Genomic DNA, 114,473 nt, shown 5'->3' on the forward strand with positions numbered 1-114,473 from the left:
CGTGGTGCTCACCTTCGTGGTGCTCACCTTCGTGGTGCTCACCTTCGTGGTGCTCACCCTCGTGGTGCTCACCTTCGTGGTGCTCACCTTCGGCATCCGACGCTGCCTGCGCGTCGGCTGATGCGTCGGCGTCTCCGAGCGGATAGTCCTTCGGCTCGTCCTCGTAGTACGCGCGCGCTGCTGCAGCGAGCATCGAGGTGACGGCCGCGGATCGGGGGTCATCGTCAGACGGCGCGGCGACGTCATCCGACGACTCCGACGCGTCTTCGGAGTCGTGCGCCTCGCCGAAGAACTCGACGCCGGAGTGCTCCTCCGCGCCGCTCTCGGCCGCCGAGGGCACATCGGGATCGGTGGGAGCATCGACAGGGGTCGTGCCGAAGAGGATGTCGTCGAAGGAGGGCTGAGGCTGCTCCTCGGCCGGGGTCTCGTGCTCGGTCGATTCCCCCGTCGAGTCGTCGTCGCCGGAGACCTCGTCACCGCCCGCATGCGCGGCGTCGGAGGCCACATCAGCCGCATCCTCGGCGTCGTTCGCATCCGAGGCGTCCGCTGCGTAGCCGAGCTCCGCCGCGGCGTACTCGATGTCGCGAGCCGCATCCGCTGCATCCGCGGCGGCGTCAGCCTCGACGTCGGCCGCATCGGCCTCCGCGCGTTCGGCGTCGGAATCGGACGAGTCGGAATCGGACGAGTCGGCTTCGGACGCGTCGGCATCGGACGCAGCAGAATCGGGGGCACTCGGACCGGACACGTCCTGAGCGTCGGACGCAGCAGGGACCGCCGCGAGCGGCGCCGTCGCATCCGCGACCGGCGTCTCCGACTCGATGACCGGTGCAGCCGTGATGGCCTGCCGGGCGAGTCTCCCGCCGCGCACGAGCTCGATGAAGACGTCTTCGAGCGTCGGGCCGCGCTGCACCAGGGTCGCCAGAGCGATGCCGGCCGATGCGGCGATGGCGCCGACGGCGCCGGCGTTGCTGCCGCGGACCGTGAGACCCGAGCGGAGCACCTCGACCTCGAGGCCGGCGGCCGAGAGCGCCGCCTTCAGGGCGGCGCGATCCTCGGCGTCGACGACCACGGATCCGGCGGACGGGTCGGCCAGCTTCTCGATGCCGCTCGAGAGGACCAGCTGGCCCTTCGAGAGCACGAGCACGTGGTCTGCGACCTGTTCGATCTCGCTCAGCACGTGTGAGGAGACGAGAACCGTGCGGCCCTCATCGGCGAGGCGGCGCAAGAGGAGGCGAATCCACCGGATGCCCTCGGGGTCGAGCCCGTTCGCCGGCTCGTCGAAGACGAGCGCGCCAGGGTCGCCCAGCAGCGCGTGCGCGACGCTCAGCCGCTGCCGCATCCCGAGCGAGAAGCTGCCGATGCGTCCTTCCGCTTCGTGCTCGAGCCCGACCAGAGAGAGTACCTCGTCGACACGCGAGAGCGGGATGCCGTTGGCCTTGGCCGCGATGGTCAGCTGGCGGGCTGCCGAACGCCGCGGGCGGTAGGCGGTCTCCTCGAGGACGGAGCCGATGGTGCGCAGCGGGTGACGCAATTCAGGATGTGCGACTCCGCCGATCGTGGCGGTGCCGCTCGTGGCGCGCACCTGACCGAGGAGGATGCGCAGCGTGGTGGTCTTTCCGGCGCCGTTCGGGCCGAGGAAAGCGGTCACGACGCCGGGCTCGACCCGCGCGGAGAAGTCGGACACCGCCGTCACGTCGTTGAACCGCTTCGTGACGTGCGTGAACTCGAGCACCTGTCCGTCGGGCATCTGCGACCTCTCGTTGCAGTGGGCAGTTCTGTCTATCCTGCCGGAAAAGCCGCCGGATCGTGCATTTACCGTACAGACACGGCCGGATGCAAGGCTCAATCCACCGGGTAGCCTGGCAATCGTGACCGAATCCAGCGCCGCTTCCCGGGTCCTCGTCCGTACCGAGGGAGCCCTCGGCAGGCTGACCCTGAACCGACCGGAAGCGATCAACGCGCTCGACTTCGGCATGGTGCAGGAGATCACGCGCACGCTGGAGCGGTGGCGGTACGACACCGATGTGCAGATCGTGCTGATCGACGGCGAAGGCGACCGAGGCATGTGCGCCGGCGGCGATGTGCGGGGACTGCACGCGCAGATCGTGGAGGGCCGATCCGATGAGACGGCGGAGTTCTTCCGCGCAGAGTACGCGCTGAACGCGATGATCGCCGAGTACTCGAAGCCCGTGGTCACCGTCGCCGACGGCATCACGATGGGCGGAGGCGTCGGACTGTCGGGCCACGCGGCCATCCGCATCGTGACCGAGCGATCGAAGCTCGCGATGCCGGAGACGCGGATCGGCTTCACGCCCGACGTGGGCGGCACGTGGCTGCTGTCACGCGCCCCTGGGCGGTTCGGCGAGTACTTCGGGCTCACGGGGGCGTCGATGGACGGAGCGGACGCCGTACTGCTCGGCTTCGCCGACCATTTCGTGCCCTCCGATCGCCTCGACGCGCTGCGCGAGGCGCTCGCGTATCGTGCCGATCCGACAGGACCGGCCGAGATCGTGCTGCTGTTCGACGAGACTCCCGATCCGTCGACGCTTCCGGCCTCTCGGGGATGGATCGACCACGCGTTCTCCGCCGACACGGTCGCGGAGATCGTGTCGCGGCTGCGCGCGGACGAGGCCCCGGATGCCGCGGCGACCGCGGATCTGCTCGAGAGCCTGGCGCCCACCGGGCTGGCCGTCACGCTCGACGCCGTGCGGGAAGCACGTGCGCTGCCGAACCTGCGTGCCGCCCTGGAGGGTGAGTACCGCCGCGTCATGTGGTTCGTCCTGCGGCATCCCGACCTCGTGGAGGGGATCCGGGCGCAGCTGATCGACAAGGACCGCAATCCGAAGTGGAACCCGGCGACGATCTCCGAACTGCCTGCAGACCCCGGCGCCGACGCTCGACACTTCACGCCCGAAGACCCCCTCTTCTAGAGCATTTCGATATATCCGCGGTTGTTCGCCGCGGTGCATAAACCGCTGGCCGCGCCCGAAATGGTTCGCTGTGAGCGAAGGTCCGCCCACAGGGGGATACGAATGTCCGGAGTTCGTGCCACCCTTGCATGTGCGCGATCGTCGGCCTGCGTCCGCCCGTCGGGAGATCCGCCGATTCATCCTTCCTAGAAAGTCCGCCTGTGCTGGGAAAAATCCTCCTCCGTTATCTCGCCCGCTATAAGTGGCTGCTCGTCGCCGTGCTGGTGTTCCAATTCGCCAGCGCTCTGGCCACCCTCTACCTCCCGCGCCTGAACGAAGACATCATCAACAAGGGCGTGGCCCAGTCCGACACCGCCTACATCTGGCGCACCGGGCTCTTCATGCTCGCCGTCTCGCTCGGCCAGATCATCGCGTCGGTCATCGCGACCTACTTCGCGGCTCGCGCGTCGATGGGTGCGGGGCGCGACATCCGTGCCGACGTCTTCGCCAAGGTCAGCGGATTCTCCGAGCGAGAGGTGTCGCAGTTCGGCGCCGGCTCGCTCATCACCCGCAACACGAACGACGTGCAGCAGGTGCAGATGCTCGCGATGATGGGCGCGACGATGCTCGTCACCGCGCCGCTGCTCGCGATCGGCGGCATCATCTTCGCCGTGCAGACGAACATCGGCCTGAGCTGGCTCATCGCCGTGTCCGTCCCGCTGCTGCTGATCGTCGCCGGTCTCGTCGTCAGCCGCATGGTTCCGCTGTTCCGCAGCTACCAGGGCAAGCTCGACACCGTGAACCGCGTGCTGCGCGAGCAGCTCACCGGCGTGCGCGTGGTCCGTGCCTTCGTCCGAGAGGGCATCGAAGAAGAGCGCTTCCGCGGTGCCAACACCGACATCATGGTCGTCGGCCGCAAGGTCGGCTCGCTGTTCGTCCTGCTGTTCCCGCTGTTCATGCTCATCCTCAACGTCACGATCGTGGCGGTCGTGTGGTTCGGCGGCATCGAGGTCAACAGCGGCACGGTGCAGGTCGGCACGATCTTCGCCTTCATGCAGTACATCGGCCAGATCATGGGCGGCGTCATCATGGCCAGCTTCATGGCGATCATGATCCCGCGCGCGGCAGTGTCGGCCGAGCGCATCGGCGAGGTCCTCGAGACGCAGTCGAGCATGGGGCGGCCGGCCGACGGCGTGACCGACTTCCCGACACCCGGTTCGGTCGCCTTCGACGGCGTCGAGTTCACCTACCCGGGCGCCGACTCTCCCGTTCTCAAGGGCATCAGCTTCGCGGCCGAGCCCGGCGAGACGGTGGCGATCGTCGGATCGACCGGTGCCGGCAAGACGACCCTCGTGTCGTTGATCCCACGACTCTTCGACGTCTCCGGCGGAGCCGTCTTCGTCGGCGGCGCCGATGTGCGCGATGCCGACGTCGAGTCGCTGTGGGCGACCATCGGCCTCGTTCCGCAGCGTCCGTTCCTCTTCACCGGAACCGTGGCCTCGAACCTCCGGTACGGCCGCGAGGACGCGACCGACGAAGAGCTCTGGCATGCGCTGGAGATCGCTCAGGGACGCGACTTCGTCGAGGAGATGCCCCAGGGGCTCGACTCGAGGATCACCCAGGGCGGCACCAACGTCTCGGGCGGTCAGCGTCAGCGCCTGGCGATCGCCCGCGCGATCGTCCGTCAACCGCAGATCCTGGTCTTCGACGACTCGTTCTCCGCGCTCGACCTCACCACCGACGCCCGGCTGAGGCAGGCGCTGTGGCGTGAACTGCCGCACGTGACCAAGATCGTGGTCGCGCAGCGCGTCTCATCCATCACCGATGCGGACCGCATCGTCGTCCTCGAAGGGGGCACCATGGTCGGCGTCGGCACGCACGAGGAGCTTCTCGAGACCAGCACGACCTACCGAGAGATCGTCGAGTCGCAGCTGGGGGTGGACGCATGAGCGAGCAGGACGCTCCCCGGACCCGCCGCGGTCGCGCGGCCAAGGCGGCGGACACGACCACTGCGGTCGAGCCGGAGCTGACAGACGAAGAGAAGTACGAGGCCGAGCTCGCCGAGAAGGCGCGCCAGGACGGCGGCGGCTGGGACAGCGTCGCTCCCGGAAAGGCCGACAACTTCGGCAAGAGCTTCAGCCGGATGATCGGGCTGCTCAAGCCGTCGGCCGTCTGGTTCATCCTGGTGTCGATCGCCGGCGCCGTCGGCGTCGTGCTCACGGTCGCGGCGCCGAAGGTGCTCGGTGAGGCCACGAACCTCATCTACAAGGGCTTCATCTCCGTGCAGCTCGCGCAGGCGAACGGGGACTTCCCCGGGTTCCCCGCCGGCACTCCGCAGGACGATGTCGTCGCGGCACTCCGCCAGGGAGGGCAGGACGACTTCGCCAACCAGGTCGAGGCCCTCGGCGCCTTCCGTGTCGGTGACGGTGTCGACTTCGACGCGCTGCGGTGGATCATCATCGCCGTGCTGGCGATCTATGTCACCGCCGCCTTCCTCAGCTGGATCCAGGGTTACGTCATCAACGTCATCATGGTCCGCACCATGTGGCGTCTGCGCGAGCAGGTCGAGGCGAAGATCAACCGTCTGCCCCTGTCGTACTTCGACAAGGTGCAGCGCGGTGATCTGATCTCGCGCGTGACCAACGACATCGACAACATCACCCAGACCATGCAGCAGTCGCTGTCCGGCGCGATCACGGCCGTGCTCACGGTCGTGGGCGTGCTGGTCCTGATGTTCTCGATCTCCTGGCAGCTCGCTCTCGTCGCGCTCGTGGCGCTCCCGCTCATGGGTGTGATCTTCGGCGTCATCGGCCCTCGCTCGCAGAAGGCCTTCGGCACGCAGTGGCGCAAGGTCGGCCGTCTGAACGCTCGCGTCGAAGAGGCCTTCTCCGGTCACGCGCTGGTCAAGGTCTTCGGTCGCGAGCAGGACGCGCTGGAGAAGTTCCAGGGCGAGAACGAGGAGCTGTTCCAGGCCAGCTTCAAGGCGCAGTTCCTCTCCGGCATCATCATGCCGGCGATGACCTTCGTCGGCAGCCTCACCTACGTGGGCATCGCGGTGCTCGGCGGTCTCATGGTCGCCAACGGGCAGCTGCGTCTCGGAGACGTGCAGGCGTTCATCCAGTACTCGCAGCAGTTCACGCAGCCGCTGTCCGAGCTCGGTGGGATGGCGGCCGTCGTGCAGTCCGGCACGGCATCGGCCGAGCGGGTGTTCGAGCTCCTCGACACCGAAGAGCAGGAAGCGGACGACGCGGATGCTCCGAAGCTCGCCGACGGCAAGGGCGTCGTGGAGTTCGAGAACGTCGCGTTCTCGTACACTCCCGACCGTCCGCTGATCACCGACCTCTCGTTCCGGGTCGAGCCTGGTCAGACGGTCGCGATCGTCGGTCCGACGGGAGCGGGCAAGACCACTCTCGTCAACCTCATCATGCGGTTCTACGAACTGAACGGCGGGCGCATCCTGCTCGACGGTCAGGACATCTCCGAGGTCACGCGTGACCAGCTGCGCTCTCGCACCGGCATGGTCCTGCAGGACCCGTGGCTGTTCGCCGGGAGCATCCGCGAGAACATCCGGTACGGACGCTCGACCGCGACCGACGACGAGGTTCTCGAAGCGGCGAAGGCGACCTATGTGGATCGCTTCGTGCATGCCCTCCCCGAGGGCTACGACACCGTGCTCGACGAAGACGCGTCGAACGTCTCGGCGGGCGAGCGTCAGCTGATCACGATCGCGCGAGCGTTCGTGGCCCAGCCGTCGATCCTGATCCTCGATGAGGCCACGTCGGCGGTCGACACCCGCACCGAGCTGCTGCTGCAGCACGCGATGGCGGCGCTTCGACAGGGACGCACCTCGTTCGTGATCGCGCACCGCCTGTCGACCATCCGCGATGCCGACCTCATCCTCGTGATGGAGCACGGAGACATCGTCGAGAAGGGCACGCACGACGAGCTCATCGCCGCGCAGGGCGCCTACTGGCGCCTCTACCAGTCGCAGTTCGAACAGGCGGCGACCGACATCGACGCAGAGGACGCGCTCACCGGCTCGACTCCGGTCGTCATGAGCGGCGACGCCGAAGACGCGGCTGCGTCGGCACAGGTCGGCGTCTCGGTGGGGGCGCAGACTCCCGCCGCCGAGGCAGCGGCCGCGCAGGCAGTGGTCGAACGGCCGGATGCCGGAGGCTCCTCACGCGCCTGAAGCGCCAGAGCGCCTGAAGCGCCAGAGCGCCTGAAGCGACAGAGCCCCTGAAGTGACAGAACGCCTCGCCTCCCGAATCCCGGGCGGCGAGGCGTTCTGCGTCCGCCGAGCTTTCGCTGGAGGGACGACGCGTCAGCGCTGGTCGGCCGTGATGCCGAGGAGTTCGAGGGGGTGGGTCAGCCGCCACCACGGGCTCGGGCCATCGACATCGTCGGCGAGCGACAGCGACGTCGTCACCGTGTTCAACGGCCCGACGCTCGTCATCGTGCCGACCTCGTCGCCCGCTTCGCGGTTGTCGCCGAGTGAGAAGTCCGTCGAGGCCTCGGCGACGGCGCCGTTCCACAGAACCACATCGGCATCCGCATCCGTGACGACATCGGTGCTCGCGCCCCACGCCGTGGTGACGCTGCCGACGACCGTGCCCTCGGCGACGGCGGGAGTCTGTTGCTCCAGCGCCGTCTCGACCTGCGTGAACAGCGAACGGGTCTCCGTGAGGCGCTGCGCGTCGTCGGCCTGACCGAGAACCGACGCGTACAGATGCACAGTCGTGTCGTCGACAGTGACGACCTTCGCGGTCAACAGGTTCCAGCTGTCGCCGAGCGTGCCGGTCTTGACGCCGACGACGCCGGGGTCCGCCAGCATCCCGTTCGTGTTCACCACCGTGCCCGCACCCGGAAGATCGACCGACGGAGTTCCGACGATGCCGGCGAAGACGGGGTTCTGCATCGCGATCTCGGCCAACGCGACGAGCGACTCGGGTGTGGCCCGGTTGCGGTCGTCGAAGCCCGACGGAGTGATGATCGTGATGTCGTCGAGACCACGGTCGCGCAGCCACACAGCTGCTGCGGCGGTGAACGACGACGGGGAACCCCAGATCTCCGCGGAGAGCCGGTCGATGTAGTTGTTGGCCGATCCGAGCAGCGTTCCCTGGAGGAGCTGGAACTCGGTGAGAGTGCCGCCCACGGGCACGTCGAGCGCGGACTGGTCGGAGCGGCGGTAGTCCCAGTAGGCCAGGTTGTCGGCTCGCGTGAACGAGAACTCGGGGCCCTGCTCGCCCACGGCGAGGGGCATCCGCTCGAGCACCATCAAGCTCGAGACGACCTTGGTGACGCTTGCGATCGCGGCAGCGTCGAGCGACGACGACGTCGTGCCGATGCCGCCGATCCCCACGGCAGCGCTCCCCTGGGCAGGGAAGGTGATCGCGGCAGCGGGCGCTGCGACGGGGGCGAGCTCGACGGCCTGAACCGTCGGCGCGACCTCGTGCAACGGCCACAGCATGGCCGATCCGGCGTAGGTGCCGAGCAAGCCGACGAGGACGCCGAGCGGCACCAGCACGCCGGGCCGGGCGATCGCCGGGCGCAGGTGTGCTCCGGTCAGCAGCGCACCGCCGCTCTCCACGGCCGGCGCGTCATCGAGCGCGTCGGTCGCCGGGTGCTGGGCCACGTCGACCGGGTCGACCCACGTCAGGGGAGTGCCGCCGCTGTCTTCCTCCGCCCACTGCGCGGGGGGAATCGCCTCAGGGGTGAAGATCGCAGAGACGTCGTCATCCGCAGGAACGGCGGAGGCGGTGGCCTCGGCGGAATCGGGAGCGGTCACCTCCTCACGGTACCGAACTCGTGCGGGGATCCGTGTCGCTGCATCGGGAGAGGACGCGGGGTGTCGCCTCTGGGTAAGATCGTGGGTACAACCACGGGAGTCCGGCGAGCCGGGCTGAGAGGGAGCGAATCGCGCTTCGACCGTCGAACCTGATCTGGGTCATGCCAGCGCAGGGAGGAGTCACAGATGAGTACATCCACGTCCGGATCCACCACGGGATCGGCATCGGCCACGCAGTCGTCGACGGGCCTCGGTCGCCCGCAGCTCTGGCGCTGGCGGGTCGTCGACATCGTCGTGGCGAGTGTCATCGCCGTCGCATGCGCGATGATCTTCCTGCTCTGGAACGTCGGCTACGAGGTGCCGAGCAGCATCCTGACGCCGCTGCTCCCCGGTGTTCAGGGCCTGCTCGCCGGCCCCTGGCTGATCGCCGGAGTGCTCGGCGGTCTGATCATCCGCAAGCCCGGTGCCGCTCTGTACACCGAGCTGGTCGCCGCGATCATCTCAGCACTCGTCGGCAACGCGTGGGGCCCGCTCACGATCGTCTCGGGCCTCGTACAGGGTCTCGGCGCAGAGCTGGTGTTCCTGATCTTCCTGTACGGCGTCTGGCGGCTGCCTGTCGCGATGCTGGCTGGTGCCGGTGCGGGTCTCGCCTGCGGCATCAACGACCGCATCCTCTGGTACGCCGGCGCCGACACGCTCTTCACGAGCGTCTACATCGTCTCGACGACCATCTCGGGTGCGGTCATCGCCGGGCTCGGGGCGTGGCTGATCGCCCGAGGACTCGCCGCCACGGGCGCCCTCAGCCGGTTCGCCGCCGGCCGCGAGGTCACCGCACGGGTGTGAGCTCGCTCACGAGGCCCGCCACCCTCGAAGCCCGTGGCTGGGGGTGGCGGTACGCGACGCGACGGCGCTGGGCGGTGCGCGACGTCGACCTGCGCATCGAGCCGGGGGAGCGGGTGCTGCTGCTCGGCGCCTCCGGCTCGGGCAAGTCGACGCTGCTCCAGGGGTTCGGCGGGGTGCTCGGCGGTGCGGATGAGGGCGAGACGCACGGTGCGCTGCTCGTCGACGGCGTGCCGCCCACCGATGCCCGGGGACGGGTCGGGATGGTCCTGCAGGATCCCGATACGCAGACGATCCTCGCGAGGGTCGGCGACGACGTCGCCTTCGGCTGCGAGAACCTCGGCGTACCCCGAGACGAGATCTGGCAGCGGGTGCGCGCGGCGCTGGACGCCGTAGAGCTCGACGTCGCCCTCGATCGATCCACGGCCGCGCTGTCGGGCGGCCAGAAGCAGCGCCTCGCCCTCGCCGGCGTGCTCGCGATGCGACCGGGTGCCATCCTGCTCGACGAACCGACGGCGAACCTCGACCCCGAGGGGGTGCGGGACGTACGGGATGCCGTGGCCGCCGCCCTCGATGCGACGAGTGCGACCCTCGTGGTCATCGAGCATCGCATCGACATCTGGCTGCCGCTCGTGACCCGGGTGATCGTGCTCGGCGCCGAGCCCGATGGAACGGTCGTGCTCGCCGACGGCAGCCCGGACGCGGTCCTCGGCGCTCGGGGCGCGGAGCTCGCGGCATCCGGTGTCTGGGTTCCCGGGCACCCGCCCGCCGTCCCGCCCGCACCGGCGCAGCGGCCGGGAGCGACGCTGCTGGAGGCCCGTGGTCTCACCGTGTCTCGCAGGCGCGGGCTCGCCGTCGCCGGTCCGTTCGACGTCGATGTGCGTGCCGGAGAGGTGCTCGGGGTCACCGGCGCGAACGGCGCAGGCAAATCGACGCTCGGGCTCACGCTCGCGGGATTGATCCCGGCCGAAGAAGGTCGGGTCGCCGCTCTGCCGCCCCTCGCCGCCGGAGAGAAGCCCGATCCCATCCACTGGTCGTCGCGCGCCCTGCTCACGCGCATCGCGTCGGTCATGCAGACGCCCGAGCACCAGCTGCTCGCCAAGACCGTGCGCGACGAGCTGTCGGTCGGGCCGCGGGCGCTGAAGCTGCCGGACGCCGAGATCGCCTCCCGAGTCGACGACCTGCTCGAAAGACTGCGGCTCACCTCGCTCGCCGCAGCCAATCCCTACACGCTGTCGGGCGGAGAGAAGCGGCGGCTCACGGTCGCCGCCGCCCTCGCCACGCGGCCCCGGATGCTGGTGCTCGACGAGCCCACCTTCGGGCAGGATGCGACGACCTGGGCCGAACTCGTCGGCCTGATCGCACGTCTGCGCGACGAGGGCACGGCGATCGTGGCGATCAGTCATGACGAGGCCGTGCTCGAGGCTCTGCACGCTCGGCGCATCGAGGTGGGACGATGATCGATCCGCTGACCGCCCGGGTCGAACGATCCGGTCCGATCGCCCCGCGCTCGGCCCTCGCGAAACTCATCGCGGCGCTCCTCATCGCCCTGCCCCTCGTGCTGACGATCGACGTGGTGTCGGCATCCGTCGCCCTGCTGCTCGAGATCCCTCTGCTCGTGCTCGCAGGCCTGCGCGCGAAGGAGTTCTGGACCCGCACCGCGGTGCTGTGGATCGCGGCGCCGCTCAGCGCGGTCACGATCGCTCTCTACGGCGCGACCAGCGGCACCGTGCATGTCGAGTGGCTCGTCATGCGCATCAGTGACGGGTCGCTCGCGCTCGCTGCGGCGACCGCCGTGCGCGTGCTCGCGATCGGACTCCCCGCGGTGGTGCTCTTCATCACGGTCGACCCCACCGACCTCGCCGACGACCTGGCGCAGCGGGTGAGGCTGCCGGCGCGATTCGTCGTCGGCGCGCTCGCGGGGATGCGGATGCTGGGCCTGCTCGTCGACGACTGGCGGGCGCTCTCTCTCGCGCGGCGTGCGCGCGGGGTGGCCGACGAGGGGCGGGTCCGTCGTGCGCTCGGTATGGCGTTCGCGCTGTTCGTGCTGGCGATCCGTCGTGGATCGTCGCTGGCGACGGCCATGGAGGCTCGCGGCTTCGGCGGTGCGGCACCGCGTTCGTGGGCGCGGGAGTCGAGGTGGGACCGACGCGACACGGCGCTGGTCATCGTCGCGGCGGTGATCCCGGCGGTGGCGATCGCGGCGGCGGTGCTCACGGGTGCGTGGAACTTCATCCTCGGCCCGACCGCCTGACGAGCCCACGACCGGACGCCCGCCCGAACCACCGGACCTGGCAGCATCCACTCAGCTTTCTCATAGCTGGAATGCCGATGTATTCGCTAGCATCGAGTGAACCCAAGGGGAGTACTCCACCACGGGCGGCTCGTCATTACGGATGTCCCTGCATCCCGGGTCCCCGGTCTTCGTTCTCGAGGATGGAGAAGACCTTGGCGTCGACCTCGTCACGCCTCGTCTTCTGGAGACCTCCTTGAACATCACCCCCCTCGTGTGGATCATCACGATCGCCGTCACGATCGCCTTCTTCGTGTACGAGTTCTTCGCCCACGTGCGAAAGCCCCATGAGCCCACCATCGGCGAGTCCGCCCGCTGGTCGGCGTTCTACATCGGTCTGGCCCTGCTGTTCGGCGTTGGCATCGGCACCGTGTCGGGCTGGACGTACGGCGGTGAGTACTTCGCCGGGTACCTGACCGAGAAGGCGCTGTCGATCGACAACCTCTTCGTCTTCCTCATCGTGATGACCGGCTTCGCCGTGCCGCGCATCTATCAGCAGAAGGTGCTGATGATCGGCATCGTCATCGCGCTCATCATGCGCGGTGGATTCATCGCGCTCGGCGCCACGCTGATCGAGAACTTCTCCTGGATCTTCTACCTCTTCGGTGCGCTGCTGCTGTTCCTGGCCTACCGCCAGGCGTTCGCACAGGGCGACCACAACCCGGCCAACGGCCGATTCATGCGCTTCGTGCGCCGTATCCTGCCGGTGAGCGACGAGTACAACGGCGACCGTCTGACCGTGCAGCGCGACGGCAAGCGATTCTTCACGCCGATGTTCCTCGTGATCATCGCGATTGGCTTCGTCGACCTGATCTTCGCGGTCGACTCGATCCCCGCCATCTACGGCCTGACCGAAGAGGCCTACATCGTCTTCACGGCCAACGCCTTCGCCCTCATGGGCCTGCGCCAGCTGTACTTCCTCATCGGCGGCCTGCTGCAGCGCCTCGTGTACCTCGCGCAGGGCCTCGCGGTCATCCTCGCGTTCATCGGCGTCAAGCTCGTGCTGCACGCGATGCACGTCAACGAGCTTCCGTTCATCAACGGCGGAGAGCCGATGCTGTGGGCGCCTGAGATCCCGATCTGGTTCTCGCTCGTCTTCATCGGCGCGACGATCGCCGTCGCCACCGTCGCGAGCCTCATGAAGACCCGACGCGACGACAAGCGCGACGCGCTCGACACTCCTGATCCGTCCAGCTCTGCACCGCTCACCACCGACACCCAGAAGGAACACTCGTGAACCAGTCGCGCCGCTCCGACGCGTCCGCAGACCCCGACAGACCCGGCGCCCGAATGACCTCGGGCACCCCCGCACCTGGTGAGGTGGCCCGCTGATGGGCGACCTCGCGGTGAACATCGCTCTGGTGTTCGTGTTCGTCCTCGTCGGCGGCGTGTTCGCCGCGACGGAGATGGCCCTCGTCACGTTGCGTGAGAGTCAGATCAATGCGATCGCTGCTCGTGGCAGACGAGGCGAGAAGGTCGCGAGCCTCGCTCGCAACCCGAACACCTTCCTCTCGGCGGTGCAGATCGGCGTGACGGTCGCCGGCTTCGCCTCGGCCGCCTACGGTGCGACCTCGATCGCCCCGTCGGTCGCGCCTCTGCTCGAGAGCCTCGGGGTCGCCGCTCCGCTGGCTCTCACCCTCTCGACCGTGCTGCTGACGCTCGTGATCGCCTACCTGTCGCTCGTGCTCGGCGAGCTCGTGCCCAAGCGGCTCGCCATCCAGCGCAACGCCCAGTTCGCGTATGCCGTCGCGCCGGTGCTCGACGGCTTCGCCGTGGTCATGAGGCCGGTCATCTGGCTGCTGTCGGTGTCGACGAATGCGGTCGTGCGTCTGCTGGGCGGCGACCCGCACAAGGCGGCGGACGAGCTCAGCGAGGAGGAGCTGCGCGACATCGTCGCGACGCATCAGAGCCTCCCCGACGACGAGCGACGCATCCTCGACGACGTGCTGTCGCTGCGCGGACGTCAGGTGAGCGAGGTCATGCGGCCCCGTCCCGAGGTCGTCGCGCTCGACGGCGCCGCGACGCTCGCCGAGGCCATCGCGGACGTGCGCGAGCTGCCGTTCTCGCGGTACCCGGTGATCGACGCCTCGCTCGACGACATCGTGGGCTTCGTGCACGTGCGCGACCTCTTCGAGGCCGCCGCCGACGACGCGACGCGCGCGGTGCTCGGACTCATGCGTCCCGTCGAGTACGTGCCCTCGACCGCGGGCGTGCTTCCCACCCTGACCCGCATGCGGGCGGCCGGTCACCAGATCGCCGTCGTGGTCGACGAGTACGGCGGCACCGACGGCATCGTGACGCTCGAGGACCTCGTCGAAGAGGTCGTGGGCGAGATCTTCGACGAATACGACACGGAAGACCGGATGCCGGACGCCGGCGGCGCACTCGACGGCCGCCTCAATCTGCAGGACTTCGCCGAGATCACCGGGATCGCGCTTCCCCGTGGCGCATCGGACACGGTCGCGGGCTTCGTCACCGAGATGCTCGGCCGCCTCGCGGTGGTCGGTGATTCGGTCGAGGTGCCCGGTGCGACGATCCGCGTGACGGCCGTCGATCGTCGCCGGATCTCGGAGATCCGAGTGGCCGTGCACGAGGACGCCTCGCCGACCGACTGAGTCGAGTCTCAGGTCTCGTTCCAGAGTCGGCGGTAGTACTCGAGCCGATCCCGGTCGGGCGCGACGCCATACGCCTCGATGAGCGTGTCCTCCCACCCCGCACCGAAGTTCCACGTCGTGCTCATCGAGGCGACGGCGATGTCCGACCAGCGGTCGGCTGCGCCGAGCGCGGCGAGGTCGACGTGCGCGATCGGGCGGCCGTCGTCGTCGAGCAGCGTGTTCGGCATGCACGCGTCGCCGTGGCAGACCACCAGCTTCTCGACCGGTGGCGGCTCGTGCAGGTCGGCCGGCACCGTGACGCCGCGCTCGACCGCGTTCGCGATCCTCCATGCGGGGCTCCAGGTCCAGGGGCACTGCTCGACGGGCAGCGAGTCGTGCATCGCGCGCAGCGCGGTTCCGACCGCGCGTACGGCGGTCTCGGGGTCGTCGATCCATCGGGGGTCCACAGCGCTGCGGCCCGGGAGCGCAGCCGTGACGAGCCACTCGTGCGTGGCGTCCTCACCCTGATCGATCACCTCGGGAACCGCGATCCAACGCCGCGCCCACCGCATCCGCTCCGCTTCGTCCCGCATGTTCGCCTCGGCGTCATGCGGGCCCCACTTGATGTAGCGCCCGTCGTCGGTGCGAAAGGTGAGCCCGCCGATGCCGTTCAGCCATACCGGCGTGAGCGTGGCGCCCGCGGCCAGTGACCGCACGATCGGCGGGATCTCCGTCGTCGTGGAGGGGATGCTCATGGGGCGCTCATCTCATGTTCGAACGTATATCGGTATGCGTGTATTTTTCCGGCTCCAGGCGGCGGGACGCGGTTAGTCTCAGTCGCGGTCGCCGTCGGCGGCCGCATCATCCATCCGACTCGACACATCAGAGGTCTTCGTGCGCGTTTCGTCCCGGTCACAGTGGTGGCGGCGGCAGGGCAGCGATGCCGATGCCTCCTCGTCCGCATCCGCGGCTCCCGAGGTCGCACCCGGTGCCGATTCCGATGCCGCTCACGCTACCGCGGTCGGGCTGCCGAAGGCTCCGGCGATCTCGTCGCAGGAATCCGGCGAACGGGATCTCGACCAGTTCGTCGAGTGGATCTGGAGCGGCGACGTTCCGGCATCCGCACAGGCACCTGACGCCGGCGTCGAGAGCACACGCACCACCACAGAGGAGCAGTACAACATGAGTTCACTTGACGACGCCCTGCAGCAGCTGCTGGCCATCGAGGGCGCCACCGGCGCCGCGATCGTCGACTACGGCAGCGGAATGGCACTCGCCCAGGGCGGCAACCCCTCATTCGACCTGGGGATCGCCGCCGCGGGCAACTCGAACGTCGTGCGCGCCAAGCTGGCGACGATGCGCGACCTCGGCATCACGGATGAGATCGACGACATCCTCATCACCCTGAGCTCGCAGTATCACCTGATCAACGTGCTCAACACGACCGGTGCGAGCGGGCTCTTCATCTACCTCGTGCTCAACAGTGCGTCGGCGAACCTCGCGCTCGCACGCCACAAGCTGAAGGGCATCGCCGCGCAGATCCAGGTCTGATCTCGCGAGTCACTCCGGAGGGGCGGGGCCGTCATGGCCCCGCCCCTTCGACGTGCGCGGCGTAGGCTCGGGTCGACACCGTCGCGGGGCTTTCGCTATGTGTCACCTGAAACTCGGAATCAGCTAAACTGACACTGAGTCGCACACGTTTCGAAGGAGAACCGCATGCAGATCCAGGGCTTGAGTGCTCTCATCACCGGCGGTGCGTCCGGTCTGGGCCTCGCCACCGCGCGGACGCTCGCCGCCGCCGGCGCCGTCGTCACCATCCTCGACCTGCCCTCGTCGGCCGGTGCCGAGATCGCGTCCGACCTCGGCGGGGTGTTCTCGGGCGGAGACGTCACGAGCGCTGAGGATGCCGCTGCCGCCGTGGCCGCAGCGCAGGCCGCCGCTCCGCTGCGGATCGTCGTCAACTGCGCGGGCATCGCCCCGCCGGCGAAGGTGCTCGACCGCGAGGGCAACCCGGCCGTGCTCGCCGACTTCGAGCGCATCGTCCGCATCAACCTCGTCGGCACCTTCAATGTCCTGTCGCAGGCCTCCGCCGTGATCGCGAAGAACGACGCGACCGACACCGGCGACCGTGGTGTCATCGTGAACACCGCGAGCGTGGCCGCTTTCGACGGGCAGATCGGCCAGCCGGCATACTCGGCCTCGAAGGGCGGCGTGCACGCCATGACGCTTCCCGTCGCTCGCGAGCTCGCTCGTTACGGCATCCGCGTCTGCACGATCGCTCCCGGCATCATGGAGACCCCGATGCTGATGGGCCTGCCGCAGGCGGCGCAGGACTCGCTGGGCCAGCAGGTGCCGTTCCCCTCGCGTCTCGGACGCCCCGACGAGTACGCCTCTCTCGTGCAGCAGATCGTCGAGAACGGCTACCTCAACGGCGAGACGATCCGCCTCGACGGCGCGATCCGCATGGCACCGAAGTAAGCCCGAACCCCGAAGTCCCGAAGCCCCGACGCTCCAAGGAGAATCCATGTCACTGGCAGGCAAGACCATCCTGATGTCCGGCGGCAGCCGCGGCATCGGACTCGCGATCGCGCTGCGTGCCGCGGCTGACGGCGCGAACATCGCGATGCTGGCGAAGACCGACACCCCGCATCCGAAGCTCGAGGGAACGGTGCACACGGCCGCCGACCAGATCAGGGCGGCGGGCGGTCAGGCGCTGCCGATCGTCGGGGACGTGCGCGACGACGACGACATCACCGAGGCCGTGCTCAAGACGCAGGGCGAGTTCGGCGGCATCGACATCGTCATCAACAACGCCAGCGTCATCGACCTCTCGCGCTCGCTCGACCTCGGCGCGAAGAAGTACGACCTGATGCAGGACGTGAACGTCCGCGGCACGTTCATGCTCTCGCGCGCGGCGGTGCCGATCCTGAAGGACGCCGAGAACCCCCACATCCTGTCGCTGTCGCCACCCCTGAACCCGACGCCGAAGTGGCTCGGTGCGCATACCGGATACACGCTCGCGAAGTTCGGCATGACGATGGTCACGCTCGGCCTTGCCGCGGAGTTCGCCCGCGACGGCATCGCCGCCAACACCCTGTGGCCGCGCACCACCATCGCCACCGCCGCGGTGCAGAACCTGCTCGGCGGCGACAAGGTCATGGCGGCGAGCCGCACGCCCGACATCTACGCCGACGCCGCCTACGCGGTGCTGCTCAAGCCCGCGGCCGAGTACACGGGTCAGACCCTGATCGTCGAGGACGTGCTCGAGGCCGACGGCGTGACCGACTTCTCGCATTACGCCGCCGTCCCCGGCACTCCCGACGACCGGCTGTTCCCCGATATCTTCCTCGACTGAGGCGGTTCTGCTGCGGGGAGCAGGCGCTCAGAACAGCAGGTAGACGGCGCCGGCGATCGTCAGCACGATCACGATGCGGTCGAACAGCACCTGGTTCATGCGCTTCGCGAGGCGGATGCCGCCCAGAGCGCCGAGCACCACGAGCGGCGCGAGCACGGCATCCATGAGCAGCACGTGGCCCTCGAAGAGGCCGAGGCCCGCGAGGAACGGGATCTTCACGAGGTTGATGATCGCGAAGAACCAGGCCGAGGTGCCGAGGAACACCTGCACGGGCGTGCGGGTGGCGAGGAAGTACATCGACATCACGGGTCCGCCCGCATTGGCGACCATGGTCGTGAAGCCCCCGAGAGTGCCGTAGACGCCCGAGAGCACGATGCCTCCCGGTGTGGGCGACGCGGCATCCGCCCGGTCCTGCCGCCATCGCCGCCACAGGGTGACTGCGATCATCGCCAGCAGGATCACGCCGATCGCCCGACGCACGATGCCGTCGCCCGCGAGCGCGAGGAACGCGAAGCCGGCCAGCAGCCCTGCGAGCACGGCGGGCGCGAGGCGCAGCAGCGTCGGCCAGTGCGCGTGGCGGCGATAGGTGATCAACGCGAACACGTCGCCGACGATGAGCAGCAGGAGCATGGCGGCGGTCGACGTGCGCGCGGGGAGCACGGTAGCGAACAGTGCGATGGCCAGGATGCTGCCGCCGGGGAGCGCGGTCTTCGAGATGCCGATCGTGACGGCGGCGAGGCCGAGCGCCGCCCAGGCGAGGGGTGCGAGTTCGATCACCGGGTCATCGGCCGACTCAGCTGCGGGTCGCAGCGAGCGCCGCGGCGAAGCGGGCCGAGCGCTGTTCGATGTCGGCCCAGTCGGATGCAGCGAGCGAGGCGCCGTTCGCGAGGTCGCCGCCCGCTCCGACCGCCACGGCTCCGGCGCGGAACCAGTCGGCGAGGTTGTCGGGGCTGACGCCTCCGGTCGGCATCAGCGGAGCATCCGGGAACGGTCCGCGCAGCGCGCCGAGGTACGAGGGCCCGCCGAGGGACGCGGGGAAGATCTTGACCACGTCGACGCCGAGCTCGAGCGCGCCCATGACCTCGGTCGGGGTCATGGCACCTGTCATGACGACGCGGCCGGTCTCGAGCATCGCTCGGGTCAGAGCGGGCAGGGTTCCGGGGCTGACGAGGAACTCCGCACCGGCATCGGCGGCGAGGGCGGCCTGCTCGGCAGTCGTCACTGTGCCCGCGCCGATGTAGGCCGCGTCGCCGTGGCGCGCGATGAGTTCGCGGATCACCGCGGGGGCATCGGGGGTCGAGAAAGTGACCTCGATGCCGGTCACGCCACCGCGGATGATCGCCTCGGACGCCTCGAGTGCGAGCTCGGGCGAGGGTGCGCGCAAGACGGCGAGGACGCCGGTGGAACGGGCGCGGGAGAGGCGGTCGGGCATGGCGAAGACTCCTTCGATGGGGGATCGGCTCCATTCTCCCCGACCGCAGCCTGTAACTACAAGTGGCGCGGGTGTGGCCAGGCCTCGACGACGTCCTTCGCCTGCTTGAGGCCGAGCCCGGTGTGCTCTCTGACCAGCTTGATCGCCTGGATCTTCTGCTCGGCGGCGATGAGCCGGTCGACCTCGGAGGCGACGGATGCCGGCAGCGCGCCCCGCACCGACGACGGCGTCGCCGTGATCGACGAGTGGGCGGCCGAGGCGTTCGAGACGGCCGCGAGGTGCGGTGCCGTGGTGCTGACGGACCAGTGGTCGATCCGGTCCTTGGCCTCCTGCAGGCGCACGCCCGTGTGCTGCCGGTAGAGCTTCATCGCGTGGATCTTCTGCCCGGCGGCGACGAGACGATCGATCTCGGCGATCGCCGCAGGCGTCAGCTGCGATGCCGAGGCGGTCGACGTCGAAGCGGATGCCACGGATCGGGCCATCGTCGGCGACGGGGTGAACACGTGCGGCTCCGGTGCCTTCGGGCGCATCGATCGCAGGGCGGCGCCGATGATCACCACGCCCACGACAACAGCTGCGATGACCGCGCCGACAGCGATGATGATGTCCATGGGGTCAGTCTAGGGACGCCGGGGCCGGCGCCCCAGGCGCTTCCCACCCGGCACCGCGTACCCTGGAGGTATGACCGAGACTCCCCGCACGCGCGAGACGCGCCCCGCCACGGCACCCGCGTCGTCCCGTTCGGGGGCAGTCCGCTCGACCGGCACCCCGCAGGTGCGTCCTGCGACCGAGGGGTGGACGCAGCAGAAGGATGCCGAGGGGCGGCCGCTGCTGCAGTTCGCGAGCCCGAAGCGCGGCAAGCCGCCGGTGCATCTCGCCGACCTCACGCCCGCCGAGCGCGTCGAGAAGGTCAAGGAGCTCGGCCTGCCCGGCTTCCGCGCGAAGCAGCTCTCGACCCACTACTTCCGGCACTACACGTCGGATGCTGCGGAGATGACGGATCTTCCGGCCGACACCCGGGAGCAGCTCGTCGCCGGCATGCTGCCGCCGCTGCTCACCGAGGTGCGCCGCCTGGAGACCGACCGCGGCGACACGATCAAGTTCCTCTGGCGTCTGCACGACGGCGCGCTGGTCGAGTCGGTGCTCATGCGCTACCCGGGCCGCATCACCCTGTGCGTCTCGTCGCAGGCCGGGTGCGGCATGAACTGCCCGTTCTGCGCCACCGGCCAGGCGGGCCTCACCCGCAACATGTCGACCGCCGAGATCATCGAGCAGATCGTCCGCGCCAACCGCCTGATCGCCGAGGGCGGTCTCGGCGGCAAGAAGGCTGATGACCACTCGATGGAGCGCGTGTCGAACATCGTCTTCATGGGCATGGGTGAGCCGCTCGCCAACTACAAGCGCGTGATGGACGCGGTGCGCTCGATGGTCGCGCCCCAGCCCGACGGCCTGGGCATGAGCGCGCGCGGCATCACGGTGTCGACGGTCGGACTCGTGCCGGCCATCAAGAAGCTCGCCGACGAGGGCATCCCCGTCACCTTCGCGCTGTCGCTGCACGCACCGGATGACCACCTGCGTGACGAGCTCATCCCGGTGAACTCGCGCTGGAAGGTCGACGAGGCGCTCGACGCCGCCTACGACTACTACGCCAAGACCGGCCGCCGTGTCTCGATCGAGTACGCGCTGATCAAGGACATGAACGACCACGCCTGGCGCGCCGACCTGCTCGCCGACAAGCTCAACGAGCGCGGCCGCGGCTGGGTGCACGTCAACCCGATCCCGCTGAACCCGACGCCCGGCTCGATCTGGACGTCGTCCGAGCCCTCGGTGCAGAACGAGTTCGTGCGCCGCCTCAACGACGCAGGCATCCCGACGACCCTCCGCGACACTCGCGGCAAGGAGATCGACGGTGCGTGCGGTCAGCTCGTCGCGACGACCGAAGACGAGGCTGCCTCCGCCGCCATGGCCTGAGGGCCGGTGCCGCGATCGCGAAGGCCGTCGCGGCGACCGAGAATCTCGGCGCGCGACAGCCACGACTCGATGCGCGCAGGGCTCGCGTCCTTGACGCCCAGCATCCGCGTGGTGCGCACCGAGCGGATGCCGCAGAACCTCATCGTCCCGCGGGCGACGTGCGTCTGTGCGGGGAGCCCGGTGAAGGGCGTGAGGAACCACGGGGTGTCCGCCAGCAGGAACAGGCGTCCGTTCGCCGCCGTCAACAGGCCTTCGGGCATCCCGAGCTTCGAGTACCGGTACTCCTGCTGCGGCAGCAGGGCCCGATCGAAGAAGCCCTTCAGCAACGCCGGCACCGACCCCCACCAGAGCGGGGTGAACACCACGACCGTCCGCGCTTCGGCCAGTGCGCGCTTCGCGTCGATCAGGTCGGGCTCGAACTGCATGCGCCGGCGGTAGCCGAAGCGCAGCGACGGATCGAAGTCGAGATCGCGCAGAGCGAGGACACGGGCGTCGCCATGCGCGGCGGCATAGCGTCGGGCCAGTTCTGCGGTGAGGGATCCGGCATCGGGGTGGCCGTCGATGATCAGTGCGGATGACATGTGCGCTCCTATGTTGACAGTGTCAAGCAATGGTGGACACTGTCAAGATAAGCAACAATGTTGCTTGTGTCAAGTTCCCGATCCGGCTATCACCACGGTGACCTCGCCCACGCCCTCGAGGCGGCGGCGATGCAGCTGCTCGCCGAGAAGCCCGCGGGGGAGATCAGCCTGCGCGAGGTCGCCCGCGCCGCCGACGTGAGCCATAACGCCCCGTACCACCACTTCTCCGACCGGCGCGGTCTGCTCAAGGTCCTCGCCGAGCGCAGCATGGCCGACCTGGTGGACGCGGTGCGCGGCGGGATCGAGGAGGCGCCGGACTCCGCATCCGCCGTGATCGAAGGCGGTGCCGCGTACATCCGCTACGCGGTCGAGCACCCGCACGGCTTCGACGTGATCTACGACCCGACGGTGTGCATCCCCGGTGAGCCGAGCGAGACCATGGCCCCCCTGATCGATGAGCTCGAGCAGCTGCTGTCGGAGGCGTCCGTGGCCGCGGGCCTCGACGCGCAGAGCGTCACCGGAGTGTGGGGCCTCGTGCACGGACTCGGAACGCTGTGCGCCGCCGGGCATTTCTCGCTCGACGACGCACTCGCCGCGAGCACCGATGCGCTCGTCCGCATGCTGCCGCGCTGACCCTGACGAGGCCCGCGGAGGCGGAAACACAGGGTTCGTGCACGTTTTCCACAGGCGACATTTCGTAGATTGTCGGAATGCCCTATTCCGCTCACCGCCCAGGACGGTTCGATTCGCAGGGTCGGATCATCCTCGACAGCGACCCGAACGCTGACACGGACGACCTCGACTTCCTGCGCGCGTACGAGCCCACGGGCGCCGATCTGCCGGAACCGCAGCAGGCACCCGAGGTGCCCGGTGCGCCGGAGCAGGAGCAGGATGCCGCGGCATCCGCCCGTCCCGTGCGTGAGCCCAAGCCCCGGCGTCAGCCGCGCGAGCGCGCACCGCGCGTGCCGGGGTCGCGTCTGCGCAAGCTCGCCATCCTCGGCGGAGCCGAGGGCGAGATCCTCGACCGCGTCCCCGGTGAGACCCCGCGCTTCGTGCAGATGTTCTTCGTGCTGGCCGGAACCGCACTGGTCTCGGCGATCTCCATGCTGTTCGCACTGACCACGGGCGTGCAGGCCGCGATCTGGCTGGCCGTGCCGCTGGCGGTCGTCTGGGCGCTCATCATCTTCAACCTCGATCGCTTCCTCACCTCGACCATGACGTCGACCCGCAACGTCTGGAAGCTCATCGGCCTCGCGATCCCACGTGTGATCATGGCCGCGATCATCGGCTTCGTCGTCGCCGAGCCGCTCGTGCTGCAGATCTTCCATAACGACATCGCGCGCGAGGTCGCCTCGACGAACATCACCCAGGCGCAGGCCGACCAGGATGCACTCGAGACCGGCCCCGAGAAGAAGGCGCTCGACGCCGCATCCGACCGCGTCGCCGAGCTCGAGAACCAAGCGGCGACCGGAATCGTCGCCGGCACCGACTCGTCGTCGGCGACCGAATCGGCCGCGCAGGCCACGGTCGACGACCTCACGGCCAAGATGACCGAGCAGCAGGCCGTGATCGACCAGGCCCGCGTCCTCTACCAGTGCGAGCTCACCGGCGAAGGTGCAGGCACGGTTCCCGGCTGCACCGGCGTGAACGGAGAGGGCGCGAGCTCGGATGCCGCCCAGGCCCAGCTCGCCGAGGCGCAGCAGACCTACGACGCGCTCGCCGCGCAGCTGCGCACCGCCAACGAAGAGCTGGCAGCCGCGGGCACCGCCGCGAAGGAGAACACCAGCACGTCGGAGTCGCAGAACCGTGAAGAGGCGCAGTCTCAGCTGCCCGCCGCGCGCGACAGCTATGACACCGCGCTCGCCGCGTACAACGCGCGCGCCGAATCGGTGGCATCCGGCAATGCCGGCGCGATCGGTCTGCTCAGCCAGATCAGCGGTCTGAACAGGCTCAGCGAGAAGGAGCCGACGATCCTGTGGGCGCACATCCTCATCGCCGCACTGTTCTTCATGATCGAGCTGCTGCCCGTGCTCGTGAAGGTGCTCACCTCCTACGGCGACCCGTCGCTCTACGAGAAGGCCGTCGCGATCCGCAAGCAGGTCGCGCTCGACAAGGTGACCGCCGAGGGGTTCCGCGACCGCGCGGCGATCGTCACCGTGCAGTCGCAGGGGATCCAGGCGGATGCCGGATCAGGCGAGCCGCAGACCCGCGCCGAGCGCAAGGAGGCCGCCCAGGCCGCCGAAGCGCGTGACGCGGCGCAGGAGCGCGAGCTCGCCGAGAAGCGCGCCCAGGCGCAGACGCTCGCCGAGCAGGAGCAGCTGGTCGAACCGCGCGTCTGATCCGGGCCCGGCGTCTGCCACGGCCGGTAGCGTTATGGCATGGTCAACTATCGCTATCTCGGCAACAGCGGTCTCAAGGTCTCTGAGATCACCTACGGCAACTGGGTCACGCACGCTTCGCAGGTCGGCGACGACGCCGCCGTCAAGACGGTGCACGCGGCGCTCGACGCCGGCATCACCACATTCGACACCGCAGACACCTACGCGAACACCGCGGCAGAGGTCGTGCTCGGCAAGGCGCTCGAGGGTCAGCGCCGCGAGGGTCTCGAGATCTTCACGAAGGTCTACTTCCCGACCGGCCCCAAGGGTCCGAACGACACCGGGCTGAGCCGCAAGCACATCCTCGAATCGATCAACGGCTCGCTGACGCGCCTCGGCACCGACTACGTCGACCTGTACCAGGCGCACCGCTTCGACTACGAGACCCCGCTGGAGGAGACGTTCCAGGCGTTCGCCGACGTCGTGCGCCAGGGCAAGGCCCTCTACATCGGCGTGTCGGAGTGGACGGCCGAGCAGCTGCGCGAGGGGCATGCGCTCGCGAAGCAGCTCGGCGTGCAGCTGATCTCGAACCAGCCGCAGTACTCGATGCTGCACCGTGTGATCGAGGGCAAGGTCGTGCCCGCATCGGAGGAGCTCGGCATCTCGCAGATCGTCTGGTCGCCGATGGCGCAGGGCGTGCTGTCGGGCAAGTACCTGCCGGGTCAGCCGGTTCCCGAGGGCTCCCGCGCGACGGATCCGCACAGCGGCTCCGACTTCATCAAGGGGTTCCTGCAGGACGACATCCTCACCGCCGTGCAGAAGCTCAAGCCGATCGCCGAGCAGGCCGGCCTGTCGATGCCGCAGCTCGCGATCGCCTGGGTGCTGCAGAACCCGAACGTCGCCGCAGCTCTCGTCGGGGCCTCGCGCCCCGAGCAGCTCGCCGAGACGGTCAAGGCCTCGGGCGTGACGCTCGACGCCGACACGCTCGCGGCGATCGACACCGCACTGGGCGACACGGTCAACCGCGATGCAGAGGCCACGTACTCGGTGTCGCCGAAGGCCCGCCTGGTCTGACGGATGCTTGACGAAGGCCGCCGTCCCTGAGAGGCGGCGGCCTTCGTCATGTCCGGATGCGCCTACTCCTTGACGGCGCCGGCGGTCAGGCCCTGCACGATCCAGCGGCTCGCGAGTGCGAACATCACCATGGTCGGCAGGATCGTCAGCACGGCTGCGGCGCTCATCGAGCCCCAGTCGATGTTGAAGGTCGAGATGAACCCGTTCAGCGCCGACGGCACGGTGCGGTTCTCGTCGGTGTTCATCAGCACGACCGACAGGAACAGCTCGTTCCAGCAGTTGACGAAGTTGAAGATGAAGGCCGCGATGATGCCCGGGGTCATCACCGGCACGAGCACCCGGAACAGCGCGCCGAAGCGCGAGCATCCGTCGATCATCGCCGCCTCTTCGAGCGCGTCCGGCACGTTCTCGAAGAAACCGCGCAGCATGACCGTGGAGAACGGGATGCAGACCGCGATGTACACGAGGATGAGGCCGGGCTTGGTGTCGACGAGGCCCAGGTCGGTCATCATCGAGTACAGCGGGCCCAGCGCGATGAACGCGGGGATCATCTGCGTGAGCAGGAACGCCACCAGCACCGTCCCCTTGCCGCGGAACTCGAAGCGCGCGATCACATAGGCGCTGAGCAGAGCGATGAGCGTCGCGACCGCACCCGCGATCGTCGCCACCAGAGCCGAGTTGCCGAGGAAGACCCCGAACGAGCTCTGCTCGAACAGGCTCACGTAGTTGTCGAGCGACGGCTCGCTGGGCCAGTACTCGATCGGGAAGGAGTTGATCGTTCCCGGCGACTTGAACGACGTCAGCGCGATCCAGTACAGCGGGAAGAGCGTGATGACGAGCCAGAGGGCGAGACCGACGACGCGCACGACGCCGCCGACCGAGACCTTGCGCTTCGGACGCGGTGCCTTCGCGATGTCGGGGACGGTGAGACGCCGGGTCTCGGTGACCGTGGTTCCGGTGATGGTCATCGCTGGACCCTCCGCATCGCCATGAGGTAGAACGCGCAGAACACGAACAGGAACGCGACGACGATGAGTCCGATGGCGCTCGCGATGCCGTAGTTGCCCTGCTGCGTGTAGTTGATCATCCACGTCGTGATGATGTGGGTCTGGTTCGCCGGCCCGCCGTTGGTCATCGCGTAGATGATGTCGGGGAAGTTGAAGATCCAGATGATGCGCAGCAGGATCGTCAGCAGCAGCGTCATCGAGATGTACGGGATGATGATCGAGAACAGCTGACGGACCTTGCCTGCGCCGTCGAGGCTCGCGGCCTCGAGCATCTCATCGGGCACGGACTGCAGAGCCGCGAGGATCATGATCGCGAAGAAGGTCACGCCGTACCAGATGTTGGCGACGATGACCGCGAACATCGCGAGCTTCGGATCCGCCAGCCAGGGCAGCGGGGCGTCGATCAGGCCGGCCTTCATGAGCAGGTCGTTCACGACGCCGAACTCGGCGTTGAACATCCAGCGGAACAGCATCCCGATCAGGAAGCCCGAGACGGCCCACGGGAAGAACACGAGCGCCTGGTATAGGCCGCGGAAGCGGAAGCGCTTGCGCAGGGCGAGCGCGATCAGGAAGCCGATCACGAGCTGAGGCACGAGCGAGCCGACGACCCACAGGACGGAGTTCCAGGCGACGATCGGGAAGGCAGGGTCCTGGAAGACGGTGACGAAGTTGTCGAAACCGACCCACGGGGTGGAGGTGAGATCCCACAGGTTCCAGTCGTGGAAGGCCATGCGTGCGCCCTGCAGCATCGGCCAGTAGGTGAACCAGCACACGAACACGATCGCCGGGGCCATGAAGGCCAGCAGCGTCAGCGCGTGGCGGCCACGGAAGGGGCGGCGCCGGCGGGATGCCGGGGAGGCCCCGCCGGCGGTGCCGACGGAGCCCCCTTCGAGAGTGGTCCGGGTCACGGATCAGCCCTTTTCCGCAGCGTACTTCTCGGTCCAGAAGGTGTCCCACGACTCGAGCAGCTCGGTGGTCGACATGTTGCCGAGCAGCACGTTCTGCACGTCCTGGTCGGACTTCTGGATCCACTCGGTCCACCAGCTGACGCCGCGAGGCTGCTTGACGTTGACGTAGGTCTCGGGGTCCTCGGTCATCGTGACGTAGCTCGTCCACGGGCCCGAGGAGTAGAACTCGTCATCGGCTGCCTCGGAGATGATCGGCACGAGGCTGTTGGCCTGCGCGAACTCGGTGGCCGGCTCGGCCGACGAGAGGAACTCGACGAGCTTGACCGCGGCATCCTGGTGCTCGCTGTTCTCCGCGACGCCCCAGCCGGCGACGGCCAGCGGCTGCGCGGCCTTGCCCGACGGCCCGACGAGCAGCGGGGCGGTGTCCCACTGATCCTCGGTCAGAGAGGAGTCCTGCACGGTCGCGATGACCTCGGGGTCCTGCAGCAGGAACGCCGTGGTGCCGTTGGTGAAACCGGCGACCATCTCGGGGTAGCCCCACGACACGGCGGACGGCGGCGACGCCTCCTTGAAGAGGTCGAAGTAGTCGTCGACGGCTTCCTGCGCCTCGGGAGCGGCGAAGATCGTCGACCCGTCCTCCATCAGGAAGGCGTCATCGACGTCGAGGCCGTCGATCGTGTAGGCCTCGATAGCCGCGACCACATTGCTGTTCGCGTTCTGGCCACCGCGGAACGCGTAGCCGTAGATGTTGTTCGCGGGGTCCTGGATGGCGCTGGCCTGCTCGAGCAGATCCTTCCAGCTGTGCGGCGGGCCGTCGAAGCCCGCCTCCTCGACGAGGTCGGTGCGATAGAACAGCGAGAGGCCGTAGAAGCCGTACGGCACGAAGTAGCTCTTGCCGTCTGCGGCCACGGACGCCGACTGCGCGTTGTCGGTGAGGGCATCCCAGCCGTCCCACTTCTCGAGGTCGGGCGAGATGTCGTGCAGCCAGCCGTTGTTCGCGAACGGTCCGACGGTGATGTCGCGGACCTCGAGGACGTCGACGCCCTTGCCCGACTGCAGCATCTGCTGGATCTTCGCGTCGGCCTGCTCGGTGGGCGGCGAGACGAGCTTGACCTTGATGTCGGGGTTCTCCTTCTCGAAGTCGTCGAGGAGTCCGCGCAGCAGGTCGGTGCGGGCTGGATTGGTCAGGCTCTCGACCATCTGCAGGGTGACGGTGCCGTCGGCGGACTCGCCGCCGCCTGCGGAACAGCCGGTGAGCGCGAGTGCGGCGACGGTGCCGATTCCCGCGGCGGTCGTCAAGATTCTGTTCTTCTTCACGAGGTGCCTCTCAGTTGGTGATGGTGGTGGGTCGGGTGGTGGGTGGAGGGGTGGGTCGGGTCAGGAGACGATGATGGAGTCGGCGGTGCGGATGCCGGCACGGCGGAGGATCTGCGGGATGCAGCGCTCGACGAAGGCCTCGAAGTCGGACGCCTCTGTGTAGAGGTGCGCCGACAGGCGGAAGTAGCCGACGCCGCGGAAGCTGGTGAACGCGGTCTCGACGCCGGTCTCGTCGAGCAGGTCCATGCGCAGGGCATCGGCCTCTTCGCGGGTCGAGCCGAGTCCGAGCGGCAGACGCACGAGTCGCATCGACGGCACGGGCGAGGGCAACGGAGTGAGGGGGTCTTCGTCGCCGTAGGGGCGCAGGCCCTCGGCGATGATCTCGGCCCCGGCATCCGCCATCTGCGCCATCGCCTGGCGGGCGTTGTGCCACCCGAACTCGGACTCGATGAACTCGATCGACGCCGGGGTGGCGAGATAGGTCGTCGCGTCGATCGTGCCCTGGGTGTCGAAGCGCTCGGGGTAGGGCTCGTTCGCCGCCCACGAGTCGATGAGCGGCCACAGGTCGTCGCGATCGGGGGCGTTGGTGACGAGCAGGGCGGAACCGCGCGGGGCGCAGGGCCACTTGTGCAGGTTGCCGAACCACCAGTCGCCGCCGGCGACCGCGGCGGCATCGGCGACGAGACCGGGAGCATGAGCGCCGTCGACGAGGGTGCGGATGCCCCGTTCGGCCGCGAGCTCGGCGATGCGCCGGGTCGGCAGCATCCGCGCGGTCGGCGAGGTGATCTGGTCGACCACGATCAGGCGGGTGGCCGGAGTGAGTGCGTCGGCGAAACGCTGCACGACCTCGTCGTCGGAGGCGAGCAGCGGCAGCTCGACGGCGCGGACGGATGCTCCGAAGCGGCGGGCCAGGCGCTCCGCGCCCATGGTGATCGCTCCGTAGCCCTGGTCGGTGACGAGGATCTCGTCGCCGCGCTCGAGGTGCAGGGCGTTGTAGACGACGGTCGCGGCGGCGGAGGCGTTCGGGACGAAGACGCTGTCTTCGGCATGGGCGCCGAGGAACGGAGCCGTGCGCTCGCGAGCGTCGCGCACCCGCTCGGCGATGCGAGGGAACCACTCGACCGGGCTGAGGTCGGCACGACGTCGCAGGGCATCCTGCTGCTCGACGACGGCCGTGGGAACCGCGCCGAACGAGCCGTGGTTCAGGTGGATCACGTCGGGATCGAGCGGCCACGCATCACGGGCTCGGATGCCGGAGTTCAGCGTGAGCGGTGCGGGGAAGAGTGGTGCGGGCATCGGTCCTCGTCGGTGCAGTGGGGGAGTTGTTGCACAACTTTGCCACACGGCTTTCGAAATGGCTACAAAAAGGCGAGGATGAAACATAGTTGTCATACGAATTTGACGAAGGGTCTGCGTCCGACAGACTCAGCAAGGGGATCGGGCGGTGTCAGGAGGATGACGATGAGCGCACTGGACACAGCGCTGCACGGGCTGCGTGCGCTGATCGCGGACGGCGAGCTGCGTCCCGGCGACCGTCTGCCGAGCGAGGGTGAGCTGTGCGAGACGCTCGGCGTCTCACGCGGATCGCTGCGCGAAGCCATCCGCATGCTGGCCGCCCTCGGTGTGCTCGAGACCCGGCACGGCTCGGGCAGCTACGTCAGCGAGCTGCGCGCCGCCGACCTGATCGGCAGCCTCTCTCTCACGGTCGGACTCCTGCCCATGGCCGGGGTGCTCGAACTGACGGAGCTTCGCCGGGTGCTCGAGCCCCACGCAGCTGCGCTCGCCGCGGCCCGCATCGACGCCGCCACGATCGAGACGCTCAGCGGCGTGCTCGATGAGATCGAGGCGAGCGACGACTTCGAGGACCACTCCCGCCTCGACCACGCCTTCCACATGACGATCTCGGAGGTCGCCGGCAACGACGCGCTCACGAGCCTGATCGACGTGCTGCGCTCACGCTCGCGGGCCTATCGGATCCCGGATGCCGGCGACGCCGCCGAACTCAAGCTCCACTCGGATGCCGGGCACCGGGCGATCCTCCGCGGACTCGCTGCGGCGGACCCGGTCGCGGCGTCGGCTGCGGCATCCGCCCACGTGGCTCAGACCGAGTACTGGGTGCGCCGGTACACCGATACGGATATGCGCGCCGAAGGATCGTCCGTCGATCGCCCTGAGTGACGACGATCGCCCTCTCATCTCGCCCGGTCTGCACAGTTCGCCTCGGTCTGCACAGGCGTGCGGTCGCCTCGGGGGCCGTGCGGGGCGCTGGGTGCTGTGTGCGTATCGGGCGGAGGGGACGCCGCGGTCAGGCGAGGGTGATGTCGACCTGGATCTCCGTGGCGATGCGCTCGAGGTCGCGACGCAGGGCATCGATGTCGACCGACGACGGAACCCGCGCGATCACGGATGCCTCGAACAGACGGCCGCCGGCCATCGCGGCATCCCGGGTCTCGGTCGCGAGCTCCTCGATGCTGAGTTCGTGCGCGTTCAGCACGTTCGAGACCTCGCGGACGATGCCGGATCGGTCGTTGCCCAGCACCCGGATCTCGAGTCGCTGCTCGTCCTCCGCGTCGTCATCAGGCGTTCCGGTGAGGACGGCGAGCGTCAGGAGCCCCTGTCCTTGAAGTCCGCGGAGCGCCGTCTGCAGCTCGTCGGAACGGTCGGCGGCGACCGAGACCTCGATCACTCCGGCGAAGGTGCCAGCGAGCTCGGCCAGCGAGCTGTTCTCCCAGTTTCCGCCGTGGGCATCGACGACATCGGCGACGGCTGCGACGAGTCCGGGGCGATCGGCACCCGCGACAGTGAGGATGAGAGTAGTCATGCGGTCAGCGTAGCCGGAGCGCCTCGGCCCGCGACGTGCCATGACTCCGGAGAATGTGGCCGCTCGAGCCCGAGGAAGCGTGTTCTCCCGGATGACCTGCCCGGATCTCCGGAGTCATGGAAGCGGAACGAGGGTCAGTCGACCCAGACCCCGGTCTCGAGGAAGTGATCGAGGCGGGTGCGATGCGGGTCGAGGTCCCAGCCCTGCTCGGCGACCCACTCATCGTTGAAGTACGTGCCGGCGTAGCGGATGCCGCTGTCGCAGATGAGCGTGACGATGCTGCCGGTCTCGCCCGCCGCGCGCATGCGCGCGATCAGCTGGAATGCGCCGTACAGGTTGGTGCCGGTCGAACCTCCGGCCCAGTGCAGGGTGCGCTCGCGCAGCATCCGGATCGCGGCGATCGACCCCGCGTCGGGAACGCGGATCATCTCGTCGATCACACTGGGCACGAACGAGGCCTCGACGCGCGGGCGGCCGATGCCCTCGATGCGACTGGGGCGTCCGGCCGGCGCGTCGACGGTGCCCGCCCATCCGTCGTAGAACGCCGAACCCTCGGGGTCGACGACCGCGATCTGCGTCTCGTGGCGGCGGTACTTCACGTACCGGCCGAAGGTGGCGCTCGTGCCGCCGGTGCCTGCGCCCACGACGATCCAGCGGGGGATCGGATGCCGTTCCTGCGACAGCTGGCTGAACACGCTCTCGGCGATGTTGTTGTTGCCGCGCCAGTCGGTCGCCCGCTCGGCGAACGTGAACTGGTCGAGATAGTGGCCGTGGCATTCGGAGGCCAGTCGCTGAGCCTCAGGAGACATGTCCTCGGCGCGGTCGACGAAGTGACAGCGTCCGCCGTAGAACTCGATGAGGTCGATCTTCTCCTGGCTGGTCGAGCGCGGTACGACGGTGACGAAGGGCAGCCCCAGCATCCGCGCGAAGTACGCCTCGGAGACGGCCGTCGATCCGCTGGACGACTCGACGAGAGTGGAGTCCTCGGTGATGCGTCCGTTGACGAGTCCGTACAGGATCAGCGAGCGCGCGAGACGGTGCTTGAGCGACCCGGTCGGATGCACCGACTCGTCTTTCAGGTACAGGTCGATGCCCCACTCGGGTGGCAGTGGGAAGAGGTGCAGATGGGTGTCGGCGCTGCGGTTGGCGTCGGCTTCCAGCAGGGCGATCGCGGTGCTGGTCCAGTCGCTCATGCTTCGAGCGTAACGCTCCTCTAGCGGGGCGTGTAGCCGCCCTCGCCCGTCTCGCCGTCGTACGTGAAGACCTCGTCCTCGAGGGTGATCTGGATGTCGTCGCCGAGGGGCTGCTCGGCGAGCAGATGCTCCTCGAGCATCGTCATGCGCTCCTCGTACTCCTGCGCCTGCGCATCGTCGACACCCCAGATGGTGGCGACCTTCATGTCGGTGAGGAAGTAGAGGAAGGCGGAGACGGCCGTGCGGTTGAACTCGGTGTCGGGGATGCTCTGCCAGAGCGCGCCGCTGTCGCGCAGGCGCTTGTACTCGTCGATCTTCGCCTGGAGCGCGTCGGCGATGGCGGAGGCATCGGCGTCGCCCGAGCCGTCGGAGTCCGGGTCGCCCTGCGGTGCCTCGGAAGGCGCTGCGGGCTCTTCCGTGACGCTCGTGGCCGGAGGCGCGGTCGCCGGTTCGGTGCGCGAGCTCAGCAGCAGGCTCACGGCCACCGCGATGCCCACGACGACGATCAGCACGAACGCCGCGACCGCTGCGATGACGATGCCGACGGTCCGTCCTGAACGCGGAGGAGGAGGCGCGGACGGGGAAGGATATGCGGCGCCGTAGGGAGGCGACGGCTGCCCCGGGTGCGGCGGCGGGTACGCGGCCATCTGCGGATGCTGCCCCGGCTGGGAGGCAGAGGCGTACGGCGGCAGCGGCGCGGGCGGCCCGGGGATCCCGCCCAGCGGCGGGGCCAGCGGGACGGAGGATCCGAGCTGTCCCGGCGCCGCGGCGGGCGGCGGAGGGATGACCGGGTCGGAGTCGGATGCCGGTGGATGCGCGTCGTCGACCATCGTGTCTTCCCCCCGATCGCATCGCCCCGTGCGATGCGTGCTCTCGTTCCAGGCTAGTCCGCGACCCGTGCTCGGCCGACCCACCTGTGAGTGGATGCCGCGTGCGGATGCGGCTAGCGGACGGTGCCGGCGCGCGAGGTGCTGCCGTCGCCGTCGACGTGCAGCAGCGACGCCTGCGACTGCTCCTGCTGCAGCTGGAACTCGAAGCGCGAGCGGTCGCCGCGGTGATGGGCCACGAAGTACTCGATCGGCGTGCCGTCGGAGGAACGGCTCACGCTGCGCAGTCGCAGCAGGGCGGAGCCGGCGCTCACCCCCAGATGCTGCGCCTGCTCGTGGGTCGCGACGGTGGCCTCGGCCGAGCGGACCCCGCTGGTCGCCACGATGTCGTGATCGGCGAGCAGGCGGTACAGGGACCGCTCCGAGAGGTCGACGCCGAGCGTGACTCCGCCGACGGCATCCGGCATCCAGGTGGTCGAGAGCGACCAGGGTTCGCCGTCGACGTGACGCAGACGGTCGAGCACCACGACCGGTGCGCCAGGGTCGACCTCGAGTGCCGCCGCGATCTCGTCGTCGGCGAGAGTCTGCTCGTGGCGCAGGACGTCGCTGTGCACGTGCCCGCCGCGGCGCTCGACGTCGTCGTAGAGGCCGATCAGCGTGTGCACCAGGCTCTCGCTCGTGCGGGGACGCGACACGAACGTGCCCTTGCCCTTGACACGTTCGACGAGCCCCTCGTGCTCGAGCTGGGCCAACGCCTGGCGCACCACGGTGCGCGAGATGCCGTACCGCTCGCAGAGGCGGTGCTCGCCGGGCAGCGGGTCGCCGGGCTGCAGGCCGTCTCGCGAGATGCCGTCGACGATCAGCTGACGCAGCTGGTCGTACATGGGCGCGGCGGAGTGGCGGTCGATCGTGTCGTTCATATCAGTACGCCACTCCCGCGTGCAGGATCACGTTCGCGTAGGGGGTGAACTCTCCCGAGCGCACGAACGCGCGCGCCGAGTGGGTCAGCTTCTTGAAGTCGACGTGCGGGATGAGCTCGATCTCGAAGTCCTGGTCGGCGAAGCGCTCGCGCAGCGCGGCCAGCACCTCGGGGCTCTTCTCGGCGACCTCGGCCGACACCGTCGCTCCCTCCACGATGAGCTCGGCCAGCACGGTGTCGAGCACGTCGAAGAAGGCCGGAGCGCCGGGACGATAGGCGAGGTCGATGCGCTCGGATCCGGGCGGGATGGGCAGGCCGGCATCGGTGACCACCAGCAGATCGGTGTGGCCGGTCTCGCTGATCACGCGCGAGAGTGCGGGGTTGATGGTCGTCGCTGTCTTGCGCATGATGTCTCCTCGGGGATGTCAGTGGGCTTCTCGGGCGGCCAGGAAGGCGTCGACCTCGGCCCGCAGCGGCAGGCTGGGCGAGGCGCCCTGCTTCGTGACGGCGAGGGCTCCGGCGGCGGTCGCCAGGCGTACGGCATCCGTCAGCCCCCAGCCGTTGGCGAGGGCGGCGCCGAGATACCCGGCGTAGGCGTCGCCGGCCGCGGTGGTGTCGACGGCCTCGACCGGGAAGGGCGGGATGACGGATGCTCCCGCTGCGGTCACGACGCACGAGCCCTGACCCGCGAGCGTGATCACGGCGGCGCCGACGCCCCGGTCGAGGAACCAGCGTCCGGCGATCTCCGCCGACGCGGCATCCGTCACCTCGACGCCGCTGAGCACCGAGGCCTCGGTCTCGTTCGGGGTGACGATGTCGATGCTCGCCCACACGGCGTCATCCAGCGGAGCGGCGGGGGCGGGGTCGAGGATGACGGTCATGCCGTGCTCGCGTCCTCGTGACGTGATGTGCGCGGTGAGCGCCGAGGGCGTCTCGAGCTGGGTGAGCAGCACCGACGTGGTCGGCGCGAGGGCTTCGAGCGCCGCGTCGATCTGCTCGGTGCTGAGCGCGGCGTTGGCCAGAGGCACCATGACGATGTCGTTCTGCGCCGAGGCGTCGACGCGGATGTGCGCGATGCCCGTCGGCCCCGGCACCGTGCGGAGGTGCGTGAGGTCGACTCCGGCCTCGCTCAGCCCGTCGACGACGAGGTCGTGGAAGAGGTCGTCTCCCACGCATCCGACGAAGCTCGTGCGGGCCCCCGATCGTCCGGCGGCGACCGCCTGATTCGCGCCCTTGCCGCCGAGCATCAGGGTGAACTCGTCGCCGAGGATGGTCTCTCCGCGGGCGGGGAGCCTGGTCGAGAAGGTCGTCACGTCTGCGGTCACGCTGCCGACGATGACGACGCCGGTGCGATCGGGCGAGGTGGCGGCTGTCATGGCACTCCTGATCGTCGTCGATGCGGGGTGCTTTGACATCCTCCGCGGCTGTCATTACATTAGCCGAAACCGAACCTGTAACGACAGGTTGTGCACAAGGAGACCCGATGACCGCGCTGGCCCCCCGTCTCTATGTCGACAGCGCGGACGTCGACCGCGTCGCCTCGCTCCTCACCGCGGGCGTCGTGCACGGCGTGACGACCAACCCCACGATCCTCGAGCGCGGCGGCCGCACCGCCGCGGAGATCCCCGACCTCTACGCCCGCTGGTCGGACGAGGGCGCCCGCGAGATCTTCTTCCAGACGTGGGGCGGCGACACCGCATCCTTCCTCCGCAACGCCGAGGGCATCCGTGCGCTGGGCGATCGCGTGGCCGTGAAGGTGCCGGCGACCCGCGACGGCTTCGCCGCGGCATCCGCTCTGGTGCGCGACGGCGCGACCGTGCTCGTCACCGCCGTCTACTCGGTCGCACAGGCGCTGGCATGCGCCTCGATCGGGGCGCAGTACATCGCCCCCTACCTCGGACGGATGCGGGATGCCGGCATCGACGGGGATGCGGTGATCGCCCGCATGCAGGAGGTGTGCGCGGGCAGCGACTCGAACGTGCTCGCGGCCAGCCTGCGATCACCTGACGACATCACCGGTCTGCGTCTCGCGGGGGTGCCGTACTTCACGGCGGCACCCGACGTGATCGAGCAGGTGCTGTTCCACGAGGTCAGCGACAGCTCCGCCGCCGAGTTCGACGCGGCGATGGGGCGGCTCGGGGCCTGAGTCGCACTTCGGCGGGTGGGCCAGCGTCGGCCAGACGCGCCAGATTCGGCCCGACGTCACGGATACGGCCGAGCGAAGCGCATCTGGCCGAACGTGCCTGTCAGGGCCCGGGCGACGACGGCGTGCACGGAAGGCCGCTGGGACGAGTGGCCGAGAAAAGGCGTCGCTGCGTCAGGCGGATGCCGCCTGGCGCAGCCACCGCTCGACGCCGGCGATGTGCGCCGTGGCGAGCGAGGTGGCGAGACCCGAATCGCGCCGGGCGATGGCGTCGGCGATCGCCCGGTGCTCCGAGAGGGTGCGCTCGACCGCTCCGCCCTCGGTGAGACCACGCCACACGCGGGCGCGCACGGTCTGACTGCTCAGGTGCTCGATGAGGCTGGCGAGATAGGCGTTGCCGGCCATGCCGACGATCTCACGGTGGAAGCGGATGTCGTGCTCGACGAGCTCTTCGATGCTGACCGTCGGATCGATGGAGGCGACCTCGCTCTCGAGGCCGGCGATCGCGTCGTCGCTGCCGAGGGTGGCCGCGAGGCCGGTCGCCTGCGACTCCAGCATCCGTCGCACCGCGAAGATCTCGAGCATCGAGTCGTCGTCGTGCATGTCGACCACGAACGAGATCGCCTCGAGCAGCAGGTGGGGCTCCAGGCTCGTGACATAGGTGCCGTCACCGCGGCGCACGTCGAGCACCCGGATCACCTCGAGCGCCTTCACGGCCTCGCGCATCGAGTTGCGTGACAGGCCGAGACGCTCGGACAGCTCCTTCTCGGGAGGGAGGCGATCGCCGGGTGCGAGTTCGCCCGACACGATCATCGCCTTGATCTTCTCGATCGCGTCGTCAGTCACTGCCATGGCGTCATCCTAGCCATTCATCGGATGTCTGCGGCAGGATGGGGGCATGCGCGTACTCGATTCGCACCTGCACCTCTGGGACCCCGAGCTTCTGCACTACACGTGGCTCGAGGGTCCGCTCGCCTGGCTGTTCGGTGCGACCGAGATCGAGCACGCCCGCATCGCCCGCGCGACGACCGAGCGCGCGGTGTTCGTGCAGGCCGAGACCGTCGAAGACGACTTCCTCGAAGAAGTGCGGTGGGTGGCCGGGCTCGCGCCCCGCGTCGGGGTGGTCGGCATCGTCGCGGGGGCGCGTCTGGATCGCGGCACCGACACCACCGCGCACCTCGAAGGACTCGCCGCTGAGCCGCTCGTGGTCGGCGTGCGGCACAACCTGCAGGGCGAACCCGACGGACTGGCGGTCTCGGCAGACTTCGTCACCGGGGCGCGCGAGGTCGCGGCGCGCGGCTGGGCCTTCGACGCGTGCGTGCGCGCCGCGCAGCTGCCCGAGGTGGCCCGACTCGCGGGGGCGGTGCCCGAGCTGCGGATGGTGCTCGATCACCTCGGCAAGCCTGAGGTCGGCACGGCGAAGGCCCCGGTGGCGCCGAGCATGGAATGGGTGCGCGATCTCGACGACCTGGCACGGCATCCGAACGTGTGGTGCAAGCTCTCGGGGCTGCCCGGAGAGGCCGGAGGCGACTGGTCGGCAGAGCAGCTGCATCCGTTCCTCGACGCCGCGGCCGATGCGTTCGGCGTCGAGCGGCTGATGTGGGGCAGTGACTGGCCGGTCTCGGTCATCGGACCCCCGGAGGAGGGCGACCCGTACGCGAACGTCGACGGATCGCCCATGTACCAGCCGACGGCTCGGATCAGATGGGCGGATGCGGTGATCGCCTGGGCCGAGCGCCGCGGGCACGACGTCGACGCGATCATGTGGACGAACGCCGAGGAGTTCTACCGGATCGGCGAGCGGCCGACGCATGAGGACTCTCGGGAGGAGCGGCCGCGCCGCGGCATCCTGGGTTGGCTGCGCGGCGGTCGCTCGTAGCGCCCACTGTCCGGGGCCGGGACCAGGACAGTGGGCGACGCGGCGGTCAGCCCCCGACGGGACGGAGCCGCAGCTGAGCCATGCCGCCGTCGACCTCGATGAACGTGCCCGTGGTCGAGCCCGCGGCGGGGCTCACCAGGTAGGCGACCGCCGCGGCGACCTCGTCGGGTGAGACCAGGCGGCCATGCGGCTGGCGGGCCTCGAGGGCGGCGCGCTCGGCGGCCGGGTCGTCGGCCGAGTCGAGCAGCCGGCCGACCCATGGGGTGTCGGCGGTGCCGGGGTTGACGGCGTTGACGCGGATGCCCTCGCGCAGGTGATCGGCGGCCATGGCACGGGTCAGGGCCGAGACGGCGCCCTTCGACGCGCTGTAGAGCGCGCGCTGGGGAAGGCCGGTGGTCGAGGCGATGGATGCCGTGTTGCAGACCGCCGCGCTCGGCGACTCCTTGAGCCACGGCAACGCCGCCGACGTGACGCGGGCGATGCCCGTGACGTTGATCGAGAGCACACGCGCCCACTCGTCGTCGTCGTTGGCGCTGATGTCTCCCTGGGCGCCGACCCCGGCGTTGTTCACGACGATGTCGATGCGCCCGAACCTCTCGGCGACGGCGGCCACGGCGGCATCCACCGATGCACGGTCCGACACGTCGGCCGTGAAAGCGGCGAAGGCGGCATCCGCTCCTGAGGTGTCGCGGTCGAGCACGGCGATCTGCGCGCCGTCGGCGTGCAGGCGGGCGGCGATGGCCGCTCCGATCCCGGATGCTCCGCCGGTCACGATCGCGACGAGTCCGTCGAGTGCGCTGCTCACTTCTGTGCCTCCCATGCCACGAACTCCTGGCGCTGATGCCCGAGTCCTTCGATCTCGATGTCGACCACGTCGCCCGCCGTCAGATAGGGGAACTTGCCCCCGAAGGCCACGCCCTGGGGAGTGCCCGTGAGGATCAGGTCGCCCGGCTCGAGCGTGACGTACTGCGACAGGTGGTGCACGATCACGCGCACGTCGAAGATCATGTCGTCGGTGTTCGAATCCTGACGCGCTTCGCCGTTCACCCAGCTGCGCAGCCGCAGGTCGTCGACGTCGACCTCGTCGGGTGTCACCAGCCAGGGGCCGGTCGGGTTGAAACCGGGGGCGATCTTGCCCTTCGACCACTGCCCGCCCGAGACCTCCATCTGGAAAGCGCGCTCCGAGACGTCGTTCGCCACCACGTAGCCGGCGATGTGGGCGTCGGCGTCGTCGGGCGAATCGAGGTAGGCGGCGCGGGCGCCGATCACGATGCCGAGCTCGACCTCCCAGTCGGTCTTCTCGCTGCCGCGGGGGATCGTGACCGCATCGTTCGGGCCGACCACCGTGTTCGGCGTCTTCAGGAACATGATCGGGACGGTCGGCGGCTCGGAGCCGGACTCGCGGGCGTGCGCCGCGTAGTTCTGGCCGATGCAGATGACGGCGCTCGGGCGCGCGATCGGCGCGCCGATGCGCATCGCCGCGGCATCCCCGAGAACCGGCAGTTCGTCGGCGGCGCGGGCCGCGGCGACGCGAGTCCGGAAATCACCGGCGAGGAAAACACCGTTCACATCGGATGTCACAGAGCGCAGATCGAGGTAGCGGTCGCCTTCGACGAGGACGGGGATCTCGGCGCCGGGGGTGCCTAGCCGTGCGAACTTCATGTCTCTCCTGCTCAGTGAGGTGTCCGTGGGTGACGAGGCGCGTCAGTGCGGCCCGTCTCGTTGACAGTATAGACATCCGATGTTTACACTCCAAGAGATCTGCACGGATATCCGTCCCGTGCACGAGAGGAACCCGTGAGCCGCATCGTCGCCCTCGACACGACCGACATCCGCTTCCCGACATCGCTGAGTCTGGACGGATCGGATGCCATGAATCCCGACCCCGACTACTCGGCGGCATACGTGATCGTGCGCACGGATGCCGAGGACGGCATCGACGGCCACGCGTTCGTCTTCACGATCGGGCGCGGCAACGATGTGCAGGTCGCCGCGATCGACGCGCTCGCCGGGCACCTCGTCGGTCGCGAGATCGAGCCGCTGCTCGACGACATGGGCACGACGTTCCGCGACATCATCGGCGACTCGCAGCTGCGCTGGCTCGGCCCCGAGAAGGGCGTCATGCACATGGCCATCGGCGCGGTCATCAACGCGCTGTGGGACATCAAGGCCAAGCGGGCCGGGCTGCCGCTGTGGCAGCTGCTCGCGCGGATGACGCCCGAGGAGCTCGTGGGCCTCGTCGACTTCCGCTACCTCACAAATGCGCTGACGCCCGAGGACGCCCTCGAGATCCTGCGCGCCGCCGAACCGGGACGCCTCGAGCGCGAACGAGAACTGCTCGCCACCGGATACCCCGGCTACACGACCAGCCCCGGATGGCTCGGATACTCCGACGAGAAGCTCGAGCGGCTCGCCCGCGAGGCGATGGCCGACGGCTTCACCCAGATCAAGCTCAAGGTCGGCGCCGACCTCGACGACGACATCCGCCGTTTCCGCAAGGCCCGCGAGGTGTGCGGACCGGACTTCCCCATCGCGATCGACGCCAACCAGCGGTGGGAGGTGTCGGAGGCGATCGAATGGATAGGCGCGCTCGCCGAGTTCCACCCCGCCTGGATCGAAGAGCCCACGAGCCCCGACGACGTGCTCGGTCACGCCGAGATCGCCAGGGGGGTGGCACCCATCCGCGTCGCCACCGGCGAGCACGCGCAGAACCGCGTCATCTTCAAGCAGCTGCTGCAGGCCGAGGCGATCTCGGTCATGCAGATCGACGCCGTGCGCGTCGCGGGCGTCAACGAGAACATCGCCAACCTGCTGCTGGCCGCGAAGTTCGGTGTGCCGGTCTGCCCGCATGCCGGCGGCGTCGGGCTGTGCGAGGCCGTGCAGCACCTCTCGATGTTCGACTTCGTCGCCGTCACCGGCACCCGCGAAGGACGGATGATCGAATTCGTCGACCACCTGCACGAGCACTTCGTGATCCCCACCGACATCCAGGGCGGGTCGTACATGGCGCCCACGGCGCCCGGATCCGGCATGGAGATGAAGGCCGAGAGCATCGCCGCGTACACGTGGACGGGGCAGCATGTCGGAGTCTGATGCTCTGGCGGTTCCGCCCCTCGGATACGGGGCCGCGAATGTCGGCAACCTCTTCCGCGCGCTGAGCGATGACGAGGCGTGGGCGGTGCTCGATGCGGCGTGGGACAGCGGCATCCGCTACTTCGACACCGCTCCGCATTACGGGCTCGGGCTCTCGGAGCGTCGTCTCGGGGCGTTCCTGCAGACCAAACCGCGCGACGAGTACGTGCTGTCGACCAAGGTCGGGCGCCTGCTGCGACCGAACCCCGACCACGACGGCGGCCTCGACACCGCGAACGACTTCCATGTTCCCGACGATCTGCAGCGCGTGTGGGACTTCTCGGCTGAGGGGATACGCACCAGTCTCGATGAGTCCCGCGAACGTCTCGGGATCGAGCGCATCGACCTGCTCTACCTGCACGACCCCGAGCGGCATGACCTGGATCTCGCGCTCGCCGAGGCGCTGCCGGCGCTCGAGCAGCTGCGTCGCGACGGCGAGGTGACTGCCGTCGGCATCGGCTCGATGGTGTCGGATGCGCTCGCCGCCTCCGTGCGGTCGGCCGACCTCGACCTGGTCATGGTCGCGGGCAGATACACGCTGCTCGAACAGCCGGCGGCGGCCGAGGTGCTGCCGGCGTGCCGAGAGACCGGGACAGGGATCGTCGCGGCATCCGTCTTCAACTCCGGGCTGCTGGCATCGAACGAACCTCGCCGCGACGGGCGATACGAGTACGGGCAGCTTCCCGACGAGCTGTGGGAACGGCTGCTGCGCATCGCACGGGTGTGCGCCGAGCACGACGTGCCGCTGCCCGCCGCCGCGATCCAGTTCCCGCTGCAGTCAGACGTGGTGCGCTCGGTGGTGGTCGGAGGAAGCCGGCCAGGGCAGCTGACGCAGAATGCCGAGTATGCGGCGCTCGAGATTCCTGGCGCGCTGTGGAATGAACTCGCTGCAGAGGGGCTGATCCCAGGCTGAGCCGTACGTCGCGCGTTCACAATTCAGCATAGGTCTGCGCTGGTGGGCGGTCTGGGGCTTCGGTGGCGGCATCAGTGCGGGTTCGTGCTGAATTGTGAACCGAGCCTGCGCCATAACTCCGCGACGGCGGAGACGAGGCTCAGCGGCCGACGGTCGACTCGCGCACCACGAGCTCGGCGGCGAACGGCGTCGGCGCGGGGAGGTCGGCCGTGGGGTCTGTGAGCTGACGGATGAGTGCCGCGCCCGCCGCCCGGCCGATCTCGTACCCGGGCTGCCGCACGCTCGTCAGCGGCACGACACTCTGGTGGGCCTGCGCGACGTCGTCGAAGCCGACCAGCGCGATCTCCTCGGGTACGCGGATGCCCCGGCGCAGCAGCTGGGTGAGCACGCCGATCGCCACCATGTCGTTGGCGGCGAAGATCGCGTCGGGGCGTTCGGTGGCAGGCATCTCGGCGATCCGCGCGCCGACGTCGAGGCCGTCCTCGGTCGTCAGGTGCGGCACGTCGATCACATCGGCCGTCGCCCCGGCCGCGGTGACGGCATCGCGCAGCCCGAGCAGTCGGTCGTTCGACTGGCTGACGCTCGGCGCGCCCAGGAAGAGGATGCGGCGGCGGCCGAGCGACAGCAGGTGCTCGCCCGCCAGCCGTCCACCGCCGCGGTCGTCGAACAGCACCGAACCGACGGTCGGCGAATCGGGGATGGGGCCGACGACGACCGAGCGGATGCCGCGGTCGGCGAGCTGTTCGAGCCGGGGCACCACGTCTTCGAGCGGGTAGATGACGATGCCCTGCACCCGGTGCGCCTCGAACATGTCGATGTTGCCGCGTTCGGTGTCGGCGTCGCGGTTGCTGTTGCTGAAGAACAGCGACCAGCCGCCCTCGCGGGCCACGTCTTCGACCCCGCGCGAGAGCTCGTGGAAGTACGGCAGCCAGGCGTCGAGAAGAATCAGCGCCAGCGCCTTGCTGGAGCCGGCTCGCAGTTGACGGGCGGATTCGTTGGGCACGTAGCCGAGCTGGGCGATCGCCTCCCTCACCTTCGCCGCGCTCGATTCGCCGAGCACATGCGGGTGGTTGAGGTAGTTCGAGACGGTCGAGGAGGACACCCCGGCGAGAGCGGCGACGTCTTTGACGCTGGCGGGCATGGAGCTCCTGTCGACTGCGCGTCGACGCAGGACGGTCGGCGGCGAGTCCAGAGTAGCTCAGCGATTGCAACGTGCCAAGAAAGTTCTTGACACCGCATCCCCGACCCGCGTACGGTGACTTGAACGCAGAGTTGCAACGTGCCAATCCTGCCGAGGCGAAGGTGCCGCACACCCGTCTCCGAGAGGTCTCATGAACATCGGATGCCACGGGCTCGTCTGGACCGGACACTTCGATGCCGACGGCATCCGTCTCTCCGTCGAGAAGACGAAGGCGGCCGGATTCGACCTGATCGAGTTCCCGCTGATGGACCCGTTCTCGTTCGACGTCACCGCGGCGAAGGACGCGCTCGAAGAGCACGATCTCGCCGTCAGCGCCTCGCTCGGACTCTCGGGAGCGACCGACGTGACGAGCTCCGACCCGGCTGTCGTGGCCGCGGGAGAGGCGCTGCTGCTCAGGGCGGTCGACGTGCTCGCCGACCTCGGCGGCCAGCACTTCTGCGGCGTGATCTACAGTGCGATGCAGAAGTACATGGACCCGGTGACGGCCGAGGGGCTGGAGAGCAGTCGGCAAACGATCGCCCGCGTCGCCGACCATGCCGCAGAGCGCGGCATCTCGGTCTCGCTCGAGGTCGTGAACCGCTACGAGACGAACGTGCTGAACACCGCACGGCAGGCGCTCGCCTACCTCGCCGAGGTCGATCGGCCGAACCTCGGCATCCACCTCGACACGTACCACATGAACATCGAGGAGTCGGATATGTTCGCGCCGGTCCTCGACGCGGCTCCGGCCCTGCGCTACGTGCACATCGGGGAGAGCCACCGCGGCTATCTCGGCACCGGCACCGTCGACTTCGACAACTTCTTCAAGGCGCTGGGCCGCATCGGCTATGACGGTCCGATCGTGTTCGAGTCGTTCTCGTCAGCCGTCGTCGCCCCCGATCTCAGCCGCATGCTCGGCATCTGGCGCAACCTGTGGACCGACAACGTCGAGCTCGGAGCGCACGCCAACGCCTACATCCGCGACAAGCTCGTCGCGGTCGACTCGATCCGGCTGCACTGAGCCGGGCCGTCGCCTCGATCCGCCGACCTGTTGCCAACTTGTTATTACAGGTCTTCCCATCCGAAGAAGTCTTAGTTACATTTAGATACAACTTGCGCAGGGTGGGGCGTAAGACGCAGAATTGATCCGATGTTTCCGGACCCGACCGGAATATCGCATCACGACCTTCAAGGAAGCAGGTGAGCACATGAGTGACCCCATTCTCAGAGTCGACGGGATCAGCAAGGGATTCCCCGGTGTGCAGGCTCTCAAGGATGTGCACCTCGAGGTGCGAGCCGGCGAGGTGCTGGTGCTCGTGGGCGAGAACGGCGCCGGCAAGTCGACCCTGATGAAGATCCTCTCGGGGATCTACACCAAGGACGAGGGCACCATCACGTTCGAGGGCCAGGAGGTCGAACTCACCAGCCCGCTGCAGGCGCAGCAGCTCGGCATCACGATCATCCACCAGGAACTCAACCTGATGCCCGATCTCACCGTGGCGCAGAACATCTTCGTGGGTCGCGAGCCCACCACCGGCCCCTTCCTGTCGGAGCGCAAGCTCAACGCGCAGACGGCCGAACTGCTGCAGCGCCTCGGCATCAGGGTCAACCCGCGACAGCTCGTCGGCGAGCTGACCGTGGCCGAGCAGCAGATGGTCGAGATCGCCAAGGCGCTCTCGTTCAACGCCAAGGTGCTCATCATGGACGAGCCCACCTCGGCGCTCACCGACTCCGAGACCGAGACCCTGTTCCTGCTGATCGAGCAGCTGCGCGCCTCGGGGACCGGCATCGTCTACATCTCGCACCGCATGGACGAGCTGCGGCGTCTCGCCGACCGGGTCACGGTGCTCCGTGACGGCACATACATCGGATCACTGGAGAAGTCAGAGGTCAGCGTCCCGAAGATCATCGAGATGATGGTCGGCCGCGTGATCGACGAGGGAACCCGTCCGCAGGCCCGCGATCACATCAACGACCCGATCGTGCTCGACGTGCAGGGACTCTCGACCAAGAACCTCCTCAAGGACGTCTCGTTCCAGCTGCACAAGGGCGAGATCCTGGGCTTCGCCGGGCTCATGGGCGCCGGGCGCACCGAGACCGCGCGGGCCATCATCGGTGCCGACCACCGCGACGGCGGCACGATCGCGATCGGCGGCGACCCGGTGCGAATCGGACAGCCGGCGGATGCGGTCAAGCACGGCCTCGGCTACCTCTCGGAGGACCGCAAGCTGCTGGGCCTGATGCTCGAGCAGGACGTGACCTTCAACACCGTGCTCGCCTCGCTCGGGTCGTACGCCAACGGCATCGGCTGGATGGGCGACGCGAAGGCGAAGAACCGCACCAAGGAGTACGTGCAGCAGCTGCGGGTCAAGACGCCCTCGGTGAACCAGGTCGTGAAGCTGCTCTCGGGAGGGAACCAGCAGAAGGTCGTCATCGCCCGGTGGCTGATGCGCGACTGCGACATCCTCATCTTCGACGAGCCGACCCGAGGGATCGACGTCGGCGCGAAGGAGGAGATCTACCGCCTCATGCAGCAGCTCGCTGACCAGGGCAAATCCATCATCGTCATCTCATCGGAGCTCCCCGAGATCCTCCGCGTCGCGAACCGCATCGCGGTCTTCGCGAACGGTCGGATCACCGGGACGCTCCGCAACGAGGAAGCCAGCCAGGAGAAGATCATGCAACTCGCAGCCCACGGGGAGGAAGACTGATGAGCACCCCACAGCAGTCCGGATCGTCGACGACGACGATCATCCAGACGGCGGTCGATGAGAACACCGACAAGCGCGACTTCGGCGGGTTCCTCCGTCGCCAGCTGCAGCAGTCGCTCGCCTTCGGCACGCTGATCGTCCTGGTGATCTTCTTCTCGATCGCCAGCCCGAACTTCTTCACCTTCAGCAACATCGCCACGGTGCTGCTGTCGACGGCGGTCATCGGCATCCTCGCCCTCGGCACGACCTTCGTCATCATCACCGGCGGCATCGATCTCTCGATCGGCACCGGTATGGCGCTGTGCGCCGTGATGACGGGTGTCTTCGTCACCAACATGGGACTCCCCGTCTGGGTCGGCGTGATCGGCGGTGTGCTCACGGGTGTCCTCATGGGACTCGTGAACGGCATCAACATCACGTTCCTCCGGCTGCCGCCCTTCATCGCGACCCTCGCGATGATGATGATCGCCGGCGGACTCGCCCTCGTCATCTCGAACGTCTCGCCGATCTACTTCTCGACCTCGGCCCCCGACTTCAAGAAGATCGCGCTCGGCGTGATCATCCCCGGCATCCCGAACGCCGTGCTGATCACCGCCGTGGCCGCGATCATCGCGTGGCTCGTGCTGTCGAAGACGCTCCTCGGCCGCTACACCTTCGCGATCGGCTCGAACGAGGAGGCCACCCGGCTGTCGGGTGTGAACACCCGCCGCTGGACGATCCTCATCTACATGTTCGCGGGCGCCTTCACCGGCATCGCGGGCATCGTGATCGCGGCCCGTCTCGACTCGGCGCAGCCGCAGATCGGCACCGGCTACGAGCTGCAGGCGATCGCCGCCGTCATCATCGGCGGAACGTCGCTGCTCGGCGGACGAGGCTCGATCCTCGGCACCGTGATCGGTGCGCTCATCATGAGCGTGCTCGTCAACGGCCTGCGCATCATGTCGATCCAGTCGGAGTGGCAGAACATCGTCGTCGGCATCGTCGTGCTGCTGGCCGTCTTCCTCGACTCGCTGCGCAACCGCCAGCGCACCTGACCCACAGATCTACACCCCCCACCACCACACAGAGAACAATGGAGTTTCCATGAAATTCGGCAAGAAGACCGCATTCGCGGCACTCGTGGCCGCATCCGCCCTCGTCTTCGCGGGTTGCGCAGGCGGCGGTGACGTCATCGAAGAAGGCAGCGGCGACGGAGGCAGCGGCGACGGCGAGATGTACATCGCGCTCGTCTCGAAGGGCTTCCAGCACCAGTTCTGGCAGGCCGTCAAGACCGGTGCTCAGGAGAAGGCGGACGAGCTCGGCGTGAAGATCACGTTCGAGGGCCCGGCTGCCGAGACCGAGATCGCCCAGCAGCTCGAGATGCTCACCACCGCGATCGACAAGAACCCGGATGCCATCGCCTACGCCGCCCTCGACCCCGAGGCGTGCGTCGCCCCGCTCGAGCAGGCGAAGGCCAAGGACATCCCCGTCGTGTACTTCGACGCTCCGTGCGACGGCGACGTCGGACTCAGCCTGTCGGCGACCGACAGCAAGGTCGCCGGTGCGCTCGCCGCAGAGCACATGGCCGAGCTGATCGGCGGCGAGGGCGAAGTCGCCATCGTCGGCCACTCGAACATCAACTCGACCGGTGTCGAGCGTCGTGACGGATTCGTCGAGAAGATCGAGGCGGACTTCCCCGACATCAAGATCGTCGACATCCAGTACGGTGACGGCGACCACCTGAAGTCGGCTGACATCGCGAAGACGCTGATCGCCGCTCACCCCGATCTCAAGGGCATCTACGGCACCAACGAGGGCTCGGCCATCGGCGTCGTGAACGCCGTGAACGAGCTCGGCCTCGAGAAGGGCAAGATCACGATCGTCGGCTTCGACTCGGGAGCTGCCCAGATCAACGCGATCAAGGACGGAACGATGGCCGGCGCCATCACGCAGGACCCGATCGGCATCGGCGCGCAGGTCGTCCAGGCGGCGTACGACGCGGCCAACGGCGAGGACGTCGAGGAGTTCTACGACACGGGTTCGTACTGGTACGACAGCACGAACCTCGAGGACGAGGACATCGCAGCGGTCCTCTACGAGTGACCCGCTGAGAAAGAAGCCCCTCACCTTCGGGTGGGGGGCTTCTTGCGTGCCGGGGGTGCGGGGGGCGCGTGGCAGGGGGCGTCAGATACGTCGGAGGAAGGTCAGCACGGATGCCGGCTCGACGATCAGCTGCTGCAGCGCCTCATTGAACGGGACGCCGGCCGGGGCCGAGATGTGCGCCTGGAAGGCCGCCTCGTCGCGGTAGACCTCGTAGACGAAGAAGCGGTCGGGGTCGTCGACGAGCCGCGTCGCATCGAACACGACGTTGCCCTCTTCGGCGCGCACCACCGCGGCGAAGTCGCGAAGCAGCGCCGCGACCTCGTCGCCCTTGTCGGGGCGTGCGGTGAACACGGCATGCAGGATGGTCGGCTCGGTCATGCGGACTCCTCGGGTGTGGGCTGGCGGGGTGGGACGGTGCGGTCAGGCGGCGGTGTGGTCAGGCTGACAGGGTCAGGTAGACAGGGTGAGCAGGCGCGCGGGGTTGGCGACCAGCATCCGCTCGACCACGTCGTCGCCCACCGCGGAGCGCAGCCGCGGCAGGTAGCGCTCGCCGAGATAGGCGAGACCCGGCATGCCGCCGTACGCGAGGTAGCGGGTGCGGCGGGCGACATCGCCGCCGAGAAGGATGCGGTCTCCGCATCCGAGGGCGATGGCCTTCTCGGTCAGGGCGAGCAGCTCGGCATCCGACCTCGTACGCGGACGCGCGAAGCCGTCGTACCCGAGGTAGGCGCCGCGCTCGGCGAGCGACGCGTGCAGCCCGGCATCCGGATCGCGGTCGGCATGCGCGAGCACGACGCGATCGGATGCCACGCCTTCGCCCTCGAGCAGATCGAGGACCTCGTGCGCGGCGGTGCAGAACTCCAGGTGCACCATGACCGGCGCGCCGGTCGCTCGGTGCGCCGCTGCGACCGCGAGCAGGGTCGTGTGCTCGAAGGCGGTGATGCTCCAGTAGCCGACGCCGGCTTTCAGCATCCCGGCGCGTAACGGTGATCCCTCGGGCGCAGCCGCCCGGGGCACGTCGGGGGTCTCGAACACCAGCGCATCGTCGACGAGCATCCCGCGCATCACCTCGGCGATGAACAGCTCGGCCAGGCGCTCGACATCCCACACCTGCATCGGATGGTCCTCGCCGTAGTGCGCCTCGCGGTGGCGCCCTGTCGTGGCGACGATGTGCAGTCCGGTGCCGGCGCTGATGCGTGCGACCCCCTCGGGATCGCGCCCGAGCCCGAACGGCGTCGCATCGACCATCGCCGCGAAGCCGCTGGCCCGCAGCAGGGCGGCCTCCTGGCCGGAGAGCTCCTCATCGTCGAGCTCATCGCCGACCAGCAGCGGCGAGATCTGGAACAGGTGCTCGTGATAGTCCGTCGCCCCGAGACGCGTCGGGTCGATGTCGCCGAGCACCGTCCGCACGACGGGCATCAGCGCACCGATTCGGCGGCCTGGGCGAGCCGCTCGACGATCTCGGGCGTGAGGTCGATCTCGAACACGTCGGCGACGACCTGCGACCACCCGTGGATGAAGTAGCGCCAGCCGTCGACCACGTGCAGACCGCGCGCGCCCTCCTGCGCACGCGCCTGATGCAGGAACTCGAGCGAGCCGCGGTAGTTGAACTCCCACACCCACGCGTCCTCGGGGAACGCGACGTCGTCGGGCAGCGGCGAGCCCGGGCGGTCCTTGCCGAGGCCGGTGGCGTTCACGATCAGCGAGCCCGCGGGAGCACCTGCGACGATGGCCGCGGCATCCTGCACCGTGTCGGTGCGCACGTACGTGATCAGCCCGTCGGGGGTGCCGTGCTGGCGGTGCACCTCGCGCAGGTGGTCGAGCTTGTCGTCGTCGCGAGCGGTCACGGTGATCTTCGCCGGAGCATCCGCCCTCTCCGCCAGCGCCCAGCTGAGCGCGGTGCCCGAGCCGCCGGCGCCGAGGATCACGACCTCCGCCCCGGTACGGGCGAAGTGGTCGGTCGGCAGGAAGTCCTTGAGTGCGAGATCGACGGTGAGGGGGTCTTTGGCGCGGCCGATCAGGCGGTCACCCCGCTTCGAGATGCTCGAGATCTCGGAGCACGAGACGGCGAACGGGTCGAGCTCGTCGAACAGGTCGGATGCCGCGGCGAACACGTTCATCTTGTGGGTCGTGACCAGTGCGCCCCGGTGCTGCGGGTCGTCGCGGATCTGCTCGACCATGGCGACGTACTGCTCGGGAGTCGCATCCATCGGAAGGTCGTGTCCGATGAGGTTCTCGGTGGGGAGGCCCAGCACCTCGGCCCACTTCGGGAACACCTTCATGATCGACGACGAGCCGGTGCTCACGCCGACGAAGCCCATGTAGCCGCCGGTCGTGGTCGCGGGGGTCGCGGTGTTCTCGGTGATGGTCATCGCTGGGTCCTTCAGGGTCGGGGAGAGACAGGGTGGGCGGGAGCGGTGCCCGCGAGAACGGCGAGCACGTCGTCGAGGGACATCGAGCCCATGTTGTCGACGGCCTGGGTCGTCTGCGCGCCGAGATGCGGGGTCACGGTGACACGGTCGGCGAGGTCGTCGGCGAGCAGCGGACTCGCGCTCGCCGCGGTGTCGCCGGTCAGGGTGTCGGCGGCGTATCCGCCGAGGCGTCCGTCACGCAGGGCGGCGGCGAGTGCCGCCTCGTCGACGAGATCGGGGCGGGCGGTGTTCACCAGGATCGTGCCGGGGCGGATGCCGTCGAGTCGCGCCGCATCGACGAGCGTCTGCCCGCCCGGGGCGTGCAGGGTGATGACGTCGGCGGTGCGGAACAGCTCGTCGAGGTCGACCGGTTCGGCGCCGCGCTCGGCGATCACGTCGGCCGGCAGGAACGGATCTGCCGCGAGCACGCGTGCGCCGAAACCGCTCAGACGTCGGGCGACGCCCTGGCCGATGCGGCCGAAGCCCACGATGCCGACCGTGGCGGCTCCGAGCTCGCGACCGCGCCGCACGGCCCAGTCGCCGGCCCGCACGCGGCGATCGCCGTCGGGGATGAACCGGAGCGCCGCAAGCATGAGGCCGACGGCGTGGTCGGCGACGGCATCGGCGTTCGCCCCCGGGGTGTTCGTCACCGGGATGCCGCGCCGCAGCGCCGCGTCGAGATCGACTGCCTCGGTGCCGACGCCGTAGCGGGCCACGACCCTGAGGTTCGGCGCGGCGGCCAGGTGGTCGTCGGTCACCGGACCCGTGCCCGCGATCCACCCCTCGGCGGCAGCGAGCAGGGGTGCGAGCTCGGTGAGCCCGTGGTGGGCGGGGCCCCGGACGATCTCGTGACCGGCGGCCCTGGCTCGCCCGACGAGGTCGAGGTCTCCGTCCGAGAACGACCGGCTGGTCGCGAGGATGACTCCCATCAGGCGCCTCGAGTGGCGGGGGCCTGGGCGAACCACGGCTCGAGCGCGGCGTAGGCGCCGACGAAGCGCGAGTGCCGCTGCGCGTGCACGGCGTGCCGGCCGGCATCCGGAGTGAACTCCGCCGTGACCTCGCTGAGCGCCCGCGCCGCCGAGAAGTCGGCGAGGCCGAGGCCGACGGCACCGGTGACAGCGGCGCCGAGGCTGTTGGCCTCTTCGACGATCGTGCGCCGTCGGATCGGCACACCCCAGACGTCGGCGAGGATGCCGAGCCAGGCGTCGCTCTGTGCTCCGCCGCCCACCGCGTCGATGCGGTCGATCGACGCACCGGATTCGCGGAACGCCTGGATGCAGGTGAGCAGGTTGTACGCGACACCCTCGAGCACGGCTCGGGTGAGGTGCGCGCGGGTGTGGTGACGGGCGAGGCCGACGAAGGCTCCGCGGGCGTGCGGGTCCCACAGCGGGGATCGTTCGCCGAGCAGATAGGGGAGGAAGTAGAGGTCCTCGGTGTCGAGGTCGCCCCCGGCCTCCGCGGTGAGCCGGGCGGTGTCGGGGCGCGCGGGGTCGGGGGAGAGGGCTTCGGCGATCCACTGCACCGAGGCGCCGCCGGCCTGCATGGTCGCGGTCGGCACGAAGGATCCGGGCACGACGTTGTCGAACGTCATGGTGCGCATCTGCGGGTCGTGCAGCGGTGTGAGGCTCGCGAACGAGATCCACGACGAGGTGCCCAGGCACACGTATGCGCCGTCTTCGGGCGCGACGATGCCCGAACCGACGGCGGCCAGGGGGCCGTCTCCGCCGCCCATGACGACGCGGACGGATGCCGGAAGCCCGAGGGCGGTGGCCGAATCGGCGGTGAGGGACCCGGCGATCGTCGTCGATTCGAGGATCTCGGGGAAGAGGGCGGGGTCGAGTCCCGCGGCGGCGAGCACATCGGCCGACCACTCGCCGCGCACCTGGTCGTAGGCGTTGGTGCCCGAGGCGTCGGAGCGCTCGGTGGCGAGGCGTCCGGTGAGACGGTAGACGATGTAGTCCTTCGCGACGCAGAAGTGCCGCACCCGCGCCCAGACATCCGGCTCGTTGTCGCGCACCCACATGATCTTCTCGACCGAGTAGGTGGGGTTCAGTCGATGGCCGAGCACGCGATAGGCGTCCTGTGCGCCGAGACGCTCTTCGAGCGCACGGGTCTGCGCGCCCGAGCGGGTGTCGGCCCAGATGATCGCGGGGCGCACCGGCTCGCCGTGTGCGTCGAGCAGCACGGTGCCCATCATCTGGCCGCTGACGACGAGTCCGCCGACGGTCGACGGGTCGACGCCCGCACGGTCGATCAGCTGTCGGGTCGCCGAGACGACGGCATCCCACCAGTCCGACGGATCCTGCTCCGCGATGCCGCCCGCGGCGAAGTGCGCGGGGTACGGCACCGTGACCGAGGTGACGAGGCGTCCGTCGTCATGGTGCAGGGAGGCCTTGTCGCCGGTGGTCCCCAGATCGTGCGCGATCAGCATGGCCGGAGCCTATTCCGTGGAGGGGGACGCGGAGTAGGGGCGCAGGTCCACGCCCTCGATGGCGCGATAGGCCCGAGAGCCCATCCCGTGCTCGAGGACCCAGCCGTAGTCGTGGCCGGCGCCGCCCGGGTACACCGCGAGGAACGAGTAGGGCTCGTCGCCCGTGTTGACCGAGCGGTGCGCCCAGCCCGGCGGGATGTAGCCGATCGTGCCGGGCAGCATGTCGAGCCATTCGGTGCGCTCGCCGTCGAACATGAGCAGCCCGCCGCGGCCCTTCAGCGCGAGGTAGATCTCGCCCTGGTGGTTCGGATGCTGGTGGCCCTTGGTCATCCAGAGCTCTCCCGAGGTGTCGCCGGGCATGATCGTGGTGATCGACTGCGGCAGCTCGCGGTCGACCTCGGGCACGGGAGAGCTGACCACGGTGTAGACGACGGGGTTGTCGCCGCCGGCCGCGGCAGCCCAGGCGTCGGCGTCGAGGAAGAGTCCCTCGAGGTCGGACATGCGCCGCGTCAGAGTGGGTCCCTCCGGGGAGAGCGTGAGCTTCTCGGCGTCGAAGGCGATCGCCATCGGCGAGATCGGGGGAGTGTGGAACTGGGGCATCGGTGCTCCTCGTGCGGATGCTGCGGCGCTGCGCAACCTGTAATGACAAGTTGAGTGTACCTGTGATGACAAGTGGCGTCCAGTGCTCGGATGCGCAGGCCGGGGAGCGCGGGTGTGCGCTGCTCCTGGCTCGCCCGGACCCGTCGGGCTCGCCATGCGAGTTTCTCCGGAGTCATGGAGCGGAGGCGGCGCGCAGTGCGCGCGCGAGGTGGGCGCGGCCGCCTCTGACGGACTCGGCTGTCACCTCGTCGGCCCCTGGATAGTCGGCATGGCCGGCGGGGAGGACGGCGAGTTCGAGCATCCGCGCCGCGTTCGCGACGCCGAACTGTCCGGGCGGCGGCACGTACGGGTCCCACAGTGCCGCCTCCACGCGCACCGGAACGCGGGCGAAGCCGAGGGCTGACGAGGCGTCGAACCAGCGCAGCGCCTCGCGCGCGTCGGGATGCGCGGCGACGTGATCGCGCACGGTCTCCCCGCTGCCGAGGCAGTGAACGGCGAGGCGCTCGTCGTACTGCCCGAAGCTCGGGACGATGAGGGTCGCCCCGATATACCGGTCGTCCCACGGCAGGGCGAGCGCTCCGATGCCGCCGCCGAAGCTCTCGCCGACGTAGTAGAGCGGCACGCGTCCGACGAGCGCGGTCAGGGCATCCGCCGCGAGCCAGAGGTCGCGGGCGCAGAGTCCCAGCACGTAGTCGTCGGGGTTCTCGATCCCGGCCAGCACATGCTCGGCCTGGATCTCGGGGGCGCCGATGCCCGTGTTCAGCGTGGGCAGCCCGCGGGCTACGGGGAAGATCGCCGCCGCATCCTCGGGAATACGAGCGAGGTCGATCGCATCCCGCCCGCCGTATCCGTGGCTGTGCACGACGCCCACCTGCGCGGGCGGCGAGACGGGCTCGACGAGCCAGGCACGCAGTCGGATGCCGTCGACTCCGGCGTGCTCGATGATCGACACCCGCCGGCCGTGGATGCTCTCGGTGGACAGCACGGCGGGTGCGGCATCCACCGTCTTCGCCTGTGCGCGCCACGCCTGCCATCGCACGGCGAAGCCGTCCGACGGCGGAACCGGTGCGATCTCGCGGAGCGTGGCGAGCGTGTGTCCGTAGGCGGCGTCGAACTCGGCGTCGGGGAACCAGGTGTCGTAGGGAGGGGGGAAGGTCATGACGAGACGACGCTACCGAACGTCCTCCGGATGCCGCGGCTCAGGCGCTCGCGCGCCGCGCACGATACGCCGCCACCGCGTTGCGATTCGTGCAGGTCGTCGAGCAGTAGCGCTTCGACCGGTTGCGGGACAGGTCGAGAGCGAGCGCCTCGCACGTGTCGTCGGCGCAGATCGAGATGCGGGATCCCTCGTCGGTGCGGATGACGTCGATCAGCGCCATCGCGGTCTCGATCAGCACGCGCTCGGCGAGGGGGCGCTCGTCGGCGACGGCGTGCAGGTGCCAGTCCACGCCGTCATGGCGCACGAGTCGCGGCGCGAGAGACGCTTCGGCCAGCGCGGCGTTGACGTGCTCGGCCATCTCGTCTCGTGGGGCGATGAGCATGGAGCGCAGGCGCGGGCGGATCGCACGCAGCGAGGAGAGCTCGGCGTCGTCGCGGTCGAGGCGGCCGGAGTAGGGGAAGTCCGCGAGAAAGGCGTCGTAGTCGGCGAGCGTCTCGAGGGTCTCGGGCTCTTCCGCCGAGTTCACGAGCCGGACGGCTGCGCGGAGCGCCTCTTCCGTGTCATCGGTGAAGTTCATGTTGACACCTTACAACGTGCACGAGTAGCGTCACCTGTCATGAGCAAAGTTGCGAATGACATCTCGATGCGCGGCGTGCGTCTCGGTCTGCCTCTGGCGATCGGCGCGGCCTTCGCGTTCGGGATGTCCGGCGCCTGGGCTCGCGGGCTCATCGATGCGGGGTGGGCGCCCGGTGCTGCCGTGACCGCGCGTGTCTGGGTCGCCGCACTCGTGCTGCTCGTGCCGACGGTCCTGTCGCTGCGCGGGCGGTGGGCAGTGCTCCGCAAGAACGCCGGGATGGTCGCCGCCTACGGACTGCTCGCCGTCACCGCCACGCAGCTCTGCTACTTCCAGGCCGTCGCCGTGATGGACGTCGGTCTCGCACTGCTCATCGAATACACCGCGCCGATCGCCGTCATCCTCTGGCTGTGGCTCCGCCGGGGCGAGCGGCCGAGTCGGCGCAGCGTGATCGGCGCGGCCATCGCCTTCGTCGGACTCGTGCTGATGCTCGACATCATCACCGGCGCCGAGGTCGATGTCGCCGGCATCCTCTGGGCACTCGCCGCGATGGTGGGTGCGGCGACGTACTTCCTGCTCTCGGCCAAGGCCGACACCGGACTGCCTCCGATCGCGCTCGCCGGGGGTGGGCTGCTGCTCGGCGCGATCGCGCTGACGGTCGCCGGACTCGCCGGCATCCTGCCCATCGCCTGGACGACCGACGACATCACCTATCGCTTCGGCACCGTGCCGTGGTTCGTGCCGGTGCTCGCGATCGGCCTGGTCGCGACGGCACTCGCCTATGTGCTCGGCATCGCGTCGACGCGGATGCTCGGCTCCCGCCTCGCATCCTTCGTCGCGCTCTCCGAGGTGGTCGCCGCGCTGCTCTTCGGCTGGCTGCTGCTCGGACAGCTGCCCGATCTGCTGCAGGCCCTCGGCGGGGCGCTGGTGCTGGTCGGCGTCGTCGTGGTGAAGCTCGGCGAGCCGCGTCCCGCCGAGTTCGTCGAGCCGGTGCCGGATGCCGTGGAGCGGCCGCAGCGGTAGCGCAATGTATACGCGAAGCACCCGCTGACCGCGCCCCTGATCATACGAAACGTATTTGTGTATACACTGAGGGCATGAGCTCTGTCGCCGATCGCATCACCGCCGGCGATCGAGCCCACGCCGCGCTGCTCGAGGAGATCCAGTCCGGCGCCCTCCCCGCGGGGTTCGTGCTCGGCGAGGTCGAGCAGGCCGCCCGCCTCGGCATCAGCCGCACCCCGATGCGCGAAGCGCTGCGCCGCCTCGCCGCCGACGGCCTCGTCGTGCAGCAGTCGCCGCGAGTGACGGTGGTCGCCGACCTGGATGCCGACGACATCCGCGCGCTGTTCGAGATCCGCCGCGCGCTCGAAGAGACCTCCGCCCGACTCGCGGCCCAGCGGGGTGACGCCGCCCTCTTCGCCGCCCTCGCCGACGAGTTCGCGCACGTCGACCTCACCGCCGTCGAGGGCCGCGACGCGTACTACGCCCTGATCGCCCGCTTCGATGCCGCTCTCGACGGTGCGGTCGACAACGACTACATCGCCTCGGCCCTGCGCACCGTGCGCACCCACCTCGTGCGAGTCCGCCGCATGGCCCGCGACAAGCCGGTCCGCCTCTCAGCCTCAGCCGCCGAGCACCGAACGATCGCGCAGGCCCTCGCCGCCCGAGACGGTGACCTCGCCGCCCACGCCACGCACGTGCATCTGCACAATGCGCTGACCGGCATCCTCGACTCCCTGACCGCCAACCCAGAAGGTGTGAAATGACCGTCACCCACCACGTCCGCGTCCACCGCAGCGATGAGAACCTCGCCCGCGAAGACCAGCTCGCCTGGAAGATCGCCGAGGTCGCCGCCGACCCGGTCGAGGTCGAGCAGGACGTCACCGACATGATCATCAACCGCATCATCGACAACGCGTCGGTGGCCGCGGCATCCCTCACCCGCGGGCCCATCAACGCGGCTCGCACCCAGGCGTTCAGCCACCCCGTCTCGACCGGCGGCATCGGCGCCACGGTCTTCGGCGCGGCGCTCGACCACCGCACCAGCCCCGAGTGGGCGGCGTGGGCCAACGGCGTGGCCGTGCGCGAGCTCGACTATCACGACACGTTCCTCGCGGCCGAGTACTCGCACCCGGGCGACAACATCCCGCCGATCCTCGCCGTCGCCCAGCACGTGCAGGCCGACGGCCGCGCGCTGCTGCGCGGCATCGCCACCGGCTACGAGATCCAGATGGACCTCGTGCGCGCGATCTGCCTGCACAAGCACAAGATCGACCACGTCGCGCACCTCGGCCCGTCGGCCGCCGCCGGCATCGGCACTCTGCTCGGGCTCGACGTCGAGACGATCTACCAGGCCGTCGGTCAGGGCCTGCACACCACCACCGCCACGCGTCAGAGCCGCAAGGGCGAGATCTCGACCTGGAAGGCGCACGCCCCGGCCTTCGCCGGCAAGCTCGCCGTCGAGGCGGTCGACCGGGCGATGCGCGGTCAGACGAGTCCCGCGCCGATCTACGAGGGCGAAGACGGCGTGATCGCCTGGATGCTCGACGGCAAGGACGCCGCTTACGAGGTGCCGCTTCCTGCCGCGGGCGAGGCGAAGCGCGCGATCCTCGACTCGTACACCAAGGAGCACTCGGCCGAGTACCAGGCGCAGGCGTGGATCGACCTCGCCCGCAAGCTCGGCACCGAGAACCCGGCGCTGCGCGACCCCGCCAACATCGAGGCCGTCGTGCTGCACACCAGCCACCACACGCACTACGTGATCGGCTCGGGTGCGAACGACCCCCAGAAGTACGACCCCACTGCATCCCGCGAGACGCTCGACCACTCGATCCCGTACATCTTCGCGGTCGCGCTGCAGGACGGCGGCTGGCACCACGTCGATTCGTACACCCCCGAGCGGGCCGGTCGCGCAGACACGGTCGCCCTGTGGCACAAGATCACCACGGCCGAGGATGCCGAGTGGACCCGCCGCTACCACTCCGAAGACCCCGACGTGAAGGCGTTCGGCGGGCGCGTCGAGTTCCGCCTCACCGACGGCACGACCGTGGTCGATGAGATCGCCGTCGCGGACGCGCACCCGCTGGGTGCTCGTCCGTTCGCCCGTGAGAACTACATCGCGAAGTTCCGCCTGCTGGCCGAGCCCGTGCTCGAGCCCGCGGAGATCGAGCGGTTCCTCGAGCTCGTGCAGCGTCTGCCCGAGCTCACGGCCGCGGAGGTCGGCGAGCTGTCGATCATCGCGAAGCCCGGCCTGCTCGAGGGCGCCGATGCCCCGAAGGGCCTGTTCTGATGCTGTATTCGCACGTCACCCCGGCCGAGAAGCGCCGTCTGTTCCGCGAACGGCTCGCGAGTGGCGAGCTGCTGCGCTTCCCCGGCGCGTTCAATCCGCTGAGCGCCCGACTGATCGAGCAGAAGGGCTTCGACGGGGTCTACATCTCGGGTGCGGTGCTCTCTGCCGACCTCGGGGTGCCCGACATCGGCCTCACCACGCTGACCGAGGTCGCCGGTCGGGCCAAGCAGATCGCGCGGATGACCGACATCCCCGCGATCGTCGACGCCGACACCGGTTTCGGCGAGCCGATGAACGTCGCCCGCACGATCCAGGAGCTCGAGGATGCCGGCCTCGCCGGCACGCACATCGAAGACCAGATCAACCCGAAGCGTTGCGGCCACCTCGACGGCAAGAGCGTCGTCGACGAGAGCACGGCGATCCGTCGCATCCGCGCCGCCGCCGACGCTCGACGCGACCCGAACTTCCTCATCATGGCGCGCACCGACATCCGCGCGGTCGAGGGACTCGAGTCCGCGATCGATCGTGCGAAGGCGCTGGTGGATGCCGGGGCGGATGCCGTCTTCCCCGAGGCGATGCGCACCCTCGGCGAGTTCGAGGCGATGGCGAATGCGCTCGACGTGCCGATCCTCGCCAACATGACCGAATTCGGCAAGAGCGATCTGTTCTCGGTCGACCAGTTGCGGGATGCCGGTGTGAACATGGTCATCTGGCCGGTGTCGCTGCTGCGCATCGCGATGGGCGCGGCGGGCGGTGCGCTCGATACGCTGAACGAGGAGGGGCACCTCACCTCGAAGCTCGGTGAGATGCAGCACCGTGCCGATCTCTACGACCTGATCGACTACGAGTCCTACAAGCAGTTCGACTCCGGCGTCGCAGGCTTCACCGTCACGAAGGAGTGAGCATGACCGAGCCGGACATCAAGAAGGGCCTCGCCGGGGTCGTCGTCGACACGACCGCGATCTCGAAGGTCAACCCCGAGACGAACAGCCTGCTCTACCGCGGATATCCCGTGCAGGAGCTGGCGGCGACCCAGCCTTTCGAGGCGGTGGCCTACCTGCTGTGGCACGGCGAGCTGCCGACGGCCGACGAGCTGGCCGCTTTCCGCGCGGAGGAGCGCCTCCATCGCGCTCTGACCGACAGCGTGAAGACGGCGATCGACCTGGTTCCGCTCGACGCGCATCCGATGGACGAGGTGCGCACGGCGGTCAGCCTGATCGGTGCCTCCGACACGAACGCGGGCGGATCGGTGCTCGATGCCGGCGGCAGCCCGGAGGAGAACCTCGAGCGCAGCATCCGTCTGTTCGCCGCTCTCCCCGCGATCGTCGCGTACGGTCAGCGCCGCCGCCGGGGGCAGGAGACGATCGCACCGCGCGACGACCTCGACTACTCGGCGAACTTCCTCTGGATGACGTTCGGCGAGGAGCCCGATCCGGTGGTCGTCGACGCGTTCAACCGCTCGATGATCCTGTATGCCGAGCACTCGTTCAACGCCTCGACGTTCACGGCCCGCGTGATCACCTCCACCCTCAGCGACCTCTACTCGGCGGTGGTCGGGGCGATCGGCGCGCTCAAGGGGCCGCTGCACGGCGGCGCCAATGAGGCTGTGCTGCACATCTTCGACGAGATCGGCGAGGCCTCGAACGTCGTGCCGTGGCTTGACAAGGCGCTGGCCGAGAAGCGCAAGATCATGGGCTTCGGGCACCGCGTCTACAAGAGCGGCGACTCGCGGGTGCCGACGATGAAGGCGGCGCTCGACACCCTGGTCGAGCACTACGACAAGGCCGAGGTGGCAGAGCTGTACGACGCTCTCGAGTCGGAGTTCGTGGCGCGCAAGGGCATCTACCCGAACCTCGACTACCCGTCGGGTCCTGCCTACAACCTCATCGGCTTCGACACCCTCACCTTCACGCCGCTGTTCGTCGCGGCGCGGGTCACAGGGTGGACGGCGCACATCATCGAACAGGCCGGTGCGAACGCTCTGATCCGCCCGCTGTCGTTCTACGACGGCGTCGACGAACGCCACATCGAGAACTGATCGGCGCACCGGCCCGGGTCGACGAACCCGGGTCGGTCGCCGGATCGGATGCCGCACTCCGCGGCGCGACGTCAGCTCGCGCGCGGGAGGGTGCCCAGCTCCGTGCCGGACGCGTCCTTGATCACGAGGACGTCGCCGTCGATCTCGACCGCACGCACGCCCCGCATCCAGCCGTCCACTCCGGGGCACGCCTTCAGCGTCGAGGCGAATCGGGCGAGATCGACACGGTCGCCGTTCACCGAGTAGGTCGTCGTGATGCCGTTGCAGCCGTCACTGCCGTGCACCTCGCCGTCGGCGGTGAACTCGAGGTGCGGCTGACCGGAGGCATCCTCTCCCCACAGTCCGACGAGCTTCTCGACGACGGCGCTGTCTTCGCCGTTCGGGTCGGCGCTCGACGTCGGCGCACTGCTGGGGCTGCCGGTCGCGCAGGCTGCGCCCATCACGGCGAAGGCTCCCAGGATCGCGAGGCCGACGAGGGTGCGTGCTCTGCGGTGGGTGCTCATGGTGGCCATGGTAACCGTGTCGTCTGCGAACGCAATCCGTTGTGCGGCGGGCGGTCGTCCTGCCGTATCGCAAACGAGAGCGCCAGGTCAAGAGGCGAAATTCTGGTAAACAATTTCCCCATTCTGTGGATTTACTGGGTACGCTTCTGGAGATCCCTGCTCGTCTCGACGAACAGGATCCTGCTTGTCGGGGGGCCAGCGTCGCAGTTCACGCCTCCACCGGGAGGCGAACGGTTCTGTGTGCACAGCACACTGCCGACTATGAAACTGACTGACGATCCGTGACCAGCAAGGACATACATCACATGAAGCACAGAGTGACAGGCCGCCGCCCACTGGCGCTGACGGCCGCCACCACGCTCGCCCTCTCGGGGCTCTTCCTCGGAGCGCCTGTGGCGTTCGCGGACGACTCCGCAGAAGCACCCGGACAGGACGCTCCTGCCCAGGTGCTGAACACGAAGGCGGACCTGGCCGAGGCCGACACCGACATGGTCGCGCTCGGTCAGACCGCAGGCGGCGAGAACGTCGTCGTCGTCACCGCCGACACCGGCAAGAGCGACGCCGAGATCACGCAGATCGCGAGCGACAACGGCGTCACCGACGCATCCGTCGTCAAGGTCGACACCGCACTCTCGTCCTTCGCCGAGGGCGACATCGTCGGCGGTCAGGGCTACCTCTCGGTGAGCCCCGATCTCGAGAGCTTCGTCGCCGGCGAGCCCGGGAGCAACGCCTGGTCGTGCTCCATCGGCTTCGCGGCCTTCACGCCCACCGGCGACCCGGCGCTCCTGAGTGCCGGACACTGCGCGTTCGATGAAGACGGCGAGCCGCTCCGCGACACCACCCTGACCGTTCCCAGCAGCGAAGACGCAGCCGGTGGCACCCGGACCGCGCTGCCGGCCACGATCGACCTGCTCGGTACGTTCGGCTTCGCTCAGTTCGGCGGCGGCGACGGCGGCCTCGGTTCGAACGGCGACACCACCGCGACGGACATCTCGACCATCGACATCAACGAGGCCGCAGGCTGGAACCCGGTACCGGCGGTCACCGACTGGACCACCGCCGGCGACTCGCTGAGCTCGCTCGCAGACAGCGTCATCGAGATCAAGTCCGTCGCGGCACCGACGCTCGGCGAGGTCTCGAAGAGCGGTCGCACGACCGGCTTCACCACCGGCGTCGTCGCCAGCGACGACATCCTCGACGGATGGGCCAACATCGACGGTCACTGGGTGCAGGGCTTCTCGAGCAACACGCTCGCAGGCCCCGGAGACTCCGGTGGATCGGTCATCCAGGGCAACGCGGCCGTCGGCCTCATCAGTGGTGGCACGGAAGCGACCGAGACCCAGGAGCAGTTCACCTGGGCGGCATCGCTCGTGACCGCCCTGCCGAAGACGGGTGGCTACCAGGTCGCTCTCGACCTCGACGCACCGGTCGTCACCAGCCCGACCGATGGCGCCGAGGTGCAGCCCGGAACGGCCATCACCGGAACCGCTCCCGGCGCGGAGAAGGTCACGGTCAGCGGCTTCGGCGCAGACCAGACCGTCCGCGTCGTCGACGGCGCGTTCTCGGTGGTCGGCCCGGTCGAGCTCGGCGAGCAGACCATCTCGGTCCGTGCCCGCACCGGCTTCAGCTCCTCCGAGACCGTCACGCTCGACGTGAAGGTCGTGCCGGCCCCGCTGGTCGCGCCGGTCATCACCTCGCCCGCCGACGGATCGACCGTCAACGAGACGGTCACCGCGATCAGCGGCACCGGCCTGCCGACCACCGCCATCACGGTGACCGACGCCCAGACCGATGACGTGCTCGGCACGACCGAGGTCGCCGCAGACGGTTCCTGGACCGTCGACGGACTCACCCTCGAGTACGGCTCGCACAGCGTCGTCGTGACGCAGACCCGCACGATCGACGGCGAAGACGAGGTCTCGCCTGAGGCCACCTCGTCGTTCTCGGTCATCCCCGTCTCGCCGGCCGTGACCTCGGTCGCGAACGGCGCGGAGTTCGCCCACAACGACGGTCCTTCCGGGCTCGCCGGCTCGGGCATCGACGGAGCGACCGTGACGGTGAAGCTCACCGGCGCCGAGCCGACCACGGCGAACACGGCGGCCCTCGCGGGCGCCTTCGCCGCGGCGAGCGGCACGTTCACGGCCACTGTCGAGGACGGCGCCTGGAGCGTCGACTTCGGTGCGGCTCTCGAGTCGGGCACCTACACGGTCTCGGCCACGCAGGCCATCGACGGCGTCTCGTCGGCTCCGACCGACCTGGCGTTCGCTGTTCTCGCCGCACCGGTCGCCGGCGGTGGCGGAGCCGCTCCCGCTCCCGGTGAGGGTGGCGCAGCCGCCCCGGGTGACGGCGGTCTCGCCGCGACCGGTTCCGACATGCTCGTCCCGCTGACGGCCGGAGCCATCGCGCTCGCCCTGCTCTCGGGCGGACTGCTGCTGGTCGTGCGTCGTCGCCAGCAGATCCAGAGCTGATCGCCTGATCACGATCTGACGGAGTGACCGGCCTCGGCCGTGAACCCCATCGCTGAGAAGCCCGGTATCGATCGATACCGGGCTTCTTCGCGTCTCCGGGGTGCTTCGTGGTGCAGGCGCGCGGGATGCCGGACACGCAGAAGGCCCGACATCGGAATCCGATGCCGGGCCCTCTCCTGTCGAGCCGAACCTCAGGCGAGCTCGATCACCGACCATGACAGCGGCGGCAGCGTCGCACGCACCGACCCGTCGACGACCTCGGCGGCGCCGAGCGGCACCATGTGCACGGCATCCTGCGTGGCCTCGAGGTTCGCGGTGCGACGGTCGCCGCCCTCGGGGATCGTCAGCGTTTCGGCGTTCACGACGCGGAGGCCGGTCAGGCCGCGCAGCTCGACGGTCAGGTCGCTCTCTTCGGTCAGCGAGCGGTTCGCGACGAAGACCACGACTCGTCCGGTCTCCTCGTCCCACGTGGCCGCGGCATCGACCGAGTCGACCCCGCCGTAGCGCTTCGTCTCGATCTGCGGAGCCGACACCGCGAGGCGCAGGATGCGGCCCTTGGCGAGACGGGCCATGCGCTCGAAGGGCCAGAAGCTCGTCTGACGCCAGGCCGGACCGTTCTCCTCCGAGCGGATCGGCGCGATCACGTTCACGAGCTGCGCCTGGTTCGCGATCTTCACGCGATCGCCATGACGCAGCAGGCTGTTGAGCAGCGTGCCCACGACGACGGCATCCGTCACGTTGTAGGTGTCCTCGATCAGACGCGGGTGCTTCTTCCACCCGGCCTTCGCGATCTCGACCGACTCGACGTCGTTGAACTTCACCTGGTCCCACACGTTCCACTCGTCGAACGAGATGTCGACCTGCTTCGTGTGCTTGCCCGCCGCCTTCACCGCATCGATCGTCGCGATGACGCCGTCGATGAACGCATCCATGTCGACCGACTCCGCGAGAAACGACTCGGCGTCGCCGTCATGCTCCTGGTAATACGCGTGCATCGAGATGAAGTCGACCTCGTCGTACGCGTGAGTCAGTACCGTGTGCTCCCAGGTGCCGAACGTCGGCATCGAGCGGCCGGACGAGCCGACGGCGACGAGCTCGATCGTCGGGTCGACGAGCTTCATGGCCTTGGCCGACTCCTGCGCCAGCCGCCCGTACTCCGTCGCGGTCTTGCCGCCGATCTGCCAGGGGCCGTCGAGCTCGTTGCCCAGGCACCACAGCTTGATGTCGAAGGGCTGCTCGGCGCCGTTCTTGCGGCGAAGGTCCGACCAGTACGTGCCGCCCGGATGGTTGGCGTACTCGACGAGCGACCTGGCCTCCTCGACACCCCGGGTTCCGAGGTTGATGGCCTCCATGACCTCGACATCGGCATCCTTCGCCCAGTCCATGAACTCGTGCAGGCCGAAGGCGTTGGTCTCGATCGTGTGCCAGGCGCCGTCGATGCGCACCGGGCGGTCTTCGACCGGGCCCACCCCGTCTTCCCAGCGGTAGCCCGAGACGAAGTTGCCTCCCGGGTATCGGACCACGGTCGGACCCATCTCCTTCACCAGGGCGAGGACGTCCTGACGGAAGCCGCGCTCGTCGGCCTGCGGGTGCCCCGGTTCGTAGATGCCGGTGTACACGCAGCGCCCCATGTGCTCGACGAACGACCCGAAGAGCCTCCGGGGGACGTCGGCGATGGTGAAGTCGCGATCGATGGTGATGCGGGCCTGAGACATTGCTCTCCTTGTTTCTGGCTCTCGAGCCGGGTGGGGGACTACTGACCGCCGAAGCCGCTGGTCGCGACGCCCTTGACGATCTGCTTCTGGAAGATGATGAACACGATGATCAACGGCAGCGCCGCCAGCACGGCCTGAGCCATCACCTGGGCGTACTGCACGCCGTAGGCGCTGATCACCGTCTGGAGGCCGACCGGCAGCGTCATCAGCGTGGTGTCGTTGATGACGAGGAACGGCCAGAGGAAGTTGTTCCAGGCGCCGATGAACACGAAGATCGCGACGGATGCCAGGATCGGGCGCGACAGCGGCAGCACGATCGACCAGAAGATGCGCAGTCGGCTGGCGCCGTCGACCCGGGCGGCGTCTTCGAGCTCGATCGGGATCGCGTCGAAGAAGCGCTTCAGGATGAACACCATGGCCGGCGCCACGACCTGCGGCAGGATCAGACCCCAGTAGGTGTCGATCATGTTGAACGCGAGCATCTCGTAGAACAGCGGGATGATGAGCACCTGCGGCGGCACGACGATCGAGGCGATGATGGCGACGAACAGCCACTTGCGACCGGTGAAGTCGAGCCGGGAGAAGGCGTAGGCGGCCAATGCCGAGATCGTGAGCGTGATCAGGGTCACGGCGATCGACGTCCACAGGCTGTTGAACGCCCAGGTGTAGACGTTGCCCTGCGACAGGATCGCGGTGAACGCCTCGATCGTCGGGCCCGAGGCGCCGATCCAGGACGGGTCGCCGCTGGCGGCATCCGTCTCGGTCTTGAACGCCGTCGCGATCGCCCAGAGGAAGGGCAGCAGCCAGCCGACCGCCAGGACGATGAGGACGACGAGTGCGCTGATGCGCAGCACGCCGAACGGCTTCTCGCCCGGCAGGCGCGGGCGACGGGCCCGCGCGGGCTTGGTCGTCGTGATGGTCTCGGTGAGAGTGGCGGTGGACATCACAGCGGCGACTCCTTCCGGCGGCGCGTGATCAGAGCCTGCGCGACGCCGATGATGACGATGAGGGCGAAGAACACATAGGAGATCGCGGCCGAGTAGCCGAATCGGTAACTGACGAAGCCGGCTTCGTAGATGTACTGGACGATCGAGCGGGTCGTGTCACTCGCGACACCGCCGAGCATCTGGTACGCCTGATCGAAGAGCTTGAGCGACGCCAGGATCTGCAGGATCAGGATCAGCACGGTCGCCGGTCCCAGTTGCGGAAGAGTGATCGACCAGAACTGGCGCCACGGCCCCGCGCCATCGAGCGATGCGGCCTCGTACTGCTGCGGCGGGATGTTCTGCATCGCCGCGAGGTACAGCAGGAAGTTGAACCCGACCGTCCACCAGACGGTGGCGATCACGATCGACAGCATGTTGGTGTCGGGATTCTGAAGCCAGGCGAGCGGCTCGAGACCGAAGAACTCGAGGATGTTGTTCGCGGCACCGATCTGCGGGTTGAAGATCCACACCCAGATCTGCGAGATCACGGTCGAGGCGAGCAGATACGGCATGAAGAACGACAGTCGCCACAGCCACTGACCCGGGATGCCGCGGTCGACGAGAGCCGCCATCAGCAGAGCGATCACAACGAGCGGCACAGTGGACAGCAGGGTGAACCACACCGTGTTGCCCATCGACTGCCACATCTTCGGATCCGTCAGCGCCTCGGCGTAGTTCGCGAAGCCGATGAAGGAGCCGCCGGCGCCCGTGAGCGATTGGTCGGTGAAGCTGAGGATGATGCCGTGCACGATCGGCCAGGCGAGGAACAGCACGAACGCGAGCAGGAACGGAGCGAGGAACGCCCAGCTGATGAGCTGCTCGCGGTTGCGGGAGCCGGCGCGACGGATCGGGATGGCGGCCTTGGAGCCGGTGACGATGGTGCGCGTGGAGTCGGTTGCCGTGGTCATGATGCGAACGTCCCCTCGGGGTCTGCCGGGTTGGGCTGACGGAGCAGGGTGTTCACCCGTGCCTCGAACCGGTCGATCGCCGCCGCGGGGTCATCGCCCGACAGCAGGACGCCCTGCACCGCGGCGCCGAACTCGCCCTGGAAGTTGGAGCCCGATCCGGTGAACCACGCGGTGGGGTCGTACACGACGTGCTGCGCGGCCTCGGCGTAGTGGGCCTGGGGGACGAGATCGGCGTACTCGGGCGACTCGGTGACCGGCAGGAAGGCGGGGATGTGCCCGGCCTCGGCCCAGCCGAACGAGCCCTTGAGCATGTCGGCGACGAACTGGTACGTCAGGTCGCGCTTCTTCTCGTCGGCGTCGGTCTGATGCGGCAGCACGAACGAGTGCGAGTCGGCGTAGACCGCCGGGGTGCCGTAGAGCGTGGGGATCATGGTCGCGTCGAACGGGATCTCCGCGTTCTGCATGGTGCGGAGCTCCCAGACGCCGGTGAACAGCATGCCGCTCTTGCCGGTCGCGAACTCGGCGACGGCGCTGCCGTAGTCGGCCTGGGCGAGGGCGATCTCGCCGTCGAGCAGAGTGCGCATGAGCGAGAGGGACTCGACCGCGGCATCCTTGTCGATCACGGCCTTGCCGCCGGCGGGCAGCTCCATCGCACCGCCGTGCTGCGAGTAGAAGGTGTAGAAGAGGCGCCACATCTGCGCGCCGTCGCCGAGATATCCGTACGACAGCGCGTGGCCGTCGGCTTTGCCGCCGATCGTGCGCAGCTGCTCGACGAACTCCTCGGGAGACGACGTCTCTGCGAGGCGACCGTCGCTGTCGAGCACTCCGGCGGCATCGCAGATGTCGGTGTTGAACATCGCGACGAACGGATGCGCGTCGAGCGCGACGCTGTACATGTTCTCGCCGACGAAGCCCTTCTCCCAGATGGGCTTCGGGAACGTCGATGCGTCGACGCCGAGGTCTGCCAGTCGGTCGAGATCCCACGGGTCGAGCAGACCGCCGGGGGCCCAGCCGACCGTTCGGGTGGCGTGCATGATCGCGACGTCGGGGGCGCGGCCACCTGCGCCCGCCATCGCGAGCTTCGTGTAGTACGGGGTGCCCCAGGCGAGCACCGTGGGGCGGATGCGGTACGCGTTCTGCGCCGCGTTCGCGGTGTCGAGCAGTTGCGACATGGTGACGCCGTCGCCACCCGAGAGCAGATGCCAGAACTGGAGGGTCGTGGTGTTCGAGCCCGGGACTGTTCCGGGGGCGCAGCCGGCGAGCAGCGCCGCGGCGGCCGTGACGGAGGCGGCAGTCAGGAACTGCCGTCTGGACATATCGAGCGGGGGCGTCATCGTCACTCCTTCGTGACAGCGGGCGGGGTCGGGGTACATCATTACATCGATGTAATCAGCGGCGCAAGAGTGAGCCGATGCTTCCGGGCCGCGTCAGGGGCGGTAGCCGCGCGGGGTGCCCCGCGTGCTGTCGCGCTCGAGCAGATGATGCGAGAGGGTGAGCGCGCGCGGGGGAGCGGAGCGGTCGTCCATGCGCGACTCGAGCAGCGTGAGGGCCGCGTCGGCGAACGCGCGACGATCGAAGGCGATCGTCGTGAGCGAGGGCGACGTGTACCGCGAGAACTCGACATCGTCGAAGCCCGTCACGATCACATCGTCCGGCACGCTCACGCCGTGATCGTGCAGCGCGTGCAGCGCTCCGAGCGCGAGCGAGTCGGTGAAGGCGATGATCGCGTCGAATGCCACACCCCGCCGGAACAGCGTGGCGACGCCATCCGCCCCACCCGTCATCGACCACGGCATCGGGTTGATCTCGAGAGCGGTGTCGCGCGGGATGCCGACCTCTCGCAGCGCGTCGTGCACGCCCTCGAGTCGTAGGCGACCTGTGGCGGTCGCGACCGCCGCGTCGTCATCGGCGCCGATCACCGCGATGCGGGTCGCCCCGCGAGACAGCACATGCCGGGTCACGTCAGCGGCGGCGCGGCGACTGTCGATCCGCACGTGGTCCGCCCTGTTCTGCTCGACCTCCCCGAGCACGACGAGCGGGGGCAGCCGGTCGGCGTACTTCAGCACGCTGTCCTCGAGGCGGATCGGGTTCAGGATCAGCCCGTCGACCAGGTGCGCGCGAGCGCGCGAGACGAGCTCCCGCTCGCGTTCGGGATCAGTCGCGGTCTCCTCGATCTGCACCGCCAGGCCCCGATCGTGCGCAGCGTCGACGATGCGATGCATCAGCTCGGCCGAGAACGCGGTGGCGAGGTCGGGCAGGGCCACGGCGATGATGCCCGAGCGGCCCTTGCGGAGCCCGCGGGCGTTGAGGTTGGGCACGAAGTCGAGCTCCACCATCGCCGACTCGACCCTGAGCCTCGTCTCCTCGCGAACGGCGACCGTGCCGGTGACGACGTTCGAGACCGTCTTGGGTGAGACGCCGGCAAGTGCGGCGACGTCCTTCATCGTCGCGCGCGGCGGCGGCATCGCAGTCATCCGGTCAGCCTATCCATGCGCGTGCCGAGCGCGGTGCCTCTCCGATGGCGGGCGAGGCTGCCGTGGCTACTATGGCCCGATGACCATCGAACGCAACTGGGCCGGCAACCTCACCTATCGCGCATCCGCGATCGAGCACCCGAGCTCGATCGATGAGCTGCAGGGACTGCTCGCCCGGGGCGGGGCCGTGCGCTTCCTCGGGTCGCGGCACTGCTTCAACGACATCGCCGACACCGACGGGGTGCTCATCGCGCTCGACCGGCTGCCCGTCGTGTTCGAGGTCGCCGACGCCCGTGACGCCGTGCGCGTGTCGGGCGGGCTGCGCTACGGGGACCTCGCCCCGCTGCTCGATGCCGAGGGGCTCGCGCTCGCGAACCTCGCCTCGCTGCCGCACATCTCGATCGCGGGAGCCGTCGCGACCGGAACGCACGGCTCGGGCGACGCGACGGGATCGCTGGCCTCCGCCGTGCGCGCGCTGACGATCATCACGCCGGCAGGGGAGATCCGCTCGCTCGCTCGCGGAGACGACGACTTCGACGGCGCGGTCGTCAGCCTCGGCGCACTCGGAGCGGTCGTCGACGTGACGCTCGATGTCGAGCCCGCCTACGAGGTCGCCCAGCACGTGTTCGAGCATCCGTCGTGGGATGCGATCCTCGCCGACTTCGACGAGGTGACGAGCATCGGAACGAGCGTCAGCATCTTCTCGCGGTGGGAGCACACCGACGTCGCCGACCAGATCTGGGTCAAGCAGCGACAGCCCGAGGCGCGCGAGAACACCCGCGCCGATCTCTTCGACCGACTCGGAGCGGAGCCTGCGACAGCGAAGCGGCATCCGATCATCGGCGTCGACCCGGTGGCCTGCACCGAGCAGCTCGGAGTGCCGGGGCCGTGGTTCGAGCGTCTCGCGCACTTCAAGCTCGAGTTCACGCCGTCGGCGGGCGCCGAGATCCAGAGCGAGTACCTGGTGCCCCGCGCCGATGCGGTCGCCGCGATCCAGGCGGTCCGCACGCTCGCCGGCCAGATCGCGCCGCTGCTGCTCGTGAACGAGATCCGCACGGTCGCCCCCGACTACCTCTGGCTGAGCTCATCGCAGGGCACGGATGCCGTCGGCATCCACTTCACCTGGAAGCCCGACGAGGCGGCCGTTCGCGAGTTCCTGCCCACGCTCGAGGCGGCACTGCCCGAGACCGCCCGCCCGCACTGGGGAAAGGTGTTCACGCTCGATGCCGCCGAGGTGCGCTCTCGCTACTCGCGCTGGGATGACTTCGCCGCGCTCGCGGCGCGGTTCGACCCCGAGCGCCGACTGGTGAACCCGTACCTGGAGCGCCTGGGCCTCTAGCGCCTGGGCCTCTAGCGCCTGCCGCTGCCGCGGGATCCATTGCACCACCGGGGTTGTTCTCGGTAACATTCTCCGAGGCTCGGCCGACGGAGGTGTGCATGGCGAACGTCGGTTCAGACAAGCCCAACATCCGTCAGGTGGCGACCATCGCGGGCGTCTCGCACATGACGGTCTCGCGTGTTCTCAACGATCACCCGAACATCAAACCCGACACGAAACGCCGCGTGCTCGAGGCGATCGAGGAGCTCGACTACCGCCCGAACCTCGTCGCGCGGGCTCTCGCCACGCAGCGCACCCGCCGGATCGGCGTGATCGTCGAGAGCGCGGTGGCGCACGGTCCGACCAGCATCCTGCGAGCGGTCGAGCTCTCCGCACGTGCCACCGGATACTCCGTCACGCCGATCGCTCTGCACGAGGGCGACCCGCTGTCTCCGCAGGAGGCGGTCGACAATCTCGTGACCCAGGGAGTCGATGCGCTCTGCGTCATCGCGCCCCGCTCGTCGTCCGTGGCGGCGCTGCGCCGTATCGCCATCACGGTGCCGATGCTGGTCGTCAAGGCAGACGCCGACCCGACGTTCCTCACCGTGTCGATCGACCAGCATGCGGGCACGACATCCGTGGTCGACCACCTCGTCGCGCTCGGCCACCGCGACATCCTGCACCTCTCGGGTCCGCTCGACTGGCTCGACGCGAGGGCTCGGGAGCGGGCCTTCCATTCGCGGGCCAAGTCGTGGGGCATCCGCGAACGGCCCATCGTCGTCGGCGACTGGTCGGCCGACTTCGCCTACGACTTCGCGAAGGGGCTCACGCGGCTGCCCGACTACACGGCGATCTTCGCCGCGAACGACGACATGGCGATGGGGCTGATCCACGGTCTGCACGACCGGGGCTTCGAGGTGCCGCGGGATCTCAGCGTGATCGGCTTCGACGACATCCCGCTGGCGCGGCACTTCATCCCGCCGCTCACGACGGTGCGCCAGGACTTCGGGGCGCTGGGCGTCGCGGTGGTCGAGATGCTGCGCGCGGCGATCGAAGGGCGGGACATCCCCACGCTCACCCGGATCCCGACCGAGCTCGTCGCCCGCGGCTCATCGGCCGCACCTCGGGAGGTGCGATGACCTCCGACCGTGGCCCCGCGCCGGTCGTGCGGCTTGCGGGCATCACGGTCGAGTTCCCCGGCGTGCGCGCGCTCGACGACGTCGACTTCCGGCTGTTCCCCGGCGAGGTGCATGCCGTCATGGGCGAGAACGCCGCCGGCAAGTCCACCCTGGTCGCGGTGATCACCGGCACCCTCGCGCCGGAGGAGGGCACGGTCCTCGTCGACGGCGAGCCCCGTCGGTTCTCGGGGGTCGCCGACAGTCGAGCGGCGGGGATCGCGACGGTGTTCCAGGAGACCCAGCTGAGCCCGAATCTCAGTGTCGCGGAGAACGTGATGCTCGGGCGGGAGCGCCGAGGACGGTTCGGCATCGACTGGCGGAGGACGAGAGCGGATGCCGCGGAGGCGCTGGCCAGACTCGGGCTCGACGGCCTCGATCCGAAGACGCCGCTCTCGCTGCTCACGCCTGCGCAGAAGCAGCTCGTCGCACTCGCGCGCGCGGTCGTCGACGAGCCGAGGGTGCTCGTCCTCGATGAGCCCACCTCCAGCCTCGACGTCGCCGAGGTCGCGACCCTGATGCGCGTCATCCGCGGTCTGCGGCAGCGGGGGGTCGCGATCCTGTTCATCTCGCACTTCCTCGAGCAGGCGTTCGCGATCAGCGACCGCATGACCGTACTGCGCAACGGGCGGCGCGTGGGGGAGTATGCGACGCGAGACCTCGACCGGGCCGACCTGATCTCGAAGATGCTCGGCAAGGACATCGACAGCCTCCGAGCGCTCGGCTCTGAGCGCAAGGCCCACCACTACGCGTACGACGGAGAGCCCGCGATGCAGGCGTCCGGTGTGGGGCGACGCGGTGAGCTCGAGCAGATGGATGTCGAGATCCAACGCGGAGAGATCGTGGGCCTCGCGGGGCTGCGGGGTTCCGGGCGCACCGAGCTCGCGTCGCTGCTCAGCGGTTCGGCGCGGGCCGACAGCGGCGAGCTCTGGGTCGACGGCGAACGGGTGCAGCTGCGGAGCCCGTCGGCGGCGCTGCGACACCGGATCGCGCTGTCGGCCGAGAACCGGGGGACGCAGGGCATCATCGGCGAGCTCACGGCGCGCGAGAACATCATCCTGTCGCTGCAGGCGCTGCGCGGGTGGACTCGTCCGCTCTCGCACGCGGAGTCGCGGGGACTCGTCGAGACGTACGTCGAGGCCCTGCATCTGGATCCCGCCGACCTCGACCGCCCGGTCGGCCTGCTCTCGGGCGGAACCCAGCAGAAGGTGCTGCTGGCCCGTGCGCTGGCGGTGCGTCCGCACGTGCTGATCCTCGACGAGCCCACTCGGGGGATCGACATCGCGGCGAAGATCGATGTCCAGAGACGCATCAGCCAGCTCGCCGGTGACGGAGTGGCCGTGGTCTTCATCTCGTCCGAACTCGAAGAGGTGGTGCGGCTGAGCGATCGCATCATCGTGCTGAAGGACCGCGAGAAGATCGGCGAGCTCAGCAACGGTCCCGGTGTGACAGTCGACACCGTGGTCGAGATGATCGCGGCTGAGCTCAGTCACAGCGTCGAGCTGTGATCGGTAACAAGATCTTTCCCTTCATGCATCGTTGATTTTCGTTCGACCTCTTGTGTTCCAGAAATTGTTCCCGGTAACATCACCGCAGGACATGCGATGCAGGTGTCCTGCAATCACGATCGGACCATGACTGGTCCACCACCGCCGGAGTGACCACCGGCATCTCAACGAGGAGAAGAAATGTCCGCGAAGAAGCGCATTCGCATCGCGTTCGGCCTGGCAGCAGTCGGCGCACTCACCATCGGCCTTGCGGCCTGCTCGACCGGCGACTCGGGCGACGGGGGTGGCGACGGCGACGACGTCACCACGGTCGGCTTCGTGGCCGTCGGTCCCGAGGGTGCATGGCGCGAGGCCAACGAGCAGAACATCCAGGACACCTTCACGGAGGAAGCCGGATACGACCTCAAGTACGCACCCGCCACCAACCTCGACCAGAAGTCGCAGATCGACGCGTTCACGTCGTTCGTCGACGAGGGCGTCGATGTGATCCTGCTCTCGGCCACCGAGGCCTCGGGCTGGGAGGACTCGCTCAAGCGCGCACAGGAGGCGGAGATCCCCGTCATCCTGCTCGACCGCGGCATCGAGCCCGACGACGACAGCCTGTACGTCACCCGCATCGCTCCCGACAACGTCGAGGTCGCGAAGGAGGTCGGCACCTGGGCTGCGGCGACGTTCCCCGACGGAGGCAACTACGTCGTGCTCGAGGGCCCGGCCGGCGTCGGCGTCGTGAACGAGCGCAACACCGGCTTCGACGAGGGACTCGGCGACTCGTCGCTCACCAAGCTCGACGCGCAGACGGCGAACTGGTCGGCGGAAGAGGGCAAGAGCGTCTTCGAGACGATGCTCAAGTCCTCGAACAACGACATCCAGCTCGTGTTCGCACAGAACGACGAGATGGGTCTCGGCGCTGCGCAGGCCGCTGAGGAAGCCGGCCTGGTGGTGGGCGAGGACGTCAAGATCGCCACGATCGACGGCACGAAGAACGCCATGCAGGCGCTCGCCGACGGCCAGCTCAGCTACGTGCACGAGTACAACCCGCTGTTCGGCGAGACGGCCCTCGAGGTCGTCGAGAAGGCTCTCGCGGGTGAAGACGTCGACTCGTACATCGTCGTCCCCAGCGAGGCGTTCGATTCCGCAGAGGCGGCACAGGCCGTGCTCGCCGACCGCAAGTACTGACCCCGCCGCCGGAGCGATCAGCCAGTGAGCCCGGGCGGTGCCGCCACAGCCGCACCGCCCGGGCTCTTCCGGAGGAGGAGACACCGATGAACGAAGCACTGCCCATCGTCGAGATGCGTGGGATCTCGATCGAGTTCCCTGGCGTGAAAGCCCTCGACAAGGTCGATTTCCGGCTGTTCCAGGGCGAGGTCCACGCGCTCATGGGCGAGAACGGCGCGGGCAAGTCGACCCTGATCAAAGCCCTGACCGGCGTCTACCGGATCGACTCCGGGTCGATCGTCGTCGCCGGGCAGGAGCGCAGCTTCGGCGGCGCCGGCGACGCGCAGGATGCCGGGATCTCGACGGTGTACCAGGAGGTCAACCTCGCCCCCAACCTCTCGATCGGCGAGAACGTGATGCTCGGTCATGAGACGCGAGGTGTGTTCGGCATCAACTGGACGGCCACCCACCGCGCTGCGACCGACGCCCTCTCCCGACTCGGCCTGGGGCACCTCGACACCCGCCGGCCGCTCTCGACCCTCTCGATCGCGCTGCAGCAGCTCGTCGCCATCAGCCGCGCGATGGCGATCAAGGCCAAGGTGCTCATCCTCGACGAGCCGACCTCCAGCCTCGACGCCGCCGAGGTCGAAGGCCTCTTCACCGTGATCCGGGCACTGCGAGACCAGGGGGTCGCGATCCTCTTCGTCTCGCACTTCCTCGATCAGGTCTACGCGATCAGCGACCGCCTGACGGTGCTGCGCAACGGACTGTACGAGGGTGAGTACCTCACCCGGGACCTCGACCGCCACGCTCTCATCTCGAAGATGATCGGCAAGGACCTCGATGCGCTCAAGTCGCTCGGAGGCAACCGCCGCCGCGCGCCACGCGAGGCCGATGAGAAGCCGCTGCTCGCGGCATCCGGAATCGCACGCCGCGGAGCGGTCGAGGCGACCGACCTCGACATCCGCCCCGGCGAGGTCATCGGGTTCGCCGGGCTGCTCGGCTCCGGGCGCACCGAGCTCGCCCGACTGCTCTACGGCGCCGACCGCACCGACGAAGGCACGATCGAGCTGCATGGACGCCGGGTCGACCTCAAGTCGCCCGCCGATGCGCTGCCTCGTCGGATCGCCTTCTCGACCGAGAACCGCCGCGACGAGGGGATCATCGGAGACCTGACCGTGCGCGAGAACATCATCCTCGCCGTGCAGGCGGAGCGCGGATGGGCGCGTCCCATGAGCCGCAAGGAACAGGATGCGATCGTCGACCGCTACATCGCGCAGTTCAACGTCCGTCCGGCCGACCCCGACCGGATGATCAAGAACCTCTCCGGCGGCAACCAGCAGAAGGTGCTGCTCGGCCGCTGGCTCGCCACGCAGCCCGAGCTGCTGATCCTCGATGAGCCGACCCGCGGCATCGACGTGGGTGCGAAGGCCGAGATCCAGGAGGCGGTGGCCGAGCTCGCCGAAGACGGCGTCGCCGTGGTGTTCATCTCTTCCGAGCTCGAAGAGGTCGTGCGCCTCTCCGAGCGGATCGTCGTGCTGAAGGACCACCGGAAGATCGGCGAGATCCAGAACGGACCGGACGTCACCGCGCAGGTGATCGTCGATGTGATCGCCGCTCACGGAGTCGAGGCCGCTGCCGAGACGCTCGACGACACCGACGGCGCCGTGCCCGATAGCATCGCCCCCACGACCGACAAGGAGGCAGCGCGATGACCGCGTCAGCCGGCACCACCATCTGGCGGGACCTGATCCACAAGCCGTTCTTCTGGGGCATCGTCGCGATCTTCGCGCTGCTCGCCCTGAACGTGATCAAGGACCCGACGTACCTCGCGCTCTCGATCAACCCCAACAACGGCAACCTCGTCGGCAACCTCATCGACATCCTGCGCCAGGCGGCGCCGATCATGATGATCGCGATCGGGATGTCGCTCGTGATCGCCACCGGTGGCATCGACCTCTCGGTCGGATCTCTGATGGCCGTCGCCGGAGCGGTCTCGATGGAGTTCCTCAGCGCCGCAGGCGACTCCTTCGGCGCAGCGCTCGCCGCGGTAGGACTCGCGCTGGTCATCACCGGCATCCTGGGGGCGGTCAACGGCGTCCTCGTCGCCTATGTCGGCCTGCAGCCCTTCATCGCCACGCTCGTGCTCATGCTCGCCGGCCGAGGCATCGCCAAGGTGATCACCGGCGGGCAGAACACGACGGCATCCAACGATGCGTTCCGGTGGATCGCGAACGGCTTCGTGATCGGCATCCCCGTGGTGTTCATCCTCGCGGTGCTGATCGTGATCGCCGTCGGCTGGGTGGTCAGGCGCAGCGCGCTGGGCCTCATGATCGAGGCGATCGGCATCAACCCCCGGGCCAGCCGCATGGCGGGTATCAAGCCGAAGGGACTGCTGCTCACGGCCTACATCATGAGCGGCATCCTCGCCGGGATCGCGGGCATCATGTCGGTCGGCAGCGTCATGACCGTCGACATCTCCCGCACCGGCTACCAGCTCGAGCTCGACGCGATCCTCGCGGTCGTCATCGGCGGGGCATCGCTGGCGGGCGGCAAGTTCTCACTCAGCGGCGCCTTCGTCGGCGCGCTGCTCATCGCGACGCTCGACAAGACCGTGCTGTATCTCGGCGTCTCGTCGTCGGCGACCCCGGCGTTCAAGGCCATCGTGATCGTCGTGCTGTGTCTGCTGCAGTCGCAGCGCGTGCGCAGCTGGTTCCGGACGCGACGCAGAGCCCGCCCGGTCGAACAGATCATCGCGAAAGAAGAGGTGTCCGCATGAGCGTCATGACCGCCCCTCCGGCCCCTCAGGCGACGGAGAGCGTCGCCGACCGTCTGCGACGCATGATCACGGCGAACCCCTCGGTGCTGCCGACGATCGCCTCGGTGGTCATCTTCGTCGGCATGGTGATCTTCGGCGAGGTGGCCTACGGCCGCATCCTGCAGTTCAACACGCTGTCGAACCTGCTCATCAACAATGCGCACCTCATCGTGCTCGCGGTCGCGCTGACCTTCGTGATCCTCACGGGCGGCATCGACCTCTCGGTGGGATCGATCATCGCGGTCTCGTCGGTCGCCGGTGTGATGCTCTCGAACGCCGGCTGGAACGCCTTCGCCGTGATCGTCGCGATGATCGGCATCGGCGTGCTCTTCGGCATCGTCTCGGGAGTGCTGATCCGGTACTTCGACGTGCAGCCCTTCATCGCGACACTGGCGATGATGTTCCTCGGTCGGGGCCTCGCCTCGCTGCTCAGCACCAAGCCCGAGCGGCTGGGTGAGGAGTCGCCGATCCGCTGGATCGGCACCCAGCTGAAGATCATCGACGGCCCGAAGGTCAACGACCTCGTGATCACCCCCGCAGTGCTCATCGCGGTGATCGTCGTGGCCGCCGCGTTCTTCGTTCTGCACCGCACGCGCACCGGCCGCACCGTGTACGCGATCGGAGGATCGGAGAGCTCGGCGCTGCTCATGGGTCTGCCCGTGCAGCGCACCAAGGTGCTCGTCTACGTGATCAGCGGCGGTCTCGCCGGTCTCGCGGCGGTGCTCTACACCGCACGACTCGGCACCGCTCAGAACATCACCGGCATCGGGTGGGAGCTCGACGCGATCGCCGCGGCAGTGATCGGCGGCACCGTGTTGACAGGGGCTTACGGATACGTGCTCGGCTCGGTCGTCGGTGCGCTGGTGCTCGGTCTGATGAACGTGCTCATCACGCGTGACGGAGGCATCCCGCCCGAGATGACGACGATCATCACGGGCGGCATCCTGCTCGTGTTCGTGCTGCTGCAGCGGGCGGTGACACGCAAACGGGAGTAGCTTCCGCTCCGTCGCCTGAATGGTCCCATCTCGCACCGAGGTGGGGCCATTCGCATGTCTGAGCACCGTGAAGGTCCCATCTCGGAACACCGGTATTCGAGCTGCGGATGTCGGTTATGTCTTCATATGAAGACGTAACGTTGTCGTTCGTGACCGATGGCGTGCGATGACGGATGTGGAGACCGACGAGCTGCGCGCCTTCGCGACGAAGGCCGCCAGTCTGCGGGGCGACTTCGGCTCGGCGGTGGTCGCGCAGTCGTCCGGGCTGGGCGCACGCTCGATCACCGCAGCGGTGGCGCGATTCGGCGACGCATGGACGACGGCACTGGGGCGCCGTCTCGCGGACGTCGACATGGTGGCGGAGAACCTGCGGCAGACGGCCGAGGTGTTCGACCGGGGCGATGAGGCGTCGAGCAGCGAACTCGACCAGATGATCTGGGCCGAGAGCGACTACTGATGTCCGAGCTGGGGATGACGAACGACCCGGTCGCGCTGATACCGGGCTCGTATGCCGCAGCGCATACGGTCGCGTCCGCGTGGCGGTCTCGGTCCGAGGCCGCCACTGCCCTTCGGGACGGGTTGCGGGGCCTCGAGGTCGATTCCGCGTGGACGGGGTACCCGTATGAGAAGTACCTCGAGCGGGCGGAATACGTGCGGTCGTCGTGGCAGAGGTGCGGCGAGTACTTGATGAGTGGCGCCGCCGCTCTGTCGGCCTATGGCGATGCTCTGCGATGGGCGCAGGACGAAGCCGCACGCGCCATCGACCTGTGGGAGCAGGCCGAAGCAGCGACGATCGCCTCACGCCAGGAGCACCAGGTGAAGGTGCGTGAGCTGGAACGCGACCTTCACCTGCGACACGTCGAACTCGACGTCCCGTTCGTCGACGGCGGCGCGGACCTGCGCGCGCAGGCGGTCGACGTCTTGACGAACGCACGGGGTGTGCTGGATCGCTACGCCGTCGACGCTGCCAACGCCATCCACGCAGCGGCGGATGCCGCGCCCCTGCAGACGCCGAAGCAGGCCGAAGGCGCGACGAACTGGGCAGTCGTCGGGGCGATCGGCTCGATCATGTTCGAGACCGCCGTACTCAACCCGGCGATCGAGCAACTGAACTTCATCGCCTCGATGGGCAACGCGCTCATCGACCACCCCGACATCCTCCTCGAACTCCTCGGCGGAGTCGCGCTCGTGGTCGGTGGCGGCACGATGATCGGCGGCGGAGGTGCCCTCGCGATCACCGGAGTTGGAGGCGTCCCCGGTGCCGGCCTCGCCTGGGCCGGCGTGGGTGTCGCGGGCGCAGGCCTCGCCGCTGCCGGGCACGCCGGGACGCGATGGATGAACGAGGCGACCGGGGATGATGCGATCCGCATCGTGGAGCGCCCGCCACCCCACCCCGAACACGGGGGCCGTGACATCAAGGGCCACTGGAACGGCGACGGGCAACGCCCTTGGGTCGATACCGAGAAGATCGGGTTGGATCGAGTCGCTGACAGACGCAGCGTCGAGGTCATCCACGACAAAGTTCGTGCGACCATCGACGGGTACCGTCACAAGCCCGACGCGACGTCAGATCAACACCGCTACTACGACGGCCTCTACGAGAATGCCGATGGGACATACACCGGCATCGAGGTCAAGGGCGGCACCGGCAGCCGTGACGCAGCCCAAAAGGGATTCGACAGCACGGTCAGTCCCGAACGCCCCGCGACCGCCACCCTCAACGGCAAGACGATACAGATCACCCGAGTGGTCCTGGAGACTGTGAAATGAGTACACCTACGCATATCGACCAGATCAATGGTGAGAGCCGTGGCCCTTTCGTCGACTACGTCCGCCCGTACCCGGAGCAACTGCGGGCGTCACTGAAGGGCATGAACGGATCCACGTTCTGGTCCTACAGTCTGTGGCGTGCGCCCGAAGGTGCGGACCTCCTCGAGGACATCCCGTTCAGTGAGGAGTACGTGCAGTGCGCAGGAACCGCTGAGGCGCTGGCGCTGGAGGTGCGCCGCATCGAGGCCGACGGCACTCCCCGCCAGTACGCGATCGGCAAGCCCGGCGGCGACCGCACAGGCGAGCCCACCGAGGTGATCCACTACGACGACGGTCGCCACCGCACCACGGTCTACCCGCACGAGGTCTTCACCGCCGACGAGGCGGCGGTCGTCTTCTACACGTACTTCCTCACCGACGACGTGTCTCAGCCCTACGAGCTCCGCGATCTGCACCTGAGCTGGCCGAAACCTGAATCCGAAGAGGGCGCCGGCTGATGCGCATCCGTGTCGAGCACGAACCGCTCGCCCAGTCGATCGCGACGTTGGCCGACACCGCGCAGCATATCCGAGCGCTCCTCGACGACCTGGACGCCGAAGCAACCGGGCTGAGGCGCCTGTGGACCGGGGCCGCCCAAGATGCCTACTCCCGCGCTCACCGCGAATGGAACGAGTGTGCCGGCGACATGCAGACCGCTCTCACCAGCGCCGCCACTGCGGCCGCCCGCGCGCAAGCACGCACTCGCGAGGCCGAGGCTCACGTCGCCGACCTCTGGAGCTGAATCACACCGTCGGAATCCAGACCCGCATGGTCGACGGACCGCGCCGCGCCCAGTCGTGATAAGCGATCAAGGGGGCGTCGACCGTCTCGCCGGTCGAGCGGTGGCGCACCGGCAGCACCACGTGACCGTCGCGCTCGACGGGCTCCCCGGCCGCGACCGCGTCGCCGATGTCGCCGCCGAGGTCGATCGACTCGAGTGCCAGCACCTCGGGGCCGCGTTCGATCGCGACGCTGCCGCGCACGGCATCCACCATCGGATGCGGTGATGTGGTCCTCGCCACGATCGGCAGGTTCAGTTCGACGATGTCGCCGACGCGGAACGCACGAGCGACTTCGACCGCACCCGGAGGTGCAGGCAGCTCCGTGACCTCATTCCCGCTGTGCACACGCACCGTTGCTCCCGATGCCCACGACGGCACTCGCAGCGTCAGTGTGAACTCGGCATCCTCGGTGATCGTGACGCGAACATCGCCCTTCGCCGGGTAGTCCGTCGAGACATCGAACGCGACGATCCGGCCGTCCGGCAGTGTCGTGCGCACGGTCGACGGTGCGTACTGATGCAGCTGCACGCCGTCATCATCGGCCGTCGCGACATACGCGGAGAGGCTCGCGAACGTGCGCGCCACATTCGGCGGGCAGCACGACACCTCGAACCACGGCGCGCGCAGCGATGACGAGGCGCGCGGCGACGTGGCATCCGGATCCGCCGGGATCCCCGGCGTGCGCTGATGCAGGGTGTTGGCGTAGAAGAACGAGCGCCCGTCGTCACCGGGCGAGGTCGCGACGACGTTGAACAGGGTCCGCTCGATCAGGTCGGCGTACTGCGCCTCACCGGTCGCGAGCAGCAGCCGCCACGAGAACATGATCGACCCGATGCCGGCGCAGGTCTCGGAGTAGGCGCGATCCGGCGGCAGCTCCCAGTCGTCGCCGAAGGCCTCGTCCTGATGGTGCGACCCCTGGCCCCCCGTCACATAGGTGCGGCGTTCGACCGTGCGATCCCACTGCGACCGCAGGGCGTCGAGCAGCGAGTCGTCGGAGAGCTCGGCGGCGACGTCGGCTGCGGCGGAGGACAGGTAGTTCGCCCGCACGGAGTGCCCGCGAAGAGCCTCGGCGTCGCGCACCGACACGTCGTCCTGGAAGTAGCTGCGCCCCCACTCGATCTCGCCGAGCGACCCGCGACCGTGCCGCTCGACGAACAGCGCGGCCTGATCGATGTAGCGCTGCTCACCGAGCGCTCGGCCGAGCTCGGCGAGCCCCGCCTCGACCTCGGCATGGCCGCAGATCGCGTCCCGGCCGTCGACGCCGAACTCGCGGCAGACGAGATCCGCGGCGCGCCGAGCGATGTCGATCAGACCGTCGTCGGCATCCGGTCTCGTGCGCACCCGGGCGACGGCCGCCTGGAACAGGTGCCCGAGGCAGTACAGCTCGTGCCCCCACTGCAGCGCAGACCAGCGTTCGTCCTGGCCCTCGCGGCCGAACATCGTGTTGAGGTACCCGTCGGGCTCCTGCGCGGCGGCGACCCGGTCGACGACCCGGCGGAATCGCTGCTCGAGGTCGCTGTCGGCTGCGGCATCCGTCCGCCCGATCTCCCACGCCAGCGCCTCGAGGTACTTGTAGATCTCGGAGTCGGCGAACTCGCGTCCCCGACGCCCGTCCGGCAGCGTGCCGGCGGCGGCGAGGTCGAAGTTGGGCAGCCATCCCTCGGACTCGAGTCGCGACTCGATGTGGCTGAGAGTGGCAGTGCCGTTGACGGCCTGGCGGTCGGCCCAGAACCCTCCGGTGATGCGCACCTCGTCGAGGCCGAGCGGGCGCAGACGCCCGTGCGTGGGAACCACCGGGGCGGCCGGTGCAGTGGTGTCGAACATGGTCATCCCTTGAAGGCGCCGGACATGAAGCCGCGCACGTAGTGTCGTTGCAGGATCAGGAAGAGCAGGATGCAGGGGAGCGCCAGCACGACGACTCCCGCCTCGGTGGCGCCGTAGTCGACGACGCCCTGCACCTGTCCGCGGAGGTTCGCCACCGCGAGCGGCAGCGTCATACGGTTGGTGTCGTTGATGAGGATCAGCGGTGCCATGAAGTCGTTCCAGGCGGTGAGGAACGCGAACAGCCCGACGGTCACGAGCCCGGGCTTGACGGCGGGGAGCAGCACCCGCCACAGGGCGCCCCAGCTCGAGCATCCGTCGACCATCGCCGCCTCGTCCATCTCCCGCGGGATCGACTCGAACGAGATGCGCATCATGAACATCGAGAACGGCAGCTGGAACATCGTGATCACCAGCGCGACGCCGACCAGCGAGTTCTGCAGGCCGACCGCATTGAGGATCACGTAGAGCGGAATGAGCAGGGTCGCATACGGCACCATCAGGATGGCGAGGGTGAGGAGGAACAGTGCGTTCTTGCCGGGGAACGAGAAGCGCGCGAACGCGTATCCGCCCAGCAGCGAGATGAACAGGGTGAGCGCGACGGTGAGCACCGAGACGAAGAGCGAGTTTCCCAGATACACCCAGATGCCGGCCTGGTATTCGCCGAGGGCCGCGTAGTTGCCGAAGCCCCAGCCGTCGGTCTGGCTGGTGCCGGCCATCGGGCTGACCGACGAGACGCCGGTCCAGATGAGCGGATAGAGGAAGATCACGGCCAGCGCGGTCGTGAACACCCAGTACGGGATGCCGAGGACGACGCGAGCGGCCTTCGAGCGATAGCGCGGCGGGGTCGGCTGATGGTTCGGAGCGACGATCGTGCGCGTCAGCGTCTGGGACATGATTCTCAGCTCTCATCCGTGCGGCGGAACGCGCGCAGTTGGAAGACGTTGATGACGATGAGTGCGAGCAGCACGATCACCGAGAGGGCGCCGGCGATGCCGAGGCTGTTCTGCCCCTGGAATGCGACGTTGTAGATGAGCTGCACGACGGTCATGGTGCTGTTGTCGGGGCCGCCCTTGGTGAGGATGTAGAACTGCTCGAACGCGAGCAGCGACCCGGTCACGCACATCACTGTCGTGAGCGCGAAGGTCGGCTTGAGCAGCGGCACGGTGATGTCGCGGAAGGTCTGCCAGCGGTTCGCGCCGTCGATGCGGGCGGCTTCGTAGACGTCATCCGGGATTCCCTGCAGGCCCACCAGCATCAGCAGCATGTAGAAGCCCGCGTATCGCCAGACGATCAGGAAGATGGTCGACCACAGTGCGCCCTCCGGCGTGCCGAGGAACGTGATGCCCCACGACTTCATGAGGTTCGCGAACGGGCCGGCGATGGGGGAGTACAGCACGTAGAAGAGCAGTGACGCGGATGCCAGGCCGAGCGCGCTGGGGATCAGGAAGGCCGTGCGCAGGAACCCCTTCCAGCGGGTGGACTCCTGCACGAGCAGGGCCAGGCCGAGCCCGAGTCCGATCAGGATCACGGTCGTGATGACGGTGTAGAGCAGGGTGAAGCGGATCGAATCCCAGAAGAGGCGGTGCGTGACGGCATCCGCATAGTTCTCCGGGAAGTTGATTCCCTGGTTGCCGCTCAGCAGGGGCCAGTCCGAGGCCGACATCTGCAGCACCAGCACCAGCGGCACGATGAACAGCAGGGCGACGAAGATCGCCGTGGGGGCCGCGTACAGCCAGCCCTGCACCGGGCCGCCGAAGGCGGTGCGCCGTCTGCGGCGATGCAGCGGGAGTGTGGCCTGGGTCATCACGTTCTCTTTCGATGGGGGACTGACGAGGGGGGATGCGGGGGCGACGCGGCGCACCGCCCCCGCATGATCACTGCGACAGGATCGCCGTGATCTCCTCGTTGTCGGCGGGCACCGAGTCGTCGCCGTTGAGCACGGCGTTGCGCACCAGGGTGAGCCACGGGCTGCCCGGGGCGTTGAACGCCTGCTGGAAGTTCAGGGCCACCGGGGTGTCGCCCTGGGCTGCGACCTCGTTGATCGTCACCAGTCGGGGATCGGCGGCCGCATACTCGTTGTCGGCCAGGTCTCCGCGGGAGACGGCGTTGCCGTCTTTCGCGAGCACCTCGACCTGGGCGTCCTCGGACATCATCCAGTTGAGGAAGTTCCAGGCCTGCGCGGCCTTCTTCGAGTCCTTCGAGATGCCGATGCCGTCGCCGCCGACGAACGTCGAGGCGCCGCCGTCGACACCGGGGATGCCGGCGACTCCCGCGTCGAACTCGAGCGAGGGGAGCAGCGTCGCGGGGAACGGCATCACGCCGACCTTGCCCTCGCTGAACGCGGCGGTCCAGGTGGGGCCAGCCTCATCGGTCGAGCTCGGGAGAACCGCACCCGCCTCTTCGAGGCCTGCCCACGTGTCGTAGACGGCCTGAGCCGAGTCGCCGTCGAGCAGGGACTCGGTGCCGTCGTCGCTCATGACCTCGTCGCCCGATGCCCAGATGGAGGGGAACCAGGTGAAGACCAGGCATCCACCGCAGTTGAGGCCGGTCGCGGTGCCGTAGGTGTCCGGCTTGTTCAGCGCCTGCACGGCCATGGCCGCTTCGGCGAACTCCTCGAGCGTGGCGGGCGCCTTCTCGGGGTCGAGGCCGGCCTCGGCGAAGAGCTCCTTGTTCCAGAAGAGCATCGAGAGGTCGAGGGCGAACGGCAGCACGTACTCGGCGCCGTCGACGGTGCCGGCCGACAGGTGCCCGGGGTTGATCTCGTCTTTGAAGTCGAGGGCGTCGATCTGCTCGGACATGTCCTGGAACAGGCCCTGCTGCGCCCAGTTCGGCACGTAGACGATGTCGGCGGCGAAGAGGTCGGGCAGGCCGCTCGACCCTGCGGCGGCGCCGACTTTCGCGACGTAGTCGTCGTTGGGCACGACTGTCAGCTCGACCTGGTTCTCGTGGCTGTCGTTGTAGGCGTCGACGAGCAGCTTGGCCTGGCGCTCGATCGGCGCGCGGGTCCACAGTGTCAGGGTCGTGCCGTCGTCGGTGCCTTCGGCGGGGATGGGCTCGTCGGAGGCGGCGTCATCGCCGGCGGGTGCGCAGGCGGCGAGTCCGCCGACGAGCAGGCCGGCCGCGATGACGGCGGCTGCTGCCCGACGTGCGGCGTGGGTGCGAATGGTGTTCATGGGCGGGGGCTCCTCTGGGCTCGTCCTCGAGCGGGTGCGGTGTGGCGCTTCGGCAGTGCAGCGCCGGGAGTGGAGATGAGGGTGAAGATCAGGTTCTTCGAAAGTTACGAAAACCCTTTCGAAAAGGTATAGCGTGGTTTCGGAGGGCGCGTCAACCCTCGTTCCGATAACCTTTCAGCACGAAGGAGTGGGATGACGGATACGACTGGAGCACGAGCTGCGACCCTCAGTGACGTCGCCGCGCGCGCCGGAGTCTCGATCTCGACCGCATCCAAGGCGCTGAACGATCGGGGCGACGTATCGGTCGCCACCCGCGCCAAGGTGCGCGCGATCGCCGAGGAGCTGTCCTTCACCCCCAATGCCATGGCGCGAGGACTCCTCGCCGGGCGCACCGGCACGGTCGGCCTTCTCACCAGCGACCTCGAGGGCCGCTTCATGCTGCCGATCCTCATGGGCGCGGAGGATGCGTTCGGCGCAGGTCGCATCAACGTCTTCCTGTGCGATGCGCGAGGTGACGCGATCCGTGAGCAGCACCACCTGAAGGAGCTGCTGAGCCGCAGGGTCGACGGCATCATCGTCGTCGGCCGTCAGACGGATCCGCGCCCCTCGCTCGGGCAGGAGATCCCCGTGCCCGTGGTCTACGCGTACGCCCCCTCGGATGACCCGCGCGACCTCTCATTGACCCCCGACAACTACGCGGGCGGGCGTCTCGCGATCGAGCACCTGTTGGCCTGCGGACGTCGGCGCATCGCGCACATCTCGGGCGACCCGACCTATGCCGCAGCCCAAGACCGCCTCGCCGGCGCCAGAGCAGCACTCGGCGAGGCGGGTCTCGAACTCGTGGGCGAGCCGATGTTCTCGGAGTGGACCGAGCACTGGGGTCGGGATGCCGCGGCGATGCTGCTGCAGCGGCATCCGGACATCGACGCCGTGTTCTGCGGATCCGACCAGATCGCTCGCGGTGTGCTCGACTCGGCCCGCGATCTCGGCCGCACCGTGCCGGACGACCTCGCGGTGATCGGCTACGACAACTGGGAAGTGCTCGCGACCAACGCCCGGCCCGAGCTCACCAGCATCGACGCGAACCTGCAGCAGCTCGGTCGTCAGGCGGCGCTGCGGGTGTTCGATGCGATCGACGGCATCGACATCGGCGAAGGCGCGCACCACCTGCCGGTGCGGCTCGTGATCCGCGGATCGACCATCGCCCGGCGCTGAGGGGCGCTCGCGCGTGCCGGAGTTAGTTCAGGCGTGGTCGCGCCGTCTATCAGCCGATGACGAGCTTACGTTGCTCCTCCGTCAGACCATCCAACCGTCCTCCAGGAAGAACGTCGGTGAGTTTCCCCGCTGCCCGCGCTCCCAGAAAGGGCCAAATCTGTTCGCCAGGGTCGGACGGGTTCGTGACGATGAATCCTTGAGGGCTCAGGAGGGGCCATCGGGGTTTGCCTGCCGCCTCAGCGTCGCCTGGCTCGACTCGATATTCCTCGGATACCTGGAGCTCTTCGTCCGTCAACGCATCGTCGAGATACGCCACCACGTCGAGGTCGCGAGGCAACGCATCTGCGACCTCCTGAGGATCCAGTGATGGAGAGGTCACGGGAATGTAGACGATGTCTCCCGGTTGAAGCGGTGACCCGCCGTTCTCAGTGACCTCGATGACCTCGACTTCGGCGAGGAGTGCTGCGCCGACGGGGGTTCCGGTGGCGGTGGTGACCTTGTCTCCCGCGAGCCAGCGATGCACGGTACCGGTGACCACAGCCGCGGAGCGATGGCCGAGGTCTGTCGTGTTCTGGAAGACGATCGTCGAGACGGCACTGATGTCGAGAGACAGAAGCATCTCGGCGGCGTCAGATTGTGTTGCGTCCTGCGTGACAGATGCCGCTGCCGGGTCGGTTCCCGGTGCCGTGGCACACGAGGTCAGCAGCAGCGCCAGTGCCGGCACCAGTATCAGGCTTACATGCGATCGTCGACTGCGTTGTGCGTTCATGATCGGTCCTGTCTTCATCAATGCGCAACGTTGATGTGATCAACGTGGTGCTGTGGATAGTAAAAGACTTGCGTCGATAGAGTGGAATCCATGCATCCTCCGACGCCGGTCTCGTGATAAAGACCGACGGCGTGCCCAATCTCATGGCAAAGGACGTTCCGGCGTGCATTTGCCAGTTGTCCGTCGCTCCATCCCCATGTGCGTGCCTGCAGCCATGACGAACGAATATTGAATATCAGACTGGCCTGATCGCATCGCGCGACTGCCGGCATCCGCTTTGTGCAGATGTACTGACCTAATACGTTATCGGCGAGCACAACTTCACCGGTAATTCCGCTGCGAGAGAAATGCCTATACGAACGAAACTACGTTGTTTCATGGGGTGAGACTACGAGCTGACGGCCGATATGGTGGGATTCCATTATCGGCAGCGGCTCGTCAGAAGCGACCGACTTGTTGCTTGCCCAGCATCGTGTCGAACAGGGTCAGGCGTCGTCGCGCCAGGAGTGCTGCGGATCGAACCCGAGCACGCGGCGGGCCTTGTCGATCGACAGCAGCGTCTCGTTCGGGCCGAACTCGCGGGCGACCGGCACATCGGGGAAGACCTCGGCGAGCAGCTCGGCGTTCGGACGCGTCATCACCGTGTCGGCCGCCGCGATGATGAAGTTGTCGAACCCGGGTGCCGCCACCTCGAGCGCACGCTCCACCGCCTGCGCACCGTCGCGTGCGTCGATGTATCCCCAGAGGTTCCACTTACGGCGCAGCGCATCGGCGTCGAAGTCGGGGAACTCGGCGTAGTCCTCGGGGTTCATCACGTTCGAGAACCGCAGTGCGGTGATCGACAGGTCGGGATGCCAGCGCACGAGCTCCCTCGCCAGCTGCTCCTCGAGGGTCTTCACGAGCGAGTAGACCGACTCGGGGCGGGCGGGGTAGTCCTCGTCGACCGGCACGTAGGGCGGCGGCACGTCGAATGGCAGGCCCAGCACGGTCTCGCTCGAGGCGTAGACGACACGGCGGATGCCGAGGCGCACCGCCGCCCAGAAGACGTTGAACGTGGCGGGCATGTTGTTGTGGAAGGTGGCGACGTCGCTGCGGATGCCGGGCGCCGGGATGGCGCCGAGATGCACCACGGCGTCGATGCCGTCGTGCCGGTCGCCGACGGCCGTGAAAGCATCCACGACCTGGCCGTAGTCCGTGAGGTCCACCTGCACGAAGTCAGGGCCGCGGGTGCCTGAGACGTCCATGCCGATGACCTCGTGTCCGTGAGCGCGGAGCTCCCGCGCGACGACGCTGCCGAGCTTGCCCGATGATCCGGTGAGTGCGATGCGCATGTCACCAGAGTGGCACGAAGACGAGGCGCCGGGGCCGCTCGGCATACACTCGTCGGCGTGAGTGACACGAGCAGCGAGCCCCGCCGCACCGTCGGCGTGCGCGACGTCGCCGTGCGCGCAGGGGTGTCTCGGCAGACGGTGTCGCGCGTGCTCAACGACCACCCCGAGGTCGCCGCCGAGACTCGCGAACGCGTCATCGCCGCCATGGCGGAACTCGGCTACCGCATGAACAACGCGGCCAGAGCGCTGGGCACCCGCCGCTCCCGCACGCTCGGGGTGCTCGCCACCGACGCACTGCACTATGGCCCGTCGCGCAGCATCGCAGCGCTCGAGGCGTCGGCCCGCGAGGTCGGCTACTGGCTGAGTGCGGCCTTCGCGGATGCGGGGGACACGGATGCCGTGGTCGCCGCGGTCGACCACCTCGTCATGCAGGGAGTCGAGGGCATCGTCGTCGTCGCGCCTCACGCCCACACCCTCGACGCGCTCGACTCGGTGCGCATCGGCGTGCCCGTCGTCACCCTGCACGCAGCCGATCGCGGCGCGCGCGGCCTCTCGGTCGATCAGGAGGCCGGGGCTCGACTCGCCGTCGCGGCACTCGCCGACGCCGGGCACACACGCATCGCGCACCTCGCCGGCCCCGCCGACTGGCTCGAGGCCGAGTCCCGCGCTGAGGGGTTCCGGGTCGAGCTCGCCGCACGAGGACTCGCCGCCGGACCGGTCATCGAGGGCGACTGGACCGCCGGCTCGGGCTATGCAGCGGCTCGCGCCGTGCGCGACTCGGGTGTGACAGCGGTATTCGCAGCGAACGACCAGATGGCCCTCGGTCTGCTCGGCGGTCTGCAGGAAGTCGGGCTCTCGGTGCCGGCAGACATCAGTGTGGTCGGGTTCGACGACACTCCGGATGCCGCCTACTACTGGCCGAAGCTCACGACCGTGCGGCAGGACTTCTCGGAATTGGCGCGTCGTGCGGTGGCGGCGGTGCTGGCGGGCAGTGCCGGAGCCGCGGCATCCGACCTCGCGCCGGTGGCACCCGTGCTCGTGACCCGCGATTCGGTGGCGCCGCCGCGCTGAACGGCGCCAGGGTGTGTGCCGGCGCGGTGCGGGGTCAGTTCTGCATGTGCGGCGCGGTGCGGGGTCAGTTCTGCACGTGAATACGCCGAATCCGATGCGAAAGTGACCCCGCACGAGCCGGGAGATGCGAAAGTGGCCCCGAACACGGCGGCGCCGAACGGTCGCCGGTGTCTTGACGGTCCGCCGACCTCCGTGACACACTTCTGTGACCGGTCACAGTGACCACCGCCGACCCTGAGGTATCCGTGAGCAACGAAGCCCCCGTCTTCTCCCCTGAGATCGACGCGTCCATCCAGGCCGTCCGCGAGGATGTCGCCCGTCTGCACGGTGAACTGGTCCGTTACGACCTCATCGTCTGGACCGGCGGCAACGTCTCGGGCCGCGTGCCCGGAGCCGACCTGTTCGTGATCAAGCCGTCGGGCGTCAGCTACGACGACCTCACGCCCGAGAACATGATCCTGTGCGACCTCGACGGCGCCGTGATCCCCGGCACTCCGGGCAGCGACCGCTCTCCCTCGAGCGACACTGCCGCCCACGCATACGTCTACCGCCACATGCCCGACGTCGGCGGAGTCGTGCACACGCACTCGACGTTCGCCGTCGCGTGGGCAGCCCGTGGCGAAGAGATCCCCTGCGTCATCACGGCCATGGCCGATGAGTTCGGCGGTCCTATCCCGGTCGGTCCCTTCGCGATCATCGGCGACGACTCGATCGGCCGCGGCATCGTGCAGACGCTCTCGGGTCACCGCAGCCGCGCGGTGCTCATGCAGAACCACGGTCCCTTCACCATCGGAGTCGACGCGAAGGATGCCGTGAAGGCCGCCGTCATGGTCGAAGACGTGGCCCGCACCGTGCACTACGCCCGCGAGGCCGGACCGCTGATCCCGATTCCGCAGGAGGCCATCGACAGCCTCTTCACCCGCTACCAGAACGTCTACGGACAGAACTCGGACGCCCGACGATGAGCGACACGACCCGCACGACCGCCCGCGACGACATCCTCGCCGGCCGCACGAGCCTCGGCATCGAGCTCGGCTCCACGCGCATCAAGGCCTGTCTGATCGGATCCGACGCCACCAAGGTGCTCGCGACCGGGTCGTTCTCGTGGGAGAACCGCCTCCAGGACGGCCTCTGGACCTACGCGATCGACGAAGTGTGGACAGGCCTGCAGGCGGCATATGCCGGTCTCGTCGCCGACGCGGACGAGCGCCACGGCGTGCGCCCCGAGACGTTCGGCGCGATCGGGATCTCGGCCATGATGCACGGATACCTCGCGTTCGATGCGCAGGGCGAGCTGCTCACGCCGTTCCGCACCTGGCGCAACACCAACACGGGCGCCGCGGCGGCCGAGCTGACCGACCTGCTCGGCGTGAACATCCCCCTGCGCTGGTCGATCGCGCACCTGCACCAGGCGGTGCTCGACGGCGAGGCGCACGTGCCGCAGCTCGACTTCGTCACCACCCTCGCGGGCTATGTGCACACGAGGCTGACGGGCGAGCGCGTTCTCGGCGTCGGCGACGCCTCCGGCATGTTCCCGATCGACTCGGCCACCGGAGACTACGACGAGCGGATGCTACAGGCCTACGACGCCCTCGCCGCCGACCGTCTTCCCGCCGCAGCCAAGGACCTGCTCCCGACCGTCCTTCCCGCCGGCGCCGCCGCCGGGACGCTCACCGCCGAGGGCGCGGCCCTGCTCGATCCGTCGGGCGCGCTGCCCCCCGGCATCCCGCTCTGCCCGCCCGAGGGCGACGCGGGCACCGGCATGGTCGCGACGAACTCGGTGTCGCCGCGCACCGGCAACGTCTCGGCCGGAACCAGCATCTTCGCGATGGTCGTGCTCGAGCGCCCGCTCGCCGAAGTGCACCATGAGCTCGACCTCGTGACGACACCCGCGGGCGACGCCGTCGCGATGGTGCACTGCAACAACGGCGCGAGCGAACTGGCCGCCTGGGCAGGGCTCTTCACCCGTTTCGCCGCCGCCGCGGGGCAGCCGCTGAGCGATGACGCGGTCTTCGACACCCTCTTCCGTGAGGCTCTCGACGGAGAGGCGGATGCCGGCGGCCTGCTGGCCTACAACCACCTCGCGGGCGAGCCGATCGCCGGCCTCACCGAGGGGCGCCCGCTGTTCGTGCGCACCCCCGACAGCGCCTTCACGCTGGCGAACTTCATGCGCTCGCAGCTGTACGGCGTGTTCGGCACGCTCGCGCTGGGGATGCAGGTGCTCGCCGCCGAAGGAGTCGAACTCGACCGCATGTTCGCGCACGGTGGCATGTTCCGCACCGCGGGGGTCGCGCAGCGTTTCCTCGCCGGAGCGCTCGGCGCTCCCGTCGCGGTGGGCGAGCTCGCCTCCGAGGGCGGCGCGTGGGGCATCGCGGTGCTCGCGTCGTATCTCGCGCACTCCGAGACGGCGTCGCTGGGGGAGTACCTCGAGCGCGACGTCTTCGCCTCCGCATCCCTCGCGGTCGCCGACCCCGACCCTGCCGACGTCGCCGGCTTCGCCGCCTACCTCGACCGCTATCGCGCGGGCCTCGCGATCGAAGCCGCCGCGACCACCGCTCTCTGACCCCCACGCGCACTCTTCACGCCGACACCGGAACACCCAAGGACTCTCATGCCCCGCACCCCGCTCACCACTTCGCTCGACGGCTACGAGGTCTGGTTCCTCACCGGCAGTCAGCACCTCTACGGCCCCGAGACGCTCGCGCAGGTCGCCGAGCAGTCGCAGGAGATCGCCCGCATCCTCGACGAGGCCGGCGAGGTGCCCGTGACCATCGTCTGGAAGCCGGTGCTGACGGATGCCGCAGCCATCAAGCGCACGGCCCTCGAGGCGAACGCCGACGACCGGGTCATCGGCCTGATCGCATGGATGCACACCTTCAGCCCCGCGAAGATGTGGATCGCCGGTCTCGACGCGCTGCAGAAGCCGCTCGCGCACCTGCACACGCAGGCGAACGTCGAGCTGCCGTGGGCCGACATCGACTTCGACTTCATGAACCTGAACCAGGCGGCGCACGGCGACCGCGAGTTCGGCTACATCCAGACGCGTCTCGGCGTGCCGCGCAAGACCGTCGTCGGTCATGCGAGCGACCCGCGGGTGTGCCAGGAGATCGCGACGTGGCAGCGTGCGGCCGCCGGCCTCGCGGCATCCCGTTCGCTCAAGCTCGCCCGCTTCGGCGACAACATGCGCTTCGTCGCGGTCACCGAGGGCGACAAGACCGAGGCCGAGCTGCGCTTCGGCGTGCAGGTCAACACGTGGGGCGTGAACGACCTGGCGGATGCCGTCGCCGCGGCATCCGACTCCGAGATCGACGCCCTCGTGGCCGAGTACGAAGAGCTGTACGAGGTCGTGCCGGAGCTTCGTCGCGGTGGCGACCGCCACCAGTCGCTGCGCGACGGGGCCGCGATCGAGATCGGTCTGCGGGCGTTCCTCGAAGAGGGCGGCTTCGGCGCCTTCACGACCTCGTTCGAAGACCTCGGCGCCCTGAAGCAGCTGCCGGGCCTCGCGGTGCAGCGTCTGATGGCCGAGGGATACGGCTTCGGCGCCGAGGGTGACTGGAAGACCGCGATCCTCGTGCGCGTCGCCAACGTCATGGGCGCGGGCCTGCCCGGCGGGGCGAGCCTCATGGAGGATTACACCTACGACATGACGCCCGGCGACGAGCTGATCCTCGGGGCGCACATGCTCGAGGTCTCGCCCTCGCTCACGACGGCGAAGCCGACCCTCGAGATCCACCCGCTCGGCATCGGCGGCAAGGAAGACCCGGTGCGCCTGGTCTTCACCGCCGACCCCGGCCCCGCGATCGTCGTCGCCCTCAGCGACATGCGCGACCGCTTCCGCCTCACCGCGAACGTCGTCGAGAACGTGCCCCCGCGCCAGTCGCTGCCGAAGCTGCCGGTCGGCCGCGCCGTGTGGAAGCCGCAGCCCGACTTCACCACCTCGGCCGCCGCCTGGCTGACCGCGGGTGCTGCGCACCACACGGTGATGTCGACCGCTGTCGGGCTCGAGGCCTTCCGCGATTTCGCCGAGATGGCCGAGGTCGAGCTGCTCGTGATCGACGATGCGACCACCCTGCCCGAGTTCCAGAAGCAGGTCCGCTGGAACCAGGCCTACTACCGACTCGCGCAGGGGCTGTGATGACGGGAGCCGGCCGGCCGCGCTCGGGGCGTCAGCTGCGCATCACCGGGCACGGATACGAAGCCGTGATCGCGAGCGTCGGCGCCTCGCTGCGCCTGCTCGCATTCGAAGGACGCGACCTGGTCGTGCCCTTCGACGCCGACGAGGTGCGGCCCGGATACCGCGGCACCACCCTCGCACCGTGGCCCAATCGCATCGCCGACGGTCGCTACACGTTCAGCGGCGCCGAGCATCAGCTGGCCCTCACCGAGCCCGCCCGCGGACAGGCGCTGCACGGGCTGCTCGCCTGGGCGGAGTTCGAAGACCGACTGGTGCTCGACGACCGCGTCGTGCTCGCGGCCGTGATCGAGCCGCAGACCGGCTATCCGTTCCGCGTCGAGGTGGAGACCGAGTACCGCATCGACGGCGACGGCCTTCAGCAGACCGTCACCGCGCGCAACCTCGGGACGGATGCCGCGCCCTGGGGCACAGGGCCGCACCCGTATCTCGTCGCCGGACCCGATGGTCGGGTCGATGACTGGACGCTGACCCTGCCGGCATCCGAGGTGCTGACCGTCACCGACGACCGGCTGAGCCCGGTGGCGCTCGAGGGAGTGTCCGCGCATCCGCAGTGGGACTTCCGCGTTGCGCGCCCGATCGCCGACGTCTTCATCGACCACGCGTTCTCCGGCCTCGCCCGCGAGGGCGGAGTCGCCGAGGTGCGGGTGGTGACGGATGCCGGAAGCGGCGTCGTCATGACCTTCGACGAGCGCTGCCCGTGGGTGCAGGTGCACACGGCCGACAACCCCGGCATCGACGCGATCCATCGCATCGGCCTCGCGGTCGAGCCGATGACCTGTCCGCCGGACGCGTTCAACTCGGGGACCGACCTGGTCGTGCTCGAACCCGGCGCGACGCACGCAGCATCCTGGCGGATCGCCGCCGTCTGACGCGTGGCGGCCGGCCGAGTCGCTCGCGGCACGGTCGTGGCGCCGATGCGGGGCCAGTTCGGCATCCGGGACCCGGTGCGGGGTCAGTTCGGCACCCTGGACCCGGTGCGGGGCCAGTTCGGCATCCGGGACTCGGTGCGGGGCCAGTTCGGCATCCGGGACTCGGTGCGGGGCCAGTTCGGCATCCGAATGGGGCGTTTCCGGTGCGCAACTGGCCCCGCACGCAGGGTGCGGGTGCGGGTGCGGGTGACGGATGTCGCGGCTGCGCACCGCGCCTCTCCGATCAGGCGAGTGCCGCGACCAGGGCCCGGGCTGCGGATGCCGACGACTGCGGGTTCTGGCCGGTGATGAGCAGTCCGTCGACGATCGTGTGATCGCTCCACGGGTCGGTCACGTCGATGTCGGCGCCGAGCTCGCGCAGAGAGGTCTCGAGCAGGAACGGCGCGCGGTCCGCGAGCCCTCCGAGGCGCTCCTCCTCGTCGGAGAATCCGGTGATGCGCCGTCCGGCGACGAGCGGCTCGCCCGCAGCATCGCGTGCGGGCAGCAGAGCCGCGAGTCCGTGGCACACCGCGGCCAGTGGACGTCCCGCCGCGACGGTCGCCGAGATGAGCGCCGCCGAATCGGCATCCACAGCGAGGTCCTGCATCGGTCCGTGCCCGCCGGGGTAGTAGACGGCCGCGTAGGCGGCGCCGTCGACATCGGCGAGCACCAGGGGAGTGCTGAGCCCCGGGATCTCCGCGAGCGCCGCGGCATCCCCGTCGCCGAGGCTCGACGCATCGGCGACCGGCTCGACACCGCCGGGTGTCGCGAACACCACGTCGTGCCCCGCGGCAGTGAGCAGGCGATAGGGGGCGAGCAGCTCTTCGGCCCAGTAGCCGGTGGGGTGCTCGGTGCCGTCGGACAGAGTCCAGGTGCGGGCGCCGGAGACGACGAAGAGGACGGATGACATGGATGCTCCCAAGGTTCGGACGACGGATGCCGTGCGGATGCGATATCCAGGACAACGGCCCGCCGCGACGAACGATTCCGATAGATTGCCGATATGAGTAATCGGAATTCCGATGGATTGCCCGACCTGGGGCTGTGGCGCACCTTCCTCATCGCGCACCGATCCGGGTCGGTGTCGGCGGCGGCGCGCAGGCTCGGACTCGCGCAGTCGTCGGTCACGACGCAGTTGCAGGCGCTGGAGGCGAGCGTCGGCGAGCCGCTGTTCGTCCGTCATGCCCGCGGCATCCGTCCGACGCCCCGAGCCGACGAGCTCGCCGCGCGGCTCTCGGGCCCGCTCGACGCGTTGGCGGATGCTCTCGGCACCCACCCGGCCCTCGAACCGCCGGTCATCCGCCTCGGCGGGGCGGGGGAGTTCCTGGCCGCCGTCGCCGCCCCGGCTCTCGCGAGTGCTGTGGCCGGCGGACTGCGGCTTGCGGTGACCACGGGCCTGGCCGACGACCTGCTCGATCAGCTGAGGGTCGGCAGCCTCGAGCTGGTGATCTCCGCCGTGCGTCCTCGCGGACGCACGCTGCCGAGCATGCCGCTGTTCGACGAGGAATTCGTGCTCGTGGCCTCGCCGTCGCTGAGCATCGACCCGTCTCCGGCCCTCTCGCCGGACGCGCTCGCGCACGTACCTCTGCTGGCATACGACCGAGACGTCCCGATCGTCCGACGGTACTGGCGCCACGTGTTCGGCATCCGTCTCGACCGGGAACCGGCTCTCGTCTTCCCCGACCTGCGCGCGCTCGCCGCCGCTGCGGTTGCGGGGGCGGGCGTCACCGCCCTGCCGACCTATCTGATCGCCGACGAACTCGCCGATGGCAGACTCGTCGACCTGCGACCCACCCAGGACCCGCCGATTAACACGCTGTATCTCGTGCGGCGACCGGGTCCGTTGTCCGACGGGGTCGCGGCCGTGGAGAAGGCGCTGCGCGCCGCCGTCGCCGACCTCTGACGGCGGTGGCGGTGCGGGGTCAGTTTCGCATCTGGAGTCCGGTGCGGGGTCAGTTTCGCATCCACCATTCGGTGCGGGGTCAGTTTCGCATCGGAAACGCCCGATTCGGATGCGGTAGTGGCCCCGCACAGATGCACTGCCCGGCCTCACAGATGTGCGGCCGCTCGCGCGCCGAACGCACACGACGGACGGATGCCGCACCCCACGGACGCACGCACCTCATGCACGCACCTCACGGACGCACGACCTCACGGACGGATCGCACACGGCAGGTGCGGCAGACCCGATGCGGCAGAGGCGACCGAGCCTCAGCGGTTGAGCCAGTGGCGCAGCGTGCGTGTGACCCAGGGCAGCACCCAGTAGGTCATGATCGGCGTGAGCACGACGGTCGTCGCGAGCACGCGCAGCCAGATCGGCAGCTCGTTCCAGCCGGGCACAGGGCTCAGCGCATAGGTGAAGGCGAGGTTCAGCGGGAAGAACCCGAGCCAGATCGACACGGCCTGCTTCCACCGCGGCGGAGTGCTGACCATCGCGACGGTGGTCGTCGAGCCGTCAGCGCGGGGGAGGGTGATGGTGTCGGTGGTCGGCTCGTCGAACCAGCCCTCGATGCCCGTGCGGCGGCGCACGCGCTCACTGCGCACGAACTGCTCGCCGGTCGACTTCCACCACTCGCGCTCGCCCGACTGCTCCCACGCCACAAGCGACTTCTCGTCGGAGAAGCGGTACAGCATGTGCCAGATATGCGAGTCCTCGCCGTCGCGCACCCAGCCGGATCCGAGGAACCCCGGGTATCGGTGCGCCAGATTCACGCCGGTCTGCACCCAGGCGGTGGCGGCGGCGACATGCTCGGGGTCGACCTCGCGGCGGATGGAGACGGTGATGGGTTCGCTGGACATGGTGGGGTCCTCGGAGAGAGCGGATCGCCCGGGTCACGGGCGCCTCGACGGTGGGGGATGCGCCGGGGTGCGGGCGCGTGTTCGATTGTATTTCGGATGCCGGGTGTCGCCGGTCTTTTTCGCCGCGCGCGAAGACGGCATCTCCGGGTGCCGGGTGCCGGGTGCTTCAGAAGGCCGAATGCGCCTGCGACGGCCGGATGCCGGGAATCCGGCCGTCGCGGGCGCGCATGGCCGAGGCTGGCGCAGGGCAGCGACGCGGCATCCGTCCCCGCACTCCGCGACAGGGCGAGAATAGGAGGCATGAGCACGCGCAGCGAAGCCGTCCTGATCGATGTCGTCCGCACTCCCGTCGGACGCGGCAAGCCGGGCGGCGCGCTCTCGGGTGTGCATCCTGTCGACCTCGCGGCGGGTGCTCTCGCCGCGATACTCGAGCGCAGCGGGCTCGAGTCGAGGCAGATCGACGACGTGCTGCTCGGTTGCGTGAGTCAGGTGGGGGACCAGTCGTCGAACATCGCGCGGCAGGCTGTGCTCGCCGCGGGTTTCGACGAGTCGATCCCCGCGACGACGATCGACCGCCAATGCGGGTCCAGCCAACAGGCCATGCATTTCGCCGCGCAGGGGATCATGGCCGGCGCGTATGACGCGGTCATCGTCGGCGGCGTCGAGTCGATGAGTCGGGTGCCGCTCGGATCGTCTGCGGCCGGCGGGTCGCCGATGTCGCCTCGCCTGCGTGAGCGCTACCCCGAGGGACTCGTGAACCAGGGCGTCTCGGCCGAGCTGATCGCCCAGCGCTGGGGCATCGATCGCGCAGCGCTGGATGCGTACGCCGCCGAGTCGCACCGCCGCGCGGCCGCCTCGTGGCACGAGGGATTCTTCGACCGCACCGTCATTCCGGTCGCCGAGGCTCCGGATGCCGCGGGCGACGAGACCGTGCGCGCCGGGACGACGGCCGAGGCGCTCGGGGGACTCAACCCCGCGTTCCGCACCGACGCTCTTGCCGCCCGATTCCCGGACGTCGACTGGCGGATCACTCCCGGCAACTCCTCGCCGCTGACCGACGGAGCATCCGCTGCGCTCGTGATGAGCGCCGAGCGTGCCGAACAGCTGGGACTCACGCCGCGGGCGAGGTTCCACGCGTTCACGGTGGTCGGCGACGATCCGCTCATGATGCTGACCGGCCCGATCCCCGCGACGCGGCGCATTCTCGAACGCACCGGACTCACGATCGATGACCTCGACGCCTACGAGGTCAATGAGGCCTTCGCGTCGGTGCCCCTCGCCTGGGCCGCGGAACTCGGGGCGGATGCCGCCAAGCTCAACCCGCGCGGAGGTGCGATCGCCCTCGGGCACGCACTCGGTTCGTCGGGCACCCGCCTGCTCGGCACCCTGATCGACCACCTCGACGCGGTCGGCGGCCGCTTCGGACTGCAGACCATGTGCGAGGGCGGTGGCATGGCGAACGCCACGATCATCGAACGGCTGTAGGCCGGCATCCGTCACCCGGCATCCGCTGTGCCCCTGCCGGGTCGATGTTCGCCGGACAAGACAGAGAAGACCCCCGCCGACCCGATTCGGCGGGGGTCTCTTCGGGAGCAGACGCTCACCGTATGCGCGGATGACGTGACTACCCGATCCGGTCTGAGTCTGTGTCCGCGCATCTGCAGTTGTAGTCGGCGAAGGTGTCCGGGCGGTGAACGCGGCGAGAAATCCTCCTCACCCGGGATTCGCGATCCTGGAAGCGTTTGCGACTTAAGGCCATCAGCAGTACTCACACCCCTGACTTTTCGCCAGAACGCAGCTGCAAGCGCTTGCAGTCATGGAGCCCGCCCTGCTAGCTTCACTCGCAAGCCTCCGGACACGTCGTCGTGTCCGCCGCCATCAGGGAGCATCATTTGTTCAAGTCGGCTCGGTCGAAGACGACCGCTTCACGTCCGCTCGCTCTACTCGCCGCCACCGCGCTCGTCGTCTCGGGCTTCGGCGCGGCCGGCGCTCTCGGCGGCTCATCCGCCGCGGCGGCCGATCGCACCGTGGCTCTCGTGGGCTCGCTGCAGTCCGAGCTCGGCTGCGCGGCGGACTGGGCGCCCGACTGCACCGAGACCGAGCTCGAGCCCACGGGCGCCGAGGGCATCTACTCCGCCGAGTTCGAGGTCCCTGCGGGCACGTGGCAGTACAAAGTCGCGGTGAACGACGGCTGGGACGAGGCGTACGGGCTCGACGGCGGGGCCGACGACATCCCTCTGACGGTGGCCGGCCCGACAACCCTCCGCTTCACGTTCGACGACACGCTCAAGCGCGTCGGGCTCGAGTCCACCGACCTGCGTGGCGGCTACACCTCCGACGATGAGGCGCTCATCGCGAGCCCGGCCCGACAGGCGGGCGCCGGCGAGCAGTTCTACTTCGTGATGACCGACCGCTTCGCGAACGGCGACACGGCCAACGACACCGGCGGTCTCGAGGGCGACCGGCTCACCACCGGTTTCGACCCCGCGGACAAGGGCTTCTATCAGGGCGGCGACATCGCCGGAATCCGCGAGAACCTCGACTACATCGAGGGGCTCGGCACATCGGCGATCTGGCTGACGCCGAGCTTCGCCAACAAGCCGGTGCAGGGTGAGGGCGCCAACGCCTCGGCCGGCTATCACGGCTACTGGATCACCGACTTCACCCGCATCGACCCGCACCTCGGCACCAATGAGGAGCTGCAGGCCCTGATCGCCGACGCGCACGCCCGCGACATCAAGGTGTACTTCGACATCATCACCAACCACACCGCCGACGTCATCGACTACGCCGAGGGGCAGTACTCCTACATCGACCAGGCGACGAGTCCCTACACGGATGCCGCTGGCACGGCGTTCGACCCGGCCGACCACGCGGGCACCGACGGGTTCCCCGAACTCGACCCGGCGACGAGCTTCCCCTACACGCCGGTGATCGACGACAGCGAGGCCGACGTCAAGGTGCCGGCCTGGCTGAACGACCCGTCGCTCTATCACAACCGCGGAGACTCGACCTGGTCGGGGGAGTCGGTCACATACGGCGACTTCAGCGGACTCGACGACCTGATGACCGAGCACCCGACGGTGGTCAACGGCTTCGTCGAGGTCTACGACAAGTGGATCGACCTCGGCATCGACGGTTTTCGCATCGACACCGTCAAGCATGTGAACTTCGAGTTCTGGGAGAAATGGACGGCCGACGTCCTCGACTACGCGCACGAGAAGGGCAACGAGGACTTCTTCATGTTCGGCGAGGTCTACGACGCCGACCCCGTGAAGCTCGCACCGTACGTGCGAGACACCGACATGAACTCGATCCTCGACTTCACGTTCCAGTCCTCCGCCGTCAGCTACGCGTCGGGCAATTCGGCCAAGGGCCTGCAGTCCCTGTTCGCGGGCGACGATCGCTACACGACACCCGACTCGTCGGCGACGGCACTGCCCACGTTCCTCGGCAACCACGACATGGGCAGGGTCGGATCCTTCCTCCAGACGACGGATGCTCCGCTCGAGCGCGACGAGCTGGCGCACGAGCTCATGTTCCTCACCCGGGGTCAGCCGGTCGTCTACTACGGCGACGAGCAGGGCTTCGCCGGCCCCGGCGGCGACAAGGACGCCCGGCAGTCGCTCTTCGCCACCCAGGTCGCCGACTACGCGAATCAGAACCTCATCACCGGTGAGCAGGCCGGCTCGGTCGACCGCTATGCGACGGATGCCGCGCTCTACGAGCACATCGCCGCGCTGTCAGAGCTCCGGGAGTCGAACCCCGCGCTCAGCGAGGGCGCGCAGATCGAGCGGTACGCGGCGTCCGGTGCTGGTGTGTACGCGTTCTCCCGCGTGGATGCCGACCACAAGGTCGAATACCTGGTGGCCGTGAACAACGCCGCCACCGCGCAGACGGTCGACCTCACCACGCTGACCGCCGACGCCTCGTACGAGGTGCTCTACGGTGACGCGGCGTCCCTCGCCACGGATGCCGGTGCGGCCGCCTCGATCACGGTGCCGGCTCTGTCGGCGGTGGTCTGGAAGGCCGACTCGACCGTCACGGCGCCGTCCGAGGCGGCATCCGTCGAGGTCGTCGTGCCCGCCGCCGGAGCCGGTGTCACCGGACAGTCCGCCGTGCAGGCCGACATCGCCGATCAGTGGGCGCAGACGAGCTTCGCCTGGCGCGTCGTCGGCTCCGAGGAGTGGCAGGCGCTCGGCACCGCGGAGGACACCGACCCCCGCGTCTTCCACGACATCCGCGATCTCGCGAACGGCACGCTCGTCGAATACCGGGCCGTGACGACGGATGCCGCGGGCAACCACGCCGCAGCCTCGACGTACGCGTCGGTCGGCAACGCCGTGACGCTGACGGCCGGCGAGGAGCCCGAGTCTCCGATCGACATGGTGACCGTGCCCGGCAGTCTCAACTCCGAGATGGGCTGTGCGGGCGACTGGGACCCTGCCTGCGAGAAGGCGAAGCTGACCCTGCGCGCCGACGGCGTATGGGAGGGGACCTTCGATCTGCCGGCCGGCGACTACGAGTACAAGGCGGCGATCAACGGCAGTTGGGCCGTCAACTACGGAGCGAACGGTGTGCCGGACGGCTCGAACGTCACGCTCACCCACGCGGGCGGGCCGATCACCTTCTACTTCGACCCGCGCACGAACATCGTGCAGTCCTCGGCCGACGGACCCATCGTGACGCTGCCAGGCTCTCTGCAGGACGAGCTCGGCTGCGCGGCGGACTGGTCTCCCGACTGCCTCGGCACCCTCATGGCCGACGGCGACCGCGATGGCGTCTACGAGTTCTCGACCGCCGAACTCCCCACCGGAGCCTACGAGCTCAAGGTGGCGCACGGCCTGAGTTGGGCTGAGAACTACGGCGCCGACGGAGTGCCGGGCGGCGCGAACATCTCGTTCAGCGCGGCCGAGGGCAGCGTGACGTCGTTCCGCTACACGCTGGCGACGCACGTCCTCGAGGTCGTGAGCGCGGACCCGCAGCTCCCCGGCGCCGGAGAGCAGCGCGCACAGTGGGTCGACGCCGAGACGATCGCCTGGCCGGCGACTCTCGGGTCTGTCGACAAGGCCGCCTATCAGCTGTACTCCTCAGCGGACGCCTCGCTCGCGGTGGCAGACGGCGACATCGCGGGTGGCGAGTCGATCGCGCTCGAGGTGATCGAGGGCGGCCTGACGGACGAGCAGCTCGCCCGGTTCCCCGCGCTCGACGGATACCTCGCCCTGCGGGTGACGGATGCCGATGCGGCGGCACTGCTGCGCGCGCAGCTCGCGGTCGTCCAGCGTGACGAGACGGGTGCGCCCTCCGCATTCACCGGCGTGCAGATCGCCGGGGTTCTCGACGATCTCTATGCCGCAGCCCTCGACGACGTCGACCTGGGCGTGACGTTCTCGGGCAAGAAGCCGACGTTCCGGCTGTGGGCGCCGACGGCGCAGAGCGCGACCCTTCTCACCTGGGACGAGGGCGCCGAGGGCGACCCCGCTCGGCACGAGGCCACGTGGGATGCGGCGTCCGGCGTCTGGTCGGTCGCGGGCGCCAAGGATCTCAAGGGCGACGAGTTCCTGTGGGAGGTCGTGGTCTATGCGCCGACGACCGGTGCGATCGAGACGAACCGGGTCACCGATCCCTACTCGACGGCGCTCACTCTGAACTCGCGGCGTTCGGTCGCCATCGACCTCGACGACAAGGCCTGGCAGCCGAAGCAGTGGCAGAAGGCCGAAGCGCCGGTCGTCGAGCGCGCGGTCGACCGGGCGATCTACGAGCTGCACATCCGCGACTTCTCGATCAGCGACGAGACGGTTCCGGCCGACGAGCGCGGCACGTACCTGGCGTTCACCCGCGACAGCGCGGGCACCGATCAGCTGAAGCAGCTCGCGGATGCCGGAATCAACACCGTGCACCTGCTGCCCTCCTTCGACATCGCCTCGATCGAGGAGGACCGCGCAGCGCAGGCGGTGCCCGACTGCGACCTCGCCTCGTTCGGCCCGGCCGACGCGGCACAGCAGGCGTGCATCCAGGCGGTCGCGGATGCCGACGGCTTCAACTGGGGCTACGATCCGTACCACTACTCGACGCCAGAGGGCTCGTACGCGGTCGACGCCGACGGCGGCGCCAGGGTCAGCGAGTTCCGGTCGATGGTCGGCGCTCTCCATGACATGGACCTGCAGGTCGTGCTCGATGAGGTGTTCAACCACACGGCGGCATCCGGTCAGGCCGAGAAGTCGGTGCTCGACCAGGTCGTGCCCGGCTACTACCACCGGCTGAACGCGGCCGGCGGCGTCGAGACCTCGACGTGCTGCCAGAACGTCGCGACCGAGCACCTCGCCGCGCAGAAGCTCATGGTCGACTCGATCGTGACCTGGGCGCGCGACTACAAGGTCGACGGCTTCCGCTTCGACCTCATGGGCCACCACTCGACGACGAACATGCAGGCGATCCGCGACGCGCTCGACGCCCTGACCCTCGCGAAGGACGGCGTCGACGGTTCGGCGATCCATCTGTACGGCGAGGGCTGGAACTTCGGCGAGGTGGCGGACGATGCGCTGTTCGAGCAGGCCACCCAGGGGCAGCTGGGAGGCACCGGCATCGGCACGTTCAACGACCGCCTGCGCGACGCCGTGTACGGCGGCAGCCCGGTCGACTCGTCGTCGACGTTCCGTCAGGGCTTCGGCACCGGTCTCGGCACCGACCCGAACGGCGATCCGATCAACGGCACGGTCGAGCAGGCGCTCGCCGACCTCGGCCACGAGACCGATCTCGTCAAGCTCGGGCTGGCGGGCAATCTGCGCGACTTCGAGTTCACGACGAGCGACGGCTCGGTGACGGCGGGAGAGGCGATCGACTATCGCGGCTCCGCGGCGGGCTATGCCGATCAGCCGGACGAGACGATCAACTACGTCGATGCGCACGACAACGAGACGCTCTACGACCTCTCGGTGCTCAAGCTCCCGGTCGACACGACGATGGCCGACCGCGTGCGGATGAACACGCTGGAGCTCGCGACTGTGACGCTCTCGCAGTCGCCGTCGTTCTGGCATGCAGGCACCGAGCTGTTGCGGTCGAAGTCCCTCGATCGCAACAGCTACAACTCCGGTGACTGGTTCAACCGCATCGACTGGACCGGTCAGGAGTCGACGTTCGGCTCGGGGCTGCCGACCGCGGCGGACAACGAGGAGAAGTGGCCGATCATGGCGCCGCTGCTCGCCGATCCTGCGCTCAAGCCGGCCGCGGCCGACATGGCGGCCGCAGAGGCATCCGCTCTCGATCTGCTGCGCATCCGCGACGAGGTCGATCTGCTGCGGCTCGGCTCGGCCGAGCTGATCCAGCAGAAGGTCACGTTCCCGAACGGCGGGGCGGGGGCGGCTCCGGGCGTGATCCTGATGCAGATCGACGACCTGATGGGTCCCGACGCCGACGCCGATCTCGACGGGGCGCTCGTCGCGTTCAACTCCTCTCCTGCGCCGGTCACGCAGACCGTCGCGGGGCTGGCCGGGCGTTCGTTCGCGCTGACCCCGGCTCAGGCGAACGGAGCGGATGCCGTGGTCAAGACCACGACCTGGGACGCCGCGACCGGCACCGTGACGATCCCCGCCCGGTCGGTCGCCGTGCTGGTCGACGACCAGGTGCAGCCGATCGATACGCGGGTGCGCGCCTCCTCCGACCTGCTGGTGAAGTCGGGCAAGAGCGCCACCGTGAAGGTCACCGTGGCGGCCGACGACGGCAGCGCGCCGGTGGGCACGGTGACGGTGCACGAACGCGGCAAGATCGTCGCCACGGTCGAGCTGGCTCCCTCCGACAAGGGCAGGGTCACCGTCTCGGTGCCGAAGCTGAGCCGTGGGGTGCACCTGCTCACGGTCCGCTTCGACGGCACGGAGCCGTGGCAGGACTCCCGCAGCACGCGCAGCCTCCCGGTGATCGTCTACTGAGGTCGAGGCGAGGGGTGCGGCCGCGCGCCGCACCCCTCGACTCGCGCGACCGCGTCCGTCCTCGCGTGCTCAGTCCCGCGCGTCGACCCCGCTCGTGTCGATGAACGCCCAGCCGTATGCACCGAGCTCGCGGCGCGCCGCGGTCGACCCCGTGAGCACATCGCGGCCGGGCACATCGACCGCCAACGGCTCCGCACTGTGGTTGATGGCGGTGAGGATGCCGCCTCGGCGTGCGATCTCGACGTGCTCGGGAAGGCCCTCGATCTCGGCGGTCACTCCCGCCTCGACGGCGAGCCAGCGCAGCACGGCTGCCATGCCGGCGTCGTCCGGGATCGTCGCGAGGTAGTAGCCGTTGCCGTCCCCGAAGGCCTTGCGGGTGAACGCCGCTCGCCCGGCGGTGCGACCCTCGGTGAAGCGACCCAGCACCTCGGCATCCTGCACGAGGAGCTCTTCCGCGAAGTACTGGCCGACGATCGTCCCCGCGGGGCCGTCCACTGGCGCCTCCGACTGGCCCGGCCCGTCGGGCACGGCGTGGCTCGCGACCTCTCCGGCCGAGTCGGCCGATCGCACCGACTCGGGCGGCACCAGCGCCCCGAAGTCCTCGAGCGCGACGCCGAGCGCGTCCCGCAGCGAGACGATGAAGCCGCCCTCGCGGAACGCGTCGTCCTGGTCGACGACATCGCTGAACGCCGAGACGAACAGGTTGCCGCCCTGCGCGACATACGCCGTGAGATTCGCGGCGCCCTCATCGCTCAGCAGATACTGCTGAGGCGCGACCACGAGTGAATAGCCGCGGAGATCGCTCGTCGTGTTCACGATGTCGACCGCGAGGTTCTGCCGATGCAGCGCCGCATGCCAGCGGTGCGAGAGCGTCAGGTAGTCGAGCACGATCGGGTGGTCGCGCCCGTCGATCGCCCACCAGTTCTCCCAGTCGAAGACGAGAGCGATCTTCGCCCCCGACGAGACGTCCGGCATCTCGGGGAGCTGCGCGAGCTGTCCGCCCAGCTCGACGACCTCCCGCCAGGTGCGGGTGTCGAGCCCGGCCTGCGGCACCATCGCCGAGTGGAACTTCTCGCTGCCGCGGCGCGACTGCCGCCACTGGAAGAACATGATCCCGTCGGCGCCTCGGCCCACCGCCTGCGCGCTGATCGCCGCCATCTGACCGGGTGCTTTCGGGGCGTTGGTGGGACGCCAGTTCAGGGCATTGGTGGACTGCTCCGTGAGGATCCAGGGCACCCCGGGCTTGAGGCCGCGCATCAGCTCGCGCGCGAACGCGGCCCCGCGGAACGACTGGGGGTCGTTGGGATCGGGGTAGTTGTCGTCGCTGATCACGTCGACCTCGGCCGCCCACTTCCAGTAGTCGGCCGGCGGGAACGCGCCCATGAAGTTGGTCGTGATCGGCTGGGTCGCTCCCGCGGCGCGGATGATGTCGCGCTCCATCACATACAGCTCGAGCAGGGTGTCGGAGGTGAACCGTTTGAAGTCCAGCACGCTGGTCGGGTTGATGCTGTACGGCGCCTTGCGCGGCGGCACGATCTGATCGAAGGCGGTGTAGCGCTGCGACCAGAAGTCCGTGCCCCAGGCGTGGTTGAGGGCGTCGATCGTCGCGTACCTGCGCTGCAACCACGCGCGGAACGCGTCGCGCGCGGCGTCGGAGTAGTCGTAGTGCAGATGGCATCCGTACTCGTTGTTGACGTGCCACAGCACGACGGCAGGATGCTGCGCGTAGCGCTCCGCGAGAGCGGTGACGAGTTCGGCCGCGAGGCGACGGTAGACGGGAGAGGAGGGCGCGAACGCCTGGCGGCTGCCGGGCCAGAACGTCGAGCCGTCGGCATCCTGCGGCAGCATCTCGGGGTAGGCGGTCGAGGCCCACGGCGGCGGGGATGCGGTGGCGGTGGCGAGGTCGACCTGGATGCCGCCCTCGTGCAGCAGCCCGATGATCTCGTCGAGCCACTCCCAGTCGAACTCGCCCTCGGCCGGCTGGATGCGCGACCACGAGAAGATCCCCAGGCTCACGAGCGTCACGCCGGCCTCGCGCATCAGCCGGACGTCGTCCGGCCAGACCTCTCGCGGCCACTGCTCGGGGTTGTAGTCGGCGCCGTAGTGCATGAGTCTCCTGGGTCGGGTGTTCGGCCTGCTCTCTCGACCCTAGCGGGGAAGCGCTTTCCAGCACAGTCGTCCGGCGTGCTTTCGCAACTGCAAGGACGCCCTAGTAAATATGCGGATGCCGAAGTACCATCGTCATAGTGCCAACGACGGCGCGAAGGGACATCGCACAATGACTCGTACCATTCCCCACTTCGTAGGCGGAAAGCACCTCACCCCCGAGGGAGGGCGCTTCGCCGACGTGTTCGATCCGAGCACGGGATCCGTCCAGGCGCGCGTGCCGCTGGCCTCCGCGCACGAGGTCGCCGATGTGATCGCGAACGCCGAGGCCGCGCAGGTCGAGTGGGCGGCGACCAACCCCCAGAAGCGCGCACGGGTGCTGCTGCGCTTCCTCGATCTCGTGCAGCGCGAGATGACCGAGCTCGCCGAGCTGCTTGCGAGCGAGCACGGCAAGACGGTCGACGATGCGAAGGGCGACATCCAGCGGGGTCTCGAGGTCATCGAGTTCTCCGCGGGCGCGCCGCACCTGCTCAAAGGCGAGTACTCGACGGGTGCCGGCGCCGGCATCGACGTCTACTCGATGCGGCAGCCGCTCGGAGTGGTGGCGGCGATCACCCCGTTCAACTTCCCGGCGATGATCCCCCTGTGGAAGGCGGGCCCCGCCCTCGCCGCCGGCAACGCCGTGGTGCTCAAGCCCAGCGAGCGCGACCCCTCGGTGCCGGTGCGCATCGCCGAGCTGTTCCTCGAGGCGGGGCTGCCCGCCGGGGTCCTCAACGTCGTGCACGGTGACAAAGAGGCCGTCGACGCGCTGCTCACCGACGACCGCATCCGCGCCGTCGGCTTCGTGGGCTCGACACCGATCGCCGAGTACATCTATTCGACGGCGGCCGCGCACGGCAAGCGCGCGCAGTGCTTCGGCGGCGCCAAGAACCACATGATCGTCATGCCCGACGCCGACCTCGACCAGGCCGTCGACGCGCTGATCGGCTCGGGATACGGATCGGCGGGCGAGCGCTGCATGGCGATCTCGGTCGCGGTGCCGGTCGGCCAGGAGACGGCGGATGCTCTCGCCGCCAAGCTCACCCAGCGCGTGGCGCAGCTGCGGATCGGCCCGTCCCTCGCCTCCGACGTCGACTACGGGCCACTCGTCACCCGGGCTGCCGTCGAGCGGGTGGAGGGGTACATCCAGCAGGGGGTCGACGAGGGCGCGACCCTCCTGGCCGACGGTCGCGGCTTCACGGTGCCCGGTCATGAGCAGGGCTTCTACCTCGGACCGACGCTGTTCGACGACGTGACCACCGACATGGCGATCTACCGCGAGGAGATCTTCGGACCGGTGCTCGTGATCGCCCGCGCCGCCGACTACGAGGAGGCGCTGCGCATGGCATCCGAGCACGAATACGGCAACGGCGTCGCGATCTTCACGCGCGACGGAGACGCGGCACGCGACTTCGCCGCACGGGTCGAGGTCGGGATGGTCGGCGTCAACGTGCCGATCCCGGTGCCGATCGCGTACTACACGTTCGGCGGCTGGAAGCGCAGCGGGTTCGGCGACCTCAACCAGCACGGCGCCGATGCCTTCCGCTTCTACACGAAGACCAAGACGGTCACGAGCCGCTGGCCGTCGGCCGGCATCCGCGACGGCGCCAGCTTCGTGATCCCCACCATGCACTGACCTCGCGACGCCCACAAGGAATCGACATGACAATGACCACCGTCACCACCACCGCCGAAGAGCGCGAGGCCATTCTCGACGCCGTCCGCGAGTTCGCCGAGAACGAGCTCGCACCCTTCTCCGCCGAGCGCGACGAGAAGCACATCTTCCCCCGCGAGTCGCTCGGCAAGGCCGGAGAGCTGGGCCTCGGCGGCATCTACGTGAGCGAGGAGTTCGGCGGCACGGGCCTCAGCCGCTCCGACACCGTGGCGATCTTCGAAGAGCTCGCGAAGGGCGATCCCGCGGTCGCCGCCTACATCTCGATCCACAACATGGTGGTGTGGATGATCGACACCTACGGCGACGATGCACAGCGCGGCCGCTGGCTGCCCGACCTCACCGCCATGCAGGAGTTCGGCGGCTACTGCCTGACCGAGCCGGGCGTCGGATCCGATGCCGCGAACGTCGCCACGAGCGCGGTGCGCGACGGGGACGACTACCTCCTCACCGGCGTGAAGCAGTTCATCTCGGGTGCCGGCGAGGCCGCCGTCTACGTGGTGATGGCCCGTACCGGCGAGCCGGGAGCCCGGGGCATCAGCGCCTTCCTCGTTCCCGGCGATGCCGAGGGACTCAGCTTCGGGGCGCCCGAGAAGAAGATGGGCTGGCACGCCCAGCCCACCCGTCAGGTGATCCTCGACGGCGTGCGCATCCCCGCATCCGGAATGCTCGGCGACGAGGGCCGTGGCTTCGCGATCGCGATGTCGGCGCTCAACGGCGGTCGCCTCAACATCGCGGCCTGCTCCATCGGAGGTGCCCAGTGGGCCCTGGATCGGGCGGTGCAGTACGTGCACGAGCGCGTGGCGTTCGGCGAGCCGCTGGCCGAGAAGCAGTCGATCCTGTTCGCGATCGCCGACATGCGCACCGACCTGCAGGCCGCTCGCCTCATGGTGACCGACGGGGCGCTGGCGGTCGACGAGCACGCCCCGGATGCCACGATGCGATGCGCGATGGCCAAGCGCTTCGCGACGGATGCCGGATTCGACGTCGCCAACCGCGCGCTGCAGCTGCACGGCGGCTACGGCTACCTGCAGGACTACGGCATCGAGAAGGTCGTGCGCGACCTGCGGGTGCACCAGATCCTCGAGGGCACGAACGAGATCATGCGCCTGATCGTCGGGCGCGAGATGTTGCGACCGGCGGGATCCGCCTCGATGCGGAGCGCATCATGAGCGAGTCGTCGAGCGTCCGGATCGCCTTCCTCGGACTCGGCCACATGGGGCTGCCGATGGCGAAGAACCTCGTCGCCGCAGGGCACGAGGTGCACGGGTTCGACCTGGTGCCCGCGGCGATCGAGACGGCGCGGGCCGCCGGCATCCCCGTCGCGGCCAGCGGAGCGGATGCCGTCGCCGACGCCGACGTCGTCATCACGATGTTCCCGGCGGGAAGGCACGTGATCGACGCGTACCGCACCGAGCTGCTCGCCGCAGCCCGCCCCGGCACCCTGTTCATCGAGTCGTCGACGATCGCGGTCGACGAGGCCCGTGCCGCCCACGCGCTCGCGCTCGCCGCGGGGCATCGCAATGTCGACGCCCCGGTGTCCGGCGGCGTCGTCGGTGCCGAGAACGGCACGCTCGCGTTCATGGTGGGCGGCTCGGACGAGGACTTCGCCGCCGCACTGCCGGTGCTCGAGATCATGGGCACGCGCATCGTGCACTGCGGGGGGTCGGGGCTCGGCCAGGCCGCGAAGGTGTGCAACAACATGGTGCTCGCCGTCTCGCAGATCGCGGTGGCCGAGGCATTCGTGCTCGGCGAGCGGCTCGGGCTCGAGCACCAGGCGCTGTTCGACGTGGTGTCGCAGGCGTCCGGTCAGTGCTGGTCCATCACGACCAACTGCCCCGTGCCCGGCCCCGTTCCGACGAGCCCGGCGAACCGCGACTACCAGCCGGGCTTCGCCGGTGCTCTGATGGCGAAGGATCTCGGGCTCGCGCTGCAGGCGATCGAGCAGACGTCGACCGACGCGCGGATGGGGCGGCTCGCCCAGCAGCTCTACGCCGCCTTCGCTGCGGGCGACGGCGCGACCCGCGACTTCTCCGGCATCATCACCGACATCCGCGACGGCAGCGTGTGAGCCGCGCGAGATACTGAGATGACCACGACGGAGAGGCCTTCACGATGACGGAATACGAGACGATCCTGGTCGAGCAGCGCGGACGTGTGGGGTGGATCACCCTGAACCGCCCCGAGGCGCTCAACGCGTTGAACAGTCGCCTCGCCGACGAGGTCACCGCGGCCGCTGTGGCCTTCGACCTCGACGACGGGGTCGGCGCCATCGTCGTGACCGGGTCTGAGAAGGCGTTCGCCGCCGGCGCGGACATCAAGGAGATGGAGGGCATGTCGGCCTCCGAGATCCTCGAGACCGATCATTTCGGCGTCTGGCATGAGTTCGCGGCGGTGCGCACGCCCGTGATCGCCGCCGTCTCGGGGTTCGCACTCGGGGGAGGATGCGAGCTCGCGATGATGTGCGACATCATCCTCGCCGCCGACACCGCGAAGTTCGGGCAGCCCGAGATCAACCTCGGCGTCATTCCCGGCATGGGCGGCACGCAGCGGCTCATCCGCGCCGTGGGCTACTACAAGGCGGCCGAACTCGTGCTGTCCGGTCGGTTCATGGGCGCCGAGGAGGCGGAGCGCTCCGGCCTCGTGTCGCGCGTCGTGCCGGCATCCGACCTCCTCGCCGAGGCTACGAGGCTCGCCGAGACCATCGCGTCGAAATCGCTGCCGTCGGTGTTCGCCGCGAAGGCCGCGCTCGACGCGGCGATGGAGACGACGCTCGCCGATGGCCTCGCCCACGAGAAGCGGGCGTTCGCCGAGCTGTTCGACACCGCAGACCAGAAGGAAGGCATGTCCGCCTTCCGGGAGAAGCGTGCGCCCGACTTCCAGAACCGCTGAGCGCCGCTCCACAACTCCGGAGGACCGCGCCCGTTCCGTGCCGAGCACCCGCCGGCAAGCCCGAGCCCCCTCGGATCTCCGGAGTCATGGAGCAGAGCCTGCACGCAGGCGGCGGGAGACCTCAGCCGCGCAGCGCGTCGACGATCTTCGCGACGCGCCGCTCGCGGGTCGCATCCTGCTTGGCCTCCGCCACCGAGCGGGCGTGCTCCTTGCGCACGGAATAGGGGAGCGCGTCGAAGGCGGCGCGCAGCGCGGTGTCGGCGTCGAGCGCCTCCGCGAGGGAGGCGGGCACCTCGACAGTGCGCTCGGCCGCATCCAGCCGGATCACCGCATCGACCTCCTCGTCGATCTCGACGCCGAGGTCGGTGCGCACAGCCTTGCTGAAGCCGATCATGTTCGCACCTCCCATCCGGGCCAGGCGCAGACGGGCGGTGCGTCCTCCGATCGTGACCGCGACGGGGAACGCCTTCCCCGCTCCGAACGAGGCGACCTGCTCGTCGGTGAGGATGATCGCGGCGGCGGGGCCACGGCCTTCGAGGATCGTGTGCAGGCGCAGTTCGCTCATGCGGGCAGTGTACGCCCGCGTCCCTCGGCCTCGGATGCCAGGTGGGCGTTGCGCTCCTCGATCAGGCGTCGCATGTACTCGCGAAGGATCAGACGGTCGACGAGGCGTCCGATCGGACCGAACGGCGAGTGGAAGACGATCGTGTCGCGGGCCAGGGTTCCCTGCGGATGCTCCTCGAACACGTGCTCGTGCTCGAACGCTCCGAACGGCCCGGAGAGCTGCCGATCGCGGAACCCACGGGGCGGGTCGACGTCGTACACGATCGTCCGCAGCCGGAACGGGATGCCGAAGTGCCGTGCTCGCCACGTGACGGTCGACCCCTCCGTGAACACGCCGCCGGCGGGAGCCTCGATCATGGTCTCCCGGTATCGCGCCATCGACCGCAGGTGCATCCCGGGGTCGAGAGCGACCGCGAACACCGTCTCACGCGGTGCGGCGATGACCGTCTCGAGCACGAACGCGGCCATGTCAGAGCGGCTCGGGCTGCGGCCTGGGGTCGGTGAAGTCACCGGCGGCCTTGCGCATGCGGGCGACGATCGCGACGAGCTCGGCGGCATCCTCGCGGCTCATCCCCGGGTCGGCGAAGACATCGGCGTTCAGGGCGTCCGTGGCGCGAGCGACCAGTTCTCGGCCCGACTCGGTCAGGGCGAGCAGTGCCGCACGGCCGTCGTGCGGGTGCGGTTCGC

101 protein-coding genes, 1 pseudogene and 1 riboswitch (1 of these 103 running past the window's edge) are annotated in these 114,473 nt (G+C 68.9%); of the genes and pseudogenes, 55 read left to right on the forward strand and 47 right to left on the reverse strand.

Annotated features, from left to right (window positions below):
• Positions 1-201, forward strand: a 201-nt coding sequence (locus QRN21_RS17995) for a pentapeptide repeat-containing protein (RefSeq protein WP_350223949.1), incomplete at its 5' end; no start/stop codon positions are given.
• A 745-nt stretch (positions 202-946) separates the two neighbouring features.
• On the opposite strand, the pseudogene QRN21_RS18000 reads toward QRN21_RS17995, so the two are convergent.
• A pseudogene (locus QRN21_RS18000) lies at positions 947-1,975 on the reverse strand (ATP-binding cassette domain-containing protein); the annotation flags it as partial.
• On the opposite strand from QRN21_RS18000, the gene QRN21_RS05800 reads away from it, so the two are divergent.
• The 3 genes from QRN21_RS05800 to QRN21_RS05810 all read left to right on the forward strand — a co-directional run bounded on the left by QRN21_RS05800 (position 1,869) and on the right by QRN21_RS05810 (position 7,101).
• The gene (locus QRN21_RS05800) at positions 1,869-2,930 is read left to right on the forward strand and encodes an enoyl-CoA hydratase/isomerase family protein (protein ID WP_285363387.1); all 1,062 of its coding nucleotides are present in this window, start codon (positions 1,869-1,871) and stop codon (positions 2,928-2,930) included. The pseudogene QRN21_RS18000 and the gene QRN21_RS05800 overlap by 107 nt on opposite strands.
• Before the next feature lie 200 nt (positions 2,931-3,130).
• Complete coding sequence (locus QRN21_RS05805) at positions 3,131-4,858, forward strand: ABC transporter ATP-binding protein (protein ID WP_285363388.1); 1,728 nt, start codon at positions 3,131-3,133, stop codon at positions 4,856-4,858.
• Positions 4,855-7,101: an ABC transporter ATP-binding protein gene (locus tag QRN21_RS05810; RefSeq protein ID WP_187250639.1), complete on the forward strand. Its 2,247-nt coding sequence runs from the start codon at positions 4,855-4,857 to the stop codon at positions 7,099-7,101. Before QRN21_RS05805 ends, QRN21_RS05810 begins: the two co-directional genes overlap by 4 nt.
• Before the next feature lie 132 nt (positions 7,102-7,233).
• Here the strand turns inward: QRN21_RS05810 and QRN21_RS05815 are convergent, their stop codons facing one another.
• A complete protein-coding gene (locus QRN21_RS05815; RefSeq protein ID WP_285363389.1) occupies positions 7,234-8,697 on the reverse strand; it encodes a D-alanyl-D-alanine carboxypeptidase family protein in 1,464 nt (487 codons plus the stop codon).
• 83 nt (positions 8,698-8,780) lie between these two features.
• Positions 8,781-8,890, forward strand: a riboswitch (TPP riboswitch).
• On the opposite strand from QRN21_RS05815, the gene QRN21_RS05820 reads away from it, so the two are divergent.
• From QRN21_RS05820 to QRN21_RS05840, 5 genes are all read left to right on the forward strand, one after another.
• The gene (locus QRN21_RS05820) at positions 8,884-9,540 is read left to right on the forward strand and encodes an ECF transporter S component (protein WP_053097984.1); all 657 of its coding nucleotides are present in this window, start codon (positions 8,884-8,886) and stop codon (positions 9,538-9,540) included. Its footprint overlaps the riboswitch before it by 7 nt.
• Positions 9,537-10,997 carry an ABC transporter ATP-binding protein gene (locus QRN21_RS05825; RefSeq protein WP_285363390.1) on the forward strand — a complete coding sequence of 487 codons (1,461 nt, stop codon included), beginning with the start codon at positions 9,537-9,539 and terminating at the stop codon, positions 10,995-10,997. The genes QRN21_RS05820 and QRN21_RS05825 overlap by 4 nt, the downstream gene beginning before the upstream one ends.
• Positions 10,994-11,791 (forward strand): energy-coupling factor transporter transmembrane component T family protein, encoded by a 798-nt coding sequence (locus tag QRN21_RS05830; RefSeq protein WP_056280476.1) that lies wholly within the window; start codon positions 10,994-10,996, stop codon positions 11,789-11,791. The genes QRN21_RS05825 and QRN21_RS05830 overlap by 4 nt, the downstream gene beginning before the upstream one ends.
• Positions 11,792-12,026: 235 nt before the next feature.
• The gene (locus tag QRN21_RS05835; protein ID WP_053099269.1) at positions 12,027-13,067 is read left to right on the forward strand and encodes a TerC family protein; all 1,041 of its coding nucleotides are present in this window, start codon (positions 12,027-12,029) and stop codon (positions 13,065-13,067) included.
• A gap of 94 nt (positions 13,068-13,161) precedes the next feature.
• Positions 13,162-14,445, forward strand: a complete 1,284-nt coding sequence (locus QRN21_RS05840) for a hemolysin family protein (protein WP_285363391.1) — start codon at positions 13,162-13,164, stop codon at positions 14,443-14,445.
• Positions 14,446-14,453: 8 nt separating this feature from the next.
• Here QRN21_RS05840 and QRN21_RS05845 read toward each other — a convergent pair whose 3' ends face one another.
• On the reverse strand, positions 14,454-15,179 hold the full coding sequence (locus tag QRN21_RS05845; protein ID WP_285363392.1) for a phosphotransferase: 726 nt from the start codon (positions 15,177-15,179) through the stop codon (positions 14,454-14,456).
• Positions 15,180-15,318: 139 nt separating this feature from the next.
• Here QRN21_RS05845 and QRN21_RS05850 point away from each other — a divergent pair, with 139 nt between their 5' ends.
• The 3 genes from QRN21_RS05850 to QRN21_RS05860 all read left to right on the forward strand — a co-directional run bounded on the left by QRN21_RS05850 (position 15,319) and on the right by QRN21_RS05860 (position 17,779).
• Positions 15,319-15,975: a hypothetical protein gene (locus QRN21_RS05850; protein ID WP_285363393.1), complete on the forward strand. Its 657-nt coding sequence runs from the start codon at positions 15,319-15,321 to the stop codon at positions 15,973-15,975.
• Between the two features lie 165 nt (positions 15,976-16,140).
• Positions 16,141-16,902 carry an SDR family NAD(P)-dependent oxidoreductase gene (locus QRN21_RS05855; protein ID WP_285363394.1) on the forward strand — a complete coding sequence of 254 codons (762 nt, stop codon included), beginning with the start codon at positions 16,141-16,143 and terminating at the stop codon, positions 16,900-16,902.
• Positions 16,903-16,948: 46 nt separating this feature from the next.
• Entirely contained in the window at positions 16,949-17,779 is an 831-nt protein-coding gene (locus tag QRN21_RS05860; RefSeq protein WP_053097980.1) for an SDR family oxidoreductase, read from the forward strand.
• A 27-nt stretch (positions 17,780-17,806) separates the two neighbouring features.
• On the opposite strand, the gene QRN21_RS05865 is transcribed toward QRN21_RS05860, so the two are convergent.
• From QRN21_RS05865 to QRN21_RS05875, 3 genes are read right to left on the reverse strand one after another with little or no spacing between them, the layout of a single operon-like run.
• Positions 17,807-18,556 carry a sulfite exporter TauE/SafE family protein gene (locus tag QRN21_RS05865; protein ID WP_285363395.1) on the reverse strand — a complete coding sequence of 250 codons (750 nt, stop codon included), beginning with the start codon at positions 18,554-18,556 and terminating at the stop codon, positions 17,807-17,809.
• Between the two features lie 16 nt (positions 18,557-18,572).
• Positions 18,573-19,211: a bifunctional 4-hydroxy-2-oxoglutarate aldolase/2-dehydro-3-deoxy-phosphogluconate aldolase gene (locus tag QRN21_RS05870; protein WP_053097978.1), complete on the reverse strand. Its 639-nt coding sequence runs from the start codon at positions 19,209-19,211 to the stop codon at positions 18,573-18,575.
• Positions 19,212-19,267: 56 nt separating this feature from the next.
• Complete coding sequence (locus QRN21_RS05875; protein WP_285363396.1) at positions 19,268-19,822, reverse strand: ribosomal protein L7/L12; 555 nt, start codon at positions 19,820-19,822, stop codon at positions 19,268-19,270.
• A 70-nt stretch (positions 19,823-19,892) separates the two neighbouring features.
• On the opposite strand from QRN21_RS05875, the gene rlmN reads away from it, so the two are divergent.
• Positions 19,893-21,182 (forward strand): dual-specificity RNA methyltransferase RlmN, encoded by a 1,290-nt coding sequence (gene rlmN, locus QRN21_RS05880; RefSeq protein WP_171821948.1) that lies wholly within the window; start codon positions 19,893-19,895, stop codon positions 21,180-21,182.
• On the opposite strand, the gene QRN21_RS05885 is transcribed toward rlmN, so the two are convergent.
• Entirely contained in the window at positions 21,131-21,763 is a 633-nt protein-coding gene (locus QRN21_RS05885) for an NAD(P)H-dependent oxidoreductase (RefSeq protein ID WP_285363397.1), read from the reverse strand. The two genes, rlmN and QRN21_RS05885, sit on opposite strands and share 52 nt — an antisense overlap.
• 66 nt (positions 21,764-21,829) lie before the next feature.
• Here QRN21_RS05885 and QRN21_RS05890 point away from each other — a divergent pair, with 66 nt between their 5' ends.
• From QRN21_RS05890 to QRN21_RS05900, 3 genes are all read left to right on the forward strand, one after another.
• Positions 21,830-22,396, forward strand: coding sequence for a TetR/AcrR family transcriptional regulator (locus QRN21_RS05890; protein ID WP_285363398.1), 567 nt, complete (start codon positions 21,830-21,832; stop codon positions 22,394-22,396).
• 77 nt (positions 22,397-22,473) lie between these two features.
• A complete protein-coding gene (locus tag QRN21_RS05895) occupies positions 22,474-24,102 on the forward strand; it encodes a DUF4407 domain-containing protein (RefSeq protein ID WP_285363399.1) in 1,629 nt (542 codons plus the stop codon).
• 39 nt (positions 24,103-24,141) lie between these two features.
• Entirely contained in the window at positions 24,142-25,155 is a 1,014-nt protein-coding gene (locus QRN21_RS05900) for an aldo/keto reductase family protein (protein WP_053097972.1), read from the forward strand.
• A gap of 62 nt (positions 25,156-25,217) precedes the next feature.
• Here the strand turns inward: QRN21_RS05900 and QRN21_RS05905 are convergent, their stop codons facing one another.
• From QRN21_RS05905 to QRN21_RS05920, 4 genes are read right to left on the reverse strand one after another with little or no spacing between them, the layout of a single operon-like run.
• Positions 25,218-26,123: a carbohydrate ABC transporter permease gene (locus QRN21_RS05905; protein ID WP_201778457.1), complete on the reverse strand. Its 906-nt coding sequence runs from the start codon at positions 26,121-26,123 to the stop codon at positions 25,218-25,220.
• The gene (locus QRN21_RS05910) at positions 26,120-27,070 is read right to left on the reverse strand and encodes a carbohydrate ABC transporter permease (protein ID WP_053097971.1); all 951 of its coding nucleotides are present in this window, start codon (positions 27,068-27,070) and stop codon (positions 26,120-26,122) included. Before QRN21_RS05910 ends, QRN21_RS05905 begins: the two co-directional genes overlap by 4 nt.
• 3 nt (positions 27,071-27,073) lie before the next feature.
• Positions 27,074-28,387 carry an ABC transporter substrate-binding protein gene (locus QRN21_RS05915; RefSeq protein WP_285363400.1) on the reverse strand — a complete coding sequence of 438 codons (1,314 nt, stop codon included), beginning with the start codon at positions 28,385-28,387 and terminating at the stop codon, positions 27,074-27,076.
• Positions 28,388-28,447: 60 nt separating this feature from the next.
• A complete protein-coding gene (locus QRN21_RS05920) occupies positions 28,448-29,683 on the reverse strand; it encodes an aminotransferase class V-fold PLP-dependent enzyme (RefSeq protein ID WP_285363401.1) in 1,236 nt (411 codons plus the stop codon).
• A gap of 165 nt (positions 29,684-29,848) precedes the next feature.
• Here QRN21_RS05920 and QRN21_RS05925 point away from each other — a divergent pair, with 165 nt between their 5' ends.
• Positions 29,849-30,565, forward strand: coding sequence for a FadR/GntR family transcriptional regulator (locus QRN21_RS05925; protein WP_072592383.1), 717 nt, complete (start codon positions 29,849-29,851; stop codon positions 30,563-30,565).
• 127 nt (positions 30,566-30,692) lie between these two features.
• On the opposite strand, the gene QRN21_RS05930 is transcribed toward QRN21_RS05925, so the two are convergent.
• The 6 genes from QRN21_RS05930 to QRN21_RS05955 all read right to left on the reverse strand — a co-directional run bounded on the left by QRN21_RS05930 (position 30,693) and on the right by QRN21_RS05955 (position 35,523).
• Positions 30,693-31,208, reverse strand: a complete 516-nt coding sequence (locus QRN21_RS05930; RefSeq protein WP_053097968.1) for a glycine cleavage system transcriptional repressor — start codon at positions 31,206-31,208, stop codon at positions 30,693-30,695.
• A 134-nt stretch (positions 31,209-31,342) separates the two neighbouring features.
• Complete coding sequence (locus QRN21_RS05935) at positions 31,343-32,401, reverse strand: PLP-dependent cysteine synthase family protein (RefSeq protein WP_072591991.1); 1,059 nt, start codon at positions 32,399-32,401, stop codon at positions 31,343-31,345.
• Positions 32,402-32,421: 20 nt separating this feature from the next.
• Positions 32,422-33,231, reverse strand: a complete 810-nt coding sequence (locus tag QRN21_RS05940; protein ID WP_285363402.1) for a hypothetical protein — start codon at positions 33,229-33,231, stop codon at positions 32,422-32,424.
• A gap of 113 nt (positions 33,232-33,344) precedes the next feature.
• Complete coding sequence (locus QRN21_RS05945) at positions 33,345-34,148, reverse strand: GntR family transcriptional regulator (protein ID WP_053097965.1); 804 nt, start codon at positions 34,146-34,148, stop codon at positions 33,345-33,347.
• A 1-nt stretch (position 34,149) separates the two neighbouring features.
• Positions 34,150-34,554, reverse strand: a complete 405-nt coding sequence (gene rbsD / locus QRN21_RS05950) for a D-ribose pyranase (RefSeq protein WP_072591989.1) — start codon at positions 34,552-34,554, stop codon at positions 34,150-34,152.
• A gap of 18 nt (positions 34,555-34,572) precedes the next feature.
• Positions 34,573-35,523: a ribokinase gene (locus QRN21_RS05955; protein ID WP_072591988.1), complete on the reverse strand. Its 951-nt coding sequence runs from the start codon at positions 35,521-35,523 to the stop codon at positions 34,573-34,575.
• A gap of 107 nt (positions 35,524-35,630) precedes the next feature.
• On the opposite strand from QRN21_RS05955, the gene QRN21_RS05960 reads away from it, so the two are divergent.
• On the forward strand, positions 35,631-36,293 hold the full coding sequence (locus QRN21_RS05960; RefSeq protein WP_053097962.1) for a transaldolase family protein: 663 nt from the start codon (positions 35,631-35,633) through the stop codon (positions 36,291-36,293).
• 171 nt (positions 36,294-36,464) lie between these two features.
• Here QRN21_RS05960 and QRN21_RS05965 read toward each other — a convergent pair whose 3' ends face one another.
• Positions 36,465-37,142, reverse strand: a complete 678-nt coding sequence (locus QRN21_RS05965; RefSeq protein ID WP_053097960.1) for a FadR/GntR family transcriptional regulator — start codon at positions 37,140-37,142, stop codon at positions 36,465-36,467.
• Between the two features lie 46 nt (positions 37,143-37,188).
• Here QRN21_RS05965 and QRN21_RS05970 point away from each other — a divergent pair, with 46 nt between their 5' ends.
• Positions 37,189-38,169, forward strand: coding sequence for an amidohydrolase family protein (locus tag QRN21_RS05970; RefSeq protein WP_285363403.1), 981 nt, complete (start codon positions 37,189-37,191; stop codon positions 38,167-38,169).
• Between the two features lie 46 nt (positions 38,170-38,215).
• On the opposite strand, the gene QRN21_RS05975 is transcribed toward QRN21_RS05970, so the two are convergent.
• Complete coding sequence (locus QRN21_RS05975; RefSeq protein WP_285363404.1) at positions 38,216-38,989, reverse strand: SDR family NAD(P)-dependent oxidoreductase; 774 nt, start codon at positions 38,987-38,989, stop codon at positions 38,216-38,218.
• Entirely contained in the window at positions 38,971-39,831 is an 861-nt protein-coding gene (locus tag QRN21_RS05980) for a fumarylacetoacetate hydrolase family protein (RefSeq protein WP_285363405.1), read from the reverse strand. The genes QRN21_RS05975 and QRN21_RS05980 overlap by 19 nt, the downstream gene beginning before the upstream one ends.
• A 135-nt stretch (positions 39,832-39,966) precedes the next feature.
• Here QRN21_RS05980 and QRN21_RS05985 point away from each other — a divergent pair, with 135 nt between their 5' ends.
• Together QRN21_RS05985 and QRN21_RS05990 are read left to right on the forward strand one after the other, a co-directional pair.
• Entirely contained in the window at positions 39,967-41,262 is a 1,296-nt protein-coding gene (locus QRN21_RS05985) for an L-fuconate dehydratase (protein ID WP_230101064.1), read from the forward strand.
• Positions 41,249-42,214 (forward strand): aldo/keto reductase, encoded by a 966-nt coding sequence (locus tag QRN21_RS05990; protein ID WP_056280528.1) that lies wholly within the window; start codon positions 41,249-41,251, stop codon positions 42,212-42,214. The genes QRN21_RS05985 and QRN21_RS05990 overlap by 14 nt, the downstream gene beginning before the upstream one ends.
• A 139-nt stretch (positions 42,215-42,353) precedes the next feature.
• Here the strand turns inward: QRN21_RS05990 and QRN21_RS05995 are convergent, their stop codons facing one another.
• A complete protein-coding gene (locus QRN21_RS05995) occupies positions 42,354-43,355 on the reverse strand; it encodes a LacI family DNA-binding transcriptional regulator (protein ID WP_285363406.1) in 1,002 nt (333 codons plus the stop codon).
• 190 nt (positions 43,356-43,545) lie between these two features.
• On the opposite strand from QRN21_RS05995, the gene QRN21_RS06000 reads away from it, so the two are divergent.
• From QRN21_RS06000 to QRN21_RS06015, 4 genes are all read left to right on the forward strand, one after another.
• On the forward strand, positions 43,546-44,415 hold the full coding sequence (locus QRN21_RS06000) for a sugar phosphate isomerase/epimerase family protein (RefSeq protein ID WP_285363407.1): 870 nt from the start codon (positions 43,546-43,548) through the stop codon (positions 44,413-44,415).
• Positions 44,416-44,602: 187 nt separating this feature from the next.
• The gene (locus QRN21_RS06005) at positions 44,603-46,105 is read left to right on the forward strand and encodes a sugar ABC transporter ATP-binding protein (protein WP_056280538.1); all 1,503 of its coding nucleotides are present in this window, start codon (positions 44,603-44,605) and stop codon (positions 46,103-46,105) included.
• Positions 46,105-47,139 carry an ABC transporter permease gene (locus QRN21_RS06010; protein ID WP_171821947.1) on the forward strand — a complete coding sequence of 345 codons (1,035 nt, stop codon included), beginning with the start codon at positions 46,105-46,107 and terminating at the stop codon, positions 47,137-47,139. The genes QRN21_RS06005 and QRN21_RS06010 overlap by 1 nt, the downstream gene beginning before the upstream one ends.
• Before the next feature lie 49 nt (positions 47,140-47,188).
• Positions 47,189-48,187 (forward strand): ABC transporter substrate-binding protein, encoded by a 999-nt coding sequence (locus QRN21_RS06015; protein WP_056280540.1) that lies wholly within the window; start codon positions 47,189-47,191, stop codon positions 48,185-48,187.
• Between the two features lie 81 nt (positions 48,188-48,268).
• Here QRN21_RS06015 and QRN21_RS06020 read toward each other — a convergent pair whose 3' ends face one another.
• The 8 genes from QRN21_RS06020 to QRN21_RS06055 form a co-directional block, all read right to left on the reverse strand.
• A complete protein-coding gene (locus QRN21_RS06020; RefSeq protein WP_056280542.1) occupies positions 48,269-48,565 on the reverse strand; it encodes a putative quinol monooxygenase in 297 nt (98 codons plus the stop codon).
• A gap of 72 nt (positions 48,566-48,637) precedes the next feature.
• Positions 48,638-49,606 (reverse strand): phosphotriesterase family protein, encoded by a 969-nt coding sequence (locus QRN21_RS06025; RefSeq protein ID WP_285363408.1) that lies wholly within the window; start codon positions 49,604-49,606, stop codon positions 48,638-48,640.
• Complete coding sequence (locus QRN21_RS06030; protein WP_072591981.1) at positions 49,606-50,559, reverse strand: shikimate dehydrogenase family protein; 954 nt, start codon at positions 50,557-50,559, stop codon at positions 49,606-49,608. The genes QRN21_RS06025 and QRN21_RS06030 overlap by 1 nt, the downstream gene beginning before the upstream one ends.
• Before the next feature lie 11 nt (positions 50,560-50,570).
• On the reverse strand, positions 50,571-51,527 hold the full coding sequence (locus QRN21_RS06035; protein WP_285363409.1) for a phosphoglycerate dehydrogenase: 957 nt from the start codon (positions 51,525-51,527) through the stop codon (positions 50,571-50,573).
• The gene (xylB, locus tag QRN21_RS06040) at positions 51,527-53,029 is read right to left on the reverse strand and encodes a xylulokinase (protein ID WP_285363410.1); all 1,503 of its coding nucleotides are present in this window, start codon (positions 53,027-53,029) and stop codon (positions 51,527-51,529) included. The genes QRN21_RS06035 and xylB overlap by 1 nt, the downstream gene beginning before the upstream one ends.
• Positions 53,030-53,038: 9 nt before the next feature.
• Positions 53,039-53,629, reverse strand: a complete 591-nt coding sequence (locus QRN21_RS06045) for a glucose-6-phosphate isomerase family protein (protein ID WP_285363411.1) — start codon at positions 53,627-53,629, stop codon at positions 53,039-53,041.
• Between the two features lie 172 nt (positions 53,630-53,801).
• Positions 53,802-54,788 (reverse strand): acetylxylan esterase, encoded by a 987-nt coding sequence (locus QRN21_RS06050; RefSeq protein ID WP_285363412.1) that lies wholly within the window; start codon positions 54,786-54,788, stop codon positions 53,802-53,804.
• 40 nt (positions 54,789-54,828) lie between these two features.
• Positions 54,829-55,365 carry a CGNR zinc finger domain-containing protein gene (locus QRN21_RS06055; protein WP_285363413.1) on the reverse strand — a complete coding sequence of 179 codons (537 nt, stop codon included), beginning with the start codon at positions 55,363-55,365 and terminating at the stop codon, positions 54,829-54,831.
• Between the two features lie 39 nt (positions 55,366-55,404).
• On the opposite strand from QRN21_RS06055, the gene QRN21_RS06060 reads away from it, so the two are divergent.
• The 5 genes from QRN21_RS06060 to QRN21_RS06080 all read left to right on the forward strand — a co-directional run bounded on the left by QRN21_RS06060 (position 55,405) and on the right by QRN21_RS06080 (position 60,689).
• On the forward strand, positions 55,405-56,385 hold the full coding sequence (locus QRN21_RS06060) for an EamA family transporter (protein ID WP_285363414.1): 981 nt from the start codon (positions 55,405-55,407) through the stop codon (positions 56,383-56,385).
• 74 nt (positions 56,386-56,459) lie between these two features.
• Positions 56,460-57,128 (forward strand): GntR family transcriptional regulator, encoded by a 669-nt coding sequence (locus QRN21_RS06065; RefSeq protein ID WP_285363415.1) that lies wholly within the window; start codon positions 56,460-56,462, stop codon positions 57,126-57,128.
• Complete coding sequence (locus tag QRN21_RS06070; RefSeq protein WP_056280561.1) at positions 57,125-58,651, forward strand: MmgE/PrpD family protein; 1,527 nt, start codon at positions 57,125-57,127, stop codon at positions 58,649-58,651. The genes QRN21_RS06065 and QRN21_RS06070 overlap by 4 nt, the downstream gene beginning before the upstream one ends.
• Entirely contained in the window at positions 58,651-59,553 is a 903-nt protein-coding gene (gene prpB / locus QRN21_RS06075; protein WP_053097922.1) for a methylisocitrate lyase, read from the forward strand. The genes QRN21_RS06070 and prpB overlap by 1 nt, the downstream gene beginning before the upstream one ends.
• Positions 59,554-59,555: 2 nt before the next feature.
• Complete coding sequence (locus QRN21_RS06080; RefSeq protein ID WP_053097920.1) at positions 59,556-60,689, forward strand: bifunctional 2-methylcitrate synthase/citrate synthase; 1,134 nt, start codon at positions 59,556-59,558, stop codon at positions 60,687-60,689.
• 71 nt (positions 60,690-60,760) lie between these two features.
• Here QRN21_RS06080 and QRN21_RS06085 read toward each other — a convergent pair whose 3' ends face one another.
• Positions 60,761-61,192, reverse strand: coding sequence for an META domain-containing protein (locus QRN21_RS06085; RefSeq protein ID WP_285363416.1), 432 nt, complete (start codon positions 61,190-61,192; stop codon positions 60,761-60,763).
• Positions 61,193-61,497: 305 nt separating this feature from the next.
• Between QRN21_RS06085 and QRN21_RS06090 the strand changes: the two genes are divergently transcribed.
• The gene (locus tag QRN21_RS06090) at positions 61,498-63,660 is read left to right on the forward strand and encodes an LPXTG cell wall anchor domain-containing protein (RefSeq protein ID WP_285363417.1); all 2,163 of its coding nucleotides are present in this window, start codon (positions 61,498-61,500) and stop codon (positions 63,658-63,660) included.
• Between the two features lie 191 nt (positions 63,661-63,851).
• Here QRN21_RS06090 and arfA read toward each other — a convergent pair whose 3' ends face one another.
• The 5 genes from arfA to QRN21_RS06115 form a co-directional block, all read right to left on the reverse strand.
• Positions 63,852-65,375 carry an arabinosylfuranosidase ArfA gene (gene arfA / locus QRN21_RS06095; protein WP_285363418.1) on the reverse strand — a complete coding sequence of 508 codons (1,524 nt, stop codon included), beginning with the start codon at positions 65,373-65,375 and terminating at the stop codon, positions 63,852-63,854.
• 38 nt (positions 65,376-65,413) lie between these two features.
• On the reverse strand, positions 65,414-66,319 hold the full coding sequence (locus tag QRN21_RS06100; RefSeq protein WP_285363419.1) for a carbohydrate ABC transporter permease: 906 nt from the start codon (positions 66,317-66,319) through the stop codon (positions 65,414-65,416).
• Positions 66,319-67,269 (reverse strand): carbohydrate ABC transporter permease, encoded by a 951-nt coding sequence (locus QRN21_RS06105; RefSeq protein ID WP_285363420.1) that lies wholly within the window; start codon positions 67,267-67,269, stop codon positions 66,319-66,321. Before QRN21_RS06105 ends, QRN21_RS06100 begins: the two co-directional genes overlap by 1 nt.
• On the reverse strand, positions 67,266-68,603 hold the full coding sequence (locus QRN21_RS06110) for an extracellular solute-binding protein (protein WP_056280572.1): 1,338 nt from the start codon (positions 68,601-68,603) through the stop codon (positions 67,266-67,268). The genes QRN21_RS06105 and QRN21_RS06110 overlap by 4 nt, the downstream gene beginning before the upstream one ends.
• Positions 68,604-68,696: 93 nt before the next feature.
• Positions 68,697-69,743 (reverse strand): LacI family DNA-binding transcriptional regulator, encoded by a 1,047-nt coding sequence (locus QRN21_RS06115; protein ID WP_056280575.1) that lies wholly within the window; start codon positions 69,741-69,743, stop codon positions 68,697-68,699.
• Positions 69,744-69,822: 79 nt separating this feature from the next.
• Here QRN21_RS06115 and QRN21_RS06120 point away from each other — a divergent pair, with 79 nt between their 5' ends.
• The 11 genes from QRN21_RS06120 (at position 69,823) to QRN21_RS06170 (ending at position 81,263) form a co-directional block, all read left to right on the forward strand.
• Positions 69,823-71,082, forward strand: coding sequence for a D-arabinono-1,4-lactone oxidase (locus QRN21_RS06120; protein WP_053097907.1), 1,260 nt, complete (start codon positions 69,823-69,825; stop codon positions 71,080-71,082).
• A gap of 98 nt (positions 71,083-71,180) precedes the next feature.
• The gene (locus QRN21_RS06125; RefSeq protein WP_285363421.1) at positions 71,181-72,200 is read left to right on the forward strand and encodes a LacI family DNA-binding transcriptional regulator; all 1,020 of its coding nucleotides are present in this window, start codon (positions 71,181-71,183) and stop codon (positions 72,198-72,200) included.
• Positions 72,197-73,744 (forward strand): sugar ABC transporter ATP-binding protein, encoded by a 1,548-nt coding sequence (locus tag QRN21_RS06130; RefSeq protein WP_056280582.1) that lies wholly within the window; start codon positions 72,197-72,199, stop codon positions 73,742-73,744. Before QRN21_RS06125 ends, QRN21_RS06130 begins: the two co-directional genes overlap by 4 nt.
• 180 nt (positions 73,745-73,924) lie before the next feature.
• Positions 73,925-74,920: a substrate-binding domain-containing protein gene (locus tag QRN21_RS06135; protein WP_053097901.1), complete on the forward strand. Its 996-nt coding sequence runs from the start codon at positions 73,925-73,927 to the stop codon at positions 74,918-74,920.
• Between the two features lie 86 nt (positions 74,921-75,006).
• Complete coding sequence (locus QRN21_RS06140; protein WP_053097899.1) at positions 75,007-76,614, forward strand: sugar ABC transporter ATP-binding protein; 1,608 nt, start codon at positions 75,007-75,009, stop codon at positions 76,612-76,614.
• Positions 76,611-77,678, forward strand: coding sequence for an ABC transporter permease (locus tag QRN21_RS06145; RefSeq protein ID WP_053097897.1), 1,068 nt, complete (start codon positions 76,611-76,613; stop codon positions 77,676-77,678). The genes QRN21_RS06140 and QRN21_RS06145 overlap by 4 nt, the downstream gene beginning before the upstream one ends.
• Positions 77,675-78,712 (forward strand): ABC transporter permease, encoded by a 1,038-nt coding sequence (locus QRN21_RS06150; protein WP_072591968.1) that lies wholly within the window; start codon positions 77,675-77,677, stop codon positions 78,710-78,712. Before QRN21_RS06145 ends, QRN21_RS06150 begins: the two co-directional genes overlap by 4 nt.
• A gap of 166 nt (positions 78,713-78,878) precedes the next feature.
• Positions 78,879-79,169 carry a type VII secretion target gene (locus QRN21_RS06155; protein WP_053097891.1) on the forward strand — a complete coding sequence of 97 codons (291 nt, stop codon included), beginning with the start codon at positions 78,879-78,881 and terminating at the stop codon, positions 79,167-79,169.
• The gene (locus QRN21_RS06160) at positions 79,169-80,482 is read left to right on the forward strand and encodes a putative T7SS-secreted protein (protein WP_285363422.1); all 1,314 of its coding nucleotides are present in this window, start codon (positions 79,169-79,171) and stop codon (positions 80,480-80,482) included. Before QRN21_RS06155 ends, QRN21_RS06160 begins: the two co-directional genes overlap by 1 nt.
• Positions 80,479-80,979 (forward strand): hypothetical protein, encoded by a 501-nt coding sequence (locus QRN21_RS06165; protein WP_285363423.1) that lies wholly within the window; start codon positions 80,479-80,481, stop codon positions 80,977-80,979. Before QRN21_RS06160 ends, QRN21_RS06165 begins: the two co-directional genes overlap by 4 nt.
• Positions 80,979-81,263, forward strand: a complete 285-nt coding sequence (locus QRN21_RS06170; protein ID WP_285363424.1) for a WXG100 family type VII secretion target — start codon at positions 80,979-80,981, stop codon at positions 81,261-81,263. The genes QRN21_RS06165 and QRN21_RS06170 overlap by 1 nt, the downstream gene beginning before the upstream one ends.
• A 1-nt stretch (position 81,264) precedes the next feature.
• Here QRN21_RS06170 and QRN21_RS06175 read toward each other — a convergent pair whose 3' ends face one another.
• The 4 genes from QRN21_RS06175 to QRN21_RS06190 form a co-directional block, all read right to left on the reverse strand.
• The gene (locus tag QRN21_RS06175) at positions 81,265-83,133 is read right to left on the reverse strand and encodes a glycoside hydrolase family 127 protein (RefSeq protein WP_372984118.1); all 1,869 of its coding nucleotides are present in this window, start codon (positions 83,131-83,133) and stop codon (positions 81,265-81,267) included.
• Entirely contained in the window at positions 83,130-84,020 is an 891-nt protein-coding gene (locus tag QRN21_RS06180) for a carbohydrate ABC transporter permease (RefSeq protein WP_082297903.1), read from the reverse strand. The genes QRN21_RS06175 and QRN21_RS06180 overlap by 4 nt, the downstream gene beginning before the upstream one ends.
• Positions 84,021-84,025: 5 nt before the next feature.
• The gene (locus QRN21_RS06185) at positions 84,026-84,931 is read right to left on the reverse strand and encodes a carbohydrate ABC transporter permease (RefSeq protein WP_053097880.1); all 906 of its coding nucleotides are present in this window, start codon (positions 84,929-84,931) and stop codon (positions 84,026-84,028) included.
• 70 nt (positions 84,932-85,001) lie between these two features.
• Positions 85,002-86,300: an ABC transporter substrate-binding protein gene (locus QRN21_RS06190; protein WP_072591962.1), complete on the reverse strand. Its 1,299-nt coding sequence runs from the start codon at positions 86,298-86,300 to the stop codon at positions 85,002-85,004.
• A 192-nt stretch (positions 86,301-86,492) separates the two neighbouring features.
• Here QRN21_RS06190 and QRN21_RS06195 point away from each other — a divergent pair, with 192 nt between their 5' ends.
• Positions 86,493-87,515: a LacI family DNA-binding transcriptional regulator gene (locus QRN21_RS06195; RefSeq protein WP_053097877.1), complete on the forward strand. Its 1,023-nt coding sequence runs from the start codon at positions 86,493-86,495 to the stop codon at positions 87,513-87,515.
• 49 nt (positions 87,516-87,564) lie between these two features.
• Here the strand turns inward: QRN21_RS06195 and QRN21_RS06200 are convergent, their stop codons facing one another.
• Complete coding sequence (locus QRN21_RS06200; RefSeq protein ID WP_187250684.1) at positions 87,565-88,302, reverse strand: hypothetical protein; 738 nt, start codon at positions 88,300-88,302, stop codon at positions 87,565-87,567.
• 467 nt (positions 88,303-88,769) lie between these two features.
• Positions 88,770-89,615 carry an NAD-dependent epimerase/dehydratase family protein gene (locus tag QRN21_RS06205; RefSeq protein ID WP_072591960.1) on the reverse strand — a complete coding sequence of 282 codons (846 nt, stop codon included), beginning with the start codon at positions 89,613-89,615 and terminating at the stop codon, positions 88,770-88,772.
• 57 nt (positions 89,616-89,672) lie between these two features.
• Between QRN21_RS06205 and QRN21_RS06210 the strand changes: the two genes are divergently transcribed.
• The 5 genes from QRN21_RS06210 (at position 89,673) to QRN21_RS06230 (ending at position 95,750) form a co-directional block, all read left to right on the forward strand.
• Positions 89,673-90,686 (forward strand): LacI family DNA-binding transcriptional regulator, encoded by a 1,014-nt coding sequence (locus QRN21_RS06210; RefSeq protein ID WP_285363426.1) that lies wholly within the window; start codon positions 89,673-89,675, stop codon positions 90,684-90,686.
• Positions 90,687-90,931: 245 nt separating this feature from the next.
• Positions 90,932-91,651 (forward strand): L-ribulose-5-phosphate 4-epimerase, encoded by a 720-nt coding sequence (locus tag QRN21_RS06215; RefSeq protein WP_285363427.1) that lies wholly within the window; start codon positions 90,932-90,934, stop codon positions 91,649-91,651.
• Positions 91,648-93,249, forward strand: coding sequence for a xylulokinase (locus tag QRN21_RS06220; protein ID WP_285363428.1), 1,602 nt, complete (start codon positions 91,648-91,650; stop codon positions 93,247-93,249). The genes QRN21_RS06215 and QRN21_RS06220 overlap by 4 nt, the downstream gene beginning before the upstream one ends.
• Before the next feature lie 48 nt (positions 93,250-93,297).
• Positions 93,298-94,821, forward strand: a complete 1,524-nt coding sequence (araA, locus tag QRN21_RS06225; RefSeq protein WP_285363429.1) for an L-arabinose isomerase — start codon at positions 93,298-93,300, stop codon at positions 94,819-94,821.
• On the forward strand, positions 94,821-95,750 hold the full coding sequence (locus tag QRN21_RS06230) for an aldose 1-epimerase family protein (protein ID WP_285363430.1): 930 nt from the start codon (positions 94,821-94,823) through the stop codon (positions 95,748-95,750). Before araA ends, QRN21_RS06230 begins: the two co-directional genes overlap by 1 nt.
• 283 nt (positions 95,751-96,033) lie before the next feature.
• On the opposite strand, the gene QRN21_RS06235 is transcribed toward QRN21_RS06230, so the two are convergent.
• Positions 96,034-96,699 (reverse strand): type 1 glutamine amidotransferase domain-containing protein, encoded by a 666-nt coding sequence (locus QRN21_RS06235; RefSeq protein WP_056280614.1) that lies wholly within the window; start codon positions 96,697-96,699, stop codon positions 96,034-96,036.
• Positions 96,700-96,792: 93 nt separating this feature from the next.
• On the opposite strand from QRN21_RS06235, the gene QRN21_RS06240 reads away from it, so the two are divergent.
• A complete protein-coding gene (locus QRN21_RS06240; protein WP_285363431.1) occupies positions 96,793-97,692 on the forward strand; it encodes a LysR family transcriptional regulator in 900 nt (299 codons plus the stop codon).
• Positions 97,693-98,000: 308 nt separating this feature from the next.
• Here the strand turns inward: QRN21_RS06240 and QRN21_RS06245 are convergent, their stop codons facing one another.
• On the reverse strand, positions 98,001-98,588 hold the full coding sequence (locus QRN21_RS06245) for an antibiotic biosynthesis monooxygenase (protein ID WP_285363432.1): 588 nt from the start codon (positions 98,586-98,588) through the stop codon (positions 98,001-98,003).
• A 300-nt stretch (positions 98,589-98,888) separates the two neighbouring features.
• Between QRN21_RS06245 and QRN21_RS06250 the strand changes: the two genes are divergently transcribed.
• Together QRN21_RS06250 and pulA are read left to right on the forward strand one after the other, a co-directional pair.
• Positions 98,889-100,073, forward strand: coding sequence for a thiolase family protein (locus QRN21_RS06250; RefSeq protein ID WP_285363433.1), 1,185 nt, complete (start codon positions 98,889-98,891; stop codon positions 100,071-100,073).
• A gap of 407 nt (positions 100,074-100,480) precedes the next feature.
• A complete protein-coding gene (pulA, locus tag QRN21_RS06255; protein WP_285363434.1) occupies positions 100,481-106,513 on the forward strand; it encodes a pullulanase-type alpha-1,6-glucosidase in 6,033 nt (2,010 codons plus the stop codon).
• Between the two features lie 69 nt (positions 106,514-106,582).
• On the opposite strand, the gene QRN21_RS06260 is transcribed toward pulA, so the two are convergent.
• Entirely contained in the window at positions 106,583-108,622 is a 2,040-nt protein-coding gene (locus tag QRN21_RS06260; RefSeq protein ID WP_285363435.1) for a beta-galactosidase, read from the reverse strand.
• A gap of 169 nt (positions 108,623-108,791) precedes the next feature.
• On the opposite strand from QRN21_RS06260, the gene QRN21_RS06265 reads away from it, so the two are divergent.
• The 4 genes from QRN21_RS06265 to QRN21_RS06280 are packed head-to-tail and all read left to right on the forward strand — an operon-like array spanning position 108,792 to position 113,222.
• The gene (locus tag QRN21_RS06265) at positions 108,792-110,294 is read left to right on the forward strand and encodes a CoA-acylating methylmalonate-semialdehyde dehydrogenase (RefSeq protein ID WP_187250695.1); all 1,503 of its coding nucleotides are present in this window, start codon (positions 108,792-108,794) and stop codon (positions 110,292-110,294) included.
• Between the two features lie 26 nt (positions 110,295-110,320).
• Positions 110,321-111,502, forward strand: a complete 1,182-nt coding sequence (locus QRN21_RS06270) for an acyl-CoA dehydrogenase family protein (protein ID WP_285363436.1) — start codon at positions 110,321-110,323, stop codon at positions 111,500-111,502.
• Positions 111,499-112,401: a 3-hydroxyisobutyrate dehydrogenase gene (gene mmsB / locus QRN21_RS06275; RefSeq protein ID WP_285363437.1), complete on the forward strand. Its 903-nt coding sequence runs from the start codon at positions 111,499-111,501 to the stop codon at positions 112,399-112,401. The genes QRN21_RS06270 and mmsB overlap by 4 nt, the downstream gene beginning before the upstream one ends.
• 44 nt (positions 112,402-112,445) lie before the next feature.
• The gene (locus QRN21_RS06280; RefSeq protein WP_285363438.1) at positions 112,446-113,222 is read left to right on the forward strand and encodes an enoyl-CoA hydratase; all 777 of its coding nucleotides are present in this window, start codon (positions 112,446-112,448) and stop codon (positions 113,220-113,222) included.
• 121 nt (positions 113,223-113,343) lie between these two features.
• Here the strand turns inward: QRN21_RS06280 and QRN21_RS06285 are convergent, their stop codons facing one another.
• The 3 genes in view from QRN21_RS06285 to QRN21_RS06295 are tightly spaced (at most 1 nt apart) and all read right to left on the reverse strand, a layout consistent with a single transcriptional unit that may run on beyond the window.
• Positions 113,344-113,787: a YdeI/OmpD-associated family protein gene (locus QRN21_RS06285; RefSeq protein ID WP_285363439.1), complete on the reverse strand. Its 444-nt coding sequence runs from the start codon at positions 113,785-113,787 to the stop codon at positions 113,344-113,346.
• Complete coding sequence (locus tag QRN21_RS06290) at positions 113,784-114,254, reverse strand: SRPBCC family protein (RefSeq protein WP_053097845.1); 471 nt, start codon at positions 114,252-114,254, stop codon at positions 113,784-113,786. The genes QRN21_RS06285 and QRN21_RS06290 overlap by 4 nt, the downstream gene beginning before the upstream one ends.
• Position 114,255: 1 nt before the next feature.
• Positions 114,256-114,473 carry the end of a MarR family winged helix-turn-helix transcriptional regulator gene (locus QRN21_RS06295; RefSeq protein ID WP_053099260.1) on the reverse strand. 319 nt of this gene lie beyond the right edge of the window, so only the last 218 of its 537 coding nucleotides appear in the window; the start codon falls outside the window, past its right edge — the gene reads right to left on this strand; it ends in the stop codon at positions 114,256-114,258.

This window comes from Microbacterium sp. LMC-P-041 (assembly GCF_030209555.1).
Classification (GTDB): domain Bacteria; phylum Actinomycetota; class Actinomycetes; order Actinomycetales; family Microbacteriaceae; genus Microbacterium.

Bases quoted from the DNA above. Each gene is read 5' to 3' on its own strand.
- QRN21_RS05810 (WP_187250639.1), top strand. From the start codon at position 4,855: ATGAGCGAGCAGGACGCTCCCCGGACCCGCCGCGGTCGCGCGGCCAAG.
- QRN21_RS05820 (WP_053097984.1), top strand. From the start codon at position 8,884: ATGAGTACATCCACGTCCGGATCCACCACGGGATCGGCATCGGCCACG.
- QRN21_RS05830 (WP_056280476.1), top strand. From the start codon at position 10,994: ATGATCGATCCGCTGACCGCCCGGGTCGAACGATCCGGTCCGATCGCC.
- QRN21_RS05840 (WP_285363391.1), top strand. From the start codon at position 13,162: ATGGGCGACCTCGCGGTGAACATCGCTCTGGTGTTCGTGTTCGTCCTC.
- QRN21_RS05845 (WP_285363392.1), bottom strand. From the start codon at position 15,179: ATGAGCATCCCCTCCACGACGACGGAGATCCCGCCGATCGTGCGGTCA.
- QRN21_RS05855 (WP_285363394.1), top strand. From the start codon at position 16,141: ATGCAGATCCAGGGCTTGAGTGCTCTCATCACCGGCGGTGCGTCCGGT.
- QRN21_RS05860 (WP_053097980.1), top strand. From the start codon at position 16,949: ATGTCACTGGCAGGCAAGACCATCCTGATGTCCGGCGGCAGCCGCGGC.
- QRN21_RS05870 (WP_053097978.1), bottom strand. From the start codon at position 19,211: ATGCCCGACCGCCTCTCCCGCGCCCGTTCCACCGGCGTCCTCGCCGTC.
- QRN21_RS05875 (WP_285363396.1), bottom strand. From the start codon at position 19,822: ATGGACATCATCATCGCTGTCGGCGCGGTCATCGCAGCTGTTGTCGTG.
- rlmN (WP_171821948.1), top strand. From the start codon at position 19,893: ATGACCGAGACTCCCCGCACGCGCGAGACGCGCCCCGCCACGGCACCC.
- QRN21_RS05885 (WP_285363397.1), bottom strand. From the start codon at position 21,763: ATGTCATCCGCACTGATCATCGACGGCCACCCCGATGCCGGATCCCTC.
- QRN21_RS05895 (WP_285363399.1), top strand. From the start codon at position 22,474: ATGCCCTATTCCGCTCACCGCCCAGGACGGTTCGATTCGCAGGGTCGG.
- QRN21_RS05900 (WP_053097972.1), top strand. From the start codon at position 24,142: ATGGTCAACTATCGCTATCTCGGCAACAGCGGTCTCAAGGTCTCTGAG.
- QRN21_RS05905 (WP_201778457.1), bottom strand. From the start codon at position 26,123: ATGACCATCACCGGAACCACGGTCACCGAGACCCGGCGTCTCACCGTC.
- QRN21_RS05920 (WP_285363401.1), bottom strand. From the start codon at position 29,683: ATGCCCGCACCACTCTTCCCCGCACCGCTCACGCTGAACTCCGGCATC.
- QRN21_RS05925 (WP_072592383.1), top strand. From the start codon at position 29,849: ATGAGCGCACTGGACACAGCGCTGCACGGGCTGCGTGCGCTGATCGCG.
- QRN21_RS05930 (WP_053097968.1), bottom strand. From the start codon at position 31,208: ATGACTACTCTCATCCTCACTGTCGCGGGTGCCGATCGCCCCGGACTC.
- QRN21_RS05935 (WP_072591991.1), bottom strand. From the start codon at position 32,401: ATGAGCGACTGGACCAGCACCGCGATCGCCCTGCTGGAAGCCGACGCC.
- QRN21_RS05940 (WP_285363402.1), bottom strand. From the start codon at position 33,231: ATGGTCGACGACGCGCATCCACCGGCATCCGACTCCGACCCGGTCATC.
- QRN21_RS05945 (WP_053097965.1), bottom strand. From the start codon at position 34,148: ATGAACGACACGATCGACCGCCACTCCGCCGCGCCCATGTACGACCAG.
- rbsD (WP_072591989.1), bottom strand. From the start codon at position 34,554: ATGCGCAAGACAGCGACGACCATCAACCCCGCACTCTCGCGCGTGATC.
- QRN21_RS05955 (WP_072591988.1), bottom strand. From the start codon at position 35,523: ATGACAGCCGCCACCTCGCCCGATCGCACCGGCGTCGTCATCGTCGGC.
- QRN21_RS05960 (WP_053097962.1), top strand. From the start codon at position 35,631: ATGACCGCGCTGGCCCCCCGTCTCTATGTCGACAGCGCGGACGTCGAC.
- QRN21_RS05965 (WP_053097960.1), bottom strand. From the start codon at position 37,142: ATGGCAGTGACTGACGACGCGATCGAGAAGATCAAGGCGATGATCGTG.
- QRN21_RS05970 (WP_285363403.1), top strand. From the start codon at position 37,189: ATGCGCGTACTCGATTCGCACCTGCACCTCTGGGACCCCGAGCTTCTG.
- QRN21_RS05975 (WP_285363404.1), bottom strand. From the start codon at position 38,989: ATGGGAGGCACAGAAGTGAGCAGCGCACTCGACGGACTCGTCGCGATC.
- QRN21_RS05980 (WP_285363405.1), bottom strand. From the start codon at position 39,831: ATGAAGTTCGCACGGCTAGGCACCCCCGGCGCCGAGATCCCCGTCCTC.
- QRN21_RS05990 (WP_056280528.1), top strand. From the start codon at position 41,249: ATGTCGGAGTCTGATGCTCTGGCGGTTCCGCCCCTCGGATACGGGGCC.
- QRN21_RS05995 (WP_285363406.1), bottom strand. From the start codon at position 43,355: ATGCCCGCCAGCGTCAAAGACGTCGCCGCTCTCGCCGGGGTGTCCTCC.
- QRN21_RS06000 (WP_285363407.1), top strand. From the start codon at position 43,546: ATGAACATCGGATGCCACGGGCTCGTCTGGACCGGACACTTCGATGCC.
- QRN21_RS06005 (WP_056280538.1), top strand. From the start codon at position 44,603: ATGAGTGACCCCATTCTCAGAGTCGACGGGATCAGCAAGGGATTCCCC.
- QRN21_RS06010 (WP_171821947.1), top strand. From the start codon at position 46,105: ATGAGCACCCCACAGCAGTCCGGATCGTCGACGACGACGATCATCCAG.
- QRN21_RS06015 (WP_056280540.1), top strand. From the start codon at position 47,189: ATGAAATTCGGCAAGAAGACCGCATTCGCGGCACTCGTGGCCGCATCC.
- QRN21_RS06020 (WP_056280542.1), bottom strand. From the start codon at position 48,565: ATGACCGAGCCGACCATCCTGCATGCCGTGTTCACCGCACGCCCCGAC.
- QRN21_RS06025 (WP_285363408.1), bottom strand. From the start codon at position 49,606: ATGCCCGTCGTGCGGACGGTGCTCGGCGACATCGACCCGACGCGTCTC.
- QRN21_RS06030 (WP_072591981.1), bottom strand. From the start codon at position 50,559: ATGACCATCACCGAGAACACCGCGACCCCCGCGACCACGACCGGCGGC.
- QRN21_RS06035 (WP_285363409.1), bottom strand. From the start codon at position 51,527: ATGGGAGTCATCCTCGCGACCAGCCGGTCGTTCTCGGACGGAGACCTC.
- xylB (WP_285363410.1), bottom strand. From the start codon at position 53,029: ATGCTGATCGCGCACGATCTGGGGACCACCGGCGACAAGGCCTCCCTG.
- QRN21_RS06045 (WP_285363411.1), bottom strand. From the start codon at position 53,629: ATGCCCCAGTTCCACACTCCCCCGATCTCGCCGATGGCGATCGCCTTC.
- QRN21_RS06050 (WP_285363412.1), bottom strand. From the start codon at position 54,788: ATGACCTTCCCCCCTCCCTACGACACCTGGTTCCCCGACGCCGAGTTC.
- QRN21_RS06055 (WP_285363413.1), bottom strand. From the start codon at position 55,365: ATGAACTTCACCGATGACACGGAAGAGGCGCTCCGCGCAGCCGTCCGG.
- QRN21_RS06060 (WP_285363414.1), top strand. From the start codon at position 55,405: ATGAGCAAAGTTGCGAATGACATCTCGATGCGCGGCGTGCGTCTCGGT.
- QRN21_RS06065 (WP_285363415.1), top strand. From the start codon at position 56,460: ATGAGCTCTGTCGCCGATCGCATCACCGCCGGCGATCGAGCCCACGCC.
- QRN21_RS06070 (WP_056280561.1), top strand. From the start codon at position 57,125: ATGACCGTCACCCACCACGTCCGCGTCCACCGCAGCGATGAGAACCTC.
- prpB (WP_053097922.1), top strand. From the start codon at position 58,651: ATGCTGTATTCGCACGTCACCCCGGCCGAGAAGCGCCGTCTGTTCCGC.
- QRN21_RS06080 (WP_053097920.1), top strand. From the start codon at position 59,556: ATGACCGAGCCGGACATCAAGAAGGGCCTCGCCGGGGTCGTCGTCGAC.
- QRN21_RS06085 (WP_285363416.1), bottom strand. From the start codon at position 61,192: ATGAGCACCCACCGCAGAGCACGCACCCTCGTCGGCCTCGCGATCCTG.
- QRN21_RS06090 (WP_285363417.1), top strand. From the start codon at position 61,498: ATGAAGCACAGAGTGACAGGCCGCCGCCCACTGGCGCTGACGGCCGCC.
- arfA (WP_285363418.1), bottom strand. From the start codon at position 65,375: ATGTCTCAGGCCCGCATCACCATCGATCGCGACTTCACCATCGCCGAC.
- QRN21_RS06100 (WP_285363419.1), bottom strand. From the start codon at position 66,319: ATGTCCACCGCCACTCTCACCGAGACCATCACGACGACCAAGCCCGCG.
- QRN21_RS06105 (WP_285363420.1), bottom strand. From the start codon at position 67,269: ATGACCACGGCAACCGACTCCACGCGCACCATCGTCACCGGCTCCAAG.
- QRN21_RS06110 (WP_056280572.1), bottom strand. From the start codon at position 68,603: ATGACGCCCCCGCTCGATATGTCCAGACGGCAGTTCCTGACTGCCGCC.
- QRN21_RS06115 (WP_056280575.1), bottom strand. From the start codon at position 69,743: ATGACTGCGATGCCGCCGCCGCGCGCGACGATGAAGGACGTCGCCGCA.
- QRN21_RS06120 (WP_053097907.1), top strand. From the start codon at position 69,823: ATGACCATCGAACGCAACTGGGCCGGCAACCTCACCTATCGCGCATCC.
- QRN21_RS06125 (WP_285363421.1), top strand. From the start codon at position 71,181: ATGGCGAACGTCGGTTCAGACAAGCCCAACATCCGTCAGGTGGCGACC.
- QRN21_RS06130 (WP_056280582.1), top strand. From the start codon at position 72,197: ATGACCTCCGACCGTGGCCCCGCGCCGGTCGTGCGGCTTGCGGGCATC.
- QRN21_RS06135 (WP_053097901.1), top strand. From the start codon at position 73,925: ATGTCCGCGAAGAAGCGCATTCGCATCGCGTTCGGCCTGGCAGCAGTC.
- QRN21_RS06140 (WP_053097899.1), top strand. From the start codon at position 75,007: ATGAACGAAGCACTGCCCATCGTCGAGATGCGTGGGATCTCGATCGAG.
- QRN21_RS06145 (WP_053097897.1), top strand. From the start codon at position 76,611: ATGACCGCGTCAGCCGGCACCACCATCTGGCGGGACCTGATCCACAAG.
- QRN21_RS06150 (WP_072591968.1), top strand. From the start codon at position 77,675: ATGAGCGTCATGACCGCCCCTCCGGCCCCTCAGGCGACGGAGAGCGTC.
- QRN21_RS06155 (WP_053097891.1), top strand. From the start codon at position 78,879: ATGACGGATGTGGAGACCGACGAGCTGCGCGCCTTCGCGACGAAGGCC.
- QRN21_RS06160 (WP_285363422.1), top strand. From the start codon at position 79,169: ATGTCCGAGCTGGGGATGACGAACGACCCGGTCGCGCTGATACCGGGC.
- QRN21_RS06165 (WP_285363423.1), top strand. From the start codon at position 80,479: ATGAGTACACCTACGCATATCGACCAGATCAATGGTGAGAGCCGTGGC.
- QRN21_RS06170 (WP_285363424.1), top strand. From the start codon at position 80,979: ATGCGCATCCGTGTCGAGCACGAACCGCTCGCCCAGTCGATCGCGACG.
- QRN21_RS06175 (WP_372984118.1), bottom strand. From the start codon at position 83,133: ATGACCATGTTCGACACCACTGCACCGGCCGCCCCGGTGGTTCCCACG.
- QRN21_RS06180 (WP_082297903.1), bottom strand. From the start codon at position 84,020: ATGTCCCAGACGCTGACGCGCACGATCGTCGCTCCGAACCATCAGCCG.
- QRN21_RS06185 (WP_053097880.1), bottom strand. From the start codon at position 84,931: ATGACCCAGGCCACACTCCCGCTGCATCGCCGCAGACGGCGCACCGCC.
- QRN21_RS06190 (WP_072591962.1), bottom strand. From the start codon at position 86,300: ATGAACACCATTCGCACCCACGCCGCACGTCGGGCAGCAGCCGCCGTC.
- QRN21_RS06195 (WP_053097877.1), top strand. From the start codon at position 86,493: ATGACGGATACGACTGGAGCACGAGCTGCGACCCTCAGTGACGTCGCC.
- QRN21_RS06200 (WP_187250684.1), bottom strand. From the start codon at position 88,302: ATGAAGACAGGACCGATCATGAACGCACAACGCAGTCGACGATCGCAT.
- QRN21_RS06205 (WP_072591960.1), bottom strand. From the start codon at position 89,615: ATGCGCATCGCACTCACCGGATCATCGGGCAAGCTCGGCAGCGTCGTC.
- QRN21_RS06220 (WP_285363428.1), top strand. From the start codon at position 91,648: ATGAGCGACACGACCCGCACGACCGCCCGCGACGACATCCTCGCCGGC.
- araA (WP_285363429.1), top strand. From the start codon at position 93,298: ATGCCCCGCACCCCGCTCACCACTTCGCTCGACGGCTACGAGGTCTGG.
- QRN21_RS06230 (WP_285363430.1), top strand. From the start codon at position 94,821: ATGACGGGAGCCGGCCGGCCGCGCTCGGGGCGTCAGCTGCGCATCACC.
- QRN21_RS06235 (WP_056280614.1), bottom strand. From the start codon at position 96,699: ATGTCATCCGTCCTCTTCGTCGTCTCCGGCGCCCGCACCTGGACTCTG.
- QRN21_RS06240 (WP_285363431.1), top strand. From the start codon at position 96,793: ATGAGTAATCGGAATTCCGATGGATTGCCCGACCTGGGGCTGTGGCGC.
- QRN21_RS06245 (WP_285363432.1), bottom strand. From the start codon at position 98,588: ATGTCCAGCGAACCCATCACCGTCTCCATCCGCCGCGAGGTCGACCCC.
- QRN21_RS06250 (WP_285363433.1), top strand. From the start codon at position 98,889: ATGAGCACGCGCAGCGAAGCCGTCCTGATCGATGTCGTCCGCACTCCC.
- QRN21_RS06260 (WP_285363435.1), bottom strand. From the start codon at position 108,622: ATGCACTACGGCGCCGACTACAACCCCGAGCAGTGGCCGCGAGAGGTC.
- QRN21_RS06265 (WP_187250695.1), top strand. From the start codon at position 108,792: ATGACTCGTACCATTCCCCACTTCGTAGGCGGAAAGCACCTCACCCCC.
- QRN21_RS06270 (WP_285363436.1), top strand. From the start codon at position 110,321: ATGACAATGACCACCGTCACCACCACCGCCGAAGAGCGCGAGGCCATT.
- mmsB (WP_285363437.1), top strand. From the start codon at position 111,499: ATGAGCGAGTCGTCGAGCGTCCGGATCGCCTTCCTCGGACTCGGCCAC.
- QRN21_RS06280 (WP_285363438.1), top strand. From the start codon at position 112,446: ATGACGGAATACGAGACGATCCTGGTCGAGCAGCGCGGACGTGTGGGG.
- QRN21_RS06285 (WP_285363439.1), bottom strand. From the start codon at position 113,787: ATGAGCGAACTGCGCCTGCACACGATCCTCGAAGGCCGTGGCCCCGCC.
- QRN21_RS06290 (WP_053097845.1), bottom strand. From the start codon at position 114,254: ATGGCCGCGTTCGTGCTCGAGACGGTCATCGCCGCACCGCGTGAGACG.